The 102,888-nt window shown below is 61.2% G+C and carries 101 protein-coding genes and 2 tRNA genes; 62 read left to right on the top strand and 41 right to left on the bottom strand.

Annotated elements, in window-relative coordinates:
• Positions 1-181: 181 nt before the first annotated feature.
• A complete protein-coding gene (gene rarD, locus BFN10_RS02230; protein ID WP_071488255.1) occupies positions 182-1,063 on the top strand; it encodes an EamA family transporter RarD in 882 nt (293 codons plus the stop codon).
• 57 nt (positions 1,064-1,120) lie between these two features.
• On the opposite strand, the gene hppD is transcribed toward rarD, so the two are convergent.
• Complete coding sequence (hppD, locus tag BFN10_RS02225; protein WP_058425843.1) at positions 1,121-2,197, bottom strand: 4-hydroxyphenylpyruvate dioxygenase; 1,077 nt, start codon at positions 2,195-2,197, stop codon at positions 1,121-1,123.
• A gap of 246 nt (positions 2,198-2,443) precedes the next feature.
• A complete protein-coding gene (locus BFN10_RS02220) occupies positions 2,444-3,367 on the bottom strand; it encodes a DMT family transporter (RefSeq protein WP_071488249.1) in 924 nt (307 codons plus the stop codon).
• Positions 3,368-3,445: 78 nt separating this feature from the next.
• Between BFN10_RS02220 and BFN10_RS02215 the strand changes: the two genes are divergently transcribed.
• The 3 genes from BFN10_RS02215 to BFN10_RS02205 all read left to right on the top strand — a co-directional run bounded on the left by BFN10_RS02215 (position 3,446) and on the right by BFN10_RS02205 (position 6,782).
• Positions 3,446-4,333 (top strand): LysR family transcriptional regulator, encoded by an 888-nt coding sequence (locus BFN10_RS02215; RefSeq protein ID WP_071488248.1) that lies wholly within the window; start codon positions 3,446-3,448, stop codon positions 4,331-4,333.
• A 346-nt stretch (positions 4,334-4,679) separates the two neighbouring features.
• The gene (locus tag BFN10_RS02210) at positions 4,680-6,221 is read left to right on the top strand and encodes an EAL domain-containing protein (protein WP_071488247.1); all 1,542 of its coding nucleotides are present in this window, start codon (positions 4,680-4,682) and stop codon (positions 6,219-6,221) included.
• Positions 6,222-6,419: 198 nt separating this feature from the next.
• Positions 6,420-6,782 carry a histone-like nucleoid-structuring protein, MvaT/MvaU family gene (locus tag BFN10_RS02205; RefSeq protein ID WP_071488246.1) on the top strand — a complete coding sequence of 121 codons (363 nt, stop codon included), beginning with the start codon at positions 6,420-6,422 and terminating at the stop codon, positions 6,780-6,782.
• Between the two features lie 113 nt (positions 6,783-6,895).
• On the opposite strand, the gene BFN10_RS02200 is transcribed toward BFN10_RS02205, so the two are convergent.
• On the bottom strand, positions 6,896-7,432 hold the full coding sequence (locus tag BFN10_RS02200) for a DUF4946 domain-containing protein (protein WP_071488254.1): 537 nt from the start codon (positions 7,430-7,432) through the stop codon (positions 6,896-6,898).
• 195 nt (positions 7,433-7,627) lie between these two features.
• Between BFN10_RS02200 and gloA the strand changes: the two genes are divergently transcribed.
• Positions 7,628-8,149 carry a lactoylglutathione lyase gene (gene gloA, locus BFN10_RS02195; protein ID WP_071488245.1) on the top strand — a complete coding sequence of 174 codons (522 nt, stop codon included), beginning with the start codon at positions 7,628-7,630 and terminating at the stop codon, positions 8,147-8,149.
• 51 nt (positions 8,150-8,200) lie between these two features.
• On the opposite strand, the gene ahpF is transcribed toward gloA, so the two are convergent.
• From ahpF to BFN10_RS02180, 3 genes are all read right to left on the bottom strand, one after another.
• Positions 8,201-9,766 carry an alkyl hydroperoxide reductase subunit F gene (ahpF, locus tag BFN10_RS02190; RefSeq protein ID WP_071488244.1) on the bottom strand — a complete coding sequence of 522 codons (1,566 nt, stop codon included), beginning with the start codon at positions 9,764-9,766 and terminating at the stop codon, positions 8,201-8,203.
• 127 nt (positions 9,767-9,893) lie between these two features.
• Positions 9,894-10,457 carry an alkyl hydroperoxide reductase subunit C gene (gene ahpC, locus BFN10_RS02185; protein WP_010210361.1) on the bottom strand — a complete coding sequence of 188 codons (564 nt, stop codon included), beginning with the start codon at positions 10,455-10,457 and terminating at the stop codon, positions 9,894-9,896.
• A gap of 144 nt (positions 10,458-10,601) precedes the next feature.
• Entirely contained in the window at positions 10,602-11,534 is a 933-nt protein-coding gene (locus BFN10_RS02180) for a site-specific integrase (RefSeq protein WP_071488243.1), read from the bottom strand.
• 170 nt (positions 11,535-11,704) lie between these two features.
• Here BFN10_RS02180 and BFN10_RS02175 point away from each other — a divergent pair, with 170 nt between their 5' ends.
• Complete coding sequence (locus tag BFN10_RS02175) at positions 11,705-12,712, top strand: DNA-binding protein (protein ID WP_071488242.1); 1,008 nt, start codon at positions 11,705-11,707, stop codon at positions 12,710-12,712.
• Here the strand turns inward: BFN10_RS02175 and gorA are convergent, their stop codons facing one another.
• Together gorA and galU are read right to left on the bottom strand one after the other, a co-directional pair.
• Positions 12,713-14,071, bottom strand: a complete 1,359-nt coding sequence (gene gorA / locus BFN10_RS02170; protein ID WP_071488241.1) for a glutathione-disulfide reductase — start codon at positions 14,069-14,071, stop codon at positions 12,713-12,715.
• A 105-nt stretch (positions 14,072-14,176) separates the two neighbouring features.
• Positions 14,177-15,016 (bottom strand): UTP--glucose-1-phosphate uridylyltransferase GalU, encoded by an 840-nt coding sequence (galU, locus tag BFN10_RS02165; protein WP_003173830.1) that lies wholly within the window; start codon positions 15,014-15,016, stop codon positions 14,177-14,179.
• Positions 15,017-15,324: 308 nt separating this feature from the next.
• Between galU and BFN10_RS02160 the strand changes: the two genes are divergently transcribed.
• Complete coding sequence (locus BFN10_RS02160; protein ID WP_012724166.1) at positions 15,325-15,510, top strand: hypothetical protein; 186 nt, start codon at positions 15,325-15,327, stop codon at positions 15,508-15,510.
• 143 nt (positions 15,511-15,653) lie between these two features.
• Positions 15,654-15,935: a hypothetical protein gene (locus BFN10_RS02155; protein ID WP_071488240.1), complete on the top strand. Its 282-nt coding sequence runs from the start codon at positions 15,654-15,656 to the stop codon at positions 15,933-15,935.
• A 9-nt stretch (positions 15,936-15,944) separates the two neighbouring features.
• On the opposite strand, the gene BFN10_RS02150 is transcribed toward BFN10_RS02155, so the two are convergent.
• Positions 15,945-16,175, bottom strand: a complete 231-nt coding sequence (locus tag BFN10_RS02150) for a hypothetical protein (RefSeq protein ID WP_071488239.1) — start codon at positions 16,173-16,175, stop codon at positions 15,945-15,947.
• A gap of 115 nt (positions 16,176-16,290) precedes the next feature.
• Complete coding sequence (locus tag BFN10_RS02145) at positions 16,291-16,644, bottom strand: hypothetical protein (RefSeq protein WP_071488238.1); 354 nt, start codon at positions 16,642-16,644, stop codon at positions 16,291-16,293.
• A 212-nt stretch (positions 16,645-16,856) separates the two neighbouring features.
• Here BFN10_RS02145 and BFN10_RS02140 point away from each other — a divergent pair, with 212 nt between their 5' ends.
• From BFN10_RS02140 to ada, 4 genes are all read left to right on the top strand, one after another.
• Positions 16,857-17,159 (top strand): DUF1883 domain-containing protein, encoded by a 303-nt coding sequence (locus BFN10_RS02140; RefSeq protein ID WP_003191319.1) that lies wholly within the window; start codon positions 16,857-16,859, stop codon positions 17,157-17,159.
• A gap of 25 nt (positions 17,160-17,184) precedes the next feature.
• The gene (locus BFN10_RS29385; protein ID WP_012724160.1) at positions 17,185-17,352 is read left to right on the top strand and encodes a hypothetical protein; all 168 of its coding nucleotides are present in this window, start codon (positions 17,185-17,187) and stop codon (positions 17,350-17,352) included.
• 4 nt (positions 17,353-17,356) lie between these two features.
• On the top strand, positions 17,357-18,022 hold the full coding sequence (alkB, locus tag BFN10_RS02135) for a DNA oxidative demethylase AlkB (protein ID WP_071488237.1): 666 nt from the start codon (positions 17,357-17,359) through the stop codon (positions 18,020-18,022).
• Between the two features lie 75 nt (positions 18,023-18,097).
• Positions 18,098-19,150 (top strand): bifunctional DNA-binding transcriptional regulator/O6-methylguanine-DNA methyltransferase Ada, encoded by a 1,053-nt coding sequence (gene ada, locus BFN10_RS02130; protein WP_071488236.1) that lies wholly within the window; start codon positions 18,098-18,100, stop codon positions 19,148-19,150.
• Between the two features lie 56 nt (positions 19,151-19,206).
• Here the strand turns inward: ada and BFN10_RS02125 are convergent, their stop codons facing one another.
• Positions 19,207-19,800: a CGNR zinc finger domain-containing protein gene (locus BFN10_RS02125; protein ID WP_071488235.1), complete on the bottom strand. Its 594-nt coding sequence runs from the start codon at positions 19,798-19,800 to the stop codon at positions 19,207-19,209.
• A 173-nt stretch (positions 19,801-19,973) separates the two neighbouring features.
• Here BFN10_RS02125 and BFN10_RS02120 point away from each other — a divergent pair, with 173 nt between their 5' ends.
• The 8 genes from BFN10_RS02120 (at position 19,974) to BFN10_RS02085 (ending at position 28,301) form a co-directional block, all read left to right on the top strand.
• The gene (locus BFN10_RS02120; RefSeq protein WP_071488234.1) at positions 19,974-20,852 is read left to right on the top strand and encodes an alpha/beta fold hydrolase; all 879 of its coding nucleotides are present in this window, start codon (positions 19,974-19,976) and stop codon (positions 20,850-20,852) included.
• Between the two features lie 109 nt (positions 20,853-20,961).
• Positions 20,962-22,020, top strand: coding sequence for an NAD(P)H-dependent flavin oxidoreductase (locus BFN10_RS02115; RefSeq protein WP_071488233.1), 1,059 nt, complete (start codon positions 20,962-20,964; stop codon positions 22,018-22,020).
• A gap of 119 nt (positions 22,021-22,139) precedes the next feature.
• Positions 22,140-22,898: a molybdate ABC transporter substrate-binding protein gene (gene modA / locus BFN10_RS02110; protein WP_071488232.1), complete on the top strand. Its 759-nt coding sequence runs from the start codon at positions 22,140-22,142 to the stop codon at positions 22,896-22,898.
• Entirely contained in the window at positions 22,899-23,579 is a 681-nt protein-coding gene (modB, locus tag BFN10_RS02105; protein ID WP_071488231.1) for a molybdate ABC transporter permease subunit, read from the top strand. It begins immediately after the preceding gene.
• 5 nt (positions 23,580-23,584) lie between these two features.
• Positions 23,585-24,664, top strand: coding sequence for a molybdenum ABC transporter ATP-binding protein (gene modC, locus BFN10_RS02100; RefSeq protein WP_071488253.1), 1,080 nt, complete (start codon positions 23,585-23,587; stop codon positions 24,662-24,664).
• A gap of 78 nt (positions 24,665-24,742) precedes the next feature.
• Positions 24,743-25,780 carry a DNA topoisomerase IB gene (locus BFN10_RS02095; protein WP_071488230.1) on the top strand — a complete coding sequence of 346 codons (1,038 nt, stop codon included), beginning with the start codon at positions 24,743-24,745 and terminating at the stop codon, positions 25,778-25,780.
• A gap of 124 nt (positions 25,781-25,904) precedes the next feature.
• Positions 25,905-27,527 (top strand): ABC-F family ATP-binding cassette domain-containing protein, encoded by a 1,623-nt coding sequence (locus BFN10_RS02090; protein WP_071488229.1) that lies wholly within the window; start codon positions 25,905-25,907, stop codon positions 27,525-27,527.
• A gap of 69 nt (positions 27,528-27,596) precedes the next feature.
• Positions 27,597-28,301, top strand: a complete 705-nt coding sequence (locus tag BFN10_RS02085) for a YoaK family protein (RefSeq protein WP_071488228.1) — start codon at positions 27,597-27,599, stop codon at positions 28,299-28,301.
• Between the two features lie 144 nt (positions 28,302-28,445).
• Here the strand turns inward: BFN10_RS02085 and BFN10_RS02080 are convergent, their stop codons facing one another.
• The 4 genes from BFN10_RS02080 to BFN10_RS02065 form a co-directional block, all read right to left on the bottom strand.
• Complete coding sequence (locus BFN10_RS02080) at positions 28,446-28,799, bottom strand: hypothetical protein (RefSeq protein ID WP_071488227.1); 354 nt, start codon at positions 28,797-28,799, stop codon at positions 28,446-28,448.
• A gap of 175 nt (positions 28,800-28,974) precedes the next feature.
• Positions 28,975-29,286 (bottom strand): AzlD domain-containing protein, encoded by a 312-nt coding sequence (locus BFN10_RS02075; RefSeq protein WP_071488226.1) that lies wholly within the window; start codon positions 29,284-29,286, stop codon positions 28,975-28,977.
• Complete coding sequence (locus BFN10_RS02070) at positions 29,283-29,978, bottom strand: AzlC family ABC transporter permease (RefSeq protein WP_071488225.1); 696 nt, start codon at positions 29,976-29,978, stop codon at positions 29,283-29,285. The genes BFN10_RS02075 and BFN10_RS02070 overlap by 4 nt, the downstream gene beginning before the upstream one ends.
• Before the next feature lie 71 nt (positions 29,979-30,049).
• Positions 30,050-30,265 (bottom strand): hypothetical protein, encoded by a 216-nt coding sequence (locus BFN10_RS02065; RefSeq protein WP_025856028.1) that lies wholly within the window; start codon positions 30,263-30,265, stop codon positions 30,050-30,052.
• Positions 30,266-30,442: 177 nt separating this feature from the next.
• On the opposite strand from BFN10_RS02065, the gene BFN10_RS02060 reads away from it, so the two are divergent.
• The 6 genes from BFN10_RS02060 to BFN10_RS02035 all read left to right on the top strand — a co-directional run bounded on the left by BFN10_RS02060 (position 30,443) and on the right by BFN10_RS02035 (position 34,812).
• Positions 30,443-30,799, top strand: a complete 357-nt coding sequence (locus tag BFN10_RS02060; RefSeq protein WP_071488224.1) for a metalloregulator ArsR/SmtB family transcription factor — start codon at positions 30,443-30,445, stop codon at positions 30,797-30,799.
• A 19-nt stretch (positions 30,800-30,818) separates the two neighbouring features.
• Positions 30,819-32,102 (top strand): arsenic transporter, encoded by a 1,284-nt coding sequence (locus tag BFN10_RS02055; RefSeq protein ID WP_071488223.1) that lies wholly within the window; start codon positions 30,819-30,821, stop codon positions 32,100-32,102.
• 13 nt (positions 32,103-32,115) lie between these two features.
• Entirely contained in the window at positions 32,116-32,586 is a 471-nt protein-coding gene (locus BFN10_RS02050; protein WP_071488222.1) for an arsenate reductase ArsC, read from the top strand.
• Between the two features lie 11 nt (positions 32,587-32,597).
• Positions 32,598-33,284: an arsenical resistance protein ArsH gene (gene arsH, locus BFN10_RS02045; protein ID WP_071488221.1), complete on the top strand. Its 687-nt coding sequence runs from the start codon at positions 32,598-32,600 to the stop codon at positions 33,282-33,284.
• Positions 33,285-33,333: 49 nt separating this feature from the next.
• Positions 33,334-34,125, top strand: a complete 792-nt coding sequence (locus BFN10_RS02040) for an AraC family transcriptional regulator (protein ID WP_071488220.1) — start codon at positions 33,334-33,336, stop codon at positions 34,123-34,125.
• 75 nt (positions 34,126-34,200) lie between these two features.
• On the top strand, positions 34,201-34,812 hold the full coding sequence (locus BFN10_RS02035; RefSeq protein WP_071488219.1) for a LysE family transporter: 612 nt from the start codon (positions 34,201-34,203) through the stop codon (positions 34,810-34,812).
• Here BFN10_RS02035 and BFN10_RS02030 read toward each other — a convergent pair whose 3' ends face one another.
• Both BFN10_RS02030 and BFN10_RS02025 read right to left on the bottom strand, forming a co-directional pair.
• Positions 34,813-36,120, bottom strand: a complete 1,308-nt coding sequence (locus BFN10_RS02030; protein ID WP_071488218.1) for an MFS transporter — start codon at positions 36,118-36,120, stop codon at positions 34,813-34,815.
• Positions 36,121-36,141: 21 nt separating this feature from the next.
• On the bottom strand, positions 36,142-36,408 hold the full coding sequence (locus BFN10_RS02025) for a metal-sensing transcriptional repressor (RefSeq protein WP_071488217.1): 267 nt from the start codon (positions 36,406-36,408) through the stop codon (positions 36,142-36,144).
• A 440-nt stretch (positions 36,409-36,848) separates the two neighbouring features.
• On the opposite strand from BFN10_RS02025, the gene BFN10_RS02020 reads away from it, so the two are divergent.
• The 4 genes from BFN10_RS02020 to BFN10_RS02005 all read left to right on the top strand — a co-directional run bounded on the left by BFN10_RS02020 (position 36,849) and on the right by BFN10_RS02005 (position 41,347).
• Positions 36,849-37,142 carry a hypothetical protein gene (locus BFN10_RS02020; protein ID WP_071488216.1) on the top strand — a complete coding sequence of 98 codons (294 nt, stop codon included), beginning with the start codon at positions 36,849-36,851 and terminating at the stop codon, positions 37,140-37,142.
• Positions 37,143-37,379: 237 nt separating this feature from the next.
• A complete protein-coding gene (mgtA, locus tag BFN10_RS02015) occupies positions 37,380-40,094 on the top strand; it encodes a magnesium-translocating P-type ATPase (RefSeq protein WP_071488215.1) in 2,715 nt (904 codons plus the stop codon).
• A 65-nt stretch (positions 40,095-40,159) separates the two neighbouring features.
• A complete protein-coding gene (locus BFN10_RS02010) occupies positions 40,160-40,507 on the top strand; it encodes a DUF2493 domain-containing protein (protein ID WP_025999705.1) in 348 nt (115 codons plus the stop codon).
• An 18-nt stretch (positions 40,508-40,525) separates the two neighbouring features.
• Positions 40,526-41,347 carry a hypothetical protein gene (locus tag BFN10_RS02005; protein ID WP_071488214.1) on the top strand — a complete coding sequence of 274 codons (822 nt, stop codon included), beginning with the start codon at positions 40,526-40,528 and terminating at the stop codon, positions 41,345-41,347.
• On the opposite strand, the gene BFN10_RS02000 is transcribed toward BFN10_RS02005, so the two are convergent.
• Complete coding sequence (locus tag BFN10_RS02000) at positions 41,344-42,033, bottom strand: tellurite resistance TerB family protein (RefSeq protein WP_071488213.1); 690 nt, start codon at positions 42,031-42,033, stop codon at positions 41,344-41,346. The genes BFN10_RS02005 and BFN10_RS02000 overlap by 4 nt on opposite strands.
• A 125-nt stretch (positions 42,034-42,158) precedes the next feature.
• On the opposite strand from BFN10_RS02000, the gene BFN10_RS01995 reads away from it, so the two are divergent.
• Positions 42,159-42,686, top strand: coding sequence for a DinB family protein (locus tag BFN10_RS01995; RefSeq protein WP_071488212.1), 528 nt, complete (start codon positions 42,159-42,161; stop codon positions 42,684-42,686).
• A gap of 20 nt (positions 42,687-42,706) precedes the next feature.
• Here BFN10_RS01995 and BFN10_RS01990 read toward each other — a convergent pair whose 3' ends face one another.
• On the bottom strand, positions 42,707-42,892 hold the full coding sequence (locus tag BFN10_RS01990) for a DUF2188 domain-containing protein (protein ID WP_071488252.1): 186 nt from the start codon (positions 42,890-42,892) through the stop codon (positions 42,707-42,709).
• Positions 42,893-43,163: 271 nt separating this feature from the next.
• On the opposite strand from BFN10_RS01990, the gene BFN10_RS01985 reads away from it, so the two are divergent.
• Positions 43,164-43,250 (top strand) — tRNA-Leu (locus BFN10_RS01985).
• A 247-nt stretch (positions 43,251-43,497) separates the two neighbouring features.
• Here BFN10_RS01985 and BFN10_RS01980 read toward each other — a convergent pair.
• Positions 43,498-43,695, bottom strand: a complete 198-nt coding sequence (locus tag BFN10_RS01980) for a hypothetical protein (RefSeq protein ID WP_071488211.1) — start codon at positions 43,693-43,695, stop codon at positions 43,498-43,500.
• 197 nt (positions 43,696-43,892) lie between these two features.
• Here BFN10_RS01980 and BFN10_RS01975 point away from each other — a divergent pair, with 197 nt between their 5' ends.
• Positions 43,893-44,498 carry a cysteine hydrolase family protein gene (locus tag BFN10_RS01975; protein WP_071488210.1) on the top strand — a complete coding sequence of 202 codons (606 nt, stop codon included), beginning with the start codon at positions 43,893-43,895 and terminating at the stop codon, positions 44,496-44,498.
• A gap of 57 nt (positions 44,499-44,555) precedes the next feature.
• Here BFN10_RS01975 and BFN10_RS01970 read toward each other — a convergent pair whose 3' ends face one another.
• From BFN10_RS01970 to pstS, 6 genes are all read right to left on the bottom strand, one after another.
• On the bottom strand, positions 44,556-45,146 hold the full coding sequence (locus BFN10_RS01970) for a hypothetical protein (RefSeq protein WP_071488209.1): 591 nt from the start codon (positions 45,144-45,146) through the stop codon (positions 44,556-44,558).
• Positions 45,146-45,844 (bottom strand): hypothetical protein, encoded by a 699-nt coding sequence (locus BFN10_RS01965; RefSeq protein ID WP_071488208.1) that lies wholly within the window; start codon positions 45,842-45,844, stop codon positions 45,146-45,148. The genes BFN10_RS01970 and BFN10_RS01965 overlap by 1 nt, the downstream gene beginning before the upstream one ends.
• A 29-nt stretch (positions 45,845-45,873) precedes the next feature.
• A complete protein-coding gene (pstB, locus tag BFN10_RS01960; RefSeq protein WP_217649954.1) occupies positions 45,874-46,635 on the bottom strand; it encodes a phosphate ABC transporter ATP-binding protein PstB in 762 nt (253 codons plus the stop codon).
• Positions 46,636-46,711: 76 nt separating this feature from the next.
• Positions 46,712-47,605, bottom strand: coding sequence for a phosphate ABC transporter permease PstA (gene pstA, locus BFN10_RS01955; RefSeq protein ID WP_058427836.1), 894 nt, complete (start codon positions 47,603-47,605; stop codon positions 46,712-46,714).
• Complete coding sequence (gene pstC, locus BFN10_RS01950) at positions 47,605-48,570, bottom strand: phosphate ABC transporter permease subunit PstC (RefSeq protein WP_071488207.1); 966 nt, start codon at positions 48,568-48,570, stop codon at positions 47,605-47,607. Before pstC ends, pstA begins: the two co-directional genes overlap by 1 nt.
• A gap of 74 nt (positions 48,571-48,644) precedes the next feature.
• On the bottom strand, positions 48,645-49,673 hold the full coding sequence (pstS, locus tag BFN10_RS01945; RefSeq protein ID WP_071488206.1) for a phosphate ABC transporter substrate-binding protein PstS: 1,029 nt from the start codon (positions 49,671-49,673) through the stop codon (positions 48,645-48,647).
• Positions 49,674-49,859: 186 nt separating this feature from the next.
• Here pstS and ppk2 point away from each other — a divergent pair, with 186 nt between their 5' ends.
• The gene (gene ppk2 / locus BFN10_RS01940; RefSeq protein ID WP_071488205.1) at positions 49,860-50,777 is read left to right on the top strand and encodes a polyphosphate kinase 2; all 918 of its coding nucleotides are present in this window, start codon (positions 49,860-49,862) and stop codon (positions 50,775-50,777) included.
• A gap of 18 nt (positions 50,778-50,795) precedes the next feature.
• On the opposite strand, the gene treS is transcribed toward ppk2, so the two are convergent.
• Together treS and BFN10_RS01930 are read right to left on the bottom strand one after the other, a co-directional pair.
• Positions 50,796-52,859, bottom strand: coding sequence for a maltose alpha-D-glucosyltransferase (treS, locus tag BFN10_RS01935; RefSeq protein WP_071488204.1), 2,064 nt, complete (start codon positions 52,857-52,859; stop codon positions 50,796-50,798).
• Between the two features lie 86 nt (positions 52,860-52,945).
• Complete coding sequence (locus tag BFN10_RS01930; protein WP_071488203.1) at positions 52,946-53,713, bottom strand: AraC family transcriptional regulator; 768 nt, start codon at positions 53,711-53,713, stop codon at positions 52,946-52,948.
• A gap of 186 nt (positions 53,714-53,899) precedes the next feature.
• Here BFN10_RS01930 and BFN10_RS01925 point away from each other — a divergent pair, with 186 nt between their 5' ends.
• The 5 genes from BFN10_RS01925 (at position 53,900) to BFN10_RS01905 (ending at position 60,316) form a co-directional block, all read left to right on the top strand.
• Positions 53,900-55,519 (top strand): APC family permease, encoded by a 1,620-nt coding sequence (locus tag BFN10_RS01925; protein WP_071488202.1) that lies wholly within the window; start codon positions 53,900-53,902, stop codon positions 55,517-55,519.
• Positions 55,520-55,533: 14 nt separating this feature from the next.
• On the top strand, positions 55,534-56,460 hold the full coding sequence (locus tag BFN10_RS01920; RefSeq protein ID WP_071488201.1) for a 4-hydroxyproline epimerase: 927 nt from the start codon (positions 55,534-55,536) through the stop codon (positions 56,458-56,460).
• Between the two features lie 33 nt (positions 56,461-56,493).
• On the top strand, positions 56,494-57,441 hold the full coding sequence (locus BFN10_RS01915) for a dihydrodipicolinate synthase family protein (protein WP_071488200.1): 948 nt from the start codon (positions 56,494-56,496) through the stop codon (positions 57,439-57,441).
• A gap of 61 nt (positions 57,442-57,502) precedes the next feature.
• Positions 57,503-59,074: an aldehyde dehydrogenase (NADP(+)) gene (locus tag BFN10_RS01910; RefSeq protein ID WP_071488199.1), complete on the top strand. Its 1,572-nt coding sequence runs from the start codon at positions 57,503-57,505 to the stop codon at positions 59,072-59,074.
• A 3-nt stretch (positions 59,075-59,077) separates the two neighbouring features.
• Positions 59,078-60,316: an NAD(P)/FAD-dependent oxidoreductase gene (locus tag BFN10_RS01905; RefSeq protein ID WP_071488198.1), complete on the top strand. Its 1,239-nt coding sequence runs from the start codon at positions 59,078-59,080 to the stop codon at positions 60,314-60,316.
• 217 nt (positions 60,317-60,533) lie between these two features.
• Here BFN10_RS01905 and BFN10_RS01900 read toward each other — a convergent pair whose 3' ends face one another.
• From BFN10_RS01900 to BFN10_RS01890, 3 genes are all read right to left on the bottom strand, one after another.
• Positions 60,534-61,541, bottom strand: coding sequence for a GlxA family transcriptional regulator (locus BFN10_RS01900; protein WP_083351451.1), 1,008 nt, complete (start codon positions 61,539-61,541; stop codon positions 60,534-60,536).
• Between the two features lie 467 nt (positions 61,542-62,008).
• Positions 62,009-62,617 carry a LysE family translocator gene (locus BFN10_RS01895; RefSeq protein WP_071488196.1) on the bottom strand — a complete coding sequence of 203 codons (609 nt, stop codon included), beginning with the start codon at positions 62,615-62,617 and terminating at the stop codon, positions 62,009-62,011.
• A 250-nt stretch (positions 62,618-62,867) separates the two neighbouring features.
• Positions 62,868-63,332, bottom strand: coding sequence for a hypothetical protein (locus BFN10_RS01890; RefSeq protein WP_071488195.1), 465 nt, complete (start codon positions 63,330-63,332; stop codon positions 62,868-62,870).
• A gap of 207 nt (positions 63,333-63,539) precedes the next feature.
• Here BFN10_RS01890 and gcvA point away from each other — a divergent pair, with 207 nt between their 5' ends.
• The 3 genes from gcvA (at position 63,540) to BFN10_RS01875 (ending at position 66,139) form a co-directional block, all read left to right on the top strand.
• A complete protein-coding gene (gcvA, locus tag BFN10_RS01885; protein ID WP_071488194.1) occupies positions 63,540-64,445 on the top strand; it encodes a transcriptional regulator GcvA in 906 nt (301 codons plus the stop codon).
• A gap of 75 nt (positions 64,446-64,520) precedes the next feature.
• Positions 64,521-65,348: a DMT family transporter gene (locus BFN10_RS01880; RefSeq protein ID WP_071488193.1), complete on the top strand. Its 828-nt coding sequence runs from the start codon at positions 64,521-64,523 to the stop codon at positions 65,346-65,348.
• A gap of 29 nt (positions 65,349-65,377) precedes the next feature.
• The gene (locus BFN10_RS01875; protein WP_071488192.1) at positions 65,378-66,139 is read left to right on the top strand and encodes an SDR family oxidoreductase; all 762 of its coding nucleotides are present in this window, start codon (positions 65,378-65,380) and stop codon (positions 66,137-66,139) included.
• 14 nt (positions 66,140-66,153) lie between these two features.
• On the opposite strand, the gene BFN10_RS01870 is transcribed toward BFN10_RS01875, so the two are convergent.
• Entirely contained in the window at positions 66,154-66,867 is a 714-nt protein-coding gene (locus BFN10_RS01870) for a CerR family C-terminal domain-containing protein (protein WP_071488191.1), read from the bottom strand.
• 99 nt (positions 66,868-66,966) lie between these two features.
• Between BFN10_RS01870 and BFN10_RS01865 the strand changes: the two genes are divergently transcribed.
• The 5 genes from BFN10_RS01865 (at position 66,967) to BFN10_RS01845 (ending at position 71,990) form a co-directional block, all read left to right on the top strand.
• On the top strand, positions 66,967-68,076 hold the full coding sequence (locus tag BFN10_RS01865) for an HlyD family secretion protein (protein WP_071488190.1): 1,110 nt from the start codon (positions 66,967-66,969) through the stop codon (positions 68,074-68,076).
• Positions 68,069-69,637 carry a DHA2 family efflux MFS transporter permease subunit gene (locus tag BFN10_RS01860; protein WP_083351452.1) on the top strand — a complete coding sequence of 523 codons (1,569 nt, stop codon included), beginning with the start codon at positions 68,069-68,071 and terminating at the stop codon, positions 69,635-69,637. The genes BFN10_RS01865 and BFN10_RS01860 overlap by 8 nt, the downstream gene beginning before the upstream one ends.
• Positions 69,634-71,052: an efflux transporter outer membrane subunit gene (locus BFN10_RS01855; protein ID WP_071488188.1), complete on the top strand. Its 1,419-nt coding sequence runs from the start codon at positions 69,634-69,636 to the stop codon at positions 71,050-71,052. The genes BFN10_RS01860 and BFN10_RS01855 overlap by 4 nt, the downstream gene beginning before the upstream one ends.
• 99 nt (positions 71,053-71,151) lie before the next feature.
• Positions 71,152-71,406, top strand: coding sequence for a hypothetical protein (locus BFN10_RS01850; RefSeq protein ID WP_071488187.1), 255 nt, complete (start codon positions 71,152-71,154; stop codon positions 71,404-71,406).
• A gap of 197 nt (positions 71,407-71,603) precedes the next feature.
• Positions 71,604-71,990 (top strand): DUF1090 family protein, encoded by a 387-nt coding sequence (locus BFN10_RS01845; protein ID WP_071488186.1) that lies wholly within the window; start codon positions 71,604-71,606, stop codon positions 71,988-71,990.
• Between the two features lie 147 nt (positions 71,991-72,137).
• Here BFN10_RS01845 and BFN10_RS01840 read toward each other — a convergent pair.
• Positions 72,138-72,211 (bottom strand) — tRNA-Cys (locus BFN10_RS01840).
• 212 nt (positions 72,212-72,423) lie between these two features.
• Complete coding sequence (gene pvdQ / locus BFN10_RS01835) at positions 72,424-74,709, bottom strand: bifunctional acylase PvdQ (protein WP_071488185.1); 2,286 nt, start codon at positions 74,707-74,709, stop codon at positions 72,424-72,426.
• Positions 74,710-74,946: 237 nt separating this feature from the next.
• Here pvdQ and BFN10_RS01830 point away from each other — a divergent pair, with 237 nt between their 5' ends.
• Positions 74,947-75,327, top strand: coding sequence for a fe2+ zn2+ uptake regulation protein (locus tag BFN10_RS01830; RefSeq protein ID WP_071488184.1), 381 nt, complete (start codon positions 74,947-74,949; stop codon positions 75,325-75,327).
• Positions 75,328-75,333: 6 nt separating this feature from the next.
• On the opposite strand, the gene BFN10_RS01825 is transcribed toward BFN10_RS01830, so the two are convergent.
• Positions 75,334-75,522, bottom strand: coding sequence for a hypothetical protein (locus tag BFN10_RS01825; protein WP_010210250.1), 189 nt, complete (start codon positions 75,520-75,522; stop codon positions 75,334-75,336).
• Between the two features lie 337 nt (positions 75,523-75,859).
• On the opposite strand from BFN10_RS01825, the gene BFN10_RS01820 reads away from it, so the two are divergent.
• Entirely contained in the window at positions 75,860-79,378 is a 3,519-nt protein-coding gene (locus BFN10_RS01820) for a membrane-targeted effector domain-containing toxin (protein WP_071488183.1), read from the top strand.
• A gap of 60 nt (positions 79,379-79,438) precedes the next feature.
• Here the strand turns inward: BFN10_RS01820 and BFN10_RS01815 are convergent, their stop codons facing one another.
• Genes BFN10_RS01815 through BFN10_RS01795 form a run of 5 tightly spaced genes read right to left on the bottom strand, consistent with a single transcriptional unit; the run spans position 79,439 to position 83,843 of the window.
• Complete coding sequence (locus tag BFN10_RS01815; RefSeq protein ID WP_173668608.1) at positions 79,439-80,188, bottom strand: ABC transporter permease; 750 nt, start codon at positions 80,186-80,188, stop codon at positions 79,439-79,441.
• A gap of 11 nt (positions 80,189-80,199) precedes the next feature.
• On the bottom strand, positions 80,200-81,399 hold the full coding sequence (locus BFN10_RS01810; RefSeq protein WP_071488181.1) for an ABC transporter substrate-binding protein: 1,200 nt from the start codon (positions 81,397-81,399) through the stop codon (positions 80,200-80,202).
• Complete coding sequence (locus BFN10_RS01805; protein WP_071488180.1) at positions 81,386-82,189, bottom strand: ABC transporter ATP-binding protein; 804 nt, start codon at positions 82,187-82,189, stop codon at positions 81,386-81,388. The genes BFN10_RS01810 and BFN10_RS01805 overlap by 14 nt, the downstream gene beginning before the upstream one ends.
• Entirely contained in the window at positions 82,186-83,247 is a 1,062-nt protein-coding gene (locus BFN10_RS01800) for an acyl-CoA dehydrogenase family protein (protein WP_071488179.1), read from the bottom strand. The genes BFN10_RS01805 and BFN10_RS01800 overlap by 4 nt, the downstream gene beginning before the upstream one ends.
• Before the next feature lie 35 nt (positions 83,248-83,282).
• Positions 83,283-83,843 carry a carboxymuconolactone decarboxylase family protein gene (locus BFN10_RS01795; RefSeq protein ID WP_071488178.1) on the bottom strand — a complete coding sequence of 187 codons (561 nt, stop codon included), beginning with the start codon at positions 83,841-83,843 and terminating at the stop codon, positions 83,283-83,285.
• A 102-nt stretch (positions 83,844-83,945) separates the two neighbouring features.
• Here BFN10_RS01795 and BFN10_RS01790 point away from each other — a divergent pair, with 102 nt between their 5' ends.
• Positions 83,946-84,857, top strand: coding sequence for an AraC family transcriptional regulator (locus BFN10_RS01790; protein ID WP_071488177.1), 912 nt, complete (start codon positions 83,946-83,948; stop codon positions 84,855-84,857).
• Between the two features lie 272 nt (positions 84,858-85,129).
• Positions 85,130-86,497 carry a M91 family zinc metallopeptidase gene (locus BFN10_RS01785; RefSeq protein WP_083351453.1) on the top strand — a complete coding sequence of 456 codons (1,368 nt, stop codon included), beginning with the start codon at positions 85,130-85,132 and terminating at the stop codon, positions 86,495-86,497.
• A 23-nt stretch (positions 86,498-86,520) separates the two neighbouring features.
• Here BFN10_RS01785 and BFN10_RS01780 read toward each other — a convergent pair whose 3' ends face one another.
• On the bottom strand, positions 86,521-87,438 hold the full coding sequence (locus tag BFN10_RS01780) for a LysR family transcriptional regulator (protein ID WP_071488176.1): 918 nt from the start codon (positions 87,436-87,438) through the stop codon (positions 86,521-86,523).
• A 119-nt stretch (positions 87,439-87,557) separates the two neighbouring features.
• On the opposite strand from BFN10_RS01780, the gene BFN10_RS01775 reads away from it, so the two are divergent.
• The 11 genes from BFN10_RS01775 to BFN10_RS01725 all read left to right on the top strand — a co-directional run bounded on the left by BFN10_RS01775 (position 87,558) and on the right by BFN10_RS01725 (position 102,863).
• Positions 87,558-88,553: an aldo/keto reductase gene (locus tag BFN10_RS01775; protein WP_071488175.1), complete on the top strand. Its 996-nt coding sequence runs from the start codon at positions 87,558-87,560 to the stop codon at positions 88,551-88,553.
• A gap of 134 nt (positions 88,554-88,687) precedes the next feature.
• The gene (locus BFN10_RS30285) at positions 88,688-90,682 is read left to right on the top strand and encodes a methyl-accepting chemotaxis protein (protein WP_071488174.1); all 1,995 of its coding nucleotides are present in this window, start codon (positions 88,688-88,690) and stop codon (positions 90,680-90,682) included.
• A gap of 78 nt (positions 90,683-90,760) precedes the next feature.
• Positions 90,761-91,219 (top strand): SRPBCC family protein, encoded by a 459-nt coding sequence (locus BFN10_RS01765; protein WP_071488173.1) that lies wholly within the window; start codon positions 90,761-90,763, stop codon positions 91,217-91,219.
• An 87-nt stretch (positions 91,220-91,306) separates the two neighbouring features.
• Positions 91,307-91,753, top strand: coding sequence for a DUF411 domain-containing protein (locus tag BFN10_RS01760; protein ID WP_071488172.1), 447 nt, complete (start codon positions 91,307-91,309; stop codon positions 91,751-91,753).
• The gene (locus tag BFN10_RS01755; RefSeq protein ID WP_071488171.1) at positions 91,750-92,181 is read left to right on the top strand and encodes a YqaA family protein; all 432 of its coding nucleotides are present in this window, start codon (positions 91,750-91,752) and stop codon (positions 92,179-92,181) included. Before BFN10_RS01760 ends, BFN10_RS01755 begins: the two co-directional genes overlap by 4 nt.
• A 56-nt stretch (positions 92,182-92,237) precedes the next feature.
• A complete protein-coding gene (locus BFN10_RS01750) occupies positions 92,238-93,239 on the top strand; it encodes an alpha/beta fold hydrolase (RefSeq protein WP_071488170.1) in 1,002 nt (333 codons plus the stop codon).
• 26 nt (positions 93,240-93,265) lie between these two features.
• Complete coding sequence (locus BFN10_RS01745; protein ID WP_071488169.1) at positions 93,266-94,219, top strand: D-2-hydroxyacid dehydrogenase family protein; 954 nt, start codon at positions 93,266-93,268, stop codon at positions 94,217-94,219.
• Between the two features lie 496 nt (positions 94,220-94,715).
• The gene (gene glgA, locus BFN10_RS01740; RefSeq protein WP_071488168.1) at positions 94,716-96,269 is read left to right on the top strand and encodes a glycogen synthase GlgA; all 1,554 of its coding nucleotides are present in this window, start codon (positions 94,716-94,718) and stop codon (positions 96,267-96,269) included.
• Positions 96,270-96,289: 20 nt separating this feature from the next.
• Positions 96,290-98,035, top strand: a complete 1,746-nt coding sequence (treZ, locus tag BFN10_RS01735) for a malto-oligosyltrehalose trehalohydrolase (protein ID WP_071488167.1) — start codon at positions 96,290-96,292, stop codon at positions 98,033-98,035.
• Positions 98,032-100,116 (top strand): 4-alpha-glucanotransferase, encoded by a 2,085-nt coding sequence (gene malQ / locus BFN10_RS01730; RefSeq protein WP_071488166.1) that lies wholly within the window; start codon positions 98,032-98,034, stop codon positions 100,114-100,116. The genes treZ and malQ overlap by 4 nt, the downstream gene beginning before the upstream one ends.
• Entirely contained in the window at positions 100,113-102,863 is a 2,751-nt protein-coding gene (locus BFN10_RS01725) for a malto-oligosyltrehalose synthase (protein ID WP_071488165.1), read from the top strand. Before malQ ends, BFN10_RS01725 begins: the two co-directional genes overlap by 4 nt.
• Positions 102,864-102,888: the final 25 nt, after the last annotated feature.

Below are 102,888 nucleotides of genomic sequence, written 5' to 3'. Positions count from 1 at the left end.
TGCTACGCAACCCAACGCGGGGCAAGCCCGCTCGCCACAGTTAGCCCGCTCCCGCAGCCAAATAACGCGAAAATTTGCTGAAAAACGCCCCAAAACAGCGCACCCCTCTCCTGCTAAAAGCACCATAATCCCCTCCTGAAATTTCCCCTCTTTCGTATCAATGGTTTTTCGCGAGGACAGCGTGTCTAAAGGTGTGGTGTTATCGGTCTTGGCCTCGGTGTTGTTTGCCGTGATGTATTACTTCACGTCACTGCTCACGCCTTTGAGCGGCCTGGAAATTTTCGGCTGGCGCATGTTGCTCACCGTGCCGTGCATGACGGTGTTCATGATCGTCAGCGGCGAATGGCGACGGGTGTGGGAGCTGCTGCGGATGTTGGCGGCCCGACCTGCCTTGATTGCGGGCGTGCTGGTGTCTTCGGCTTTGCTGGGTGTGCAGCTGTGGTTATTCATGTGGGCACCGCTGAATGGACGCAGCCTGGATGTGTCGGTGGGGTACTTCCTGTTGCCACTGACCATGGTCCTGACTGGCCGCCTGGTGTGGGGTGAACAGCTGTCGCACTTACAACAGATCGCCGTCTGTTTCGCCGGCCTTGGGGTGCTCAACGAGCTGTACCAGGCCGGTGGTTTTTCCTGGGCCACGCTGGTGGTGATCATCGGCTACCCGGTCTATTTCATCGTGCGCAAGTACCTCAAGACCGACCATTTGGGTGGGCTCTGGCTGGACATGGCGTTGATGCTGCCGGTGGCCTGGTGGTTTGTGCAAAGCGGCGAGCAAGGCTTTGCGGTGCTGGATGCGCACCCCAAGCTGTACGCGCTGATTCCGACGCTGGGCCTGATCAGCGCGTCAGCACTGGTGAGTTACATCATCGCCAGCCGCCTGCTGGCGTTCAGCCTGTTCGGGCTGCTCAGCTACGTTGAGCCCGTGCTACTGCTGGGAGTGGCGTTGATCCTGGGTGAAGGGATCAAGGGCGGCGAATGGTTGACCTACATCCCGATCTGGCTGGCGGTGATGGTGCTGGTGTTTGAAGGGTTCAAGCACTTGGTACGCCAGCGTAAAGCCTGATCGGCAGACAGCAAAAAGCCCGGCCAGGTTACCCATGGCCGGGCTTTTTCGTGTGCGTTAGTCGGTGGTCAACACCCCACGACGCACCTGGTCGCGTTCGATCGACTCGAACAGCGCCTTGAAGTTACCCTCGCCAAACCCATCATCGCCCTTGCGTTGGATGAACTCGAAGAACACCGGCCCCATCAGGGTTTCCGAGAAGATCTGCAGCAGCAGGCGCTTGTCGCCTTCAACCGAGGAACCGTCAAGCAGAATGCCGCGTGCCTGCAGTTGATCCACCGGCTCGCCATGGTTCGGCAAGCGGCCTTCGAGCATTTCGTAATAGGTGTCCGGCGGCGCTGTCATGAAGCGCATGCCGATCTTCTTCAACGCGTCCCAGGTCTTGACCAGGTCGTCGGTGAGGAACGCCACGTGCTGGATGCCCTCGCCGTTGAACTGCATCAGGAACTCTTCGATCTGGCCGGCGCCCTTGGACGACTCTTCGTTCAGTGGGATGCGGATCATGCCATCCGGCGCGCTCATGGCCTTGGACGTCAGGCCGGTGTACTCGCCCTTGATATCGAAGTAACGCGCTTCACGGAAATTGAACAGCTTCTCGTAGAAGTTCGCCCAATAGACCATGCGGCCGCGATACACGTTGTGGGTCAGATGGTCGATGACCTTCAGCCCCGCACCCACTGGGTTGCGCTCCACGCCTTCGAGGTAGACGAAGTCGATGTCGTAGATCGAGCTGCCTTCGCCGAAACGGTCGATCAGGTACAGCGGCGCGCCGCCGATACCCTTGATGGCTGGCAGGTTCAGCTCCATCGGGCCGGTTTCGATGTGGATCGGCTGGGCGCCCAGTTCCAGCGCGCGGTTGTAGGCTTTTTGCGAGTCCTTGACGCGGAACGCCATGCCGCACACCGACGGGCCGTGTTCGGCAGCGAAGTAGGAAGCGATGCTGTTGGGTTCGTTATTGAGGATCAGGTTGATCTCGCCCTGGCGATACAGGTGCACGTTCTTGGAACGGTGGGTCGCGACCTTGGTGAAGCCCATGATCTCGAAGATCGGCTCCAGGGTGCCTGGCGTCGGCGACGCGAATTCGATGAATTCAAAGCCCATCAGGCCCATTGGGTTTTCGTATAGATCTGCCATGATTTGGCGCCTCATCATTCTTGTGTTTTGAAGGTTTCAATTGCCAGCAAGGATGGGGAGCACGGGCGGCGCACAGGAAAGACCTCGCACACTGCGGGCGAGGAAGTCACCAAAGATGAGGGGGGAGCCGAGTAGCTTCATGATGTCATCGGTCTCTGACGGCTTAGGCTTGCGTGAGCACAAGTCCATATTCTTGTATGCGTAAATCGATTCTACACAGCGTAACCGCGTTTGTCCGTACTCTTATCAAATCCCCATTACCCGCACCCGTGCAAGGGGTTTATTGCACAGGTAGATGCCCGCCAGGATGATCGCACCGCCCATCAGCATGGGCAGGGTGAACGGCTCGTCCAGCAGCACGGCGCCACAGATCACCGCCGTCAGCGGATTGAGCGCGATGAATACACCACTGCGGGTCGCGCCAATACGCCGGATGCCATCGTAATAGCCGATATACGCCAGGGCCGAGCCCAGTACCCCGAGGTAGAGCAAGCTGTACAACTGCGGCAGGTGGATAGCACTGAGCGCAACCAGAGTCAGCCGCCCGCTCAACAGCGTGGTGAGCGTAAGCATCAGCGTTCCCAGCAACACCGACCAGGTGACGGTCTGCAAAGGCCCCAGGCGCTGGTTAAGCGCGCGTGCGCCCAGCGAATAGAGGCCCCACCCCGCCACGCAGCCGGCGATCAGCAGATCGCCGCGCCAGGCGTTGGTCGCCCCCTGCAGCCCCTGTGGGTCGCGGTTGATGATGACAACCGCCGCGCCCGCCAGGCACAACCCGACCCCCAGTGCCTTGCCAAGCCCGAGGCGTTCCTTGAATAACAGCCAGGATGTCAGACCAATCACCGCAGGGTTCAAGGCGACGATCAGCGATGCCCGCGAGGCGCCGATGTACTGCAAGCCGTAGAAGAAGCACAGGTTGTAGAAAAAGATGCCGAAAAATCCCAGCAATGCCAGTCGCCCCAACTGCGGCAGGTTTGGACGGGCCAGGGGAATGCGCGCAAACGCCATGAACAGCAGCAGCGCTGCGCTGGCCAGCATAAAACGCAGGCTGGCCGCCAGCAGCGGGTCGATGGCACCGGACAAGTAGCGCCCGGCGACGAAGGTGCCGCCCCAGATCATGGAGACGGCAGCGAGCTTCAGGTAGGTCAAACAATCGCTGGAAGGTTTCATGGTGGTATTGCTCTGGTGCTGAACGAGTTAGCCTAGTGTTTGCCTGATACTTGATCATCGTAAAATGAGTAAATACTCATGACCCTGACCCAACTTGAAATTTTCTCCCTGGTCGCTGAGCTGCAAGGCTTTACCCATGCCGCCAACCGCCTGGGTATCAGCCAATCGGCGGTGTCGCATGCCATCAAGGGTCTGGAGCAGGAACTGGGGGTGGAGCTGTTCCGTCGTCATCAAGCCCATGTGGCGTTGACCGATATTGGCGAACAATTGTTGTTGCGCGCCCGCACCATGCTCGGCCTGGCCAACACCCTCGAACAGGAGGCCGCCGATGCCCGGGGCTTGAAGCGCGGCACGCTGCGCATCGGCTCCTTCGGGCCAACGTCGTCCAATCGGCTGTTGCCGCAGATCCTTCGGCCGTTTCGCCAGGCCTACCCCGACATTGAGGTGCATGTCGATGAAGGCCCGGACCGCCAGGTCATCCAATGGCTGGATGAGCGGCGCATCGACGTGGGTTTCGTGGTGCTGGAGCAAGAGCGATTCGACACCTTCACGCTGTTCACCGATCAGATGGTCGCGCTGTTGCCGGCCAACCACCCCCTGGTCGCACACCCTGCCCTGCGCCTTGAGGACCTCTGCGAGGCGCCCTTCATCCTGACCGAGGCCGGCTCGTCGGAGCTGGTCTCGCGCCTGTTCGCCGGTGCCCGGTTGACCCCGAAGGTGCGTTACCGTTGTGCGCAGTTGCTCAGCACGCTGGAAGCGGTGAGCCGTGGCGATGGCGTCAGCGTGGTGGCCCAGGGTTCCCTGCCGGTCACGGCAGACCCGCGTTATGTGGCACGTCCACTGGCACCGGCCATTACCCGTTCGATTGGACTGGCGGTGCTGGACCGCCGCCAGGCGTCACCCGCTACCCTGGCGTTTATTCGCGTGGCACAAGGCCTGGACTATGGGCATGTCCCGCCGCTATAGCGGCTGGCGATGATGGCGCAGCGCGCCGTTGTCATCCACGGTACTGAAGCGCAGGCTGGCAGCGCCGGATGGCAACTTCAGGATCGCGTCGAAGGACAGGCGCGTGGCGGACCGTGGGGCGATCAGTAGATATGGTGCGTGCCGTTGATGATCACACCGGCATCTACCGTCGCCGGTCCACCGTGCAGCAGCACTGCCAGTAGCAGTCCCAGATAACGCCCGCAAGGCTGCCTACTGACCGAACGGGTAGGTATCCCGAGCTTATTGCGGCGACTGCAACTATCATCGAGTCATGTCCGACCCGCCGTACTGACGCCTCTCTCACCTCGTACCAGGCTTTTACCCCATGCCCCTGACCGTCCAAGGCCCGCGCAGCCGTGCCACCCGTAACCTGATCAGCGTATTTTGCGCCATGGTGCCCGTTGCATTGGGCGTGGCGATCCTCCATTGGCAGGCCGAACGCACCCTTGAACAAAGCACCGCCCAGACCGCGCAGGAGGCTGTGCGCCAATTCGACTTGATGCTCGATAACACCGCCCTCGCCGCCCAGGCGTTGCTGCCACTGGCAGGTCAACCCTGTGATAACGGCGCGCAGCTGGCATTGCGCGAGCAGGTCACGCGCCGTCCATTCGTGCGGGCGACCACCTTGTCCTGGCAGAGAAACATCTACTGCAGCTCGCTGTTTGGTGACCAATACGCGTCACCGGTCAATCCGGATGATTATGTAGACGGCAAGTTGTGGTTGATGGATGGCAACCCGGTGACGCCGGATACCGCTCTGCTGGTGTACCGGCTGGTCGAGGGTGACAAGGCCGCATTTGCGTCGATCGACGGCTACCACCTGACCAACGCCTTGCGCCTGATCAGTCGTTACGCCGACCTGGTGCTGCAAGTCGGGCCCCATTGGCTGGGGGGCGATGGAAAAGTGCATGACACCGCGGTGCCGCTATTTGCCGTGGCGCACCATCATCTTGCATCCTCGCGTTATCACTACAGCGTCGACGCAGGCATGCCGGCTGGCGAAGTCTGGCGCTACATGCAGGCTCGATACCCGGCGTTGTTCAGCCTGCTGGTGTTCTTTGGCGTGCTGGCTGGGGCGCTGGCGCATTGGCTGCAAAAACGCTCTTCGGCCCCCACCCATGAACTGTATCGGGCATTGGCCGCCAACGAATTCATTCCGTACTTCCAGCCCGTGGTGCGCGGTGATACCCGTGAATGGGCAGGCTGCGAGGTACTGATGCGCTGGCAACACCCTAAGGAAGGGCTGGTGCGACCCGATCTGTTTATCCCCCTGGCCGAGCATTCGGGCCTGATCGTGCCGATGACTCGTGCTCTCCTGCGCCAGACCGCCGCGCAACTGGCGCCCCATGCCACGCGTTTCAACCCGGGATTCCATGTTGGTGTGAACATCACTGCACGCCACTGCCAGGACCTGGCACTGGTGGAGGACTGCCGTGAGTTTCTCGCCGCCTTTCCCGTGGGCCAGGTGACCCTGGTGCTGGAGTTGACCGAACGCGAGTTGATCGAACCTACCGAGATTACCCGCCGCTTGTTCGATGCCTTGCATCAATTGGGAGTGATGATTGCCATTGACGATTTCGGCACCGGCCATTCCAGCCTGGGCTATTTACGCAACTTCAATGTGGACTACTTGAAGATTGACCAGAGTTTTGTCGCCATGATCGGTGCAGATGCACTATCGGGGCATATTCTGGACAGCATCATAGAGCTGTCGGGCAAGCTCGACTTGGGCATCGTTGCAGAAGGTGTGGAGACACGCGAACAGTGTGATTACCTGGCCGCTCAAGGGGTGGACTTCCTGCAAGGCTACCTGTTTGGAAAGCCTTTACCCTGTGATGAATTTATTAAATCGCTGGCGCGTCATTGAATAGCCATGCACTACCTGTACTGAAATAGTTGGGTCTAGAGAAAAGACATGATTTACTCGTGGCGCATTAACTACTACAATTTTTCCTGCCTGTGCAGAACTCGCGAGACGACTTCTTTCCTGGGTCGCCTTAAAGCGCTTGGCTTATAGCTTTGTCTGCAGTTGATATCAGCCAACTACACTATTGGAGTACAGATTTTGTCCAGACTCGCCGAATTTCGCGCAGCAGAAAAAGCCCTTCAAGAGCAGCTTGCCCAGCTGGAATCCCTGAAGAACGATGCTGGCCTGAAGAAAGAAATCGAATTCGAAGAAAAGCTTCAAGCCCTGATGAAGAGCTATGGCAAAGGCCTGCGCGACATCATTTCCATCCTTGATCCAAACCCGGGCAAGTCCAGCGCCGCCGCTGCCGCCCCCAAACAGCGCCGTGCGCGAGTGGTCAAGGTTTACCAGAACCCGCACACCGGTGAACTGATCGAAACCAAAGGCGGTAACCACCGTGGCCTCAAGGCCTGGAAAGAACAGTACGGCCCTGCCACTGTAGATTCCTGGCTTCGCGGCTGATCGTACCGGACTTATAAAGAGCCCCGCTGACGCGGGGCTTTTTTATCTTGTAAGGTTCGAAATCGAACTTAAATAACATTTCACTTTGTTCAAAATCGACAGACCTCACGCACTTAAAGTTTCAGGCTATCGCGTACCGAACTGACTTCCTCCTTGCTTGCTTCATACGCATCGGCCTGACCCGCGTATGAAAATACATACGCCTTATCGGTATCAACCGCGCCCACCAATGTTTGCGAGAGCACGTGCCGCCCGTTCTCGGTTATCACGCAAGTAGTTTCCAGCGCTTCAAGACGGCTCAATGTTGAAGGGCGCATCTTGCTGCACACGCTTTGATAACCGCCCTGGGCAAAATCCTTCTGGATGGATTTACGCATCTCCAGCAGTACGCCTTGAAGATTAACCTTGTGGCCAACTTCAATCGGTGTCCCGGTCAACTCCATGACCATCAGGGTCGTACCGTTTTCATCATTCTTGATTGCCCGCTGGCGTGACACTGCCTGGGGTTTGACAGGTGCCTGGCCATCCGCGACGACTTCCTCAACCTGCCACCCACTAGGCCAATGAATTTCGGGCTCGGCGGCCACTACGCAGGAACTGCCCAACCACACGCACAGCATGCCCAACAGCGGTTTACGAAATTCAGTCATTACGAAAAACACCCAAGGTTCAATGGCCAAAGTTTGGGCCCCAGCCTCCACAGGCCGCAAGGCCTGCATGGCTTTTTCATCTGGCGACCGGGCCAAGCGTTGCGTATCATGGTCCGGCTGCACGGATGCCAGCCGCAAGCCAAGGAACCGCTCACATTTCAGAGCCGCGTTTGCCCCATTTTTTCTGGAGGGCCCATGAGCCTGCACGAACTGAACACTTTCCCGGGCGTTACCGCCCAACCTGACACCGCCACCGCCAATTTCGTGTTCAACCACACCATGCTGCGGGTCAAGGACATCACCAAGTCACTGGACTTCTACACCCGTGTCCTGGGCTTTTCCCTGGTTGAAAAACGCGACTTCCCGGAAGCCGAATTCAGCCTGTACTTCCTCGCTCTGGTCGATAAATCCCAGATTCCGGCCGACGCTGCCGAGCGCACCCAGTGGATGAAGTCGATTCCAGGCATTCTGGAACTGACCCACAACCACGGCACCGAAAACGACGCTGACTTCGCCTATCACAACGGCAATACCGACCCACGTGGTTTTGGCCATATCTGCATCTCGGTGCCGGATATCGTCGCTGCCTGCGAGCGCTTCGAAGCCCTGGGCTGCGATTTCCAGAAGCGCCTCACCGACGGTCGCATGAAGAGCCTGGCCTTCATCAAGGACCCGGATGGGTATTGGGTCGAAATTATCCAGCCGGCACCGCTGTAACGAAAAAAACCCCATGATCGCTCATGGGGCTTTTCATTTGCGCGGCCTTCCTTACGCCGGGGCAGAAGTCCGGATCAGGTGGTCGAACGCACTGAGGGAGGCCTTGGCGCCCTCGCCCACCGCAATCACGATCTGCTTGTACGGCACTGTGGTGACATCACCGGCAGCGAATACGCCCGGCAGTGACGTCTCGCCACGCGCATCGACGATGATCTCGCCACGCGGCGTCAGTTCCACGGTGCCTTTGAGCCAGTCGGTGTTGGGCAGCAGGCCGATTTGCACAAAGATCCCTTCCAGGTCGATGGTCTTGAACTCGCCGCTGTCACGGTCCTTGTACGCCAGACCGGTGACTTTCTGGCCATCGCCTTTCACTTCGCTGGTCAGCGCGCTGGTGATCACATCGACGTTCGGCAGGCTGTAGAGCTTGCGCTGCAACACGGCGTCGGCGCGCAACTTGCTGTCGAACTCGAGCAAGGTCACGTGGCTGACGATACCGGCCAGATCGATGGCCGCTTCCACGCCGGAGTTGCCGCCGCCGATCACCGCCACACGCTTGCCCTTGAACAATGGACCGTCACAGTGCGGGCAGAAGCACACACCCTTGGCCTTGTATTCCTGCTCGCCCGGGACACCCATTTCTCTCCAGCGGGCGCCGGTCGCCAGGATCACGGTCTTGGATTTGAGAGTCGCACCGCTTTCGAAGCGAATTTCGTGCAGGTCACCGGCGTTTTTCGCCGGAATCAAGGCACTGGCGCGCTGCAGGTTCATGATGTCCACGTCGTACTGGCGCACGTGGGCTTCCAGGGCGCTGGCCAATTTCGGGCCTTCGGTTTCCTGTACCGAAATGAAGTTCTCGATGGACATGGTGTCCAGCACTTGCCCGCCGAAACGCTCGGCGGCGACGCCGGTGCGAATGCCTTTGCGTGCGGCGTAGATCGCAGCCGATGAACCGGCAGGACCGCCGCCGACGACGAGTACATCGAAGGCCTCTTTGGCGCTGATTTTCTCGGCGGCTTTTTCGATGCCGCTGGTGTCGAGCTTGGCGAGGATCTCTTCCAGGCCCATGCGACCCTGGCCGAAGTTCACACCATTAAGGTACACGCTGGGCACTGCCATGACTTGGCGCTCGTCCACCTCAGCCTGGAACAGTGCGCCGTCGATGGCGACATGGCGGATGTTAGGGTTGAGCACAGCCATCAGGTTCAACGCCTGGACCACGTCCGGGCAGTTCTGGCAGGACAGCGAGAAGTAAGTCTCGAAGCTGAACTCGCCTTTGAGGGCGCGGATCTGTTCGATCACTTCGACACTGGCCTTCGACGGGTGGCCACCGACTTGCAGCAGGGCCAGCACCAGCGAAGTGAATTCATGGCCCATGGGGATGCCGGCAAAACGCAGGCTGATCTCGGCACCCGGGCGGTTGATGGAGAACGACGGCTTACGCGCATCATTGCCATCGGTTTTCAGGGTAATCAGCGTGGTGAGGCTGACCACGTCCTGCAAAAGGGCAAGCATTTCCTGGGATTTCGCGCCGTCGTCGAGGGAGGCGACGATCTCGATCGGCTGGGTGACCCGTTCCAGGTATGACTTCAACTGAGCTTTAAGATTGGCGTCCAACATACGGGCGATTTCCTGTTCATTCGGTTTATTGCAGACAAAAAAACGCCCGAGCGAATCTCGCCCGGGCGTTTTGGGGGCGGATGCAGCTTACTTAAGTGCGGATTCCCGCCCTTGAGACTTCACAGACTTAGATCTTGCCGACCAGGTCCAGGGACGGAGCCAGGGTAGCCTCGCCTTCTTTCCACTTGGCTGGGCACACTTCGCCTGGGTGGGCAGCAACGTACTGAGCGGCCTTGATTTTACGCAGCAGCTCGGAAGCATCACGGCCAACGCCACCGTCGTTCAGTTCAACGATCTTGATCTGACCTTCCGGGTTGATCACGAAAGTACCGCGGTCTGCCAGGCCAGCTTCTTCGATCAGCACGTCGAAGTTGCGAGAGATGGTCAGGGTCGGGTCGCCGATCATGGTGTACTGGATCTTGCCAATGGCTGGCGAAGTGTTGTGCCAGGCAGCGTGGGCAAAGTGGGTGTCGGTGGAAACGCTGTAGATCTCGACGCCCAGTTTCTGGAACTCGGCATAGTTGTCAGCCAGGTCTTCCAGCTCGGTTGGGCACACGAAGGTGAAGTCGGCTGGGTAGAAGAACACAACGGACCACTTGCCTTTCAGGTCAGCGTCGGACACATCTACGAAGTTGCCGTTTTTGTAGGCGGTAGCTTTGAACGGTTTTACTTGGCTGTTGATGATAGGCATCGTTGACTCTCCGTCAGGTTTGTAGAAGGGCTTAGCAAGTTGATGAGGTGAATCCTACCCACTCTCTACGCCGATGGCTCATTGGCAAACCTGATGCTGACGATTGGTTTTCCCTATCAGGTGACTGTATTAATAGAAGAAATCTCAAAGCAGCGGTCGGGTCGCCAGGGTCATGCCGAGAAAGGGCGTGGCTTCAACATAGCGCATGGCGGATTTCATGTCGCTCCAGCCGACATAACTCATCAACGACTTCAAATCCCAGCCGCTGCGATGAGCCCAGGTGGCAAAGCCCCGGCGCAGCGAGTGGCTGGTGTAGTGCTCGGCGGGAATGCCGGCGCGCTCCAGGGCCTGGCGCAGCAGCGGGATCACACTGTTGGGGTGCAAGCCCTCTTCCCCCAGGTTGCCCCAGCGATCAATACCGCGAAACACCGGGCCACGTACCAAAGCCGAGGCACTGAGCCACTCGCTATAGGCCTGCACCGGACACAGCCGCAACAGTGCCGGGGTGTGGTAGGTCTTGCCGAGGTTGTCGCGGTCGCTTTTGCTGCGGGGTAGATAGAGGCTGATCCCCGCTCCAGGCGTGGCTTGCACATGCTCGATGGAAAGGCGACACAGCTCATCGCTGCGAAAGCCACGCCAGAAGCCCAGCAGGATCAACGCAGTATCACGCTTGACACGCAGCAACCGGGGCTGGTCCTGTGTCTGCGCCGCCTCTATCGCTTCAGCGTCAAGAGAAGCAACCACTTGTTCCAGATGCTTGAGCTGCAACGGTTCGGCTTGCTTCTCCTGCGCCGGGTGCACAGCACGAATGCCCTTGAGTACCTTGCGCACCACGGGCGCCTTGGTCGGGTCAGGAAACCCCTGGCTGGCATGCCACTGCGCGAGTGCCGACAACCGCAGCTTCAGCGTGTTGACTGCCAGCACACCTGCGTATGCGACCAGATAGCGCGCCACGCTGTCGCTGGTTGCCGGCAGGAACCCGCCCCAACTCACTTCGAAGTGCTCGATGGCCGCGCGATAACTGCGCCGCGTGTTATCGCGCGTGGCGGCGTTGAGGTAACGATCCAGATCGCTCATGGGAAGCCTATTTGTACTACTGGCGGGGACTTTAGCAAATCAAACACGCATGACACGGGATAATACGCCAATATCCCATCTGTTAAACGCTGAGTCACAACAACTTTTTATTTATGATATGGTACGTATATACATACCACGTACCACATTACGAAATCGATGGAGACCCCATGGCTCGCGGCGGCATCAACAAAGCAGTAGTTCAAACAGCCCGCTTGGCAATCCTCGCCCGCGGCGAGAACCCCAGCATCGACGCAGTACGTATCGAGATGGGCAATACGGGCTCGAAAACCACCATTCACCGCTATTTGAAAGAGCTGGATGAAAGCGAAACGCGCACCACCATCACCGAAGCGCCGATCGACGACGAGCTTGGCGAACTGGTTGCGCGACTGGCCCAGCGCCTGAAAGAGAAAGCCCAAGAGCCAATCGACCTGGCCCTGGCGCAGTTCGAACAGCAGAAGGCCGCCCTGCTCGCCCAGGTGCAAGCCCTTGAGGAGGCCCATGGCCAACTCCAGCAGCGGTTCGATATCCAGGCGGCCGCCCTGGCAGAAGAAAGCGCAGCCCTGCAAACCGCCAGCACCAGCCTGCAGACCGAGCAGACCCGCAACGCCGGGCTGAGCCAGGCGTGCAGTGATTACGAGCTAAGGATCAACGACAAGGACGAGCAGATTCGCTCGCTGGAAGAAAAGCACCTGCATGCCCGGGACGCCCTGGAGCATTACCGCAATGCCATAAAAGAGCAGCGCGAGCAGGAACAGCGCCGCCATGAAGGCCAGTTGCAACAGGTACAGGCAGAACTGCGCCAGGCCCAACAGAGCGCCATGGTGCGCCAGGATGAAATCACCCAACTGCATCGCGACAATGAGCGCCTGTTGATTGAGCACCGGGTAACGGCGAGGGAGTTGACCGCACTGCAGGAGCAATCCCGCAAGGATCAGGCCCGGCTGCTCAAGCTGACTGAACAGGTGAGCCTGATTGATAGCGAACGCACCCTGCTTCAAGAGCGCCTGCGAGTAGCAGCGCTGGAGAACCAGTCACGCCAGGAAGCGCTGGGCGAACAGCAGCAAGCCAATAAAACCCTGGAACTGGAGCTGATCAAGGCCCAGGCCAGTGTCGAGGCGCTGCGCCTGGCCGCCGCCGTTGCAGCGGCGCCAGAGGCAACGCCCAAGGCCTGATCAGCCCGCTACGGGCGTGCGCATGGTGACGAACTCTTCCGCCGCCGTTGGGTGCACGCCGATGGTTTCATCGAAGTGCTGCTTGGTCGCGCCTGCCTTGAGCGCAATCGCCAGGCCCTGTACGATTTCACCCGCATCCGGGCCGACCATGTGGCAACCCAGCACTTTGTCGGTGTCGGCGTCGACCACCAGCTTCATCAAGGTCTTTTCCTGGCACTCGGTGAGGGTCAGCTTCATCGGCCGGAAACGGCTTTCGAAGACCTGCACCTTGTGGCCCTTCTCCCTCGCCTCTTCTTCGCAGAGCCCCACGGTGCCAATGTTCGGCAGGCTGAATACCGCCGTCGGGATCATCTTGTAATCCACCGCACGATACTGCTCAGGCTTGAACAAGCGACGCGCCACAGCCATGCCTTCGGCCAGGGCAACCGGCGTCAATTGCACACGACCGATCACATCGCCGATGGCCAGGATCGAGGACTCGGCGGTCTGGTACAGGTCATCCACCTCAACAAAACCACGCTTGTCGAGCTTGACGCCGGTGTTCTCCAAGCCCAGGTTATCCAGCATCGGACGCCGCCCCGTGGCGTAGAACACGCAGTCGGCTTCGAGCACCCGGCCGTCTTTCAGCGTGGCCTTGAGGCTGCCATCGGCCTGCTTGTCGATGCGCTCGATATCGGCATTGAATTGCAGGTCCAGGCCGCGCTTGGTCAGCTCTTCCTTCAAGTGCGTGCGTACCGAACCGTCGAAGCCGCGCAGGAACAGGTCGCCGCGGTACAGCAACGAGGTCTGGGCGCCCAGGCCGTGGAAAATACCGGCAAACTCGACAGCGATGTAACCACCGCCAACCACCAGCACACGCTTGGGCAATTCCTTGAGGAAAAACGCTTCATTGGAGCCAATGGCGTGTTCGCGCCCAGGAATCTCCGGAATCTGCGGCCAACCACCCGTTGCGATCAGAATGTGCCTGGCGGTAAAGCGCTGGCCATTGATTTCGACCTGATGCGGATCCACCAGGCGCGCATGCCCTTCATGCAGGGTCACGCCGCTGTTGACCAGCAAGTTGCGATAGATGCCATTGAGGCGATTGATCTCGCGGTCCTTGTTGGCGATCAAGGTGGCCCAATCAAAATTCGCCTCGCCCAACGACCAGCCAAAACCGCTGGCCTGCTCGAAATCCTCGGCAAAATGAGCGCCGTACACCAACAGTTTTTTCGGCACGCAACCGACGTTGACACAGGTGCCGCCCAGGTAGCGGCTTTCCGCCACGGCCACCTTGGCACCAAAGCCTGCGGCAAAACGTGCCGCACGCACACCGCCGGAACCGGCGCCAATTACATACAGGTCAAAATCGTAGGCCATTTCACTCTCCTCGGCAGGACATCAGCATACCGACTTACATGGGGCTGAAAAACGAAAAAGCCACCCGAAGGTGGCTTTTTTGGAACAGGCTGCCTACACCGTGAATCAGTAAGCCTTGCCAGTCTTGTAGAAATGCTCGTAGCAGAAGTTGGTCGCTTCGATGTAGCCCTCGGCGCCACCGCAGTCGAAACGCTGGCCCTTGAATTTGTAGGCAATCACGCAACCGTCTTTGGCTTGCTTGAGCAGGGCGTCGGTGATCTGGATCTCGCCACCCTTGCCTGGCTCGGTTTCCTCGATCAGCTTGAAGATGTCCGGAGTCAGGATGTAACGACCGATGATCGCCAGGTTGGAAGGTGCGTCTTCCGGCGCTGGTTTCTCGACCATGTCACGCACGCGGATCAGGCCATCGCCAATGTCGTCACCGGCAATAACGCCGTACTTGTTGGTTTCGGTGGGGTTCACTTCCATCACGGCAACGATAGTGCAACGGTACTTTTGATACAGTTTGACCATCTGGGTCAGTACGCCGTCGCCTTCCAGGTTCACACACAGGTCATCCGCCAGTACCACGGCGAACGGTTCGTCACCGATCAGCGGGCGTCCGGTCAGGATGGCGTGGCCGAGGCCTTTCATCTGAGTCTGACGGGTGTAGGAGAACGAGCATTCGTCCAGCAGTTTGCGGATGCCGACCAGGTATTTTTCCTTGTCGGTGCCCTTGATCTGGTTTTCCAGCTCGTAGCTGATGTCGAAGTGGTCTTCCAGCGCGCGCTTACCACGGCCGGTCACGATGGAGATTTCGTTCAGGCCGGCATCCAGTGCCTCTTCGACGCCGTACTGAATCAGTGGCTTGTTCACCACCGGCAGCATCTCTTTGGGCATGGCCTTGGTCGCTGGCAAGAAGCGAGTGCCGTAACCGGCTGCTGGGAACAAGCATTTCTTGATCATATGGGTCCTTACAAAGGGCTGTGCGTACGGAATTCGGCGCAGTCTAATCAGGCCGCAGTCACCTTACAATGGGTCCTGCTGGCGTTGCGATGTCATCATAGAGAAAAAATCTCGGCGTAAGTTCCGCGTATCTTACGAAGCGCATCTGCATCGGCACGGCCAAATGAGCCTGCACGGGGTATTTCCAAGGGCTGTGACCTTTTTAGCATGCTTTTACAGCGGTAACACTGACCTAGAATAACTTGCGCGTGCCCGCGACATTTGGCGCTATCATAGGCCCCTGAACCAGACCACGAGATACTTGATAGATGTCAGAACCAAAAGGCGTGAACGGCTACCTGATCACCAAGCGAGCAGACGGTTGGCACCTGATCAACTTCCACGGCGACAGCGTCGCCGGCGCATTTGCCAGCGAAAGCCAGGCTATTGCCGTAGCCGAAGTGTTTGTGGATGAAGCAGGCCACGCTTCGAGCAAACGGCCCAAGGGCAAGTAAACGTCAATGCCCTGTGCAAAAGGCCCCGGTGAACGGGGCTTTTTTGTGTTTGTCTGTACGTAGATGGCAGTTCGCTATAATCTCGCCAAAACGCCCCACGACAGTGTCAGCGTGCCCTCCAACACCCTCGATGATGAACCTACATGAACAAGATTCTGGCACTGACTGCAGGACTGGCGCTCGCCGGATGCACCACCACCTCTGACGTCTACCTGAAAAACGGTGAGCAAGGCCTGACCATCGACTGCTCGGGCGAAGCCAATTCCTGGGCCAGCTGCTATGAAAAGGCCGACGCTTCTTGCGCAGGCACCGGCTACCGTATCGTCGGCACCGAAGGCACGCCTTCGCTCAAGGAAAGTGAAAAGACCCTGGGCCAGGACGTCGGCAACTTCAAAAGCCGCAGTGTCGTAGTCGTGTGCAAGTAAGCTTAGCGCCTACAACTGGATATCGGCGAACTTGATACCCAGGCCACGAATGGTCTCCACCAGGTCATCCAGCCGCGAGAACGACTCGACTTCATCCTGATCGTCCACCAGGAAAAAGCTGCGGCCACCGCTTTTCTTGAAAAATACAATCCACTCCCCCAAGTCAGCCGGGTTCTGGATGATGTGAGTGGCCGATATCTGGCCTTCGGCCTGGCGAGCCCTGACGTGTTCACGCTTCATAAAAGACTTCCCGAAAAAACAAATGCCGCACAAACCGGGGGTTTGCACGGCATTTTTGCATTGAATGGACGAGAGTTTAACGGATGCCCTGCCCGATCAGTGGGTGAAACGGCGCTTATGAACCGGAAATGCACTCTTCGCCGGCCTTCTTCACATCACCGGGGCGGATCGGCACATTGGACATGCTCTCGTAGAGCTTGATACTGCTGCCGCTGGAGCGGTCTTCGATCTCGAAAATTGCCGACGGGTCCGCCGAGAATTTCTGCGGCACAATCACCTGCACACCGTCCTTATGCGGCTCGATCTGCGGCGGCCGGCGCGTGGTGGACAGTTTACGCACTACACAGGCAGCATATTCCTGCGGTTTCTTCCCGGAAATAACCGCCAGGGTCGGCGGGGTCTGCTTGATATCTGCAACCGAAGCACACCCACCAATCGCCAGGGCCAGAACCAACACACTCCACTTCATACAAAACCTCCGATAAAGACCCTACGACAGCGAGGATGGTATTTTTCTCCCGCCCACGTAGGATTTATCCCTGATAACTCGGTAAATAACTGTTTTAAATTGTCGACGTCGTTGAAGACGGGCCGATAATAAACGCGCTGGGGCTGATAAACTCCATCTTAACCTACGTATCGTTCTGATTTTTCAGAAAAAGCCCTTCTGGAGACACCCTCATGAAATTCATCCACCAGCGCGAGCACCTCAACGAGGGAGACATTGTTGTCATCGAATGCTCGCAGACTTGTAATATCCGGCTAATGAGCGATGCGAATTTTCGCAGCTTCAAGAATGGCGGCCGACACACCTACCACGGCGGCGCATTCGACAAGTTCCCCGCCAAAATCACCGCACCGAGCACCGGGTTCTGGAATATCACCCTTGACGTGGTCACACGCCGTGCCATCAGCGTGACCCGCAAACCCGCGCTGTCTCACAAGATCCGCATTGTGCGTCGCACCAGCTCCAAGCTGAGCTGACCCGACCCTCCCACAGGAAACGATCGTGACCGCTACTACCAAATACGTAATCAAGTACAAGCTCAACGGCGAACGCCGCTTTGAGTTCGCTCAACTGCAGACCAACAGCGTCGAAGAAGCCAAGCAAGCCTTGGCGAAAATTCACGATGCCAGTGATGAAATCACCGACATCAATGTGAGCAAGGCGCTGTAGGCGAATGCCCGGCCCCACCGAAGATCTGTTCGCCGAAGACGCCTTGCAGCAACCCGCAGGGCGCGAGCAAATTGGCGAACAGTCCTGCGTATTAAAAGGCTACGCCCTGCCCTGGATTGAGCGCCTTCTACCGGAACTACGGCAGGTGCTGGCTCAATCACCGTTTCGGCAAATGGTCACACCGGGTGGTTTTACCATGTCGGCGGCATTGAGCAGTTGCGGCGACCTGGGCTGGACTACCGACACCTCTGGTTACCGTTACTCATCCGTGGACCCACGTAGCCAGCAACCCTGGCCGCCCATGCCGGACGCCCTGCGTGAATTGGCGGTGCTGGCGGCCGCTGACGCCGGGTTCCCTGACTTTGCCCCGGACGCCTGCCTGATCAACCGCTATGTACCCGGCGCAAAAATGTCGCTGCATCAAGACAAGAATGAGCGTCGCTACAGCGAACCCGTGGTGTCTGTCTCGCTCGGACTGCCGGCAATATTTCTGTTTGGTGGGCATGCGCGCAGTGACAAGACCCGCAAAGTCTCGCTGTTCCATGGCGACGTGGTGGTCTGGGGCGGCGTGGACCGCCTGCGCTTTCATGGCGTGATGCCGATCAAGGAAGGCGTGCACCCGGTGATGGGTCCCCAACGCATCAACCTGACCTTTCGCACCGCCGGCTGATTTGACCGCAAGCTTCAGAGTGCCGGGCGTTCGCGACCCGGCTAATCTGGCCGGGATCCGTCAAGAGTGCCGAACATGACTACCGAACAAGACCCGCGCTGGGCCGCCGTACTTGCCCGTGACCCCAAGGCCGATGCGCTGTTCGTCTATGGCGTGAAGACCACCGGCGTGTACTGCCGCGCCAGTAGCGCTTCACGCTTGCCGCGCCCGGAAAACATCGAGTTTTTCGACACCCCGGCGCAGGCCGAAGCCGCCGGCTATCGCGCCAGCAGACGCGCGGCCGGCGACCGGACCCAGCTCGCGGCGCAGCATGCACAGCTGGTGGCCGATGCCTGTCGTCATATCGAACAGGCCGACACTCCACCCAGCCTGAATACGCTGGCACTGCACGCCAATCTCAGCCCTTTTCATTTTCACCGTGTGTTCAAAGCCGTTACTGGCCTGACACCCAAGGGCTATGCCAGCGCCCATCGTTCGCGCAAGGTGCGCGACGGTCTCAAGAGTGCGCACTCAGTGACGGATGCACTGTATGAAGCGGGCTTCAACTCCAACAGTCGCTTTTATGAATCCGCCGACCAACTACTTGGCATGAAGCCCGGCGACTACAAGGCCGGGGGCACCAACACTGCGATACTGTTCGCCGTCGGGCAGTGCTCACTGGGAGCGATCCTGGTGGCGCAGAGCGCTCGCGGCGTCTGTGCGATTCTGCTGGGGGATGACGCGGACCAACTGGTGCGCGATCTACAGGATCAATTTCCCAACGCGGAACTGGTGGGCGCCGACCCGTGTTTCGAGCAACTGATTGCGCAGGTCGTGGGGTTTATCGAAGCGCCCGCGCTCGGCCTGGACTTGCCACTGGACCTGCGCGGCACCGCATTCCAGGAACGGGTGTGGCAAGCCTTGCGCGAGATTCCACCGGGCAGCACCGCCAGCTACGCGCAGATCGCCGAGCGCATCGGCGCACCAAAGTCGTTCCGTGCGGTGGCCCAGGCGTGTGGCGCCAACAGCCTGGCGGTGGCCATTCCTTGCCACCGCGTAGTGCGTAGCAATGGTGAGCTATCGGGCTACCGCTGGGGGGTGGAGCGCAAGCAGCAATTGCTCGCCAGAGAACAGTCGTCTAAGACCTAGCGGATCCCTGACTGTCGCGACGTGCTGCTCCTGGATGGTGTGCAAGGCCATCTCCTTCAAAGCTTCAGTTTGCGTTTACGAAATTCAGCGACTTTATGCCGATTGCCACACAACGCCATGCTGCACCAGCGGCGCTTGTGGGCCTTGGTGCGGTCATAAAACCACAAGATGCATTCCGGATGCTCGCAGCGCCGGATCAAATTGAAATCTCCTTCCACCAGCAACGTGGCGGCCGCCTCGGCAATCGGGGCCAGGAACTGTTGCGCCGTCTGCTGCTTGCGCTGGCGCTCAAGCTTTGGCGCCTCGGACGCCGTCCACACCAACTGCGGATGGCTCACCGCCTTGCGTAAAAAGCCGTTGAGCGCCGCCGGATTGCCAGGTTGTCGCGCTTTGCGCGCAGCCACCAACTCACGAATCACTTCGCGCAACTCCCGCGCGGCGCTGAGCAAGGCCCCCGGTTCAAACTGCGGAATACCGTGTTGTTCAACCCATTGCAGGCGCACCAACCAGGCGGCCACGTCGGCATCGGCCTGCCAGAAATCCCACGGCACGCCGTCGATGTTCGCCAGGGTATTGAGCATGTCCAACACCGGATCATCGGCCAAGACATAGGGTTCCGAGGGGGCGGCAGTGGATGGGGGAAGGGTCATGGGGCAATCCTCTTGTGAGCGTCCATATCGTAACCGCTATTACGACATCAGGATAGTTACAAAAATAACAATTATAACCCTCATAAATGATTTGACAGGTTACATTAATCAGCGCAGCTTTTTAAAAAGTAACCCGTAAATCAACTCAATCTAGTTACAAAGGGCATTCCATCATGACCACTCCAACCCCTGTCGTTCACTACCGCCACGTCGATGCCGACGGCGTGCGCATGTTCTACCGCGAGGCCGGTGCTGCATCGGCACCGGTCATGTTGCTGCTGCACGGCTTTCCCAGTTCGTCGCACATGTTCCGCGACCTGATCCCCTTGCTTGCCACGCGCTTCCGGGTCATTGCGCCGGACCTGCCAGGCTTCGGCTTCACCGAGGTGCCGGCTGAGCGCGATTACCACTACAGCTTCGACAACCTGGCAATCACGGTCGGGCATTTTGTCGATGCGCTGGCGTTGAACCGTTACGCCCTGTATGTCTTTGACTATGGCGCGCCGGTGGGCCTGCGCCTGGCGGTGGCGCATCCGGAACGGGTCAGCGCGCTGGTGTCGCAGAACGGTAACGCCTATCTGGAAGGCCTGGGGGATGCCTGGGCACCGATTCGCACCTATTGGAACGAGCCGACCCAGGCCAACCGCGAGGTGATTCGCAACGCAGTGATCAGCCTGGAAGGCACGCGCTACCAATACCTGCATGGCGTAAAGCAGCCCGAGCGGGTAGCCCCGGAATCCTACATGCTCGATGTACTGCTCATGCAGCGCCCCGGCAATGACGAGATCCAACTGGACCTGTTCCTCGACTACCGCAACAACCTGGCGCTGTACCCGGCGTTCCAGGCGTTCTTCAAGGCCACACTCGTACCCACGCTGGTGATCTGGGGCCAGAACGACCCGTTCTTTATCCCGCCAGGCGCCCACGCCTATAAAGCTGACAACCCGAATGCCGTGGTGGAACTGCTCGACACCGGTCACTTCGCCCTGGAAACCCATGCCGCCCATATCGCCGAGCGGATTCACGCCGTACTCGGCAACGCCATTGATTGATGACGCACCACGAAACGCCGCGATCGTCCAGTGAATAAAACAGAGTGGCCGGGGGCCATGGGCCCTGTTAAAACAGCGAAAAGCCTCACTAACGCTGGAGACGCATCCCATGAGCACCTGGCCAGACACCCGCCTTCTCGACCTGCTGGGCATTCAGTTGCCCATCATCCAGGCCCCCATGGCGGTGGGCACGACCACCGCCATGGTTATCGCCGCCAATCAGGCCGGTGCGTTGGGTTCGCTGCCGGCTGCAGCGCTGAGCATCGAGCAGCTGCGCGAAGCGCTGACCGCCATTCGCCAGGCCAGCCCACGTCCGATCAACGTCAATTTCTTCTGCCACCAACCGCCCACGCCAGACCTCGAGCGTGATCGCCGCTGGAAGGCACTGCTGGAACCCTACTACCGCGAACTGGGCGCCGACTTTGATGCGCCCACCCCGGTCTCCAACCGTGAACCGTTCAATGACGCCGCGTGCCAGGTCGTCGAAGAATTCCGCCCCGAAGTGGTCAGCTTTCACTTCGGTTTGCCGGAAAAGTCCCTGCTGGATCGGGTGAAAGCCACTGGTGCCAAAGTGCTGTCTTCGGCCACCACGGTGGAAGAAGCGATCTGGCTGGAACAGCATGGCTGCGATGCAATCATCGCCATGGGCAGTGAGGCCGGCGGGCACCGTGGATTGTTCCTCAGCGACGACCTCAATACCCAGATCGGCCTGTTCGCCTTGTTGCCGCAAGTCGTCGACGCCGTCAGCGTGCCAGTGATTGCCGCCGGCGGCATCGGTGATGCGCGCGGGATTGTCGCGGCGTTCGCCCTCGGCGCCTCGGCGGTGCAGATTGGCACGGCGTACCTGTTTACTCCCGAAGCCAACGTCACGGCCTCACATCACTATGCTTTGCGCCATGCCCAGGCCAGCGAAACCGCGCTGACCAACCTGTTCACCGGTCGCCCGGCACGGGGCATCGTCAACCGGGTAATGCGCGAGTTGGGCGCGATCAACCCGGCCGCACCGGCGTTCCCCACTTCCGGTGGCGCGTTGATACCGCTCAAGGCCAAGGATGAAGCGGGCTTCAGCAACCTGTGGTCCGGTCAGGCACTGCGCCTGGGCAAAGACACCACGACTTATGAACTGACCCGTGAATTGGCGGAGCAGGCGCTGGCCAAGCTCAACTAGCACTCGGCTGTGTGGCAACTTTGCACTGTACCGGCAAAGGCCAACCGCTATATATTCCCATACATAGCGGTTAAGCCTTCTACCTATAACAAGCCGTACACCCTCAAAGGAGCTGTTTCATGAAGAGTCATGCCTCACGCCTGGCCATCCTGGCCGTTGCCCTGGCATTCGGTTCGGCCCACGCCGATGAAGTCCAGGTGGCCGTCGCAGCCAACTTCACTGCACCGATCCAGGCGATCGCCACCGACTTCGAGAAAGATACCGGGCACAAACTGGTCGCGGCCTACGGTGCCACCGGCCAGTTCTACACCCAGATCAAGAATGGCGCGCCGTTCGAAGTGTTCCTGAGCGCCGACGACACCACCCCGCAGAAGCTTGAAAGCGAAGGCGACACCGTCAAGGGTTCGCGCTTCACCTACGCCGTCGGCACCCTGGCGCTATGGTCGGCGAAGGACGGTTACGTCGACGCCAAAGGCGACGTATTGAAGAAAAACGAGTTCAAGCACCTGTCGATTGCCAACCCGAAAGCCGCACCCTATGGCCTGGCTGCCACTCAGGTGTTGGCCAAGGAAGGTCTGACCGACAAGGTCAAGGACAAGATTGTCGAAGGCCAGAACATCACCCAGGCTTATCAGTTCGTGTCCACCGGCAACGCCGAGCTGGGCTTTGTGGCCTTGTCGCAGATCTATAAAGACGGCAACGTCACCAGCGGTTCGGCGTGGATCGTCCCGGCGTCCATGCACGACCCGATCAAACAGGACGCAGTGATCCTCAACAAGGGCAAAGACAGCGCCGCTGCCAAGGCACTGGTCGAATACCTCAAGGGGCCTAAAGCCGCTGCCGTCATCAAGTCCTTTGGTTACGAGCTGGCCAAGTAAATGCCGTTATCGAGTGCCGATTTCTCCGCTATCTGGTTGACCCTCAAACTGGCCTCACTGACCACCGTGATCCTGCTGGTCATCGGCACTCCGATTGCCTTGTGGCTGTCGCGCACCCGTTCCTGGTGGCGCGGCCCCATTGGTGCGGTCGTCGCCTTGCCGTTGGTGTTGCCGCCGACGGTGATCGGTTTCTACCTGTTGTTGACCATGGGGCCCAATGGCTATTTCGGCCAGTTCACTCAGTGGTTGGGCCTGGGCACCCTCACCTTCAGCTTCGCCGGACTGGTGATCGGCTCAGTGATCTATTCCATGCCGTTTGTGGTGCAGCCGTTGCAAAACGCCTTCTCCGCCATCGGCACACGCCCACTGGAAGTGGCCGCAACCTTGCGTGCCAACCCGTGGGACACTTTTTTCACAGTGATTCTGCCCCTGGCCCGCCCCGGCTTTATCACCGCCTCGATCCTGGGCTTTGCACACACCGTCGGCGAATTCGGCGTGGTGCTGATGATCGGCGGCAATATCCCGGACAAGACCCGCGTGGTCTCCGTGCAGATCTACGACCATGTGGAAGCCATGGAATACGCCCAGGCCCATTGGCTGGCCGGCTCCATGGTGGTGTTCGCGTTCCTCGTGTTGCTGGCGCTCTACTCCAGCCGTAAAACCAGGATGGGCTGGAGCTGATGTCGATGATCAATGTGCGCCTGAACCTCAAGTACACAAGCTTTGCCCTCGATGTGGACCTGCACCTGCCCGGCCGAGGCGTAACCGCGCTGTTCGGGCATTCCGGTTCCGGCAAGACCACCTGCCTGCGCTGCATCGCCGGGCTGGAACGCGCCGGAGACGGCTTCATCCAGATCAATGATGACGTCTGGCAAGACAGTCGTAACGGGCTGTTCGTGCCGCCGCATAAACGCGCGCTGGGCTACGTGTTTCAGGAGGCCAGCCTGTTCCCGCACCTGTCGGTACGCGCCAACCTGGAGTTCGGCCTCAAGCGGATTGCCCGTCAACAGCGTCGTGTGGACATGGCCCAGGCCACTGAGTTGCTGGGCATCGGTCATCTGCTCGAGCGCCATCCCCAGCACCTCTCCGGCGGCGAGCGCCAGCGCATCGGTATCGCCCGCGCCTTGCTCACCAGCCCGAGCCTGCTGCTGATGGACGAGCCGCTGGCTGCCCTCGACAGTCAGCGAAAGGGTGAAATCCTGCCGTACCTCGAACGCCTGCACGATGAACTGGATATCCCGGTGCTGTACGTCAGCCATGCCCAGGATGAAGTGGCACGCCTGGCCGATCACATCGTGCTGCTCAGCGACGGCAAGGCCCTGGCCAGCGGCCCCATCGGTGAAACCCTGGCACGTCTCGACCTGCCCCTGGCGCGGGGTGACGATGCCGGTGTGGTCATCAATGGTACGGTCAGTGCCTACGACGACCACTACCAATTGCTCACGCTGCAACTGCCCGCCAGCGCCCTGCACATGCGCGTAGCCCATGCACCGCTGGCGCTGGGCAAGGCGCTGCGCATCAAGGTGCAGGCGCGCGACGTGAGCCTCAGCCTGCAAGCCGAGGAGCACAGCAGCATCCTCAACCGCCTGCCGGTCACCGTCACCCAGGAAATTGCCGCGGACAACAGCGCTCACGTGCTGGTACGCCTGGACGCGGGAGGCTCGCCGCTGTTGGCGCGCATCACGCGATTCTCCCGCGACCAGTTGCAACTGCACCCCGGCCAGACGCTGTGGGCGCAGATCAAGGCGGTCGCCGTGCTGGCTTGAGCAATCTTTTGGCACGACCGCATACGGCTGCGGTCAATCAGACATACCGGCCTGATGTGTTGCCAAGGAACCCGCCCCATGTCCGACTCTGCGCTGCCCCGCGACCTGCATTACGTTGACGACACCCAGCCCGGCATCCGTCGCAAGACGCTGCGGGGCAAGTTCCAGTATTTCGATTCCAAGGGCGAGCGTATCCGCGATGCGGATGAGATCAAGCGCCTCAACGCCCTCGCCGTACCGCCGGCCTACACCGATGTGTGGATCTGCGCCGACCCGCAAGGCCATCTGCAAGCGACCGGCCGCGACGCGCGCGGGCGCAAGCAGTATCGCTATCACGCGCGCTGGCGTGAGGTGCGCGACAGCGACAAATACTCGCGCCTGCAGGAATTCGGCAACGCCTTGCCGAAGCTGCGCAAACAGTTGGAAGCGCAAATCGCCGAACCCGGCTTTACCCGCGAAAAAGTCCTGGCCACGGTCGTCATGCTGCTGGACGCGACGCTGATCCGGGTCGGCAATACTCAGTATGCGCGGGACAACAAGTCCTACGGGCTGACCACCCTGCGCACCCGTCATGTGGATGTCAAAGGCAGCGAGATCCAGTTCCAGTTTCGTGGAAAGAGCGGCGTAGAGCACCAGATCAGCGTCAAGGACCGGCGCCTGGCCACGGTGGTCAAACGCTGCATGGAGCTGCCGGGGCAGAACCTGTTCCAGTACCTGGACGAAGACGGTGTACGGCACACCGTCAGTTCCCAGGACGTCAATGACTACCTGCACCGCCTCACCGGCGCCGACTTCACCGCCAAGGACTACCGCACCTGGGCCGGCACCGCCATGGCGCTGGCGGTGTTGCGCGAGCTGGAATGGCAGCCTGAGTCGGATGCCAAGCGGCATGTGGTGGCGATGGTCAAGGACGTCGCCAGGCAGCTGGGCAACACGCCGGCGGTGTGCCGCAAATGCTATATCCACCCGGCCGTGCTGGAGCATTTCAGCCTCGGCGAACTCTCCAAATTGCCCAAACCAAGACTGCGCAAAGGGCTCAAGGCCGAAGAAGTGGCCTTGGCGATGTTCCTGGAGCAACTGGCGCAAGACTTGCCGAAAAAAGCCAAGGCGGGTTAGGCTTTGCCTCCCTTCTGATGCGCAGGACGACCGCCGACGTGAACCACTAAGCCTTCCAAAATGTACCCGCAACGAGCCGCCTGGCGCGCTTGTTGGCCTGTCCGACATTTTTTTGGAGGTGCTGATGACTGACGTCAACCGGCTGCCTGTGCTTGTTTCCCTGCAACATTTATCCTTCCGGTTCGCCAATGGCGAGACGCTGCTGGATGACCTCAACCTGTCCATCGATTACACCCCCACCGGTATCGTGGGGCGCAATGGTCGAGGAAAAAGTGTACTCGCCAAATTGATCGCGGGGCTGTTGTCGCCCTCCTCCGGCTCGTTGAATTGCCCACGCAGCGTGATCTATGTAGCGCAGAACGTCGTGGTAGCGCCAGGCGATACCGTCGCCGATCTAACCGGCACCGCAGCGATATTGACCGCCCTTGAGCGCATGGCCCGAGGCGCCCCACAGATCGATGACCTCGAATTGATCGATGATCGTTGGGACTTGGCCGAGCGTTTGCGCAGTAGCTTGAATGCCGCAGGGTTGTCGCGGCTTTCTGTTGATACCCCAGCCCGTCAACTCAGCGGCGGCCAGTTAGCCAGGGTTGCGATCATCGGCGCGCTGCTGGCCGCGCCACAGTTGCTGGTGCTCGATGAGCCCACCAACCACCTCGATAGCGATGGCCGCGCCTGGCTGCTGCGTGTCCTCGACGAATGGCGTGGCGGCCTGGTGGTGGTCAGCCATGACCGGCAATTACTCAACGCAATGGGGCGCATCATTGAGCTGTCGCCGCTCGGCGTAAACCTATATGGCGGGAACTACGACGCCTATCGACAACAGCGCGACGCTGAACAGCACGCCGCCGTCGCCGCACTGGAACACGCTCGCCTGGAACGCAGCCGCGAAAAGCGGCGCCTGCAAAAAGGCCACGACAACCTGCAACGCCATGCCGCCCGCTCACGCAAGCATGCGGAAACGGCCAACGTCGATCGCTTCACCAAAGCGCGCTGGAAAGGCGCTGCCTCGCAGATCGTCAGCACCGTGCGCAGCGCGCATGAGCAACACAAACAGGAGCTGGATGCCCAGGTGCGCCAAGCCTATGCTCGGGTCGAGGATGAAACGCCGACGCTGGTGGCATTGCCTGCGTCAGCGGTACCTAACGGCCGACAGGTGCTGTCGTTGATCAACGCGCAATTACCCTGGCTGCCGTCGACCTGCCTCAACGTGCACCTCACCGGCCCGGTGCGTGTGGCGGTGCATGGACCCAACGGTTGCGGCAAGTCCACGCTGCTCAAAGTGCTGGCGGGAGAATGGCGTGCAGAAAGCGGCGAATGCCACGTGCACGTGCCCAGCGCCTATATCGATCAGCACCTCGCGCTGCTCGACGACCACCGTTCCATCGTCGAACAACTGAACCTGCTGGACACCCCGCTGGCGGAAGGCGAATTGCGCACGCGCCTGGCCCTGCTGCAACTGGATGCCCTGCGTGTGACCCAACCCGCCGGGCAACTCAGCGGCGGCGAACGCCTGAAGGCTGCGATGGCGGTTGCCTTGTGGCGCGCAGTGCCGGCGCAATTGCTGTTGCTGGACGAGCCGACCAACCATTTGGACCTGGAATCGGTGATGGCGTTTGAGCAAGCCATGCAAGGTTTTGCCGGGGCAATGCTGGTGGTGTCCCATGACGCGGCGTTTGTGCAAGCGATCAGGCCGACGCACTTTCTGGACTGGCATCCTGCGGGTTGGACCCTGACGCCTGCCTGAGGTCATTGCATGCGCGCTTAAAGCGTCCTACGGTAGTGGCCGGATAATCTCACCGAGGAACCCGGCCCTATGTTGCCTTCGCCACGAAAGCCCTACGTCAATGCCGCACTGGCCCATCGACAGCGTTGGCGTGGCCGCGTCGGACTGATGCTGGTGGCCAGCCTGTCGGTGCTGGCGGGCATGACCGATGCCATCGGCTTCATGGCGAGCGGTGACTTTGTTTCGTTCATGAGCGGGAACACTACGCGCCTGGCGGTGGCGATAAGCGCGGGTGACCTGGGCCTGACCGGGCGGCTGCTGTTGCTGGTGGCAACTTTTGTGGTGGGTAACGCGCTGGGCGTGGTGGTCGGCCGACTCAGCCGTCGCCATGCCCTGCCCTTGCTGCTGTGTATTGCCGCCTTGCTGTGCGGCGGTGCACTCCTGCCCTTCGCCGATACGTTGCCCGCGCTACTGGCGGCGATCATCGCGATGGGCATGCTCAATGCTGCGGTGGAAGAGGTCAACGGGCTGCCGGTGGGACTGACTTACGTCACCGGTGCACTGTCACGCTTTGGCCGTGGGCTGGGGCGCTGGCTGCTCGGCGAGCGCCGCAATGGCTGGCGCGTACAGTTGATCCCTTGGGCCGGGATGTTTGTGGGGGCGGTGATCGGTGCGCTGCTGGAGCAGCAGCTGGGGCTCAAGGCGCTGATCGTCAGCGGTGTATTGGCGGGGTTTCTGGGGCTGGTATCGCTGAAGATCCCTCGGCGCTGGCACCTGGGCTTCATGCCCCGCTGAAGGTTAAAAGGAGCTCGCCCGACGTTTAGGCCTCGACGTCCGTGTACTGGTAAAGAGCCATCATGTCGGGCGAGCCGGTGAATCATAAGCGAATGCCTCGCGGCTGTCGTGCCAGGCATTTCCTAAATCGACTAAGGCAACGGATTACAGGCAGGTCGCCAGTGCGGCCAAACGGCGCTTGGCCGGCATGTTGTCTTCGATGGCGTAGTACTTGATGGTGGAACCGCTGCCCGCGCTCTGTACATCGACAAAGTAATCGCCAGCGGTGGTGTACACCGTGAAGCCACCCGCGCCGATTGGCTCCTTGAAGCCGCCGGCGTCAACGCCGAACACACTTTCGTCCTGCCAGCCGAACTGCACGCATTCGGCAACGACCAGGGTGGCCTTGTCCGAAGCCAGGGTCTTGTAAGGCGTGCCTGCGCGCGCGTCTCTCATCTTCGAACCCGCGCAACCGGCCAGGGCCGCCAGTACCAGTGCGCCAATTACCACCTTGTGCATGCCATTGCTCCGTTGGAAAAAACGCGACTGTACCATTGCCACAGGCCGGACTGATGGCCGCATGAACTTTGTTTCACTGTAAAGGGGCCAGGCGCGACCTATAGTGGTCACGCTCATTTTTAGAAGTCTTCCTTCCGCCCGCGCTCCCGCGGGCTTTTTTTCGCCCCGGTTGTGCTCAGAGCAGCCAGCGGAACAGATAGAACAACGCCATGCTCAGCAGCACCGTCATCAACACATTGCGTGTCCAGAACATCAATGCCACGGCGCTGATACCCGCCAGCAGGTAAGGGTTGGCCGGGCTCAGGTTGAGCTGGTGGTCAGCCAGGAAAATGATCGGCCCGCAAATCGCCGTGAGCATCCCCGGCACCGCGAATCCCAGAAACTCCCGCGCGCCACGGTTGAGGCGCACCGGCAGGCGTGGCTCGATAAACAGGTAACGGTTGAGAAACACCACCAGGCCCATGGCCACAATCATGATGTAGATCATTGCTGCCCTACTCCCAGTCGCTTGCAGGCATACCCTGCGCTCATGCCCAGCAGGCCGGACACCACCACCGCCGATTCCCAATGCAGGAAGCTCAGCCACACCGAGAACAGCAATGACACCGCCACACAGACCACCGTGGGAACGTCACGCACCACCGGCGTAATCAAGGCGATGAAGGTGGCGGCGATGGAAAATTCCAGGCCCAGTTGGTCGAGGCCGGGAATGCTTTTACCAAGCACGATGCCGGCCAGGGTGAACAGGTTCCAGGCGATATAGAACGTCAGGCCGACACCCAAGGCATACCAGCGATTGAAGGTCTCGCGGTCATAGTGACTGACCAGCGCAAAGAATTCGTCGGTCAGCAGAAAGCCCAGGCTCATGCGCCAGCGGGTCTTGAGGGGAGAAAGGACCGGCCGCAAGTGCATGCCATACAGCAAATGCTGGGAGGTCAGCAGCAAGGTGGTCAGCACGATGGAAATCAGACTGGCGCCGCTCTTGACCATGCCGATGGCAACCAGTTGCGCAGCACCGGCGAATACGATGGCAGAAAGGCCCTGGGCTTCCAACGGGCTGAATTGTGCATCGATGGCCATGGAACCGGCCAACAGTCCCCAGGGCGCGCAGGCCAGGGACAAGGGAATGACGGCAATGGCGCCGCGAGCGAAGGCGTAATGAGGTAAGGCAGTAGGCATGGAAACGGCTCATCGACAGACAGTCGACAAGCATGCCAGCGCAACAATGGAGTTGTCTTGAACGATCTTGCTCAGGCGAGCCGGACCGACACTTGTTCCACCGAATCACGCGCTTCGCGCAGTTCGTGGGCATCCTGGTTGAGTCGGTGAATAGTATTGAGCAGGCGCTGGCGCAGCACTTCATCGCCGAGCTTTTCGACGGCGCGCATCAGGTCGAACGCCGCGGTTTCGTTATTTTCCGCGACGGAATCCAGGGTCTTGCGCAGGTTGCGAGTGGCACGGGTCACGCGGGGTCTTCCTTCATCAGCAATGGGCAGGCACTTTAGGACATTCGTGTTTCATTTTAATTTCAGACACTTGTGGTGATTTTCGAGACATATGATCCAAGTCAATTGAAACATGATTTGACCGATACATATGGAAATACGTATATTCGGACAACCATATATACGAAGGCCTTGACCATGTCGGACCTCATCTCCCCGCCCACCCTGTTCAAATGCCTGGCCGATGCCACCCGGGCACGGCTGACGTTATTGATCCTGCGCGAAGGCGAACTTTGCGTGTGCGAACTGATCCATGCCTTGGACGACAGCCAGCCAAAAATCTCCCGTCACCTGGCGCAACTGCGCAGTTGCGGCTTGCTGCTGGATCGTCGTCAGGGTCAATGGATCTATTACCGCATCAATCCGGCATTACCCGACTGGGTCACTGCCGTGCTGCACACCACTTTGCAAGCCAACCAGCCCTGGTTGCACAGCGACGCACTGCGTCTGGATGCAATGGGCGACCGACCACAACGGGCCAGTACCTGCTGCTGAGCCACCGGAGCGTTTATCCATGCTTGTCGCCATCGCGATTTTTATCTTCACCATTGTTCTGGTCATCTGGCAACCCAAAGGCCTGGGCGTCGGCTGGAGCGCAACCCTGGGCGCGATCCTGGCCCTGGCTTTCGGCGTGATCAGCCTGGCCGACATCCCAGTGGTATGGCACATCATCTGGAATGCCACCGGTACTTTTGTCGCGCTGATCATCATCAGCCTGCTGCTGGATGAGGCCGGTTTTTTTGCCTGGACCGCCTTGCATGTGGCGCGCTGGGGACGTGGACGCGGACGGCGTTTGTTTGCCTACATGGTGCTGCTCGGCGCGCTGGTGTCGGCGTTGTTTGCCAATGACGGTGCAGCGCTGATCCTGACGCCCATCGTGATGTCGATGCTGCTGGCCCTGCGCTTTTCCCCGGCGGCAACCCTGGCTTTCGTCATGGGCGCGGGATTCATCGCCGACACGGCCAGCCTGCCGCTGGTGGTGTCGAACCTGGTGAACATCGTTTCGGCCGACTACTTCAAGATCGGTTTCAACGAATACGCCGCCGTGATGGTGCCGGTGAACTTCGTCAGCGTCGCGGCCACCCTGGCGGTGTTGCTGTGGTTCTTCCGCCGCGATATTCCACGAACCTATGACCCGGCCGACCTGGACGACCCCGCCAGCGCCATCCACGACCGCGCGACCTTCCGCGCCGGCTGGTGGGTGTTGGGCATCCTGCTGGTGGGGTGCTTTGCCCTGGAACCGCTGGGCATTCCGATCAGTGCGATTTCCGCCGCCTGTGCCCTGCTGTTGCTGGTGATCGCCGCCAAGGGGCACAAGATTTCCACGCGCAAAGTGCTGAAGGAAGCGCCGTGGCAGATCGTGATCTTTTCCCTGGGCATGTACCTGGTGGTCTACGGTCTGCGTAACGCCGGCCTGACCACCTACCTGGCCACCTGGCTCGACACGTTTGCCACTTACGGCGTGTGGGGCGCGGCCATGGGCACCGGTGTGCTGACGGCGCTGCTGTCGTCGGCGATGAACAATCTGCCGACGGTGTTGATCGGCGCGCTGTCCATCGAGTCCAGCCATGCCGTGGGTGTGGTCAAGGACGCGATGATCTACGCCAACGTGATCGGCAGCGACCTCGGCCCGAAGATCACCCCTATCGGCAGCCTGGCCACCTTGCTGTGGCTGCACATCCTGGCGCGCAAAGGCATCAGCATCACCTGGGGCTACTACTTCAAGGTCGGCATCGTGCTGACCTTGCCGGTGCTGTTGATCACCCTCGCCGCCCTCGCCTTGCGCCTGAGTTTCTAACGGAGATACCCCGATGAAAGTCCTGTTCATGTGTACCGCCAACAGCTGCCGCAGCATCTTGTCCGAAGCCATGTTCAACCACCTGGCGCCGGAAGGCTTCGAAGCGATCAGCTCCGGCAGTTTTCCCAAGGGCCAGGTGCTGCCACGTAGCTTGAGCACGTTGCAAGCGGCCGGGATCAGTACCGAAGGGTTGTACAGCAAGGGCAACGATGCCTTTGAAGGCAGCCCGCCGGATGTGGTGATTACGGTGTGCGACAAGGCCGCCGGCGAAGCCTGCCCGGTATACTTCGGGCCGGCCGTGAAGGCGCACTGGGGGTTGGAAGACCCGTCGGACGTCCAGGGTGACGACGCCAGTGTGCAAGCGGCATTCGACGCCACACTGAAGACCATCGCCACACGCTGCAGGGCGTTCTTCGTCCTGCCCTTCGGCGAACTCAGCCCTGCCGACCTCAAGGCGGAACTCGCGCGCATTGCGCAGTTGTAATCGGAGGCCCTATGACGACGCTGCCCAATCTGGACCTGTCCCTGATCGACTCAAAACCGGCCAGCCCGGACCAGCCGCCGCGCATCCTGCTGCTCTACGGCTCGACCCGCGAACGCTCGTTCAGCCGCCTGCTGGTGGAAGAAGCCGCACGGCTGTTGCAGCACTTCGGCGCGCATACCCGCATCTTCAACCCCAGCGGCCTGCCATTGCCGGATGACGCGCCCAGCGATCACCCCAAGGTGCAGGAACTGCTGGAACTGATGCAGTGGTCCGAAGGCCAGGTGTGGTGCTCGCCCGAGCGGCATGGCTCGATGTCGGCGGTGTTCAAGACGCAACTGGACTGGGTGCCCTTGACCCTGGGCGCGGTCCGCCCGACCCAGGGCAAGACCCTGGCGGTGATGCAAGTGTCCGGCGGCTCCCAGTCCTTCAACACCGTCAACCAGCTGCGGGTGCTGGGGCGCTGGATGCGCATGTTCACCATCCCCAACCAGTCCTCGGTACCCAAGGCCTTCATGGAGTTTGATGAACAGGACCGCATGAAGCCCTCGGCGCTTTATGATCGGGTCGTCGATGTAATGGAAGAACTGGTGCGCTTCACCCTGCTGCTGCGCGACCGTCCCGACCTGGTGAACCGTTACTCGGAACGCAAGGAAAGCGCCGGTGAACTGTCGCGCCGGGTCAATCAACGGTCGATTTGATCACCCTTGCCAGCGTATGCTCGTGCCTGTCCCCGACTGAGTGAAATCGATGAGCGCCGTGCAACACGCCTGGCTGGGCAACTATGAAGTCAGCAGCACCACCTGCACCGGCCTGACTTTTGCCCGCCACAGCCATGATGAATGTGTGATCGGCGTGAACCTGGCAGGCGAGGAAAAGGTCTGGCTGGATCGTCGCGAGTTCCACGCCGGCCCAGGCTCCATCACCCTGTACAACCCCGGTCAGATTCAAGGCGGCGGTGCGGCCGATGGTGCGCCCTGGCACTTTGTGAGCCTGTACGCCACGGCGGATCAATTGGCGGCGGACCTGGGGCTGGTGCATCTGGAATTTGACCGTGCCTTATGTGTTCAGCCCGAGCTTGCCCTGCGACTGGCCGCCGCGATCAAGGGTGCGCTAAACGGTGACACGCTGGTTCGCGACGTGAATGAAGATGCCTTGGTGCTGCTGTTAGCAGAGGTCGTGAACATCAGCGGCGTACGTCTGCCCGGCACCGCCAGCCCCGGCAAACCCCTGATCAGCCGCGCCCAGGCATTACTCGCCGAACACCTGCATCAACCCCTGACCCTGGACCACCTGGGCGGCGAACTGGGGTTGTCCAAATTCCACCTGCTGCGTGCCTTCCAGAAAGAAACCGGGCTGACGCCCCGGGAGTGGGCCATGCAGTTGCGTACCCGTCGCGCCAAAGGCCTGTTGCGCAAAGGGGTTCCCGCCGGCGAGGCGGCCCACGACCTGGGCTTCGCCGACCAGAGTCACCTGAACCGGCATTTCCGGGCGGCCTACGGCATCACTCCTGGCCACTATCAAAGCACCGTGAAGCGCTGAACAGCGCAATCTGGTCCAAGACACCGCACCTGCACATCCTCACACTGCCCCACCTCACTTGAAGGAAATGCGGGCATGCTGACGATCTTTTTTTATGCACTGATATTCGGTTTTGTGTTTTGCCTCTCCCCCGGCGCCGTGCTCGCGGAGACCCTGCGCCGTGGCTTGCTACATGGCTTTACACCCGCCCTGCTGGTGCAGTTCGGCTCATTGGTGGGCGATGCCGTGTGGGCGGTGATCGGCCTGACCGGGATCGCCCTGCTGATCCAGCATGACACGGTGCGTGTGCCGTTGACGGTGGTGTGTGCGTTGTACCTGGCCTGGCTGGGCGTACGCAGCCTGATCGATGCCTGGCACCTGCCACAACCGGACAGCGCGCCGGCCAGCACTCGGCAAAATGCCCTGGCGGTAGGCGCTGCAATTTCCCTGGCCAACCCGAAGAACATCGTCTACTGGGGCGCACTGGGCAGTGCGCTGTCGGGGATTGTCGGCACCACGCCCAGCCACGGGCAGACGCTGATGTTCTTTGCCGGGTTCATGCTCGCATCGATCTTGTCATGCTTTCTGATTGCCGCTCTGGTGAACCTGTTGCGGCAGAACGCCTCGCCCACTTGGCAGCGCATCAGTTATGCCGCCTGTGGGCTGGTGCTGATCTACCTGGCGCTGCTGGCCTGGCAAGGCCTCTGATCAGGCCGGCCAGCGGCGGTGCAGGTCATCGATCACATAGGCATGCCCATGCACGCCGGCGTGATGGTGCAGCAGGTGCGGATGGCCGGCGGGCAGGTCGTGGTGTTCGTGCGCCACGCTTGCCTGCTCGTGTTCCGGTCGCCACAGACTGGCGCATGCGATCAAAGCCAGGGTGGCCACGAAGGCGAGGCTGGCAAATGTCTGCGCCATGCCGAAGTTGGCGCTGAGCCAACCGGCCAAGGGGTATGTCACCAGCCAGCAGCTATGCGACAAGGCGAATTGCGCGGCAAACAGCGCCGGCCGGTCCTCGGCATGGGCTGAGCGGCGCAGCAAGCGCCCGCCCGGGGTCTGCGCCAGGGAATAGCCCAGCCCCAGCACCCACCACAGCACCAGCATTTGCCGGTAATCCGACAGGTAGACGCCCACACTGAGCCCCAGGATCAGCAACCCACCGCCCGACAGCATGGCCGCGCGGTCGTTGAGACGCGCAAGCAACCTTGGCAACACCAGCGCCGCCATCATCGAGCCGGTGCCGAACGCGGCCAGCGCAAACGCCGTGAAGCGTTGCGGCAAGGCAAACCCGGATTGCACCAACACCACGCTGTTGACGATGACCATCGCACTGGCAGCCGCCACCGCCAGGTTCAGTGCCAGCAGACCGCGCAGGCGCGGCGTTGCCAGGAATATCCGCAGGCCACGGGTGGTGCGGTCATAGATACCGCGCCGCAGCGTCATCCGCGCCTGGGGCAAGAGCACCGACGACACCAGCAGGGCCGAGACCAGAAACCCTATCGAGGTCCCGGCGAACAGGCTGTGAAAGCTGATGACGCTCAACAGCATCGCCGCCAGGATCGGGCTGGCCACACTTTCCAGGTCATAGGCCAGGCGCGCCAGAGACAGCGCCTTGGTGTACTGCACCTCATCGGTGAGGATGTCGGGGATGGTCGCCTGGAAGGTCGGCGTGAAGGCCGCCGAAGCCGACTGCAGCACAAAAATCAGCAGGTAGACCTGCCACACCTCTGTGACGAAGGGCAACGCCAGCGCGACCAGCGCGCGTGTCAGGTCCAGGCCCACCAGCATCGCCCGGCGCGGCAAGCGCTCGGCAAAGGCGGCCGCCACTGGCGCCACCCCGATATAGGCCACCATCTTGATCGCCAATGCGGTCCCCAGCACGGTGCCGGCCTGGTCACCTGCCAGCTCGAACGCCAGCAACCCCAGAGCGACGGTGGTCAAGCCGGTGCCGATCAGGGCTATCACCTGGGCGAAGAACAGGCGACGGTAGGTTTTATTGCTGAGCACGTCGAACATGGGAGCCCCCTGGCGTGTTGCCTACAGGTATTTGGTCAGTTGCTTGAGCTCAGCCAGCGAGGCCAGGCTATCCAGCGTCACGCTGTCTTCCAGGCAATGGTCGAGATGGTCCTGGATCAGCGTGCGCTTGGCCTGGCAGATCGCCTTCTCCACCGCATGCAGTTGCTGGGCGATATCCACGCACGGGCGCCGCGCCTCGATCATGCTGGTGATGCTGCGCAAATGGCCTTCGGCACGCTTGAGGCGTTTGACGATGGCGTCATGGGTTTGGTGGACATGTTCGCTCATTGAGAGGCTCCTTCGAGGATGCCTGATCGTATCCCCCCCTGGAGGATACAGGCAAGCCCGTTCATCTCCACCTTCAAAAACAACTACTTCCCGCTCACAACGCTGAAGAAGTGCAAGTAACGATACAACCGAAGCAGAACTGAAACAGGCCTTCTATCTGAACAGACTCTGAACTTGTAATGAATTAATACATTAAGCGTTGACATCCTGCATCGCCCTGAGTAGATTGCCCGTGCCTGCAACTGGGGCCTTTTTTAAACCTCACAAAAGAAGCCAATGGACACAGTATCTAGTCGCTGTCCGAGCACCGCCTTGGCGGGCATCGGGCGCCAAACCCAGAACATGACAGGACTCGCCTCCCCGGTCCGGTAAGCTGCGCTAGAGCTTGATGCTCCACCGTAACTGCCTCGCCGGTCGCTTGTCCGGTCCCGAGGTGTGTTATGACCTTGCTAACCCTTGCTTTGCCCGATGTACGCACACTCGCGGCCGCCCTGCGTGCCAAGCTGTGCCGTGAGCCTGTGGGTTTTTCGCCTACCCGCTCAACCTTTGCTGCACCCTCCCCCCAAGTGCGCCCGGCCTACCCGCTGGCGCATTGGCGTATCTGCCCTGACAGTGGCCAACTGGTCCAGCACTGGGATCACGCCGACCCTCAAGACCCACAGAGACCCAAGGTTTCCAGCCTGGCCAAGGCCAGCTTGATGCTCGGTCTGTATGTGAGCGCTCGCGCCGCCTGACCCGGCTGGAAACAGCAACTTCCTGATTATTGTTCTGGCGTTCTTTTATGAACACGTCCAGTAGTAGCCCGCTGCGCGCTAATTAATTAACGCGCTGTTAGCGGGCACTGTAGAAGTTATGTGAACACCTTATTTAAACCGATCGCGAAGTTAGCGACTCGGCATGCTTTCGCTCGCCTGTCATCAGGCCGGTAACGGGTATGTTTTGTCGAAAAATTGGCGACAGGAGCACACACCATGAGCGCCGTAAAAAACGCCCCATTGAACAAAAAGAGCAGCAGCCACACCGACACCAGACTGTCGATGCGCGCCGCCCGCGAAGCCCAGAACGGATTGTCGGCCACCTTGGCCAACGTCCGCGCCACCAAGGACGGCCTCACCGAGCTGGACGCCCAGGCGCGCCTGCAACGCGAAGGCTACAACGAAGTCGCCCATGACAAGCCGCCTCACGCCATCGTGCAGTTCCTGCAGGCACTGAACAACCCATTCATCTATGTGCTGCTGACCCTGGGCGGCATCAGCTTCTTCACTGACTGCTGGCTGCCGATGCAGGAAGGCGAAGACGCCGACCCGACCAAAGTCATCATCATCATGACCATGGTATTGCTCAGCAGCCTGCTGCGCTTCTGGCAGGAACACCGCTCGGCCAAATCCGCCGAAGCCCTCAAGGCCATGGTCCGCACCACGGCCACCGTGCTGCGCCGTGAGCAAGTGGGCTCGCAACCGACCCTGCGTGAAGTGCCGATGCGCGAGCTGGTGGCCGGCGATATCGTGCAGCTGTCGGCCGGCGACATGATCCCGGCCGATATCCGCCTGATCGAGTCCCGTGACCTGTTCATCAGCCAGGCGGTGCTGACCGGCGAAGCCTTGCCGGTGGAAAAGTACGACACCCTCGGCGATGTCACACACAAATCCGCCAGCGCCATGGCCGCCGACCAGGGCAACCTGCTGGACCTGCCCAACATCTGCTTCATGGGCACCAACGTGGTCAGCGGTCGGGCACAGGCTGTCGTCGTGGCCACCGGGGCACGCACCTACTTTGGCTCCCTGGCCAAGGCGATTGTCGGCTCGCGGGTGCAAACCGCGTTCGACCGCGGCGTGAACAGCGTCAGTTGGTTGCTGATCCGCTTCATGCTGGTGATGGTGCCGATCGTGTTCCTGCTCAATGGCTTCTCCAAGGGTGATTGGGGGGATGCGTTCCTGTTTGCCCTGGCAGTTGCCGTAGGCCTCACCCCGGAAATGCTGCCGATGATCGTCAGCGCCAACCTGGCCAAGGGCGCCACGGCCATGGCCAAGCGCAAAGTGGTGGTCAAGCGCCTCAACGCGATCCAGAACTTCGGTTCGATGGATGTGCTGTGCACCGACAAGACCGGCACCCTGACCCAGGACAAGATCATCCTCGAACACCACGTCAACGCCTTCGGCCAACGTGACGACGCCGTGCTGTCCCTGGCCTGGCTCAACAGCCATCACCAGAGCGGCATGAAAAACCTGATGGACCAGGCGGTGGTGGAGTTCTCGGAACGTAATCCGAAGTTCCAGGTGCCGTTTGCCTACAGCAAAGTGGATGAGTTGCCGTTCGACTTCGTCCGCCGTCGCCTGTCGATCGTGGTCAAGGATGCCGCCGACGATCAACTGCTGGTGTGCAAAGGCGCCGTGGAAGAGATGCTGAGCATTTCCACGCATGTGATGGAAGCCGGCGCTGCGGTGCCACTGGATGATCGTCGCCGCGAGGAACTGCTGGCGATCGCCAACGACTACAACGAGGACGGTTTCCGCGTGCTGGTAGTGGCGACCCGTCACATCCCTAAATCCCTGGCGCGTCAGCAGTACACCACGGCCGATGAGCGCAACCTGGTGATTCAGGGCTTCCTGACCTTCCTTGATCCACCGAAGGAAACCGCCGGCCCTGCGATTGCCGCGCTGCAACAGATTGGCGTGGCGATCAAAGTGCTCACCGGCGATAACGCCGTGGTCACCAGCAAGATCTGCCGCCAGGTCGGCCTCGATCCAGGCCAGCCGTTGCTGGGCACCGAAATCGAAGCGATGGACGACGCGACGCTGCTGCGCCGCGTGGAAGAACGTACCGTGTTTGCCAAGCTGACACCGCTGCAGAAATCCCGGGTGCTCAAGGCGCTGCAAGCCAACGGCCACACCGTGGGCTTCCTCGGTGACGGGATCAACGATGCACCGGCGCTGCGTGATGCCGACGTGGGGATCTCGGTCGACACCGCCACCGATATCGCCAAGGAATCAGCCGATATCATCCTGCTGGAAAAGAGCCTGATGGTGCTGGAAGAAGGTGTGCTCAAGGGCCGCGAAACCTTCGGAAATATCATGAAGTACCTGAACATGACCGCCAGCTCCAACTTCGGCAACGTGTTCTCGGTGCTGGTGGCCAGTGCGTTCATTCCGTTCCTGCCGATGCTGTCGATCCACCTGCTGCTGCAGAACCTGATGTACGACATCTCCCAGCTGGCGTTGCCATGGGACAAGATGGACAAGGAATACCTGGCCAAGCCGCGCAAGTGGGATGCGAAAAACATCGGCCGCTTCATGATCTGGATCGGGCCGACTTCGTCGATCTTCGACATCACCACCTTTGCGCTGATGTGGTACGTGTTCGCCGCCAACAGCGTCGAGATGCAGACCCTGTTCCAGTCCGGCTGGTTCATCGAGGGCCTGCTCTCGCAAACCCTGGTGGTGCACATGTTGCGCACCCGCAAGGTCCCATTCTTCCAGAGCACCGCCGCGTGGCCGGTGTTGATGATGACCTGCGTGGTGATCGTACTGGGGATCTATGTGCCGTTCTCGCCGCTGGGCACCCTGGTGGGCCTGCAACCGTTGCCGATGGCCTACTTCCCATGGCTGGTGGGCACCCTGCTCAGCTACTGCTGCGTGGCCCAACTGATGAAGACGATCTACATCCGCCGCTTCAAGCAGTGGTACTGATCTCCCCCGCCGTTTAAACGGTGGCGGTCGCCCGGCCGCCACCGTGCACTACAAGGAAACACCCTATGCGCGTCTTGATCTGTGCAGGTCGTCATTACGCCGACACCAAAATGTCCCGCCAGGTGCTGGACGCTTACCACCGCCTGCGCCCGGTGCAGGTATTGATCCACGGCGGCAACCAATTCCTCGGCAGTGACGTCGAGGAATGGGCGCGGGAACTGGGCATCGACGTGGTGCGCTACCCGCCCAACTGGCAACGCCACGGCAAACAGGCGGAACGCCAGCGCAACCATTTCATGCTGACCGACAGCCGCCCCGATGTGGTCATCGCCCTGCCGGGCGGGGACGACACCAGCGAGCTGGTGTGCCAGGCCAAGGCCAGCGGCATTTCGGTACTGACCGTAGAAAGCTGAATTCATGTGAGGTGCATCATGCACAAAAAACACACCCCAGCCCGCCAGGACGGGTTTGCCAAATACCGTGCGCGTCACTACCGCGGTGCACGCCACACGTTACTGCTGCTGCCACCGGCCAAACGCCGCGCATTGCAGCGCAATTTGATCTTTATCGGCCTGACACTGGGCATCCTGTTGACGATTGCCTTGCTGTCAAAAGCCAACGCAGCCGGCGGTTCCTATGTGGTCGACGACGGTGCGATCAACGCGCCGGGCGAATGCAACGTCGACGCCTGGTACACCGCTAACCGCCACGACGGCACTACGCATACAGAAACGCTGTCACCGGCCTGCACCTTCGCCGCGCTGCCGTCGGTGCAATGGGGCGCTGCCCTGTCGCGTGCAACCAGCACAGACAAGGGCGAAACCCAGGTGAACCCGCAGCTCAAGGCCCAGGTATGGTCGCGGGAGGATCTGGGCCTGGAGCTGGCCCTGTCCGCCGGCGCGCATTTTGCCCTGGGTCGTCAACACGGGTTTGATGGCGCAGACTTCAATATCCCGTTGACCTGGCAACCGCTGGCACCCCTACGGCTGAACCTGAATGCCGGCTGGTCCCATGCCTACAACGATGGTGACCAGCAGCACCGCCTGACCTGGGGCACCGGTTTCGAGTATCAGGTGGCACCGTTGTTGACGCTGATCGCCGAGCGCTACGGCCAGGAAGGCGGCGACCAGGCCTGGCAGGCCGGGCCCCGGCTGCACTTGGGCGAATTCGTCGACGTGGACCTGGTGGTCGGTCGCAGCCTGATCGGGGATCGGGCGCAGTGGTTGACCACCGGCGCCACACTGCGCTTCTAGGCCTTGGCTTGTTGTTCCAGGTGCAGTTGCAATTGCGGGTCGATTTGCAACTGCCCTGCCAGGTCGTCCAGGTAATTGCGTTCGGCGTCCTGCTGATCGTCCACCAGCATCACACTGGCCAGGTACACCTCGGCTGCCACCGCCGGGTCGCTGGCAAACTCGGCGAAATCCGTCGCATCCAGCGGCTTGGCCACTTCAGCGTCGAGCCATTGTTGCAGTTGCGGGTCGTCGGTATGCCGGCCCAATTCATTGGAAATCAACTGCTGCTCTTGCTCATCGATGCGCCCGTCTGCCTTGGCCGCCGCGATCAAGGCACGCAGTACCGCGTGGCTGTGGGCTTCGGCGGCGGGACCGGCGAGCTGGTCCACCGTCTGGAAGGCTTGCTGTGGCGCGTTGGCCTGCTGGCGTTGCCAGGCTTGATAGGCCTGGAATGCGGCCATGCCCAGGGACGCGAGTGCCGCGTAATTCATTCCCCCGGAACGCCCTTGGGCAGGACGAGCGCCCGTCGTACCGCCCAGCATGCCGCCAAGGCCGCCCAATAGATCACCCAGGCCGCCACCGGTGGAAGCGTTGCCGGTGCTGGTGCCTTTCAGTAAACCGCCCAGCAGCCCGCCGAGGCCGCCAGTGGAAGCACTGCCACCTTGCCCGGCGCGCAAGAGTTGTTCCAGTAAGTCGCTGGTGTTCATGGTGCTACCCTCCCAGAGCGCAGTGTTGGCGTCTGACAACCATAGCCCGGCCTTGCCGGAACACCATGACCGCCGGGCGGGCACGGCTTATCATCCCGTCACCGCGTCTTCGAGAAAACACCCACGTGAACCGGATTGAACACATCGCATTGATGGCGAACTACAACCAGTGGATGAACCGCAAGCTCTACGACGCGGCCAGTACGCTGTCGGACGCCGAGTTATTGATGGATCGCCAGGCGTTTTTCGGCTCGATCCTCGGCACGCTCAACCATGTGGCGCTGGGCGACACTGTGTGGCTCAAGCGGTTTGCCCGGCATCCAGCCGGCTACACAGCGCTGACGCCGCTGGAGGCGATTGCCGCACCGGTCGACCTGAGGCAGTTGGCATTTGCCGATATCCGCGAACTGGCCACCCACCGCGCCTGGCTGGACCAGTTGATCATCGACTGGGCCCACACCGTGCGCGAGCCCGACCTGGATCAGCGCCTGCACTACAGCAACATGCGCGGGGTGACAGCCGACAAACCCTTCTTCAGCCTGCTGGTGCACTTCTTCAACCACCAGACCCATCACCGGGGCCAGGCCACCACGCTGCTGTCCCAGGCGGGGCTGGATGTGGGCACTACGGATTTGCTGGCATTGATCGACTGAGTTCGGCAGCAAGCATCGATCTACCTGGCCATCGGCCTGCTACGGGCACGATACCCGGGCAGCGTGGCAGCATACGCCAGTGCCTGCTCACGGGAATTGAACGACGCCAACCGGTCCTTGGGCGTGCACACCCGCCAGGGTCCATAGTTTACCCGTACCACGTCGTACCCATTGATGTGCAGCTTGTTCAGCATTGGAGTGCTCATAATCACCTCGTCTACCTGAGATGTTGCCAGCGTTGCAGGCTTTACCTTACACCCCGGATACTTCAATGGACGACCGCATGTCGTGTCGGCTTTTGATGCCAGGGTCAACAGCGCGGGCCGACGACATCCTCCGGGCCGCTGCCGAAAACCTTTCTAGATCACTGATCTGGCAAGCTTTTTCGCCCACCCACGAATGCAATAAAGCCCCTCTGCGACCTTGCATCCAAGCGCCTGGATCTATATATTCCCAACCCTGCTACACCGCGCTACCGCCCGAATGGCGAAACTGGTAGACGCATGGGACTTAAAATCCCCCGCTCGTAAGGGCGTCCCGGTTCGATTCCGGGTTCGGGCACCATCTCTTGTTCCATGGGCAGCCAGTAACGTCCATGAAGCCTTTTAAAACCCGCCCCAGGTCGGGTTTTTTCGTCTCAATCCTCAGAGCGCCCCTGGCCTGACGGTACTTTCCCTGTGCAAATCAAGGCTTGCCAATCTACAGAAGGGAACCATGTGTAGCCTGCATCGCACCCTCTACTGATCAGCAGCGGACCGGCCCAACAAAAATCCCTACGCAAAGGTAGGGATTTTTTGTGCCGGGGGGCTCATCAATTGTCGGGGTGTTCCCGCGCGACTGAATCGGCAGCATCCACGTCAGACATATCCTCTTCAAGCGGCGCCTCGTCGTCTGGCGGGAGCGGGATATTATCCTCGTCATGCCTTGGATCATGCCCGGTCTCGTTGTCTGTGCCGCGGGTCACGTCCTGTTGTGAAATATTCCCTGGGGCGTTTTCATTGATGTCCATACGGGTTCTCCATTTGTACGCTCGGGTTATCCGCGCTTATTGTTCAGAGACGGCACGGCGTCTGGAGTGCCCGGCATTAGACGAATGGCGAAATATAAAACCAGGGTCAAACCGGTGGTTGCGGGATAACGCGCCAGAGGTGTCTATGCTGAAGCGACACGCCGCCCCTGTGTCATCAACCCTATCGGAGACCCGACATGAATCCAAACGCCACAGCCCTTGTCCTGATCGAGTTCCAGAACGACTTCACCACGCCAGGGGGCGTGTTTCATGACGCCGTCAAAGACGTCATGCACCAGTCCGACATGCTGGCCAACACCGCAACCACGGTGCAACAGGCACGCAAGTCGGGCGTAAGGATCATTCACCTGCCAATCCAGTTTACCGATGGCTATCCCGAACTGACCACGCGTGACTATGGGATTCTCAAAGGCGTTGCCGACGGCAGCGCGTTTCGCACAGGCAGTTGGGGAGCCGAAATCACCGATGCGATTCCCCGGGAAACCAGCGACATCCTCGTGGAGGGCAAGCGCGGGCTGGATGGGTTTGCAACCACGGGACTGGACTTGGTGCTGCGCAACAACGGCATCCACAACCTGGTAGTGGCAGGGTTCCTGACCAACTGCTGTGTCGAGGGCACCGTGCGCTCAGGCTACGAAAAAGGCTACAACGTCGTGACCTTGACCGATTGCACGGCGACATTCACCGAAGAACAGCAAAAGGCTGCCGAGAACTTCACCCTGCCGATGTTTTCCCAGGCGTTACGGCATACCGAGTTCCTGGACGCATTGAGCGCCAAGTAGAAAAAAGGGGCGACTGATCAATCAGTTGCCCCTTTTGCTTGATGCCCGTTATTGCGCTCAACCGTTCAGCGTCAACCCCGGATAAGCCTGCACCGGCACCTTGTGGCGCTGCGGTTGCTGGCGTGCAAGCTGCGCCCGGACCTGCGCGACCGCATCCAACACGCGTTGCGCCCACTGCTCGTCTTCCGGGTCGACGACCACCACGCGAAAACCATGGTCGACACCTTCAAGCTGCACACCCTCGGAATCATCGACGTGCAGGTCGATGTCGAAGGCCGGTGGGAATTTCGACGGTGTACTCGTCAGCCCACGCTCGCTGAGCGCCTGGTTGTGTCGCACGCTGTTGACCACGCCGTCCACATGAATGCCGTACAGCAGCAACCAACGACGGATGTAGGACGGCGTACGCCCCGACGAGGTGTAGACCCACACACTGCAGCCCTGGCGGCGCAGCTCGCGGGTCAGGGACCGGGTGCCGCTGCGCAGCGGCTCACCCAGCCAACGGTGCACACACGCTGGCAAGCGGCTGTGTTCGGTCGCGCTGTGGTGCAGCTGGCAGGCCAGCGTGTCATCGATATCGAATGAGATACGGACGCGTTGACGCTTGAACACCTGCTTGATTGTGTCGAGCACGGGGTACCTTCCCATCATTGATTTCCCTGATACACAGGCACAGGTGTGTCGCTCAGGAAAAACTCCATTGGATCAGGGGCCTTATCTTCCAGGAACGCGGCATATTTTTTCTTGATCTTGGGCAATTCGTACAAAGCCATGACGCCATGCTTGGCGGAGTTACGTATGACCGAGGACGGGTTGAAATAGCCCTCGGCGTTGTCCAGCGTCAGCACAAACGGCGCCAACCCCTCGCGCATCAACAGGTAGCTGACGATCAGCGAGCCACTGCGGTGGTTGCCTTCAATGAACAACTGCGGCTTGCTGAGCACTCGCACATACACCCCGGCGGCCCGCTTCCACACCGACTCGCTGTGGTGCTTGCAGTACCAGTTGTACAAGTCCTTGATGCCACCTTCGACATTATTGAAAAAGTGCACTTCGGTGGCCGCCAGGTGCTGGGCGTATTCACGCCGGCGTCCCGGGTCTGTGCCGCACAGCACGGTGGCGTTGATCTCCAGCATCAGGTTCAACTGCTGAAGGTCGAACAGATCCACACCGCGCGCAACATAGTCGTCAATCAAGGCGTAGCCTTCAAGCACATTCTGCAACACTTCGTCCGTCAGGGGGTCGCGTGGCTCGGTAAAGTCCCGGCTGAGCTGGGCAAAACGGCTCTGGACTTTACGTAGGGCGCGTTCGATGGCGAGCAAATCAAGACGACGTGTTGCAGTCATTGGCAATCCTGAAAACGATGAATGGCGGGTCAGCTGAACTTGCCGCTGATGTAGTCCCCGGTCATTTGTTCACGCGGGTTTTCGAAGATCTGCGTGGTCGCGCCCATTTCCACCAGGTAACCGGTACGGGTGCCCTGGGAGATATCCACCGAGAAAAACGCGGTGGTATCGGCCACACGAATCGCCTGCTGCATGTTGTGGGTGACCAGCGCGATGGTGTAGTCCTTTTTCAACTCGACCATCAGTTCTTCGACACGGCGTGTGGCGATGGGGTCGAGTGCCGAGCACGGTTCGTCCAGCAACAGCACTTCCGGCTCGGTGGCGATGGCGCGGGCGATGCACAGGCGTTGCTGCTGGCCGCCGGACAGCGAGAGGCCGCTGACCTTGAGCTTGTCCTTGACCTCATCCCACAGCGCAGCGCCTTGCAGGGCGTGTTTGACGCGGTCGCCGAGGTCGCCTTTGTAGCGGTTCAAGCGCAGGCCAAAGGCCACATTGTCGAAAATGCTCATCGAAAACGGGTTCGGCTGCTGGAACACCATGCCGATGTAACGGCGCACGACCACCGGGTCAACGCCCTTGCCGTACACGTCCTGGCCGAGAAAGTGCACGTGGCCTTCGAAACGGAAGCCCTTCACCAGGTCGTTCATGCGGTTGAGACTACGCAGCACAGTGGATTTGCCGCAGCCGGACGGGCCGATGAAGCCGGTGATCTTGTTTTTCTCGATCGGCACATGGCTGTCACGCACCGCCATGAAATTGCCGTAGAAAATCTTGTCCAGCTTGCAGTCCATGACCACAGGCGACTGGGTGATAAACGGAGCGGCTACTTGCGCAGTTGACATGTTCAAAATTCAGATGCTCCCGTTCTTAGTACTTGGGCTTGCCGAAAATACGGCTCACGATATTCACGACCAGCACGATCATCACCAGCACCAACGAAGCCGCCCAGGCAAGTTCGAGCTGGTTGTCGAACGGCATGCCGGAGAAGTTGTAAATCAGCACGGCCAGGGACGCCGTCGGATTCATCACTGCCAGGCTGCCGTCGTGGTAGATCCAGTAGTTGCTGAACAGCGCGGTGAACAACAGCGGTGCGGTTTCGCCGGCGGCGCGGGCCACGGCGAGCATGACGCCCGTGAGGATCGCGGGCATGCCGGTGGGCAAGACGATTTTCCAGATCACCTGCGAGCGGGTGCAGCCCATGCCGTAGGCGGCGTCCTTCATGATCTTGGGCACCATCTTCATCGACTCTTCAGCCGTAAGTACCACGATCGGCAGCATCAGCACGGCCAGCGCCACGCCACCGGCCGGGGCCGAGTAAGTACCGGTGGTCATCACCACCAGGGCGTAGGCGAACACACCCGCCAGGATCGATGGCAAGCCGGTGAGCATCTTGGCGGCAAAGCGCGAGGCGTTCGCCAGCTTGCTGTCCGGCCCCAATTCCGCGAGGAAAATCGCCGCCAGAATGCCGACCGGCACCGCGATGGCGGCGGCAATACCGACCATCACGAAGGTGCCGGCCATGGCATTACCAAAACCGCCGCCGGTCTCGAAACCGGTAGGTGGCAATTCGGTGAACACTTCCAGGCTCAGGCGCGCACCGCCACGGGTGATCAGCATGTAGAGCACGGAAATCAGCGGCACGCTGGCCAGCAGCGCGCCGAACCACACCAGGGTGGTCAGCACCAGACTGCGCAGGGCACGGCCTTCGAACCGGCGCTGCAGGCTCGGCATCGCCGTCATAGGCGTAGAAAGGTCAGTCATTATTTAGTCCCCCGCTGGGCGTAGACCATGATCATCGAACCGATGATGTTCACCAGCAGCGTGATGAACATCAGCACCAGTGCGGCGTACATCAACACTTCGATCTCATTGGGGCCGGCTTCGGGGAAGTTCAGCGCCAACAGGGCCGCCAGGGTGTTGGCCGGCGCAAACAACGACAGCGAAATGTTGTTGGCGTTACCGACCAGCATGGCCAGGGCCATGGTTTCACCCAGGGCACGGCCCAGGCCGAGCACCAGGGAACCGAAAATACCGGTCGCAGCGGACGGCACCATTACCTTGAGAATCGCTTCCCAGTGGGTAGTGCCCATGCCGTAGGCCGCTTGCTTGGTTTTCATAGGCACTGCGGTGAGGGCGTCCTGGGAAACGGCGGCGATGGTCGGCAGGATCATGATCGCCAGCACCAATGCAGCCGGTAACAGGCCAGGCCCGCTGAGGGACGTGCCGAAAAAAGGAATCCAGCCGAGTTCGCTGTTCAGCCACGCAGTGAGCGGGCGGATGGCCGGGATAACCACATAAATGCCCCACAGGCCGTAGACCACGCTGGGGATGGCGGCGAGCAATTCGACGATGGTGCGAAACACCGCCGCCAGTTTTGCCGGCAGGAAATCCTGGGTGAGAAAAATCGCCATGCTGACGCCGAAAAAACCCGCGATCAGCAACGCGATAAGGGCGCTGTAAAGCGTGCCCCAAATAGCTGGCAGAATGCCGTACTTGCCTTGGTTAACGTCCCAGACACTGCCGAACAGCACGTCGAAACCGTGCTTTTCCATGCCGGGAAGTGCCTTGCGCCCTACTTCGAAGACCAGCGCGAACACCAGCGCCAGCACCAACACCACGCCTATGCGTGCAAGCGCACGGAAGGTACGGTCAACCAGGAAATCCTTCGTAGAGGGTGGCTGGCACGCAGAATCCGGGTTGACCGGTACCACAAAGGATTTGTTCATTGGTTGATTCCGGAACAAGGGGGGATCGCTCCCGACATGGCTGACGGCCCATGCCGGGAGTGGCGTGGCGAGCCTTACTGGATGTTGGCGGAAGCTTTGCGAACCTGGTCGACTACCGATTTAGGCAGCGGGATGTAGCCCATCGAGTCGGCGATTTTCTGGCCTTCGGTCAGGCTGTACTCGACCATTTCACGCATGGCTTTGGCTTTGGCTGGGTTGCCGTTGTCCTTGCGGAAGATCATCCAGGTGTAGGAAGTGATCGGGTAGGACTTGGCGCCATCCGGATCCGGCAGCCAGGCCACCAGGCTTTCCGGCATTTTCACCGCAGCCAGGGCTTCGGCGCCGCTTTCGGCGTTTGGTACCACGTACTTGCCAGCCTTGTTCTGCAACTGGGCGAAGTCAACCTTGGCCAGTTTGGCGAAGCCGTATTCGATGTAGCCGATCGCGCCTGGGGTCTGGCGTACGGTGGCGGTCACGCCGTCGTTCTTCGGCGATTTGATGAACTTGTCGCTGGCGGGCCAGTTGACGGTGTTGCCTTCGCCCAGGTCTTTCTGGAACTCAGGGTTGATCGCTGCCAAGTGCTTGGTGAATACCGCAGTGGTGCCGCTGGAGTCCGCACGCACGACCACAGTGATCGGCAGATCCGGCAGTTTCAGGCCTGGGTTGGCGGCAGCGATCTTCGGATCGTTCCACTTGGTGATCTTGCCCAAGAAGATGTTGGAGTAAACGTCGCGCGGCAACTTGAGCTCTTTAGGATTGCCCGGCAAGTTGAACGCCAGCACGATTTCACCCGCCGTCATCGGCAGCAGTTGCACGCCTTCGGCCACCTTGGCGATGTCTTCGTCTTTCATGGCCGAGTCGCTGGCGGCGAAGTCGACGGTTTTATTCAGGAAGTCCTGTACACCCGCACCGCTACCCTTGGACTGGTAGTCAACGGTGACGCCCTCGCTCTTCTTGCTGAAATCCTTGAACCAGGTGAGGTAGATCGGCGCTGGGAAACTCGCACCGGAACCGGTCAGACGGATGCTCTCGGCAGCAAACACCGAGGTGGCACTGAGAGAAACCGCAACGGCGAGTGCAGCAGACTTCATCAGACGTTTCATTCAGGAAAATCCTTGTGAATTACGGGCTGGGGAACTCTGCAACAATCTTGTTACGGTTTTATGAATGTGGAATGGCAAAACGCCTGGTTGTCCCCCTCTCCCGCCGCAATCCGGCAGTTTAACGTCATTGGTTCGTAACAAATTGAGACTAAGACTTTGCCATCTCCCACCACGCGAGTTCCGTCCATGTCCTCGAGCGAAGACGCCCTGATGCAACGCATCCACCGTGAACTGCTGGATCACAGTGACGAAGAGCTGGAACTGGAATTGTCCGAAGACGGGCACGATCTCAACGCGCTGTTTGACGAACACGTCGGGGAAAGCCGCGAAAAAGCCGCGCGCCGCATCTACTTCAGCGAGCTGTTCCGCCTGCAAGGCGAACTGGTGAAGTTGCAGAGCTGGGTGGTCAAGACCGGCCACAAGGTGGTGATCCTGTTCGAAGGGCGGGATGCCGCCGGCAAAGGCGGTGTGATCAAGCGCATTACGCAGCGCCTGAACCCCAGGGTCTGCCGGGTGGCCGCCCTGCCCGCGCCGAACGACCGCGAACAGACCCAGTGGTACTTCCAGCGCTACGTCTCACACCTGCCAGCCGCCGGTGAAATCGTGCTGTTCGACCGCAGTTGGTACAACCGCGCCGGCGTCGAGCAGGTCATGGGGTTCTGCAACGCCGAGCAGTACGAAGAGTTTTTCCGCAGCGTGCCGGAGTTCGAACGCATGCTGGCCCGCTCCGGCATCCAGTTGATCAAGTACTGGTTTTCCATCTCCGACCAGGAACAGCACCTGCGTTTTCTCAGCCGCATTCACGACCCGCTCAAGCAGTGGAAACTCAGCCCCATGGACCTGGAATCCCGTCGGCGCTGGGAAGCCTACACCAAGGCCAAGGAAATCATGCTTGAACGCACCCACATCGCCGAAGCGCCATGGTGGGTAGTGCAAGCCGATGACAAGAAGAAGGCCCGCCTCAACTGCATCCACCATTTGCTCGGGCAGATGCCGTATGAAGAAGTGCAATTGCCGGTGATCGAATTGCCACAGCGTGTGCGGCAGGAAGATTATTCCCGCAGCCCCACGCCGCCTGAACTGATCGTGCCGCAGCTCTACTGAATCAGCTCGCGCCTGCAATCACAGGGGCGAGTTGCTCACCACCCGCAGCGCCAGGCCCTCATAGGCATCCAGCGTAATCGTAAACTCGCCCTGCGCCGTCAAGTCACCTTCGACCCGTTCATTGATGATGTCCACCACCATGCCCGCGCCAATATCCGGCAAATGCAGGATTTCGGTGATGGGCGTGGCACCGAAGTTCAACGCGGTGATTTGGATGCCTTTGCCGGCGGGCAATTCGTGGACCATCACCAGCAGCCCCGGGTTTTCCACTTCCGGCACCTGGATCTGGCGGCTGGCGGCAATGTCGTAGGCACGGCGCACCGCGAGGATTTTTTGCAGCTGCGAGGCAAACGACTCGGGGTCCTGCAATTGGCTATTGAGGCTGCCATACAGGCTTTTCGAGCGCGGGATCTGGCCTGCGGACAATTCGGCGTCCGGGTTCAAATCCACCAGGTCATAAGCCCCGCGATGAATCCAGCGCGTATCGCCGTCCTGCATCAAGTGTTCAACCTCTTCGGCCGCCAGCGGCAGCGCACCCACCAGGTCCCAACCCGACAAGGCAAACACCCCCGGCTGCATGGCGTTGTACATCACCAGCAGCAAATGGATCTGGCGGATCTGCTGGATATCCGCTTGGGTGATGGCGTCCAGGTCTCGGATCCCCAATGCCGCCGTGATGATGCTGGCGGTGGTGCAGGACACACCGTTGGTGACGAATTTGAGGTTGTACGGTGCCTGTTCGCCCGTCAATCGCTCATACATCTGCTCACGGATATGCTCGCGCAGGATATTCCCGGGAAAGGTCTGGCCCTGGTACAGGAAAGTGTCATGGGCATGCAGCGTCCAGAAGTGCACCAGTTCCAGGGTCAGTTCATCGTGGTTCTGCAACGCGTGGATCAGTGAGCCGGGGTCGATGCCCTGGCGATGCATTTCGCGCAGCATCAGGCGCAGAAACTCGGCATCGCCCATCAGCAACGCGTGCTGGTAAGCGGGACGGGTGATGAAGTCATAGGACAGGTCGGCACCGCCATGGGACATGGACGCGATGTCATCCACGGTGAGGTTCAGCTCCTGGAAACTGAAACCGCCCGCCTTGCGAATCGCCCCGCCCAGCAACTGGTTGCCGGTGATCGACAGCGGATGGCTTTCGGACCAGGCCGTACCGTCCAGCTTGCGCTCCACGCCGAGGAAACCGTTGGCATCCAGGCGCAGGATCTTCGCGCCCATCACATCGATGGCATGCAAAGCGTCGCCGATGATCATCTGTTGTGCGGCAAAGGTCGGGTCCAGCCAGTTCAGCGATGGCTGGCCTTCCTTGAAGTAATGCAGGTACACCCAGCGACGCGGCTTGCCATCCACGCCCAGCACCACGTCCGTGGCGCTCCAGTCGGTTTCTTTGACGCCGGGCTCGAAGAAGATCACCCGCTGCAACTGGCCGACGATGTAGTGTTTGTCGCGCAAGGCATCGACCTGAACCGGGCTGAGGTTCTGTGCATCGCGCCCTTCGGCAATGTCGGGCAGCAACGACCAGTCTTCTTCGCGGATTTCCACCATGTGGTACAGGCCGGGGTAGTCCTCGTACGCCATCTCGGCCAGGCGGAAGTCCGCGCCCTTGCCAGTGTGGGACGGGATCACATCGTCGATGATCACCGCATTGTGCGCTGCGGCCATGCGCGTCAACGCCTGCAACTGCGCCTCGGTGCCCAGCTGCGGGTCGATCTCGAAACTGATGCGGTCGAAGTTGCCGTCGATGGTCGGCGTGTGCTGCATGCCATTCAGGCCACCGGACTTCTTCAACGGGCCGTTATGGATGCCCTGGATGCCAATCTTCGACAGCGCATGCCACAGCGCCTCATCCCCCAGCGCCTCCAGCACCGTGCCGCCTTCCCGGGTCACAATTGACGCCGGGTACGCCGTAAACCATACCGACGACAACGCCGAAGCGTCCCGAGGCCGGGTCTGCGCGTAAGGCTGCTGCCACAACCGGCCCTGGCCCGAATAGAGCTTGGCGCGCTGGCGGGCCGCGTGCAGCATCGATTGGTCCACCAGCCAGTTCACATGGTTGTTTTCAGCCGCAGTCATAAGTCGGATACCTGTCGTCGTGCAAAGGTTACTCGTAAGCATAGGAGCCACAACCGGAGGCATTCGTTGCATTGCAATGTGGCCGACTACGCCAACTGACGATACTGCCTCGGGGTAAACCCCGTAGACGCCTTGAATTGGCGGGTAAACGCGCTGTGGTCGGTGTACCCGCACTGCAGCGCCACTTCGGTAATCGGCAGGTCGCCGTGCAATAACCGATGGGCGTGTTCCAGCCGCACTTTCTGGATCATCTGCCGGGGGGTGAGGTGGAACACGCGCTTGCAGTAACGCTCCAGCTGCGCCACGGAAATCCCGGCAATGCGCGTCAACTCACCGAGGGTGACGCGGCGGTTGAAGTGCGTGCGGATATGCGCGTCCACGGCGGCCAGGCGTTGGTAGGCGGGGTGGCTTTCGCTGGCGGTTTGCAGGTCGACCGAGATGCCGGCCAGGCCGATGATCGCGCCCATGTGGTTGTACAGCGGCCACTTGTGGGTCAGGCACCAGCCGGGTTCCCGGGTGCCATACAGGTGCAGTTCGAGCTGGTCTTCCAGCACAAAGCCCTGTTCGAGCACGCGTCGGTCCTGCTCGGTGTAACCCGGCCCCAGTTGTGCTGGGAACACTTGTGCGCTGGTCTTGCCCAGCAGCGGTTGCAGCTGCTTGAGGCCGCAGCGGTGCACCAGGGTGCGGTTGGCGAGGACGTAGCGGGCCTGGGTGTCCTTGATGAAAATCGCCGCATTGGGGATCACATCCAGCATCGGCAAGAGCTGCACCACGCCGGCCAGGAGCTGCTCGATGCTGTGGGGCCGATTCGCCTCATTCCCTTGGCACAGGGCCGCAAACGCAGTCTGCAACATGACTTTCGATCCCCGTTGAGTGCCTCGACGCACGCAGATTGCCCGATGCCCGGCGCCCTGTCGAGCCACGAAAACTGTGCCGATTTCGTCATCGATGTCGGCAAAAAACATCAATCGCGCCGCCGCCTGTGAGTTCACTGTATGGCCACTGCATGCCTATCCAATAACTCACAAGAAGGCGACGCTATGTCAGGTCAAGGCAAGTTCAAGAAACAACTTTCATTGATGGACCTCACTTTTATCGGGCTGGGGGCCATCTTCGGTTCGGGTTGGTTGTTCGCAGCCAGTCATGTGTCGGCCATTGCCGGCCCGGCAGGGATCATCTCCTGGCTCATTGGCGGGTTCGCGGTGTTGCTGCTGGGCATTGTGTACTGCGAGTTGGGCGCCGCACTCCCCCGCGCCGGTGGCGTGGTGCGCTATCCGGTCTACTCCCATGGCCCGTTGCTGGGCTACCTGATGGGCTTTATCACGCTGATCGCGTTTTCCAGCCTGGTCGCCATCGAAGTGGTCGCCTCGCGCCAATACGCGGCGGCCTGGTTTCCCGAGCTGACCAAGGTCGGTTCCAGCGACCCGACCACCCTCGGTTGGCTGGTGCAGTTCGCCCTGCTCTGTGTTTTTTTCGCGCTCAATTACCGCAGTGTGAAAACCTTCGCCATCGCCAATAACCTGGTCAGCGTGTTCAAGTTCATCGTACCGTTGCTGGTGATCGGTGTGCTGTTCACCTTCTTCAAACCGGCGAACTTTCAGGTGCAGGGCTTCGCGCCGTTCGGCCTGTCCGGGATCGAGATGGCGGTGTCGGCCGGCGGGGTGATTTTTGCCTACCTGGGGCTCACTCCGATCATCTCGGTGGCCAGTGAAGTGAAGAACCCGCAGCGCACGATTCCGATTGCGTTGATTCTTTCGGTGTTGCTGTCGACTGCCATCTACGTGCTGCTGCAAACCGCATTCCTCGGTGGCGTACCCACGCAGATGCTTGCCAACGGCTGGGCCGGGATCAGTAAGGAACTGGCGCTGCCTTACCGGGATATCGCCCTGGCACTGGGCGTGGGCTGGCTGGCCTACCTGGTGGTGGCGGATGCGGTGATCTCCCCCAGCGGCTGCGGCAACATCTACATGAACGCCACGCCGCGGGTGGTGTATGGCTGGGCGCAGACCGGCACGTTCTTCAAGATTTTCACGCGCATCGATGAGAAGTCCGGCATTCCGCGTCCGGCGCTGTGGCTGACGTTTGGCTTGTCGGTGTTCTGGACCCTGCCATTCCCGTCCTGGGAAGCGTTGATCAATGTGGTGTCCGCCGCGTTGATCCTCAGCTACGCGGTGGCCCCGGTGACCGTCGCCGCACTGCGCCGTAACGCACCGCAGATGACGCGGCCGTTCCGGGTCAAGGGCATGGCCGTGCTCGGTCCGCTGTCGTTCATCATCGCTGCGCTGATCGTGTACTGGTCCGGCTGGGGCACGGTGTCCTGGCTGCTAGGCCTGCAAATCCTGATGTTCGTGGTGTACCTGCTGTGCGCGCGCTGGGTACCGACCGCGCACCTCAACCTCAAGCAACAGGTGCGCTCGTCTGCCTGGCTGATCGGCTTCTACGCAGTGACCATCCTGCTGTCCAAGCTCGGCAGTTTTGGTGGCATCGGTGCGATCGGCCATCCGCTCGACACCATTGTGGTCGCGGCTTGCGCACTCGGCATTTACTACTGGGGCGCCGCCACTGGCGTGCCAGCTCACTTGGTTCGGCTGGAACACGAAGCCGATGAAAGCGAAGCGGTTGACGAGCCTCGCGCCCCGCTGACGCCCGCGACCTACTGATTCAGGAGCGTTTTATGAAGCGATTGCATGTGATCGACTCCCACACCGGCGGCGAACCGACGCGGCTGGTCATGAGCGGTTTTCCGGCGCTGGAGGGCGTCACGATGGCCGATCAGCTGCACCACCTGCGCACCGAGCACGACCAATGGCGCCGCGCCTGCATCCTGGAGCCACGTGGCAATGATGTGCTGGTCGGCGCACTGTACTGCGCGCCGGTCACGCCGGGCGCCATCTGCGGGGTGATCTTCTTCAACAACGCTGGCTACCTGGGCATGTGTGGCCACGGCACCATTGGCCTGGTCGCGTCCCTGCATCACTTGGGTCGCATCGCGCCAGGCGTGCACACAATCGATACCCCCGTCGGGCCGGTCGCGGCGACCTTGCATGAAGACGGCGCGGTGACCTTGCGCAATGTTCCTGCCTACCGCTATCGCGAGCAGATTGCAGTGCTCGTGCCCGGTCACGGCATAGTCCATGGCGATATCGCCTGGGGCGGCAACTGGTTTTTCCTGGTGTCGGAGCATGGCCAGCGCCTGCAGATGGACAACGTCGATGCCCTCACCGACTACACCTGGGCAATGCTCAAGGCCCTTGAAGACCAGGGCATCCACGGCGCCGACGGTGCACTGATCGACCACATCGAACTGTTCGCCGCCGACGACCACGCCGACAGCCGCAATTTCGTGATGTGCCCCGGCAAAGCCTACGACCGCTCGCCCTGCGGCACCGGCACCAGCGCCAAGCTGGCCTGCCTGGCCGCCGATGGAAAACTCGCGCCCGGCGAAACCTGGGTGCAAGCCAGCATTACCGGCAGCCAATTCGAAGGTCGCTACGAATGGGACGGCGAACGCGTGCGCCCCTTCATCACCGGCCGTGCCCACATGACCGCCGACAGCACCTTGCTGATCGACCCGCAAGACCCTTTTGCCTGGGGCATCTGAGCCCTCCCCCTACTGGAAACTGGAGTGATAAAAATGAGCGACAACATCTTCACCGGCTGCATCCCTGCCCTGATGACCCCGTGCACCGCCGAACGCAAGCCGGACTTCGACGCCCTGGTCGCCAAGGGCCGCGAGCTGATCGATATCGGCATGAGCGCCGTGGTGTACTGCGGTTCCATGGGTGACTGGCCGTTGCTCACCGAGGCCGAGCGCCAGGAAGGCGTGGCACGGCTGGTGGCGGCCGGTGTGCCGACCATCGTCGGCACCGGCGCGGTGAACAGCCGTGAAGCCGTGGCCCATGCGGCCCACGCCGCCAAGGTCGGTGCCCATGGCTTGATGGTGATTCCGCGTGTGCTGTCCCGGGGGGCCTCCGCCACCGCACAAAAGGCGCACTTCTCGGCGATCCTCAAGGCCGCGCCCAACCTGCCGGCGGTGATCTACAACAGCCCCTACTACGGCTTCGCGACCCGCGCCGAGCTGTTCTTCGAACTGCGCCGCGAGCACCCGAACCTGATCGGTTTCAAGGAATTCGGCGGCGGTGCCGACCTGCGCTACGCCGCCGAACACATCACCTCCCAGGACGACAACGTGACGCTCATGGTGGGTGTCGACACCCAGGTGGTGCACGGTTTCGTCAACTGCAATGCCACCGGCGCCATCACCGGCATCGGCAACGCGTTGCCTCGGGAAGTGCTGCAACTGGTGGCCCTGAGTAAAAAAGCCGCCAGGGGCGATGCCAAGGCCCGTCGCCAGGCGCGTGAGCTGGAGGCCGCGCTGGCAGTGCTGTCATCCTTCGACGAGGGCTGCGACCTGGTGCTGTATTACAAGCACTTGATGGTGCTGAACGGTGACCAAGGCTACGCCCTGCACTTCAACGAAACCGACGCCCTCAGCGATGCCCAGCGTCGTTACGCAGAGCACCAGTACGCCCTGTTCCGCCAGTGGTACGCCAACTGGTCGGCGGAACAGAACGTCGCCTGACCCTTCGCGCGCCGCTGCGACACTTGCAGCGGCTAACCTTCTTTTATCCAGGAAATCCCCCATGACTCTGACGGGCAAGATGCTGATCGGTCAGCACGCCACTGCCGGCAATCGCGAAGCAATCCAGGCGATCAACCCCGCCACCGATTCCGCCTTGCAACCGGCCTACCTCGGCGGCAACGGCGAGCATGTCGCGCAGGCCTGCGCCTTGGCGTGGGCGGCATTCGATGTCTATCGCGAAACCTCTTTGGAAGTGCGCGCCACATTCCTTGAGACCATCGCCGCGCACATCGAGGCCCTGGGCGATGAGTTGATCGACCGCGCCGTCGCCGAAACCGGCCTGCCTCGCCCCCGCATCCAGGGCGAACGAGGGCGCACCTGCGGACAACTGCGCACCTTCGCCCGCACCGTGCGTGCCGGGGAATGGCTGGATGTGCGGGTCGATCACGCACAACCGCAACGCCAACCCCTGCCTCGCCCAGACCTGCGCCAACGCCATATCGCGGTGGGCCCGGTCGCGGTGTTTGGCGCCAGCAACTTTCCACTGGCGTTTTCCGTGGCCGGTGGGGACACCGCCTCTGCGCTGGCTGCCGGTTGCCCGGTCGTCGTCAAAGCCCACGGCGCGCACCCGGGCACCAGTGAACTGGTGGGGCGTGCGGTGGCGCAGGCGGTCAAGGCGTGCGGTCTGCCGGAAGGTGTGTTTTCACTGTTGTACGGTTCGGGCCGTGAGGTGGGCATTGCGTTGGTGACCGACCCGCGCATCAAGGCCGTCGGGTTTACCGGCTCGCGCAGCGGTGGCCTTGCGTTGATCCAGGCAGCGCAGGCACGGCCGGAGCCTATTCCGGTCTACGCGGAGATGAGTTCGATCAACCCGGTGTACCTGTTTCCGGCAGCGTTGGCAGCCAGGGCTGAAGCATTGGCCCAGGGTTTTGTGGCGTCGTTGACCCAGGGTGCGGGGCAGTTCTGCACCAACCCAGGGTTAGTGATTGCAGTACAAGGGCCTGCCCTGGATCGCTTCATCAGTGCCGCCAGTGGGTTACTGCCGAACTGTGCGGCGCAAACAATGCTGACACCCGGCATCGCCAGTGCCTACACGTCAGGCATAGACACACTGACGGGACACGCCGAGGTCGTCGCACAGGGTTCGGCGACTGAAGGTCCCAACCAGGGCCAGGCCCACCTGTTCGTGACCCAGGCAACTGCGTTCTTGAGCAACGAACACCTGCAAGCCGAAGTCTTCGGTGCGGCTTCATTGGTTGTGGTGTGCGCGAATAACGAAGAAGTGCGCCGGGTATCCGAACATCTGGAAGGCCAACTCACCGCCACGCTGCACATGGATGACGACGATGTGCCAAGCGCCAGGGCCCTGCTGCCAGTGCTGGAGCGCAAGGCTGGCCGCCTGCTGGTCAATGGCTGGCCGACTGGCGTTGAGGTGTGTGACGCCATGGTCCACGGCGGCCCCTTCCCCGCCACCTCGGATTCGCGCAGCACTTCGGTGGGCACGGCGGCCATCCAGCGGTTCTTGCGCCCCGTGTGCTATCAGGACTTCCCCGACGCGTTGTTGCCGGATGCGCTCCAACAGGGCAATCCGTTGCGGCTGCGGCGTTTGCTTGACGGCCAGAGAGAGGCATAGGCCATGTCCGATCCCGATATCGTCGTAGTCGGCGCCGGCATTATCGGCGTCGCCTGCGCCCTGCAACTGGCGCGTCAGGGCCGGCACGTGGTGGTGGTCGATCAACAGGAACCCGGCATGGGCGCGTCCTATGGCAACGCCGGGCACCTGGCGACCGAACAGGTGTTCCCGATTGCCGACGTGTCGATCCTCAAGCGCTTGCCCGGCATGCTGCTGGACCCCATGGGCCCGCTGCGCCTGGATTGGAAATACCTGCCGCGCGCCCTGCCCTGGTTTGCGCGGCTGCTGTTGAACCTGCGTCCGGCGCGCTATCAGCGTACCGTCGCGGGTATTCGTGCGCTTAACGAAGGCAGCCTGGGCGCCTGGCAGCGCCTGCTGACCAGCATCGGACGCGCGCACCTGCTGCGTGAAGACGGGTCATTGTTGGTGTACGAACGAGCGGACTCACGCGACGCGCTCCGGGCCTTGCAGCAGCGCATGCAAGCGCAGCAGGTGCCCGTGACGTTCTGGACCGCCGATGCCATACGCCAGGCTGCGCCGCAGTTGAGCGAGCACATCCAGGGCGGGTTGTTTTTTCCGGGCACCGGTCACTTCCTCGACCCGTTCCAGGTGGTGTGCGAACTGGTCGACGCCGCCAAGGCCAGTGGCGTGCAGTTCCTCAAGCGCCAGGTACTGGATGGGCGGCTTGACCAACACGGCGTCTCCCTCACCACCGCTCAGGGCCCCCTGAGTGCACGCCAGGTGCTGATTGCCTGCGGCGCCCACTCAGCCAGATTGACCGCTGCCCTGACCGGCAAAAAAGTCCCGCTGGACACGGAACGCGGCTATCACCTGATGCTGCCCCACGAGCCGCATCGCCTGCCGTTTGCCGTCACTTCCCTGGAACGAAAATTCATCATGACCCCCATGACCGACGGCCTGCGCCTGGCCGGTACAGTGGAGTTCGCCGGCCTTGACCGCCCGGCGAATATGCAGCGTGCCTGGCAGTTGCATCGGTTGAGCAAGGGGTTGTTTCACGATGACCTCAGCGCAGAGGGTGCGACACCGTGGATGGGGTTTCGGCCGTCGCTGCCGGACTCGTTGCCGGTGATTGACCGGGTGTGTGACGGGAAGGTGCTGCTTGCGTTCGGGCACCAGCATCTGGGGTTGACGCAGGCGGCGGTGACGGCGGAGATGATTGGGGAGTTGGCGAGCAAGGGTCAAACTCCGTTATTTACTCCTTATCGTCTGGACCGATTCTGACCAACGCGTTTTTTGCGGTGAGTTGCCTGTTGTGGCGAGCGGGCTTGCCCCGCGTTGGGCTGCGCAGCGGCCCCAATAGAAAACACCGCGGCCTGTCAGACAGCACGCGTTGTTCGTTTTTAGGGCTGCTGCGCAGCCCAACGCGGGGCAAGCCCGCTCGCCACAACACGCCAACTCACCACAGGAGGAATGTGACTGTCTTGGTTGACGAGTGCAGTCACTTGACCAACCGCTTCTCCTTCGAGGGGCGATAACCGAAATACGAGCTATAGCACTTGCTGAAATGGCTCGGCGACACGAACCCACATGCCACCAGCACCTCCACCTGCGACAACTCGGTGTGCTGCAACAGCCGCCGCGCCTCGGTCACGCGCAGTTCCATGTAGTACCGCTGCGGGGTGGTGCCCAGTTGTTCCTTGAACAAGCGCTCCAACTGGCGCCGCGAGCGGCCGGCGTAGACCGCCAGTTGGTCCAGCTCCAAAGGTTCTTCGAGGTTGGCGTCCATCAGTTTCACCACTTCACGCAACGGCGCACTGACGCTGACGTTTTCGGTGGGTTTGATGCGGCGGTAGCGGGACTCTTCGAAGGCCAGGATGTCTTCGATGCCTTCAACGAGTGCCTTGTCATGCAGGCCCTTGATCCAGTCCAGCGCCATATGGAAGGCCCCGGACGGGCTGGAAGCGGTGAGGCGGTCGCGGTCGATCACGTAGGGTTCGCTGGTGACGTGGGTCGCCTTGGAGACTTCCGCCAGCGCCGGACGGTGTTCGGGGTGGATGGCGCAGCGATAGCCTTGCAGCAGGCCGGCACGGCCGAGGAACCAGGCGCCGTTCCACAGCCCCGCAAGGCTGATGCCCTGTTCGGCGGCGGTGTGCAGCAGCTGGATCAAGGCTTCGCCGGCCTTGAGTTCGGTACGGAAACCGCCACAGATCACCAGCAGGTCCAAGTCGTGCAATGCTCCGGCATCCAGGCGCGCATCGGGGCGTATCACCAGGCCCAGGTCGCTGATGACTTCGCCATCGTCACAGCCGAAGGTGCGTGAGGCGAACAGGTCGGGGCGCAGCAGGTTGGCGGTAACGAAGGTGTCGAGGGTCTGGGTGAACGCCGGCAGGGAGAAATGTTCAAGCAACAGGAAGCCGACGCGGGTGACCGACGCCGGCTGTTGGGTTTCGTTGAGGTAGCGCAGGTTCTTGCCTTTCATGCCACCGCTGAATTGACGTCTTTCCATCGAGGGTTGGCCCACTCTTATTGTTGAGGTCTTTGAAAAACCGGCCATTAAGGGCGAACACTGTAGCTGTGGCGAGCGGGCTTGTCCCGCGTTGGGTTGCGAAGCGAGCCTGGATTGAGGAATGCGCTGAGTCAGGCACTCTTTGGCCGCTGGTTTTGGGGCTGTTTAACAGCCGAACGCGGGACAAGCCCGCTCGCCACAGCGTACTTATCGCTTGATGTCCGGCGCTGATCCTGAAACAGCCACACGCGCTGAAAGCCCCCGGCTGAACAGCGGCAAGCGCATCTGATACGGTTTTTTCTTTGCTATCTGCAGCTGTATCGAAACGCCGTCTGGGCGGACAATGGCCCCATCCCCACTCCCTTCCCTTCGGAGGCCTTATGACCAAGATGGCACTTTTCCTGTTCGGCTTTTTGGTACTGACCATCGGCATCGGCCTGCTCGCGACCATCTCGCCGGTCTGACGCTCAGCCGGCAAACAGCATCGGGTACAGCGACAGCACCAACAACCCGGCCATCGTCCAGTTGAACAGGCGCAACCAGCGCGGCTCACGCAGCACATTGCGCAAGCCGCTGCCACACCCGACCCATACGCACACACTGGGCAGGTTGACCACGGCGAACACCAGCGCGATTACCAGCACATTGGTGACGTAGCCTTCGGCCGGCGTGTAGGTGGTGATAGCGCCCAGCGCCATGATCCAGGCCTTGGGGTTCACCCACTGGAACGCCGCCGCGCCGAGGAAAGTCATGGGTTTGCCCTGTTCATCAGGGCTGTCGGACATGCCGCCCGCCGTCGCGATCTTCCACGCCAGGTACAGCAAGTACGCAGCCCCCACGTAGCGCAACACCGTGTAGGCCCACGGGAACACCTTGAACACTTCGCCCAGCCCAAGCCCCACCGAAATCACCAGCAGCATGAAACCGATGCTGATCCCCAATGCATGGGGCATCGAGCGGCGAAAGCCGAAGTTCACCCCCGAAGCGAGCAGCATGGTGTTATTGGGCCCGGGCGTGATCGAGGACACGAAGGCAAACAGCACAAAGGCGGACAACAGGCTGGTAGACATGAACATGACGCGGCATCCAAACGGCAGTGGTATGCCTGCGACAGTAGAGGGTTATCGACCGCCCTGCCCCGTACAGCCATGGCGGGATTGAGGCATACACTTTTTTGCCGTGGTTTTCACAAACCTTTCACAGACAAGCGCCTAGGGTGGCCTCAGCTCCTAATGAACATCCCTTTAGCCCGCGCTCCCCACGCGGGCTTTTCTTTGCCTGGGCTATCGTGTAACCCCTTGGCAAGGGACAGTACAACGCACTGTTTTAGTTCTGCGGCCGTTGTTTGGTCGAATCCAGCTCGGCTTTTTTACCCGTGGAAATCTCGGTGATCTGCGCAGACTTGGCAATCGCGAAATCGAACGTGTCTTGCATCTTCGCAATCGCGTCGGTCGACGTGCCGTTCAATCCACCGTTGGCGGCCCAATCGAAGTTCCACACGCCGGAGAGGTTATCGGCGCCCGGCACATCGTGGGTTTCGATGGCGGTGAAAACGTCGGGATGACGCTCCATGTACTTGGCCGCATCGCAGACTTCGGCCGGCACCTTGCCCGAGGCGTTGTTGGCCAGTTGGGTCAGCTCCTGCTTGGTAATGGCCGACTTGCCGGTCTGGCGCATGTAGTCGGCAATCACTTTGCTGGACTTGGCGATGTTCAACTTGTCATCGAACGCCGACGGTGACGCTTTAGGTGTGTTTGCCCCGCTGCCGGCGGGCGTTACGGTGGTAGACATCGGCGCTGCTCCCCTGATGGTACGAATGAAATCGTCGTGCTGACGATAGCCAGGAACAGACGTTAGCATGGGCAATGGGCCATTAATCTGTGCTTCACAACAATTCACAAGGCCATGGTCTACAGCTTCTGTGAAAGCCTGCCAATCCATTACCATGAACCTGTATTCATGCCGATTAATTGCCAGCCGCCGACCCGGACCCCAGTCATGAGAGACCTACCGCCCACCGCCACGCTGCGAGCTTTCGAAGTAGCGACCCGGCATGCGACGTTCACATCGGCTTCAGAAGAGTTGCATGTGACCCAGAGCGCCGTCAGCCACCAACTCAAGCACCTCGAGGACCTGTGGGGCTTGCAGCTGTTCCAGCGCGGCAAGGCGTTGCGGCTGACCCCGGCCGGGGCCGCACTGGCGCCCATTGTGCGCGAGTTTTTCATGAACCTTGAGGCCACCCTGGCTGACCTGCGGGAACAAAAAGGCCGGGTTCGCCTGAAGGTCAGCACCACGTATTCGTTTGCCTTGAAATGGCTGCTGCCCAGGTTGCCCAGCCTGTCGCAGCAACATCCGGAAATCCTGATCACGCTGGAGACCAGCGACAAGGCCATCAAGTTCTCCAGCTCAGACCCGGATGTGGCCATCCGGCTGGGCAACGGCAATTATCCCGGCCTGCACTCGGAATTCATGCTCCGCGAGCAGATCTTCCCGGTGGCCAGCCCGGATCTGCTCAACCGTTTCGGCGCGCCCCACGAGCCCGCTGAGCTGCTGCGTTACCCGTTGCTGACGCGCGACGGCGCAGACCTGGTGCCCAAGTGGGACGCCTGGTTCGAGCATATCGGCGTCAGCATTGCACCCCTCAAGGAAAGCGTCAGGTTCGCTGACACCAACATGACCATCGAGGCGGCGCTGCTGGGCCAAGGTATTGCGCTGGCGCGGAGCGGCCATGTTGAAGCTGAAATCAACGACGGCCGCCTGATCAGGCTGTTTGAGCTGCCGTTCGCGTCGCCGGTCGGCTACTACTTTGTCTGCCCCAAAGGGATCGAAACCCAGCCACACATCATCAGCTTTCGTAACTGGCTGTTGGCCGAGTCGATGCAGGCACAGAAAAATTATCAGTGATGCATGAACATTCACTCATGACAGGATGAAAGGACTTCGCTGTTAAACACGCCCTTGTGGTGTTTAACATGGCGCATGCCTTTACCCATCGTTCTACTCATCCTCTTCGCCGCCCTCTTGCATGCCAGCTGGAACGCATTGTTGCGTGTCGGCGCCGACCGGCTGTGGTCAATGACCATGATGTGCGTGGCGGTCGCCATCGCCAGCAGTGTAATAGCCTTGTTTCTCGCCCCTCCCGCGCCAGCCAGCTGGCCCTACGCCGTGCTGTCGGGCGTGTTGCACGTGGGCTATAACCTGTTCCTGGTGCGAAGCTACAAGGTGGGCGACCTGGGGCAGACGTACCCGATCGCCCGCGGTTCCTCGCCCATTCTGATCACGCTTTGCGCCTTGGTGTTTGCCGGTGAAACGCTCAGCACGAACGCCCTCATCGGCATCGTGCTGGTATCCGGCGGCATTATTTCTCTGGCCTTCAGACAGCGCAGACTGGCGGTGCCCAGCCTGCCCTACGCCCTGGGCACGGGTTTTTTCATCGCGGCCTACAGCGTCACGGACGGTATTGGCGCGAGGCTGTCCGGCGCACCGATGGCCTACACCGTATGGATGTGTGCGCTCTGGGGCGTATTGATGCCCCTGGTGTACATCGGCCTGCGCGATACACGCAGCCTCTTCGCACCACGCCCCGGCGTCATCACGGCCTTGATCGGGGGGCTTGTGTCCCTCCTGGCCTACGGCATCGTCATTTACGCCATGTCCCACGCGCCGATGGGCGCCGTTTCGGCCCTGCGCGAAACCAGCGTGCTGTTCGCGGCCTTGATCGGTTATTTGTTTTTGGGCGAGTCGCTGACTGTCCGCAAAGTGCTGGCGTGCGTGGTCATTGCGACCGGCACGATGCTGATAGGCTGATCCTTAACCCCTCAAAGGAGGTCCAAGCAATGAGTACTGTGTCTTCGACACCGCTGATTCTGATTACCGGCGGCAGCCGCGGTGTCGGCGCGGCAACCGCGCGCCTTGCAGCGGCGCAAGGCTACGATGTCGCGATCAGCTACGTCAGCAACGAGGCGGCCGCGCTCGGCGTGGTGGCGGATGTGCAAGCGTTGGGGCGCCGTGCCTTGGCCATCCGCGCCGACAGTGCGGACCCTGCTCAGGTCGCGCAGCTGTTCGCAGCCATTGACCAGACGTTTGGCCGTATCGATGTGCTGGTCAACAACGCCGCGATCATTGCCCTGCAGTCACGCTTTGAAGACCTCGACTTTACCCGCATGCAGCGCATCTTCGCGATCAATGCCATCGGCCCGATGCTGTGCGCGCAGCACGCGGTGAAACGCATGTCGCTGCGCCACAATGGCACGGGTGGCAGCGTGATCAACGTGTCCTCCGCCTCAGCCCGCCTAGGCAGCCCCAACGAGTATGTCGATTACGCTGCCTCCAAAGGCGCCCTGGAGACGTTCACCATCGGCTTATCCAAGGAAGTCGCCCGTGAAGGCATACGCGTCAACTGCGTACGGCCCGGGCATATCTACACCGACATGCACGCCAGCGGCGGCGAACCGGGGCGTGTGGATCGGGTCAAGGACAGCATTCCCATGGGCCGTGGCGGCGAACCCGAAGAGGTGGCCCGCGCTATCCTGTGGCTGGCCGGTAAGGAAGCGTCGTTCATCACCGGGACCTTTCTGGATGTGACAGGCGGCAAGTAGGCGGCAACCGCCGATTAACGGGAGGCGTGCTGGTCCCGGTGCCGGGCCAGCCCTTCCAGGGTGAACCGCGCTTGCATCAGCACCACCTCCCGCACCTGTTCCATTTCCTTCTGGTTCACTTCGCTCCACTTCAACGCCTCCAGCAGCTTGGGCTTCTGGATGCGGAACGCCAGGCCCTGGGTAAACAGCGCCATGGAATGGATCACCGTGCGCTCATCCTCCAGCGCCAGGCCGGCGACGCGAGCGATCAGTTGGCGGATGACCCGCGCAATACGCGCCTTGAAACGCTCCTCGAAAGCCATCGTTGCGCTTTGCGGGCACAAGCCGGCCTGGTGGCGATCCATGAACGCACGCCAGGCCGTGGTTTGCGGGCTGTCCTGGATGGTTGAAACCACGGTGCCCAGGATGCCCAGCGAGGCGTCGATCAGCGCGTTGTCGCCGGAATCGGCATCGGCCAGCACGCTTTCCGCCGCCTCCACCGGCGGCGACATCTTGCGCCACAGCAGCGTGATCAAGTGCTCGACGCACGCCAGGTACACGCCTTCCTTGCCATCGAAGTAGTACTGGATCGCAGGTGCGTTGACGCCGGCAGCCGTGGCGATATCACGCGTGGACGCCCCATCGTAGCCACGCGCGCCGAATACCTCGACGGCCGCCTCGATAATGCGGGCGCGGGTTTCTTCGCCGCGCTGGTAACCACCCTCGGCGGCAGGTTTGTGTCGTGCCATGTGCAGCTCCCTTCGAATACCGGACCAAAATATACCAGTTGACAAAAATTCGCGAAAAAAGGAATTTATTCCACTCGTTATAAATCTGGAGTGACCTCGATGTCGGCTGCACCTCCCCCCCCTCAGGTCATGCCTGAAGAAACCGTCAACGGTCAACGTGGCAAGGCCCGGCGCATCCTGCTCAGCGTGGCCGGCGTTGCCGTGCTGGCGGGAGTGTCATGGGGCGCCTGGTGGTGGATCACCGGGCGGTTTATCGAAACCACCGACGACGCCTACCTGCAAGCCGACAGCATCAGCGTGGCGCCAAAGATCAACGGCTACGTGGCCGACGTGCTGGTGAGCGACAACCAGAACGTCAAGCGTGGCGACGTGCTGGTGCGCCTGGATGCGCGCAAGTACCAGGCCGTGAGCGACGAAGCCTCCGCGACCATCGCCGCACGCAATGCCGACTTTGCCAAGGCCCAGGCCGACCTGGTGCAACAGGATTCCACCATCGCCGAAGCCCGCGCCCAATTGCAGGGCGCCGAGGCCGATGCCCGGCATGCGCAGACCGAAGTCGCCCGCTACGCGCCGCTGGCCCGCTCGGGCGCCGAACCGGAAGAGCGCCTGGCCCAACTGAACAACCAACTGGCACAGGCCCGCAGCACCGTGGCGGCCAAACAGGCGGCGCTGCGGTCCAGCCAGACTCGCTACGGCACGTTGCAGGCCCAGCTCAAGCAGGCCCAGGCGCAACTGGGCGTAGCCAAGGCCAGCGAGGCGCAAAGCCAACTGGACGTCGACGACGCGGTCATCCGCAGCCCGTTGGACGGCCGTGTGGCTGACCGTGGCGTACGCGTGGGGCAGTACGTGCAACCTGGTACGCGTTTGCTGACCGTGGTGCCGATCAGCGCGATCTACCTCACCGCCAACTACAAGGAAACCCAGATCGGTGGCATGCGCCCCGGCCAGACCGTCACCGTGCATGTCGACGCCCTGCCCGGCCGCGACCTGCAAGGCCACATCGACAGCCTGGCGCCCGGCACCGGCGCGCAGTTCGCCCTGCTGCCGCCGTCGAATGCCACCGGTAACTTCACCAAGATCGTGCAACGGGTACCGGTGCGCATTGCCCTGGACATACCGGATGACCTGCGTGCCGCATTGATGCCAGGCCTGTCGGCCACCGTGGACGTCGACACCCGCACCCACGCCGCAGACGCCAACCATGGCTGAGGCGAGCATGGCCGGGGTGGCCGCCGAGAAACCGCGCAACGCCTCGCTGACCGACTGGATTGCCGTCGCCGCCGGTGCACTGGGCGCCTTGCTGGCGACCCTGGATGTGTCGATCACCAACTCGGCGCTGCCGCAGATCCAGGGCCAGATCGGCGCCACCGGCACCGAAGGCACCTGGATCGCCACCGGCTACCTGATGTCGGAAATCGTGATGATCCCGCTCGCGGCCTGGCTGACCCGAGTCTTCGGCCTGCGCCGGTTTCTGATCGGCACCGCACTCACCTTCACCCTGTTCTCGATGTTCTGCGGCTTGTCCACCAGCCTTGGCGCGATGATCGCCGGGCGCATCGGCCAGGGCTTCGCCGGCGGCGCGATGATCCCGACCGCGCAGACCATCGTGCGCACGCGTCTGCCGCCCCACCAACTGGCCATCGGCACCACGATGTTCGGCATGACCGTGATCCTCGGCCCCTTGCTCGGCCCGGTGATCGGCGGCTGGCTGACGGAGAACATCAACTGGCGCTGGTGCTTCTTTCTCAACCTGCCCATCAGCATCGCGCTGATCACCCTGCTGATCACCGGCCTGCCCAGCGAGCGCATGAACCTGCAGCGCTTTATCAGCGCCGATTGGCTGGGCATTCTGGGGCTGGCCATGGGCTTGAGTTCGCTGACCGTGGTGCTGGAAGAAGGCCAGCGCGAGCACTGGTTTGACTCGCTGCTGATCGTGTGGCTGAGCATTGCCACGGTCACCGGTTTTTTCCTGATTGCCGTGGGGCAATTGCGCTCCAGTACGCCGATCCTGCGCCTGCCACTGGTGCTCAACAAAAGCTTTGGCAGCGTGTTGCTGATCGGTACGGCGGTGGGTGCGGGGCTGTATGGCACGGCGTATCTGGTGCCGCAATTTCTCGGGATTCTGTCCGGCTACAACGCGCAGCAGTCCGGCGCGATCATGCTGTTGTCGGGGATTCCGGCGTTTTTGCTGATGCCGATCCTGCCGCGAATGCTCGGCCGCTACGACCTGCGCTGGATGGTCGGCGCCGGCCTGCTGCTGTACTGGGCCAGTTGCTTTGTAGACACCCTGTTGACCGCCGACAGCGTCGGCCATGATTTTGTGTGGTCGCAGTTGCTGCGCGGCTTCGGGCAGATCCTGGTGATGATGCCCCTCAGCCAACTGTCCATGCGTTCGGTCGAGACCAAGGACGCCGGCGACGCGGCCGGGCTCTACAACATGTCGCGCAACCTCGGCGGCACCATTGGCCTGGCGTTGCTCGGCGTGTTGATGGACCGGCGCAGCCACTTCCATGACGACCGGCTGCGCGAAGGCATCCTGGCCAACAGCCAGTTGACCCAGGACCACATGGCCAGCAACACCGCCAGCTACCTGGCACAAACCGGCGACGCCTCCACCGCCTCGTTGCAAGCCATGGCCCAACTGGCCAACGACATCGCCCGCCAAGCCTCGGTGATGGCCTATAACGATTCGTTCTACGTATTGGGACTCGCAATGCTGGCGTGCCTGCCCCTGATCTTCATCCTGAAAAAGCGCACGGTACAGCCATGATTGCTCGCTCGTTTCCTCTGCTCCTGACCGTTGGCCTGCTGTCGGCCTGCACCGTAGGCCCGGACTACTCAGGCGCACCCGACGCCGCGCCGAAAACCCTGGCCGCCGGGCATTTGCCCCATGCCGACCGCCAAGCGCCAAGCGCCCCGGCTGTGGCGCAGTGGTGGCGAACGTTGAATGACCCGCAGCTCAATGAGCTGGTCGAGATGGCGCTGAACAACAGCCCCGACATCGCCACCGCCCAGGCCCGCTTGAAACACTCCCGCGCCAGCCTCAGCGGTGCGCGGGCCGACGCCCTGCCCAAGGTCACCGGTGACGCCGCGATGCTCAAACTGCGCTCGCCCGACACCTCCTCACTGGGTGGCGGCGGTGGCGGTCGCGGGCCGTTGACGCTCTACCTGGCCGGCTTCGATGCCAGTTGGGAGGCCGACCTGTTCGGCGGCACACGTCGCGCCGTCGAAGCCGCGCAAGCCGAAGCCGACGCTGCCCAGGCGCAACTGGCCGACGCCCAGGTGCAACTGGCCGCCGAAGTGGTGCAGGCCTACACCGACCTGCGCGACCAACAGGCACGGCTGGCGTTGGTAGACGCGAGTGTCGACATTGAAAACCAGGCCCTCGACCTGACCCAGCAACGTCGCAGCCGTGGCGTGGCCTCACAGCTGCAACTGGAACAAGTCCTCACCCAGGCAGAAAACACCCAGGCCCAGCGCCTGCCGTTGCAAGCCGCCATCGTTGAATCCCTGGATCAACTCGGCCTGCTCTGCGGCCGGGAGCCCGGCGAACTGGATGGCCGCCTCGCCACCGCCAAAGCCCTGCCCGCCATGCCCGGTGTGGTACCCGTGGCGGACCCCGCCGCCCTGCTCAAGGCCCGCCCCGACATCCGCGTCGCCGAACGCAAACTGGCCTCCAGCAACGCGCAGATCGGCGAGAAAACCGCCGACTGGTTTCCCAAGCTCAGCCTGATGGGCGACCTGTCATTCTCTGCCGGCGACCCCGGCCACCTCGCCCGCAAGGATAACGGCACCTGGCTGATCCTGCCGCGCCTGACCTGGAACGCGCTGGACTTCGGCCGCGTGGCCGCCAGCGTCAAAGGCGCCGAAGCCGGTCGCGACGAAGCGCTCGCGCAGTACAAAAGTGTGGTACTGAGTGCGCTGCGCGACGCCGATGTGGCCCTGGCGCGGTACGGCCATCAACGCCAGAACGTAGTGCTGTTGCGCAGTGTGGAGTCCTCGGCGGTACGCGCGGCGGACCTGACTCGCCAGCGCTACCGTGCGGGCACCGCCAGCACCCTGGATTGGCTGGATGCGGAGCGTACCCGCTACCAGGCCCAGGAGAACCGGATTTCCGGGGACGCGGAACTGCTCAAGGATTTTGCTTCACTGCACAAGGCATTGGGGCTGGGCTGGACGTTGTGACACATCAGGCGTTTGATGGGAGAAATTCCATTCAAGACCGATCTGGCGGAGATCGGGATGGATATCATGGGGTTTGACCTGAAGCGGGAGGGGCAATAAATGAAAGAATTGATCCAGGGGCTCGACGGCCCCAGAACGGCACAGCAGGAATTGTTCTACGACCTGGAGGACGCCGCCGCTGTGATTGGGTGGTCGGTGGTTGAGTTGACCGCTTTGGCCGCCAACGGTCGCACGCCGGATGAGGCGCTGGCGCTGATGAAAATCTGCGCGTTGCTGGCAGCGCAACAGGAAAGGCTTCACGCGTATGCAGGTGAGGTGAAAGACCAGCGCATCGCCAGGTCTGAAATCCTGTAATCACAGGAGGCATACCCCAATGGCGCGCAGCCGACGAACAACGTGAAAGAATTCACATTTATTGACACTGGATATTGAAGCTCAAAATTTGACCAAATAATATTTTGCCGCAACCGAGCACACACCTTTATACGGATATTGCTCTGCACCAGCTCGGGAGCCACGCGCGTGCAGACAATAAAACATTGAGGTTTGCCATGCGTCTTTCCAAGCTCGCTCCATCCGCCGCCCTGTTCAGTCTGATCGCCCTATCGGCACAAGCCGCTGACTTGAGTGCCCTGACAGGGGCTCTGTCCTCTGCTCTGGGTGGTGCAAACAACACCACCAATAACACTAATTACTCCAATAACGCCTCCTCCTGCCAGCAACAGGTCCGCGACCTGCAGGCGAACATCAATGCAGCCAATGCCAAGGGCGATACCTTGCGCGCAACCGCCTATCAAGCTGCGCTGACCCAGACAAACAAGAGCTGCAGTAACGCCAGTTACAACACCCAGGCCCAAGTGAATACCAACCCGCAGCACCAACAAAACGTGAACAAGGCAGCGGATGCGATCAATGCAATCGGTGGGCTGTTTAAATAAGCCGGAAAGTCGTGTGCGAGAGGCCCGCAATTGCGGGCTTTTCTATGCCTGCGGGACGGACCATGCAAAAACCTTGATCGGCACGCCCGTACTTTCGCCCAGGCAATAAAAAACCCCGTAGACGTTAATCTACGGGGTTTTCAAGAGTGGAGGCCGAGGTCGGAATCGAACCGGCGTAGGCGGATTTGCAATCCGCTGCATAACCATTTTGCTACTCGGCCTCAAACGATCAATGTCCCGACTGCTGACACTCATCGCATAAAAACTTGAGTGGGCTGTATAACCCTGCCTCTACTCTAACTCATTGAATACATTGAAGTTTTTAATGCTTCATTGCGTTCGATGGGCGCCATTATGTACGTATTTGCCTAGGCGTGCAACCCCTTGATTTCAAAAATATTTCGTATTGGCATCAAGGGGTTGCGGGCCTGCCCTACTCCTTGATGCGCAGTTGTTGGTACTGCGGGTCGGCCTTGATTTGGGCTTCGGTGAAGGGCAGCGGGCGCAGTTGTTTTTGGGAGAAGGCTCGGGTCTGGTCCTTGGCGTGTGGGGAAGCCGGGTTGCTGGACTCGGAGAACGCGAGCACGCCTTGGGCATGGGGCCCCTGGTCGTCGAAGGTGACGATTTGCAGGTAGCTGGTGCCGCTGACCACTTCGCGCTTGCCGTCGGCGCGGGGCACGGTTTGCATGGCGTTGTAGATGCCGAGTTCCTGCGGGCCGCCGTGGATCGGAGTTTGCCCGGCGACTTGGACCTCACCCCAGGTGCTGCTGGCGGTCAAACCGCGTTTGGCGACGTCGGCGGTGGAGGCCAGCATGGCTTCGCGCAGGGCTTTGGCGACATCGGCGCGGTCGATGGCCAGGCCGCGTGGGGTGGTGAGGGGTTGGGCCGGGTCGAAGGCCACGCGCCAGGCGTCGGGGATTTGCTGCAGGTGCTGCACCAGGTTGATGAAGTGCACCAGGCCGAGGCCGCTGTCGAGGTTGGCGCGCTGGTCCCAGGTTTTCAGGCTGGAGCACAGGGCGTGCAAGGCAGTGGCGTCGCTGCCGAGGTGTCTGGCGCAGAACGCGAGCAGATCGGGCATGACTTGGCCGGCCAGGTACACCTCGTTGTCCATCACCATGTTGTGCAGGTCGCTGACGCTGATCGGTTTAGCCAGGGATTGCAGGCGTTGCAGGGCAAAGCGCGCGCGTGGGCCGAGGCCGATATGGTCCTGGCTGATCAGCGGGGAGAAACCGGTCAACGGCGCCTTGGGGTTGGCCAGCCACGCCGAGTCATTGGAGTGCTGCACGTAATCGGTGCGTTGCAATTGCGGCAGTTGGTCGGCCGGGAAGATCCCAGCCTGGGCGGCGCGCGGATCAACATCCCAGGCACAGGCACTATGGGCGCCGTCGAGCATGATCATCTGCAGGCCGGCGCGTGGGTCGCTGCATTGCGCCAGTTTGGCCGCGCTGACGTTGGGCACCACCGACAGGTTCATGTACAGGCTCTGGCCCTGGTCATCGGCGGCCAGGGTGTTGACCCACGGGATGCCTTGCAGGGTGTGTACCGAGGTTTTCAACTCATTGAGGCTGTCGGCACGGTTCATGGCGTACCACTGTTGCAATACACGGTCGTTGCCCAGGTTGGCATCGCGCAGGCTGAAGGCGTAGTGGCTGTCCCAATCGAGCTTGCCCGGCCACTGCACCACCGGGCCGAACTGTGAGCTATAGACCGTGTGCGATTGGTCCTTGAGGCTGCCATCGGCCTGTTTGACCTGCACGGTCACCATGGTTTTATCCAGGGCGACCGATTTGCCGTCGAGCATGTAGCGCGTGGAGTCCTTGGGGTCCAGGGTCAGGCGGTACAGGGTGAAGTGCTTGGACGTATCCACCGTATGGGTCCACGCCACATGCTGGTTGAAGCCGATATTGATCACCGGCAGGCCCGGCAGCGCAGCGCCCATCACATCCAGTTGGCCGGGAATGGTCAGGTGCATCTCGTAAAACCGCATGCCGCCCACCCAGGGGAAGTGCGGGTTGGCCAGCAACATGCCGCGCCCGTTGAACGAGCGGTCACGCCCCACTGCCACGGCGTTACTGCCACGATCGAAGGCGAAACGCTGTTGATTGGCCGCGACCCGTTCAAAGGCCTTGACACTGCTCGACACATTGGCGGTTGCTTGAGGCGGTGCCGCACCCACCAGGGCTTCGGCGAATTGGCCGACACCGCCTTCGACCAACAGCCTGCGGGTCAGCTTGACCAGATCTTCAGCCACCAGTGGCCGTACCCACGCGGCCTGGCACTGCGCAGGCGCGCCCTGCTCTTTCAGATAACGGTTGTAGCCGGCCACATAACCTTCAATACGCTGCTGGATCTGCGGGCTCTGCGCCTTCCAGAATGCCGCCACCGCATCCGGCGTATTGAGCCAGCCAAAGAACAGGTCGCTGGCCAGGTTGTTGCGCTCTTCCAGGGTCGCCTGCTCGGGGCCGAAGAAGCGGGCGCGCTGGCCATTTACGGTGACCACTTCATTGGCCAGCAGGCACAGGTTGTCCTGGGCGTAGGCGTAGCCAATGCCGAAGCCCAGGCCACGTTCATCGTTGGCGCGGATATGCGGTACGCCGTAACTGGTGCGCCGGATGTCCGCCGATGCTGGCGTCAACTGCTCCCGCGCAGAGGCGGCCAGGCCCAACCCCAGCAACACTCCGGCCATGCAGACCCTGGACAACCCATTGGAAATAATCACGCAGACTCCACCGTCAGATTTAACCGTCTCACAAGGGGCAATAACCCCACCGTAAGAACGCAAATCACCGGGAATAATTTAACGCACGGGGTCGTTTATTTAAGGCGGTGGGGATGTGACAAAACCGATACCGACGAAATTTCTACATCCGACACTTCATGATTTCGCTCGCTCGTTCGTCTTATTAACCAAGAGCGCTCATTTTTTCCTGATCAGGCTCTGATAAGGAGTTTTTGCATGTACAACCCGCAAGTGCCCACGGATGGACATTCACACGCGGCCGAAGCCAGTTTCGGCAGCGGCCCGCAAGCGTTCGGCAAAACGCCCGAACAGCAAGGCAACCAGCGTATCCGCCATCTGCTCAAGTGTTTTGGCCTGCGTACCAGCCTGATCCGGCTGAAGGTCATCGACGCCCTGCTCACCGCCGCCGACAACCAGCGCACCCTTGGCGTACGCGGCGTGCACAGCCACTTGCTGGAGCTGGGCATTCCACTGTCGTTTCTCAGCGTGCGCGAGGTACTCAAGCGCCTGTGCAGCGAAGGTGTGATCACCCTCAATGCGGACAAAAGCTACAGCCTCCATGAAGAGGCTGCCAAGGTACTCGAAGGCCGCGCCTGATCGCCGTTAAAGCTTGACCTTGCGGCGCATGATGCCGTTGATCACCACCACGACCACTGCGACGGCAATGGCGATGGTCTGGAATGTCTTCTCGCTGATGACCCCAGTGTTCTGCAAGTAGGACAGGCCAAACATCGTCGCCAATACGGCCAGGGCAATCAGAATCGAATATTTCAAACGCTGCTTTTGGGTCATCAGGGGGTCCTGTATCTGGGAGTGGATCGGGATCAATAGGCGCTCATATTACAGGCGATGAAAAGCTTTGGCTCGTCTGGCGCACGCTACGATAAACCAGCCCCCCGAGTAAGCAGAAAATATTCCCTTACAGTGCAATGCTGACGCTGTCGTCGGTACGGAACTGACTGCTTTTGACCAGCCCGCCTACTCCCCGCCTACATCCGATCTTACAAACCCTGGTACCCGCAGCCGGAACGCGAACGGGCGTTTTCAGCACACAGCGGTGCGCCATGGGAAAAGGGAACCTCCCGTTGACAGGCGCTTATTCTCAGCACGTCTGAATAGGTACCCAACAATGACCCATCTAGATACTCGCTCGCCTCAGCAGTCATACACGTATCAACCGCCCCTCCCTAACGGCCGATCTCTATCAGCCCTCCATGACACTGCCAGCGCAAACCTCGACTCGGCAGCAGGCCCCACTCTTCTGCCACAAACAGGCAAAAGCCCAGACAGCGGTGACTTCAAGCAACAGCTCGCAGACCAGCAGAACTTCAGGACCCTGGCACGCAAACTCACTGAGCTGGCTGCCCAATTGGGTGAAGCGGTCACCCCGCAGGCTGTCCTCGCGGCACTCAAGTCCACACCGATGGTGGTAGCGCCTGGCTCATCTTCCTTTGAGGAGCTAGGCAGAACTACACTGGAGAACTACATCGCCTACAACGGCCTCCCCGTACCGGACAGCCATGCGTCCTTGACCGCCCTGGCCAGTGCCCTGGTCGACAGCGCCCTGGAACACCCCCTGGGCAATTTTGGGGGGGCCTTGAGCTGGCCTATTCCCTTGAGCAGAGACGATCAACGGCGCCTGCGTTTGATTGCCATGAGCCACGAACATCATCTCGAGGAAAAGCCCCTGGTCATGCAAACCAAAGGGGGGTTATTAGAGTTTTTGCGCTATCAGGCGCCACTCCCCGAGGGCGTCCTGAATGATCCCATCCGGGTGCTGGAAACCCTGATCGGTTCTGCCCAGGGGCAATTGATGGGCAAAGCTCTGCAGCAGAAAATGAATGGAGTTGACACCGCCGAGAGCGCCAACGATTACCTCATGGCAGCAATGATTCTGCAATTGGACCCGGAGTACTTTGCCGAGCCTGCCCCCAATAAGGTGGCAGGTTTTGATTTGTCCAACAAAGCCCATTGGGGCAAGCCTTTGTCGATGATTGTGGACGGTTTGAGTACACACTTGAGCGAATCCGGCAGAACCTCCGCCGAGATGGCCAAGACCGGTGCGCACCTCTTGCTGTCAAAGAAAACCCCCGAACTCTTGATTAAAGACATTCCTGGCACGGTGGTGTATGGCAGCGCCGCCTGGGTCAGGCTGTCGATCGCCGCAGCATCGATAGAGGCCCTGACGCCAGGAAAAGTGCAAAACATGACCTTTAACCAGGTCATGGCTGAAGCTGACATTGCCGCCCTTAGCAACCGGCAAGACACTCAGCGTGCGCAGATTGCTGCCCTGCGGGTGTGGGGGTTGGTCAATGGCATCCTTTCGCCGGAGCGGGCCGGTCGATACAACGACGCCGACATCGAGGTGGCCAGAAGCGCGTTTAACCAACAGGCCACTGCACAGATAGAAGCATCCAGCCTGATCCAATCCGACATGCCCAGCCGCAGGGATATCGCCCTCGCCCGCCTCAAGGCGCGTTTTGGCGAAAATGTTCCGTTTGAAGAATGGCTGCTGAAAGTCCATGACAACAAGCAACCGTCCATCCAGCCGGTCTACGACCCTAATCGGGCGCCTGCCGGCATGATGTCGCTCCTGGACATCGCCATGAGTGGGTTGCACAACTACGAATGGGTGAGCCAGGACCCGCGCATCAATGCCGCGCTGAAAGGTAAGTCGCTCGATCTGGGAGTCAATGCCGAATTCAACAGCCAACTTGTCCAGGCCATCAGCGACAAGAAAAAAGGCATTGGCGTGGCGATCAAACATATGATCGCCCAGCTTCCACTGGCTGACAGGCAGAACCTAGAGTACGGGCAACTTGAGTTCTACCAGCTCGACACCTACCGCCTGGGCCCCGGGTTTACTGGCAAAACCCTCGACCATAAAAATGAAAAGCTGTACGTCAAGGCCACCAGCGCGAATGGCACGGCCACGTATGAGCTGGACCTTAGCAAACACGCTATCACAGCGGTCAGTAACAGCGTGCTGACTCACGAGCGTGAGCGCGAAGCCAATAGGGTCTATCCGATCGAGAAATTCACACCCGTTGCTAACGCCGACTTCAGCCAGAACACAAAAGCCGGATCACCGCTGCCTACCCCCTCGAACTTCACAAGCACGCGAACCCAGGCTATTGCAGATACATTTGTGAAACACCTGCAGATTGATAGTCGGGACGTGATCAAGCAGGCCAAGGGCGCGACCAGCTTCGACAATCAGATGGATGCCGAATGGAACCTGACCAACTTTTTCCTGGATTTGATTCCCTTCAGATCGGCCATTCGCAACTTTCAGGAGGGTCATTACGCCGACGGCGCTATAGACCTGTTCATGGACGTCTTCAGCTTTGTCACTGCTGGTGCAGGGGCCGCAGCGAAAGCCACCAAAGTCGGTTCCAAAGCCATCAGCCTGACGAAGAAGGCTTTGCAAGTCTCGAAAATCGTCGGGACCACCGTTATCAGTGAGTTCAACCCATTGAGTGGTGTAGGCGATTTGTTGCTCGGAGGCACCCGCCTCGCAAGCAAAGGCATTACCAAAGCCAAGATTGCGGCCGGCTTGACTCCGCCGCCTTACGGTGATGTCACATGGGGAACCTTAAAGGTTGGGGAGCAAACCCTGGAGACCAGCAGCGTTATTCATAATGGGCAACGGTATGCCTATGACCCGGTCACGAGGAGGCCTTACGGCCCGCCACTGAAGGATTTCAACGTGCTGGAGACCTTGAGCCCCACCGTTCCCAAAACACACTCCCCCAGGCAGTCCAGCAGTCGCCGTCGACGCCCCCCCTCGAATACTGGCGCTCGTCAGGTTCACGTCAGAAAGCCGTTACCCAAGGGCGACTACGTAGAAAGCCTGCAGGGCAAATTCGAGACTGACCATTTCTTCCAGCCGGATATCAAGGCAAAAACACTGGAGAAGTTCAAAGACGAAATGAACGCTTGCTATGACGCCCTGGCCGAAACAGGGCTACCGCCACGCCCTGTCATCCCATCGGTGCCTGAACCCATCAGCGCGCCAGAACTGTTCGCAGAGGCATTCAAGGCGTCTAACGGCATAGTCTTGGGGGAGTCGCATAAGCAGATGGCCAGTTTCAAGGTGCTTTTCGATAACGTGGAAACGTTAAAGAACCAAGGCGTCAAGAAAGTGTATTTCGAAGCACTTATCGATACGCCGGATGGCCTGATCGATGACGGTATAGGTTACCTGGGGGATGGCAGAACACTTAGAACTGATCCAACGTTCAAGGAACTATGCGAAAAGCTTGAGGCCAATGGCATAGAAGTCATGCCCATTGATCACATCTACCTCACGCGCCACAAAGGCGATCTCCATAAAGTGCCTACAACAACGGGCGAACGTTCGCAACGCCGCCTTAAAGAGTTCAACTATTACGCCTCGGAAACCATCCAGGCGACTTCAGGCACTGAAAAATGGGTCGCACTGGTCGGGTGCTCCCATATGAACACCTCCGAAAACGTACCAGGCCTGGCTGAGTTGACAGGCAGCATCGGCATCGGCGTATTTAACAATAAGAACGTCACAGGACAGATCGGCACCCGGGTAATTGGCCGGCCTCAAGACCCTACACAACCGGTAGGCTGGGGACGCGGCATTCCGGGTGATCTGCAGATTTATGTAGAACCCTGACCTTACTCGCTGCTCTCCCGCAAACAACGGCCCGGGGATGTATCCGGGCCGTTGTTTGCCCTATTGGCCAGCATGCACCCACCGCTGGTGCAGCCACCGCGCCAATGCATCCAGTGCAAAGCCCAACAAGCCGATCAACACCACCATCGCCATCAGCTCCGAATAGGCGAGCCGATCACGGGTATCGAGAATGTAATACCCAAGCCCCGCACTGACCCCCAGCATCTCGCACGGCACCAGCACGATCCACAGAATGCCGATGGCCAGGCGCACGCCCGTCAGCACATGCCCCACCACGCCGGGAATGATCACCCGGCGCAAGGTCTCCCAGCGGGTCGCGCTCAAACTGGCGCTCAACTGCAACCAGCGCGGGTCGAGCTGACGCACCCCGGCGGCGGTGTTGAGCATGATCGGCCATACGGCAGCAAAGGCCAGCAGGAAATAGATCGGCCGGTCGCCTACCCCCATCAGCATCACCACGATGGGCATCCACGACAGCGGCGAGATCATGCGCAGGAACTGGAACGCCGGCGTGGTCGCCGCCTCCAGGTTGCGCGAACTGCCCACCAGCAATCCCAGCGGCACGCCGACCAGCAAGGCCATGAGCAACCCAACGAAAATACGCTTGAGGCTCACGGCGATGTGCAGGTACAACTCCCCGCGCCCGAGCAATTCCCACAGGCTGGCGGCCGTGGCGGCCAGGGAAAAGCGTGCCGACAAGCCGCCCGCCGCGCCAAACACTTTCACCCCTAGCCACCAGAGCAACAGCAACCCCGCCAAGCCACTCAACCCGAGCAACCAGCCCGGGATTTCCCGTTTGTTCAAACGCCAATCTCCTCATGCCGCTCAAACCCATCAGGCAAACCAAAGGTCTTCATGCCGCCCACGGACTCAATGGCGTTGCGCACGAAACGGTCGTCTACCAGGTCCTTGGCGACAAACGCCGGGTCCAGGTCGGCGAGGAATTTCTTGTCGCCCTCGATCAGCGTGTCCTTCAGGCGGCGCACCAGTTCCTCGGTGTAGCTGGGGAATGGGTAGGGCTGGAAATCGATGCGGTGCTCATCCCAACTCCCATGCTGAATCGCGCCGTCGGCCAGGTAGGCCACACGGTCGGCCGCGGCGGGCGCCAGCACTTTGCTCAACACCGGCTCGGCATGCGGGGTATAGCGGTTAGGGCCGTCCTTGGACAGCAGCTTCACCGCCGCTTCGCGGTTGTCGCGGGTCCACACCTGCGCCTTGACGATGGCATTCACCACCTTCTGCGACCACTCCGGGCGGTTGGTCAGGTCGTGCTCGTGCATGAATACCACGCAGCATGCGTGGTTGCGCCACACGTCACCGGTGAAGCGCTGCACGCGACCCACCTTGAGGTTTTCCGCCAGGGCGTTGAACGGCTCGGCGACGATATAGCCGTCGATACGCTGGCTGGCCAGGGCCGGTGGCATGTCCGACGGTGGCAACACGATGAGGTTGACCTCATTGGCCGCAATCGCACTGCCCGCCGCCCGCGCCACCGGCGTCAGCCCGTTGTCGCGGAACAGTTGCTGCACCACTACGTTATGGATCGAATACCAGAACGGAATCGCCACGGACTTTCCGCCCAATTGCTTCACATCGGTGATGCCCGGCGCCACGGTCAGGCCCGAGCCACCCACATGGTTCCACGCCACCACTTTCGCCGGCACCTTGCTGCCATAGCGTGCCCACACGGTCATTGGCGACAGCAGGTGAATCACGTTGACCTGGCCCGAAATAAACGCCTCGATCACCTGCGCCCAACTGCGCAGCAGCACCGGGCGCTCGGCCTTGATGCCTTCGGCTTCGAACAGGCCATTGTTATGCGCCACCAGCAACGGCGTGGCGTCAGTGATTGGCAAGTAGCCAATGCGCACGGGTGCGTCCGGCTCGCTGGCAGCGCGGGCCTGCAGGCTGCTCAGCAGCGGCAAGGCGCCGGCGGCACTGAGCACGGCGGAGAGTTTTAGAAAGTCGCGACGCGAGTGGGTCAGGTCATCCAGGCACATGGACAGGCTCCAGCAGGTCAAGGGGGTTGAGTTGAGGGCGGCTCGCCTGCCGTAGGGTTTTGAGGATGTCGATGCGCAGCGCGCCGATGGCTTCCACCTGTTCTTCGCGCGGTTGCGGCAGGTCGATCAGCCACTCGCCCAACGTCCGCGCCGGGCGGTTGCCCAGTAGCAGGATGCGGTCCGACAGCAGCAGCGCTTCGTCAATGTCATGGGTAATCAACACGGCTGCCGAGCCCTGCTCGCGGTTGACCTTGAGCAGCAGGTGCTGCATGTCGGCGCGGGTCACCTCGTCGAGGGCACCGAAGGGCTCATCCAGCAACAGCACCTGGGGCTGGCGCGCCAGGCAACGGGCCAGCGCCGTACGCTGGGCCATGCCGCCGGAAAGCTGCGCCGGGAAGTGCTGGCGCGCATGCTCCAGGCCAACGGCGGCGATGGCGTGGTCGACACGCTGGCGGCGTTCCTCAACGCTCAAGTGTGGCTGGCGGGCGAAGTCCAGGCCGAAGGCAACGTTCTTTTCCAGGCTCAGCCAGGGCAGCAGGCTGGGGTCCTGAAACGCCACTGCGACACGCGGGTGAGGGCCATCCACAGGTTCACCGAGCACCCGCACACTGCCGCCTTGCGGCGCCTGCAAACCGGCGAGCACCCGCAGCAGGCTGGACTTGCCTACCCCGCTGGGACCGAGGATCGACACCACTTCGCCGGGCTGCAGTTGCAGGTCAAAGCCCTGCAACACTGGCCCGCCGGCGTACCCCAGGCAAATCCCCCGGGCATTCAATACCGCGTTCGTCATAGGTTGGCCTGGCGCTGTAACTCGGTGCGCAATTGCACCAGGCTCGGGGTCACGATCGGCACGAACGCGGACTCACGCCAGCGCCGCGCAAAGCCACTGCCGTGGGCAGTGAGGTAGGCCTTGCCGCCGCTGGCCTGCAACTCCAGCTGCACGGCGCTGGCGGCCGTTTCGGCGAGGGCGATGCGCAGCTTGAACAACGCTGCCGGCTCGGCCGCAAAGCGCCCGACCAACAGGCCGTTCTTCAAGTCAGTGACCAAGTGATCCAAGGTGACGCGCAGCGTCTCCAGCTCTTCGCGCAACACCGTACGGGTCGCGCCCAGATGGTTGGCCACTTCCGCCAGGGAGCGCCGGGCCAGGCCGATGGACATGCCGCACTGCAACCCCAGGAACGCCGGGCGCACCGCAGGTAAAAACTTGCGCGCATCCTCATGCAGCAACCAGTCGCGACTCAACGCCACGCCTTCCAGCCCCAGGGCCGCCGTGTTGCTGGACTGCAAACCCAGTAGTTCGAGGTCGCGGGAGCGCTGTAAGCCGGCCACCGAATCCGGAATCGCCAGGATAAACGGCGCACCACCGCCGGCATGCTCGATGGCAGCCGCAGCGACAAAACCGCTTTTGCGCAGGTTGGTCACCCAATGCAGCCGGCCGTTGAGGGTCCAGCCGTCGTCGGTAGGCTCGGCGCTGATCTGCAGGGCTTCAATACCCGACAAGAACTTCATCGCGTTGGACAGCCCCGTGGCCCCCGCCAACTTGCCGCTGAGCAGGTCCGGCAACAGTCGCTCACGCAGTTGCGCATTCGGGCTTTGCAGCAAATATTCGATAAACGAACGCTGGCCCCAGCACACAAACGCCGCCGCCAGGGAATGGCTGGCAACATTGGCGATAGCCTCCACCGCCCCCGCCACATCCCCGCCCAGGCCACCAAGCTGAGCCGGCACGCCGATACGCAATACATTGACTTCTGCCAGCCGTGGCAGCACTTCCTGTGGATCGCAACTGCCCACGTCCAGGGCCTGCGCTTGAACATCGAGCCAACGGCTCAAGATTGGGTCAAGCATTCATGTTTCTCCTTTTCACAGCGGGTGGGTCATCTTCAGCTTGCGGGTTTTTCCCAGCGGTATTGCGCCAGCTCCGGGTTCAACGGGGTGCGCGCAAACACGTTAGCGAAGTTGCACAGGGTTGCCAGGCTCACGCCCAAAATAACTTCCAGCGCCTGGCCCCGGGTATAACCGGCGGCCAGGAACGCATCAAAACCGGCATCGCTGACATCGCCACGGGTGGCGATCACTTCGCGGGTAAACCCAGCCAGTGTTTCATAGCGGGCATTGGGCAGCTCACCGCGCTGGCGCAGGGCGTCGATGACTTCTTCCGGCAATTTGGCTTTGTTGCGTGCCACGGCAGTATGGCCGGCCACACAGAAATCGCAGCCGTGGGTGGTGGCCGCAATCAACTGCACCACTTCGCGATCGGCCAGGCTGAGTTCGGCCTTGGCGTTCAGCCCGGACACGGTGATATAGGTCTCCAGCGCCGCCGGAGCGTTGGCCAGTACCGCCAACAGGTTGGGGATGAAACCCGAGCCTTTCAGCGCGTTTTCCAGGAAGGGCTTGGCCGCGTCCGGCGCGGTTTCAGGGGTAAGCAGGGGTACACGGGACATGGAGTGGTCTCCTGATGGGTTCGTGTATCCAGTCTGTTGGTTATAAGAAATCGTCTCAATAGGCTAAAGTAGCGATTACTTGCTCTTGAGTCTTTCCATTAGATGAATTCGTCCAGTGCACTTGTCGATTGGTTATTAGACAGCCTCGAACTCGACACCAGTCTGTTCCATGTGGGCCGCTACTGCGGCGACTGGCATGCGAGCACCCACGGCCTGGCGAGCGCCAGTTTCCACCTGATTGTGCAGGGCCAGTGCTGGCTGCATATCGAAGGCGACGCCGCGCCGCATCGTTTGGATAACGGCGATGCAGTGTTCCTGTTGCGCGACCTGGAATATCGCCTCTCCGGTGAGCCCACCGCCGCCGGTGCCCAGGAATGCCCACGAGTACCGATGGCGCCCCTGGACAGCGCCGCCAGCGATGGCGTCGGCCTGGTCTGCGGGTTCTTTCACTTCCAGTCCGGCTTGTCGGCGATGATCGTCGACACCCTGCCCGCCTGGATCATCCTGCGCGCAGGCGACCCTTCGCTGACCGCCGCGCGCAACCTGTTCGACCTGATCCTGCAAGAGTGCGAGCGCGTGCCTGCGCCCTCCTCTGCCTTGCTTGAGCGGCTGTGCCACCTGTTGTTCCTGTATGTCCTGCGCCAACAAGTGCTGGACAACCGTGAACTCGGCGGCCTGGCGGCGCTGGCCCGGCAACCGGCGTTCGCCAACCTGCTGGAGCAGTTGATCGCCCAGCCCGCCGAGGCCTGGACCCTGGAAAGCATGGCCGCCTGCACCGGATTGTCGCGCTCGGCGTTTTTCAAGCGTTTCAATGAACTGTGCGGGCAGTCGCCAGGGCAAGTGCTGCTGATGATGCGCATGCGCCATGCCTGCCAACTGTTCAAGCAGGACCAGACGGTGGCAGACGTCTCGCTGGCCGTGGGGTATCAGTCGGTGGCAGCGTTCACCCGGGCGTTTCACAAGGTCACCGGGCAACAGCCTGGGGCGTATCGCAGGACCCAGGTGCAGAATTGAGTCGCTAAACAGGAAGATTCGGCGACTGCGGTAGTAAGAAAATGGAACGATCTGCGCGAGGATGCCACCCATCAGGCTCTCACTCGACAGATTTTGGATGCAATCCCGTGCCCCATCTCCCCAATCTCATCAGCACAACGAGCAAACAATATCCCCCTATCCTTCCAACGCGCCCCGACGCTCAACACTCGATCTACACCCCAGCTCGTTTCTCCGACCCCGGCATTGGCCCCTTTCGGTCCAAATCCGAAACACTGGTCGATAACGGCTACATGACCATCAAACGAGAGGCTAAGTGGGACCTGTCCGAAGACGAACCCCGACTCAAGCGTGTCAGCTTGGTTGTCGACACGGGGAATAAAGCCGACACCGTGTACGTTGGCAAGAGCCCGGACGGTCGCCTGAACCTGCAAATCAATGGCAATGCTTATGCATTCGACAGCACTGACCAAAAGGGCCAGCCCATCAATTTGCAGATCAACACCCGCGGCGGGAATGACAGCGTCACCATCAGCCCTGATGTGAATAACCCCGCCACGATTGATGGCGGTGACGGGGACGATGCCCTGACTGCTGGCGGTGGCAAAACCCACTTACTGGGTGGTGCGGGCAACGACACCCTTCGCCTCGGCAGCAGCACTGGCTACGCGGAAGGTAATAACGGCGACGACATCCTCATCGGCGGCTCCGGCAACACCGTCATGTATGGCAACAATGGTAATGATCGGCTGTATGCCGGCGCCGGGCCCGTGAACAAGCAAAGCTACTTGGATGGCGGAAGTGGTGACGACCGCCTCTATGCTGGCAACGGACATACGATCCTCCATGGCGGTAAGGGCAACGACCAATTGGTAGGGTATGACCGAACGACCTTCTATACCGGCAAAGGCAAAGACCAGATCTTCAACAATAGGCGTGGCGATCTGATATACGCAAAAGCGGGTGATGCCTACGGCTCCTCCCAAGGCTCCACATTTACCAAGGTGAAGACCAGCAACGCCGGTGACGAAGGCTTTAGAGTCGTTGGTCGTCCTGAGTTCGAGCAGCGTGTCGCCGATGATTTCGAGTTCTTGCGCAGTTCGCCTACCGGGCAAAAGATGCTTGAGGACATGGACAGGGAAGCTGCAAATGCTGGAGGAAAAGTCATCGTTCAAGAGGAATCCGAAGACGGCAGCAGCTACGGTTTTGGCAGCTCGGAACTGGCTAAGCTGCCACCCGACATAGGCAGAAATATAGAACGTGACGACCCAAGACGCGGCAGGGTCCATGACGGCCAGCCCGGAGCCCGCGCCGATAAGGGGCTGTTGAATTTCGATCCGATGGACCTGGGTTCCCCTAGACAAGACACCCTGGCACCGCCCATCATCGGTTTAGTCCACGAAATCGGGCACGCCTACAATGGCGCAACAGGCACCTACCTGCCAGGCCGGACCCTGGAGCACTCGCCGTCCGATCCAGAGATTTCAGATCTAACTCCCAACAGCGAGCTTCAGGTGGTCGGCTTGCCGAACAGCGCGCGCCCCTATAACTTCGATAACGATCCTGCTACCCCGCCCACCACCATCAACCCCGAGCACTTCACGGAAAATGGCATGCGCCGGGAACTAGGGTTGCCTGAGCGCAAGAGTTACCTCTTCTGAACACCCTGCTAATGCGCCCAGACTCACGTCTGGCGTTGCAATGGGCTGTCCGGATGGGTGCACACCTCCACCAGCCAATCGATAAATACCCGCACCCGCTGTGACAGTTGGCGATGGGGTGGATACAACGCAGTGAGCGCCATGGCGGGGGGAGCAAGATGTGGCAGCACTTCCACCAACGAACCTTGGGCCAGTTGCCGCGTGGCGTGATAGTACGGGGCCTGAATCAAGCCATAGCCGGCTTCACACGCGGCGAAATAACCGTCGGAACTGCTGACGGCAATCACCTTTTCCAAGTTGATCTCGCGCAACTCACTGCCCACCTGGAATTCCAGGCCAAAGCGTTTGCCGCTCGTACGGGAGACATACTCCACCATCCGATGGTTGGCCAGATCGTCCAGCGTTTCCGGTACGCCGAAACGCTCAAGGTAAGCACGGCTGGCCAGAGTCAGCTGGTCCATCATCGCCAATGGCCGGGCAACCAGCGACTCATCGAGCGCCTGACCGCCGCGCAGCACACAGTCCACACCCTCGCGAATCAGGTCTACCGTGCGATCGTTCAAGCTGATCTCTAATTCAATCTGCGGGTAGCGGGCCGTGAAGGTAGGCAAGGCCGGAATCACGATCAATCGACCAATGCCTGACGGCATGTCAACACTCAAGGTGCCGCGCGGGTTCTGGCGTTGCGTGGAAAACACCGCCTCGGTTTCCTCAAGGTCCGACAGCAACTGCACACAGCGTTGGTAGTACGCCGCGCCATCCAGCGTCGGGCTGACTTGCCGCGTGGTGCGCTGCAACAGTTGCACGCCCAGGTGCGCCTCCAATTGCTTGATCAACACCGTCACCGAGGCGCGAGGCAATTGCAGGCTGTCGGCGGCCTTGGCAAAGCCGCGCAATTCGACAATCCGAGTGAACACGCGCATCGCGTTGAAACGGTCCAAGGGGCGGCTCCTTGCGCTGATTATTCAGATATTACGAATAGTGTTAGTGCTTTTAGCCGGTTTATCCCGGTTTTGTCGAGCGTGACAATACAGGCCTTCCCACCCAAGGAGCACAACCCATGCATACCCGCACACTCGGCACCCACGGCCCACTCGTCTCAGCCATTGGCCTCGGCTGCATGGGCATGAGCGATTTCTACACCCCCGGCAGCGACACCCGCGAAGCCACGGCAACCCTGCACCGCGCGTTGGAGTTGGGCATCAACCTCCTCGACACCGCCGATATCTATGGCCCGCACACCAACGAAGCACTGATCGGCAAGGCCATCGTCGGCAAGCGCGACCAGGTGTTCCTGGCCAGCAAGTTCGGCATCGTGCGTGACCCGGCCAACCCCGCCGTGCGGGGTGTGAACGGCCGCCCTGAATACATCCGCAAGGCCATCGACGGCACGCTGCAACGACTTGGCGTAGAAACCCTCGACCTGTATTACCAGCACCGTATCGACCCGGAGGTCGCCATCGAAGAAACCGTCGGCGCCATGGCCGAGCTGGTGCAACAGGGCAAGGTGCGTTACCTGGGGCTGAGCGAAGCCTCCGCCGCCACCCTGGAACGCGCCCACAAGGTGCACCCGATCAGCGCCCTGCAAAGCGAATACTCGCTGTGGAGCCGCGACCAGGAACACAACGGCTGCCTCGCTGCCTGCCAGCGCCTGGGCATCGCCTTTGTGCCCTACAGCCCGCTGGGCCGTGGCTTTCTCACCGGCGCGCTGCAAAGCCCGGACGACTTCGGCGCCGATGACTACCGCCGCTTCAGCCCTCGCTTCCAGGGCGAGAACTTCGGCAAGAACCTCGAACTGGTGAAGAACGTGCAGGCATTGGCCGCCGACAAGGGTATCAGCGCCGGGCAACTGGCGTTGGCGTGGGTGCTGGCGCAGGGTGATTTCATCATCCCGATTCCCGGCACCAAGCAGCGCAAATACCTGGAAGAGAATGTCGCCGCGCTGTCGGTCAGCCTCAGCCCGGGCGAACTGGCGGCGCTGGAGGCCATCTTCCCTGCCGAGGCGCCCGCCGGCTTGCGCTACCCCGAGGCCGTCATGGCTATGCTGGATATCTGAATAAATACCGCGCCGGTCACCGGCGCGGTATTTTCTTGCACCATCGTACCTAAAGCTCTGTCCTGACAAGCCGATAGCCCTACGAAGCTCTAACAAAGCCGCGTCGACAATAAACGCTTCGTAAGGACGACCCCATGCCCCCACTGCGCTCCATCCAAGCCCGCTATACCCTGTTCCTGGTGCTGTTCGTCCTGGTGTTATTTGTGTTGACCGTGGTGGGTATCGGCCAGTTGGTCGCGCCCAAGCTACAGCACACCGAAGAGCAGGTAGTGCTCAACCGTGTCGCCGAGGTCGCCGAGCAGATCCAGGGCGAACTCAACAAGGTCCAGTCCCAGCAACGCAGCATCACCCAGACCATTCCATTGCTCGACAGCGATGCCATCGACAAGGTCCTGCCGGGCCTGGTCGACCAATATGGCGAGTTGAAAGTCTTCGGCGGCGGCATCTGGCCGCTGCCCAACCAGCGCACCCCTGGGCGCAACAAGCACAGCACGTTCTGGCACCGCGATGCATCGGGCAAGCTGACCGTGAACACCTTCTGGAACAGCGACCCGGCGCCCAACTATTACGACCAGAGCTGGTACAAGGGCGGCCTCGCTTCGCCACGCGGTCAATGTGCCTGGGCCGCCGCCTACAAGGACGACGCCAGCCAGGAGCCGCGCACCAACTGCGCCATGGCAATCCAGCGCGACGGCGTGCCTTATGGCGTCGCCACCATCGACGTGACCCTGGGCTTCTTCAATGATCTGGTGGCCAGCAAAGAGAAAGACATCGGCGGGCAAATGCTGATCGTCGAAGGCGACGGCAAGATCATCAGCAACAGCTCGCGCATCAGCGGCCCGGTGGTGTTGAAAAACATCAGCGAACTCACCGGCACCTCCGCGTTTGCCGCCCAGGTCAGCAAAGCCCTGGCCCATCGTGACCAGGCCCTGCAACGCAATGAGTTCGACAACCAGGGCGTGGCCAGCACCTTCTACATGCGCCCTATCGAAGGCACACCGTGGTTCCTAGCCACCGCCCTGCCCACCTCGCTGATCACCGCCCAGCGCAATGACGTGCTCGGCAGCCTGGCGCTGTTGCAGATCCCCATGGTGTTGCTGCTGGTGCTGCTCGCGGTGTATGCGATCCGCCAACTGGTGCAGCGCATGAAGTCACTGAAAACCAATATCGACGCACTCTCCGCCGGCGACGCCGATCTCACGCGACGCATCACCATCCGCGCCGAAGACGAACTGGGTGCCATCGGCCATTCGGTGAACCGCTTTATCGTCTACCTGCAAAACATGATCGGCGAAGTGACCCAGGCCACCGGCGCCATGTCGTCGAGCCTTGCGCAGTTGCAACAGACCTCGGCGCACACCAACCAGATCCTCGTGCGGCATGCCTCGGAGACCGACCAGACGGTAACCGCCATTACCGAAATGAGCTCCACCGCCGACACCGTGGCGCAAAACGCCGCCGAAACCGCCGCGTTCACCCAGCGTGCCAACGAGCATGCCGATCGTTCCCGCGTGGTGGTCGGTGAGGCGTCCAACAGCGTCAGTGCGTTGATCGGCGAAGTCTCCAGCGCTACCCACAGCGTAGAGAACATGCGCCAGGACGCTGCACGCATCACCGAAACCCTCGGCGTGATCGGCGCGATTGCCGGGCAGACCAACCTGCTGGCCCTCAACGCCGCCATCGAAGCGGCGCGGGCTGGCGAGCAAGGCCGTGGGTTTGCGGTGGTTGCCGATGAAGTGCGCGCGCTCGCCGCACGCACCCAGGCCAGTACCTCGCAGATCAACGACATGCTCACGCGCCTGACCGCAGGCGTGAGTTCCTCGGTGGCAGCGATGGAAAACACCCAGGCCAGTTGCCAGTCGGCGGCGGACGCCACGGCGCGGGTGAATACCGGGCTGGATGAAATGGCCGGCTCCGTCAGCCATATCAACAACCTCAGCACCCAGATCGCCACGGCCGCCGAACAGCAAAGCGCGGTGACCGAGGAGATCAACCGCAGCATGGTGCAGATCCGACAAATGGTCGAAGAGCTGGTACAGAGCGGCCACGCCACCGAAAACAATACCCAGAGCCTGCTCGAGGCGAATGGGCGGGTGATTACCCTGATGAGTCGTTTCAAGGTGTGCTGATAAACGGCTGAAACACTCCCGTGCAATGTGCGGGAGTGGGACTATTCTGACAGTTCGAAGACGCACAGGAGGTGTGCCATGCGCGCAGCCGAGCAGTCGGTCCGCTTGGAACGGATCAGTCAGGAACGCTTTATCCAGGCTCCCATCGATGCCGTTTATGACTATGTGACCCAGCCGGATCGCTGGCACGAATGGCACCCCACGTCCCTCGGTGCCGACACCGGCACCACTGGCTCACTCCCCGCCGGCGCCCGCTTCACCGAAATGATCGACCTGCTGGGTGTACGCGTGCCCATGAGCTACCGTGTGCAGATCGCTCGGCGCCCCGGCGAGTTCAAGACCGTGTTTACCTCCCTGGCCGTGGATGGTTCGATTCATTACTTCCTCATGCCCCACCAGGGCGGCACGCTGTTCAAGCGTGTACTGACCTATGAAACCGAACTGCAACTTGCCACCTTGCATAAACGCATGATCGAACTGTCGGCACTTGCCCTGGACCAGCTCAAGCACCGGCTGGAAAATCCACCGCTCGTATAATCTTGAAACATTCTCGCCCTGTGGACACTGGCTTGCCTGCGATGACGTCGTCATGATCGCCGCCATCCCACCTGCACGCGAGATCCTATGAAAATCCCATTGCGCCTGGCCCTGCTGTCGACCCTGTTCACCGCCACCCTGGCCCAGGCCGCCGACCTGATCCCCATCGACGTGCACCGCGACGCCAACTGCGGTTGCTGCAAAAAATGGATCAGCCACCTGGAAAGCAACGGCTTCAAGGTCAATGACCACGTCGCAGCCGACATGAGTGCCGTCAAGCAACGCCTGGGCGTAGCGCCGCGCCTGGGCTCGTGCCACACCGCCGTGATCGACGGCAAATTCGTCGAGGGCCACGTCCCCGCCGAACAGGTGCTGGCCTTGCGCAAGCGCGACGACCTGCTGGGAATCGCCGCGCCGGGCATGCCCATGGGCTCGCCCGGCATGGAAGTGGAAGGCCGCAGCGAGGCCTATCAGGTCATCGGCCTGACCCGTGAGGGTAAAGATGTCGTCGTGGCTGAATACCCGGCGCAATGATCGCGGGCTACCTGGGGTTATTCTTCGCGGCGTTTGGCGCCGCGACCTTGCTGCCCCTGCAATCGGAAGCCGTGCTGGTCGGCCTGCTGCTCAGCGGGCATTACAGCCTGTGGCTGTTGCTGGGTATCGCCACCCTGGGCAATGTGCTCGGTTCGGTGGTGAACTGGTGGCTGGGGCGCTGGGTGGAGCACTTCAAGGGGCGACGCTGGTTTCCGGTCAGCGACCAGCAACTGGACAAAGCCCGCCAGCATTACCAGCGCTGGGGCCATTGGACACTGTTGCTCAGTTGGGTGCCGATCATTGGCGACCCGCTGACGTTGGTAGCCGGAGTGATGCGCGAGCCATTGTGGCGATTTCTGTTGCTGGTGACCCTGGCCAAAAGCCTGCGCTATGGCGTGCTGGCCGCCGTGACTTTGCAATGGGTTTAATCGCTGCTTAATCCTTGGGCAACAGCATCCGAACCACCTTTCCAGGAGCCCTGCCCATGCCTCTGTTCCGCGCTTTTTGCATCGCCGGCCTGATCACGGCCACCGCCGCGCCGGTATTTGCCGCCACCTACGGTCCTGAACTGCAAGGCTTCGACTACCCCTATCCGCTCAAGCATTTCGAGTTTCAATCCCAAGGCGAGTCGCTGCAAATGGGCTACATGGACGTTCCGGCCAATGGCAAGCCCAACGGTCGCAGCGTGGTGCTGATGCACGGCAAGAACTTCTGCGGCGCGACGTGGGAAAGTTCGATCAAGGCCCTGAGCGACGCCGGCTACCGCGTGATCGCGCCGGACCAGATAGGCTTCTGCAGCTCCAGCAAACCCGATCACTATCAATACAGCTTCCAGCAACTGGCTCTCAATACCCACCAACTGCTGGAAAAGCTCGGTGTTCAGAAGGCTACCCTTGTCGGCCATTCCACCGGCGGCATGCTTGCCACGCGCTACGCCCTGATGTACCCCGGGCAAACCGAACAGTTGGCGCTGGTGAATCCGATCGGCCTGGAAGACTGGAAAGCGCTGGGCGTGCCCTCGCTCAGCGTCGACCAATGGTATGCCCGTGAGCTGAATGTCAGTGCCGAGGGCATCCGCAAGTACCAACTCAACACTTATTACGTCGGGCGCTGGAAGCCGGAGTACGAGCGCTGGGTAGACATGTACGCCGGCCTCAGCAACGGCCCCGGGCATACGCGGGTCGCATGGAACTCGGCGCTGATTTACGACATGATCTTCACCCAGCCGGTGTACTACGAGTTCAAGGACCTGAAGATGCCGACGCTGCTGCTGATTGGCACGTCCGACAACACCGCCATCGGCAAAGACGTCGCGCCGCCAGCCGTCAAAGCCAAGCTCGGCAACTACGCCGTGCTCGGCAAGCAGGCAGCCAAGCTGATCCCCCATGCCACCCTGGTGGAATTCCCAGGCCTGGGGCATGCGCCACAAATGGAAGAGCCGGCCCGGTTTCACGCAGCACTGTTGCAGGGGCTGAACGCCCTTTAATCCAACCTTTTTCGAGGCACTCGTGAATGTCGGTACAGATCGCAGTCATTGATGATTGGCAGGACGTGGCCAGAGGCGTGGTGGATTGGTCAGTCCTTGAGGCAGTAGGCCAGGTGCACTTCCTGCACGATTACCCGGCGGATACCGCCACGATGATCGAGCGTTTGCAGGGGTTCGAGGTGATTTGCGTGATGCGCGAACGCTCCACCTTCGACAAGGCACTGCTGCAAGGCCTGCCCCGGCTCAAGTTGCTGGTAACCGGCGGCATGCGCAACGCCGCCATCGACATCCCCGCCGCCAAGGCCCTGGGCATTCAGGTCTGTGGCACCGACAGCTACAAACACGCCGCGCCGGAACTGACTTGGGCATTGATCATGGCTTCCACCCGCAACCTGGTGGCCGAAGCCAATTCGCTGCGTGCCGGCCATTGGCAGGTGGGCCTCGGCGGCGACCTGCACGGCAAGACCCTGGGGATTCTCGGCCTGGGCAGCATTGGCCAGAAGGTCGCGCAGTTTGCGCAGGTGTTCGGCATGCGCGTGATTGCCTGGAGTGAAAACCTCACGCCGGAACGTGCCGCCGAGTCCGGCGTGACCTGGGTCAGCAAGCAAGCGCTGTTTGAACAGTCAGACATCCTTACCGTTCATCTGGTACTCAGCGACCGTAGCCGTGGGCTGGTGGATGCCCAGGCGCTGGGCTGGATGAAACCCGGCGCGCGCCTGGTCAACACTGCACGCGGGCCGATTGTGGATGAGCAGGCACTGGTGCAGGCCCTGGAAAGCGGTCGCCTGGCCGGGGCGGCGCTGGATGTGTATGCCGAGGAGCCGTTGCCGGCGGATCACCCGTTGCGCAGGTTGCCGAATGTGCTGGCCACCCCGCACGTGGGCTACGTGAGCGAGCAGAATTACCGGCAGTTCTATTCACAGATGATCGAAGACATTCAAGCCTGGACGAACGGCATGCCCATTCGCGTGCTGGGCTGACGCACCGTTTCTGTGCGTTCGCACTCTTATAGCGAACCGCCTTGCTGTGGCGAGCGGACTCTGTGGCGAGCGGGCTTGCCCCGCGTTGGAGCGCGAAGCGCTCCCCCATGCTACATAGCCCAACGCAGGGCAAGCCTGCTCGCCACAGAGTCCGGTCCACCCTGGCATATGGTTACAATTATTTTGTCCTACAAAATATTCCCAGAAAGCCTACAGGCTCTGGGATCTGTCCTAGACTCATGACCGATGGGTCCGTTCCAAAACAAAAACCCCGCAAAAAATCTAAACTTTTCAACTCGGCCATTGGTCAAGTTTTAAGGTACGACGAGCACACACGGTTCCAGCCCGATGCCCGTCCATCCAATCTATATCTGCCAACCGTGCAACTGGCATAAGCCTTGCCAGATCTGTACAGCGCTTGTGCGCGTGGCCGCAGGATGCGGTCGACGGAGTTAATGGCAGCCGGCCATTAGCCGACCAACACGTGGAGAGAATTATGATCAGTGCCGCTGCAAGTATTCAGGGAGAGCGTGTTAGTCAGAGCGTTGGCGGGGTCGCCGCGTTGGCTGACCTCACCACAGTGCGGCCGGTTCCGAGCCACAACCCCAACCGTAAGAAAGTCCTGTTTGTGACCTCCGAGTTTGCCGACCTGGTGAAAACCGGTGGCCTGGGCGACGTCTCCGCCGCCCTGCCCCGCGCCATGGCCCACCTGCACGATGTGCGGGTGCTGATCCCCGGTTATCCGCAGGTGATGGAAAGCGACAACCCGATCCATATCATCGGTGAGCTGGGCGGCCACGCGGCGCTGCCGCCGTGCAAGATCGGGCGCATGGACCTCAAGGATGGCCTGGTCATCTATGTACTGATCTGCCCCGAGCTCTACGAGCGCGAAGGCACGCCCTACGGCGCCAACAACGGCCGCGACTGGCCGGACAACCATATTCGTTTCGCCCGCCTGGGCCTGGCCGCCGCCGACATGGCCGCCAACCTGGCACAGATCCACTGGTGCCCGGACCTGGTGCACGCCCACGACTGGCCCGCCGGCCTGGCCCCGGCGTACATGCACTGGCGTGGGTCACGCACGCCGACATTGTTCACCATCCATAATCTGGCCTATCAAGGCGTGATCAGCCTGGCGTCGACGCCAGAGCTGGGCATTCCACCTCACGCTTTGCAGCAGGAGGGCATGGAGTTCTACGGCAAGATGTCGTTCCTCAAGGCCGGCATGGCGTATTCCAGTCATATCACCACGGTGAGCGCCACCTATGCCCGGGAAATCACGACGCCCGAGTTCGGCTGCGGCCTCGATGGCTTTTTGGCCAGCAAGACCCAGCAAGGTTTGCTCAGCGGTATTCCCAACGGCATTGAAGACAGCTGGGAAACCTCCACCGACCCGCACTTGACGCACAACTTCAACATCGGCGACTGGGAAGGCAAAGCCGTGAATGCCGCACAGGTGCGTAACCTGTTCGGCCTGCATGACTCGACCGGCCCGCTGTTCGCCGTGGTCTCGCGCCTGGTGTTCCAGAAAGGCCTGGACCTCACCGAAGCGGTGGCCAGTTTTATCGTCGAGCAAGGTGGGCAGATCGCCATTATCGGTCGCGGCGAGCCGGAAGAAGAAAACGCCATGCGCGAACTGGCGCTGCGCTTTCCCGGCCAGATCGGTGTGCGCATCGGCTTCAACGAGACCGATGCCCGCCGCATGTTCGCCGGCAGCGATTTCCTGCTGATGCCTTCGCGCTACGAGCCCTGCGGCCTGAGCCAGATGTACGCCCAGCGCTTCGGCTCCCTGCCCGTCGCCCGCAACACCGGCGGCCTGGCCGACACCATCGAAAACGGTGTGACCGGCTTTCTGTTCAATGAATCCACGGTCGACAGCTACAAAGAAGCCTTGAGCCGCGCGTTCAAGGTGTTTGCCTTCCCTGGCCTGCTCAATGCCATGCGCAGCCGAGCAATGACCCAACCGTTCAACTGGAGCCAGGCGGTGGAACCCTACGCCGAGCTGTACGAGCGACTGGTGGCTAAAGCACTGGGGAAATCCGCTAAATAATCATCGGGAGGTCTCTATAGATGCCGTTACGGACTCTGGAAACCTGGCCCCACGGCGCAATCATGCTGGACGCGCAACACACGCGTTTTGCCTTGTGGGCGCCAGACGCGTTTTATGTCAGCGTTGAATTGGAACACGGCAAATCTGTTGCCATGCTGCCGCAGGCAGATGGCTGGTTTGAAACCGAAATAGCGTGCCCGGCGGGCACGCGCTACCGCTTCAATATCGATGGGCAAATGGATGTACCCGACCCGGCCTCCCGGGCCCAGGCTGCGGATGTGCACGGTTGGAGCGTGGTGGTCGATTCCCTTGCCTATCACTGGCGCCACAGCACTTGGCAAGGCCGCCCCTGGCACGAGGCCGTCATCTATGAACTGCATGTCGGCGCCATGGGTGGTTATGCCGGCATCGAGCAACACCTGCCACGCCTGGCCGAGCTGGGCGTTACCGCGATTGAATTGATGCCGTTGGCGCAATTCCCCGGTGATCGCAATTGGGGCTATGACGGGGTCCTGCCCTACGCGCCCCAAGCCTCCTACGGCACGCCCGAACAGCTCAAGCACCTGATCGACAGCGCCCACGAGCACGGCCTGGCGGTGATCCTCGACGTGGTCTACAACCACTTCGGGCCGGACGGCAACTACCTGGGTCAGTACGCCAAGGGCTTCTTCCAGGAAGACGTGCACACGCCCTGGGGCGCCGGGATCGATTTCAACCGGCGCGAGGTGCGCGACTTTTTCCTGGATAACGCCTTGATGTGGTTGCTCGAATACCGCTTCGACGGCCTGCGCCTGGACGCCGTCCACGCCATCGACAACCCGGACTTCCTCAAGGAACTGGCGCACCGGGTGCGCGAGCAGGTGGATTCGGGCCGGCACGTCTGGCTGATGCTGGAAAACGAACTCAACCAGGCCAGTCTCCTGCAGCAGGATTTCGACGCGCAATGGAACGATGACTTCCATAACGTCCTGCATGTGCTGCTGACCGGCGAAACCGACGCGTATTACAGCGACTTCGCCGAAGAGCCCACGGCCAAACTGGCGCGCTGCCTGGGCGATGGGTTTATCTACCAGGGGCACACCACCCGGCATGGGCATGAGCGTGGCGAACCCAGCGGGCATCTGCCGCCGAGCGCGTTCGTAGCCTTCCTGCAGAACCACGATCAGATTGGCAACCGTGCCCTGGGCGAGCGCCTGCATCAACTCTGCTCGCCGCAGGCATTGAAGGCGGCGACCGCCCTGCTGTTGCTCTCCCCGATGATCCCGTTGATGTTCATGGGCGACGAATCGAACGCCCGCGAGCCGTTCCTGTTTTTCACCGATCACCATGGCGAACTGGCAGAAGCCGTGCGCGAAGGCCGTCGCAATGAGTTCAAGGATTTCGCCGCGTTCCAGGACCCGGAGCGACGCGAACGCATCCCCGACCCGAATGCCCTGACGACCTTTTTGCAGACCACGCCAAGCTTTCACGAGAACGAGCACACCGAGCTCTACCGCCAACTGCTGAGCCTGCGCCACGGCCACATCGTGCCGCACTTGCCCGGCAGCGTGGCCCTGGGCGCCGAGGTGCTGGCCGAAGGCGCCGTCAGCGCTCGTTGGCGCCTGGGTAATGGCAGCCTGTTGCAGATCGATCTCAACCTGAGCGCCACGCCGCTGGATCATCCGGCGACGGCGCCTGTGCTATTTGAAACGCCTGCCAACGCCGGCGCGCACCTGCCGCCGTATAGCGCACGCGTCACCCTATCCCCTGTTGGAGAGCACCCTTGAGCGAAGCGAACCTGGAAATCCTCGCCAGCCGAGCGGGTCTGGCCGTCGATTGGATCGACGCAAACGGCCGCCCGCAACGTGTCAAACCCGACGCCCTGCGCGCCGTCCTCAAAGGCCTGGGCCACCCCGCCGACACCGATGCCGAAGTCAACGCCAGCCTGCGGGCACTGGAACAGGTGCAACAAGACAAACACCTGCCGCCCCTGCTGACCATCGACAGCGGCGCAGGCCTGGACCTGGCCCGCTACTTCGAACCGGACACCCTGTGCCGGGTCTGCCTGGAAGACGGTGAAACCCTGGAGCTGCGCCTGGATGGCGACGCCGTCCTGCCCGGCGTCATCGCCCTCGGCTACCACCAGGTGCATATTGCCGACCAGACCTTCACCCTGGCCGTCGCGCCCACCCATTGCTACAGCGTGGCCGAAGCGGTCGACAGCCGACCTGCCCGCGCCTGGGGCCTCAGCGCGCAACTGTATAGTTTGCGGCGCCTGGGCGATGGCGGCTTCGGCGATACCCTGGCCCTGGAACACCTGGCCCGCTCAGCGGCCGAGCGCGGCGCCGATGCCCTGGCGATCAGCCCGATGCATGCGATGTTCAGCGCCGACACCGCGCGCTACAGCCCGTACTCACCCTCCAGCCGCTTGTTCCTCAACAGCCTGTACGCCTCGCCGGGTTGCATCCTGGGCGAGCGCGAAGTACGCAACGCCATCGAAGCCAGCGGCCTGGCGGATGAACTGCACGACCTGGAGCAACACAGCCTGATCGACTGGCCCACCGCAGCGAACGCCAAGCAGCGCCTGCTGCGTGCGTTGTACGAAGACTTCCGCCACGGCCACCACCCGCAACACGCCGACTTCCAGAGTTTCCGCCAGGCCGGCGGTGAGGCCCTGGAAAACCACTGCCGCTTCGAAGCCGTGCAAACCGCCCGCGCCGCCGCCGGTGAAGACCTCGACTGGCGCCATTGGCCAGAAGAGTGGCGCACCCCACAGAGCCCGGCATTGGCCCTGTTCGCCGAAGACCACCGTGAAGAGATCGGCTACTTCGCTTTCTGCCAATGGCTGATCGCCCGTTGCCTGGAGCGCGCACAACAAGCCGCACGCGGCAGCGGCATGGGCGTCGGCCTGATTGCCGACCTGGCGGTGGGCGCCGACGGGGGTGGCAGCCAGGCCTGGAGCCGCCAGGATGAATTGCTCGCCGACCTGACCGTGGGCGCGCCACCCGACATTCTCAACCGCGCCGGCCAGGGCTGGGGCATTTCCGCGTTCTCCCCCGAAGGCCTCAAGCGCCACGGCTTTCGCGCCTTTATCGAAATGCTGCGCGCCAACTTCGCCCACGCCGGCGGCTTGCGCATCGACCACGTGATGGGCTTGCAACGCCTGTGGGTGATGCCCATGGACGCCTCGCCGCGTGACGGCGCCTACCTGTATTACCCGGTGGACGACCTGCTGCGCCTGCTGGCCCTGGAATCCCACCGCCACCAGGCCATCGTACTCGGTGAAGACCTGGGCACCGTGCCGGACGGCCTGCGCGAAAAGCTCATCGCCCGCTCGATCCTGGGCATGCGTGTGTTGCTGTTCGAACAGAACCACGAGGGCCAGTTCAAGCCGATCCTCGACTGGCCGGACAACGCCCTGGCCACCACCAGCACCCACGACCTGCCGACCCTCAACGGTTGGTGGCACAGCCGCGATATCGAGTGGAACATCCAGCTGGGTCTGATCGATGCGCCGACCGTGGAGCAATGGAGCGAGCACCGCCTGCGCGAACGCCAGGCACTGCGCCAGGCCTTGAGCCAGGATCCTCAGAACTTCGTCGAAGAGATCCGCAATGAAACCGACCACATGATCGACGCCAGCGTGCGCTACCTCGGCCACACCCGGGCCCCACTGGTGTTGCTGCCGCTGGAGGACGCCCTCGGCGTTGAGGAACAAGCCAACCTGCCCGGCACCACCGATACCCACCCCAACTGGCGCCGCCGCCTGCCGGGCGAGGCGTCCAGCCTGCTCGACAATGCCGGCGCCGCCCGCCGCCTCGAACTGTTGGCCGTCGCGCGCAACCAAGCCTATGAGCGTGACCGATGAAAGCCCTGCCCCTGCGCGCCACCCAGCGCCTGCAATTCCATAAAGGTTTTACCCTCGATGACGCGGTGCCCCTGGTGCCGTATTTCGCCCGTTTGGGCATCAGCCACCTGTATGCCTCGCCGCTGCTGAGTGCACGCGCCGGTTCCATGCACGGCTACGACGTGGTCGACCCCACCACGGTCAACCCGGAACTCGGCGGCGAACCGGCCCTACGGCGCCTGGTCGCTGCGCTGCGTGAACACGACATGGGGTTGATCCTCGATATCGTCTCCAACCATATGGCCGTCGGCGGGGCCGACAACCCCTGGTGGCTGGACTTGTTGGAGTGGGGCCGCCTGAGCCCCTACAGCGAGTTCTTCGACATCCAGTGGCATTCGCCCGACCCCTTGCTCAAAGGCCAATTGCTGATGCCGTTCCTCGGCAGTGACTACGGCGAAGCCCTGCAGGCCGGCACCCTGACCTTGCACTTCGATGCCGACCACGGCGCGTTCTATGTCGAGCATTACGAACACCGTTTCCCCATCTGCCCCAAGGATTACGCGGCGATCCTGGGCACCGATGAACGGCTCCATCCCCTGGCCGAGCGCTTCAGCGCCCTCGCCCACCAGGACGACGCTTACCACGCGGCCGCGTCGCTCAAGCAAGCGCTGGCCGAGCGCGCCACCGACGTGCTGCCGGCGATCAAACAGCGCCTGAAGGCCTTCGACGGCCGCCAGCCCGAGGGCTTCAAGCGCCTGCATCAGTTGCTGGAACAACAGGCCTATCGCCTGGCCAGTTGGCGCACCGCGGCGGACGATATCAACTGGCGGCGCTTCTTCGACGTCAACGAACTCGGTGGCCTGCGCGTGGAGCGCAGCGCTGTGTTCGAGGCCACCCATGGCAAGATCTTCGAACTGATCAGCGAAGGCCTGGTGGATGGCCTGCGCATCGACCACATCGACGGCCTGGCCGACCCGCGTGGTTACTGCCGCAAGCTGCGCCGTCGGGTGGACTCGCTGTCACCCGAACGGCACTTGCCGATCTTCGTGGAGAAGATCCTCGGCGAGGGCGAAACCCTGCGCGACGACTGGCAGGTGGACGGCACCACCGGTTACGAGTTCATGAACCAGTTGTCGCTGCTGCAACATCACCCGGACGGCTTCGCGCCATTGGCCGCGTTGTGGACCCGTCACAGCGAGCGACCTGCTGCGTTTATCGAAGAAGCGCAATTGGCCCGCCAGCAGATCCTCAACGGCTCCCTCGGCGGCGACTTTGAAAGCGTGGCCCAGGCCCTGCTGCAAGTGGCCCGCGACGATGTGATGACCCGCGACCTGACCCTCGGCGCCATCCGCCGAGCCTTGCAGGAACTGATCGTGCACTTCCCGGTGTACCGCACCTATATCAGCGCCCGTGGCCGCAGTACCGCTGACGACAGGCTGTTCCAACAGGCCATGGATGGCGCCCGCACCACCCTGGGCGAAGGCGACTGGCCGGTGCTCGACCACCTGGCCAACTGGCTGGGCGGCCAGCCGTGGCGCAATCGCCCGGTGGGCCGTGAACGCAAGATCCTCAAGCATGCCTGCGTGCGCTTCCAGCAACTGACGTCGCCCGCCGCCGCCAAGGCTGTGGAAGACACCGCGTTCTATCGCTCGGCGGTGTTGCTGTCGCGCAACGATGTGGGCTTCAGCACCGAACAGTTCAGCGCCCCCTTGGCCGACTTCCATGGGGTCAACCAACAACGCCTGCAGAGCTTCCCTGACAACCTGTTGGCCACCGCCACCCATGACCACAAGCGCGGCGAAGATACCCGCGCGCGCCTGGCCGTGCTGAGCGAGTGCGCGGCGTGGTACGCCGAGCAGGTCGAGCAGTGGCGCGCCCTCGCCGCGCCACTGAAGACGGATGCAAGTACGCCTTCAGCGGGCGATGAATTGATCCTCTACCAGGTGCTGCTGGGCAGTTGGCCCCTGGACCAGACCGATGACTTCGAGGGCTACCGGCAGCGCCTGTGGCAATGGCAACAGAAAGCCCTGCGCGAAGCCAAGTTGCAAAGCAGCTGGAGCGCGCCCAACGAAGCCTATGAACAAGGCGTCGAAGCCTACCTGTCGCGGCTGTTGCTCAGCGATGAAGGCCAGGTGTTGCGCACTGCCATCGGCGCGGCGGCCCAGGCCATCGCGCCGGCCGGTGCGCTCAATGGCCTGGCGCAATCCTTGCTTCGCATGACGGTGCCGGGTGTACCGGACCTGTACCAGGGCGCCGAGTTCTGGGACTTCAGCCTGGTGGACCCGGACAACCGCAGGCCGGTGGACTTCAACGCCCGGCAACAGGCGCTGGATACCCCACCGGACATCGGCGAACTGTTGTTCAACTGGCGCGACGGGCGTATCAAACAGGCATTGATTGCCCAGGTGCTGGGCTTGCGCAAGGCCTGTCCCGAGCTGTTCCGCAAGGGAACCTACACACCGCTGCAAGTGCTTGGCAAACACGCCGAACGGGTGGTCGCGTTCGCGCGTGAGCACCAGGGCAACAAACTGCTGGTGGTGGTGCCGAGATGGCCGCATGACCTGCTTGAAAACGGTGTGCATCCCAAGATCAATGCGCAGGTTTGGGGCGACACACGGGTGAAATTACCGTTCGCCGCGACAAACAAAAACTGGAAGGGACTTTTTCATACAGGCGCAGTCACACCAGACAAGGAGCTGTTGATCAGCACTGCCCTGGGGGATTTCCCGGTCAATGTCCTTATCAATCCTGATGATCAAGAAAGCTGAAAATTTTCTGTTGAGGAGCATTGCG

The sequence above is a fragment of the Pseudomonas extremorientalis genome, assembly GCF_001870465.1.
Taxonomy (GTDB): Bacteria; Pseudomonadota; Gammaproteobacteria; order Pseudomonadales; family Pseudomonadaceae; genus Aquipseudomonas; species Aquipseudomonas extremorientalis.
The sequence above is the reverse complement of the archived record's forward strand: the minus strand, read 5'-3'. Positions and strand labels throughout refer to the sequence as shown.

Excerpts from the sequence above, each read along its gene's own strand:
- BFN10_RS01900 (WP_083351451.1), bottom strand. The coding sequence starts at position 61,541 with ATGGAAAGACGTCAATTCAGCGGTGGCATGAAAGGCAAGAACCTGCGC.
- BFN10_RS02140 (WP_003191319.1), top strand. The coding sequence starts at position 16,857 with ATGAAATTCATCCACCAGCGCGAGCACCTCAACGAGGGAGACATTGTT.
- alkB (WP_071488237.1), top strand. The coding sequence starts at position 17,357 with ATGCCCGGCCCCACCGAAGATCTGTTCGCCGAAGACGCCTTGCAGCAA.
- BFN10_RS02040 (WP_071488220.1), top strand. The coding sequence starts at position 33,334 with ATGAGCGCCGTGCAACACGCCTGGCTGGGCAACTATGAAGTCAGCAGC.
- pstC (WP_071488207.1), bottom strand. The coding sequence starts at position 48,570 with ATGAACAAATCCTTTGTGGTACCGGTCAACCCGGATTCTGCGTGCCAG.
- pstB (WP_217649954.1), bottom strand. The coding sequence starts at position 46,635 with ATGGACTGCAAGCTGGACAAGATTTTCTACGGCAATTTCATGGCGGTG.
- ada (WP_071488236.1), top strand. The coding sequence starts at position 18,098 with ATGACTACCGAACAAGACCCGCGCTGGGCCGCCGTACTTGCCCGTGAC.
- BFN10_RS02020 (WP_071488216.1), top strand. The coding sequence starts at position 36,849 with ATGACCTTGCTAACCCTTGCTTTGCCCGATGTACGCACACTCGCGGCC.
- modB (WP_071488231.1), top strand. The coding sequence starts at position 22,899 with ATGCCGTTATCGAGTGCCGATTTCTCCGCTATCTGGTTGACCCTCAAA.
- BFN10_RS01890 (WP_071488195.1), bottom strand. The coding sequence starts at position 63,332 with ATGTCTACCACCGTAACGCCCGCCGGCAGCGGGGCAAACACACCTAAA.
- BFN10_RS01790 (WP_071488177.1), top strand. The coding sequence starts at position 83,946 with ATGAATTCGTCCAGTGCACTTGTCGATTGGTTATTAGACAGCCTCGAA.
- BFN10_RS02080 (WP_071488227.1), bottom strand. The coding sequence starts at position 28,799 with ATGCACAAGGTGGTAATTGGCGCACTGGTACTGGCGGCCCTGGCCGGT.
- ppk2 (WP_071488205.1), top strand. The coding sequence starts at position 49,860 with ATGTCCTCGAGCGAAGACGCCCTGATGCAACGCATCCACCGTGAACTG.
- BFN10_RS02050 (WP_071488222.1), top strand. The coding sequence starts at position 32,116 with ATGAAAGTCCTGTTCATGTGTACCGCCAACAGCTGCCGCAGCATCTTG.
- BFN10_RS02145 (WP_071488238.1), bottom strand. The coding sequence starts at position 16,644 with ATGAAGTGGAGTGTGTTGGTTCTGGCCCTGGCGATTGGTGGGTGTGCT.
- BFN10_RS01750 (WP_071488170.1), top strand. The coding sequence starts at position 92,238 with ATGCCTCTGTTCCGCGCTTTTTGCATCGCCGGCCTGATCACGGCCACC.
- BFN10_RS01745 (WP_071488169.1), top strand. The coding sequence starts at position 93,266 with ATGTCGGTACAGATCGCAGTCATTGATGATTGGCAGGACGTGGCCAGA.
- BFN10_RS01915 (WP_071488200.1), top strand. The coding sequence starts at position 56,494 with ATGAGCGACAACATCTTCACCGGCTGCATCCCTGCCCTGATGACCCCG.
- arsH (WP_071488221.1), top strand. The coding sequence starts at position 32,598 with ATGACGACGCTGCCCAATCTGGACCTGTCCCTGATCGACTCAAAACCG.
- BFN10_RS01795 (WP_071488178.1), bottom strand. The coding sequence starts at position 83,843 with ATGTCCCGTGTACCCCTGCTTACCCCTGAAACCGCGCCGGACGCGGCC.
- gloA (WP_071488245.1), top strand. The coding sequence starts at position 7,628 with ATGAGCCTGCACGAACTGAACACTTTCCCGGGCGTTACCGCCCAACCT.
- BFN10_RS01830 (WP_071488184.1), top strand. The coding sequence starts at position 74,947 with ATGTACAACCCGCAAGTGCCCACGGATGGACATTCACACGCGGCCGAA.
- BFN10_RS01895 (WP_071488196.1), bottom strand. The coding sequence starts at position 62,617 with ATGTTCATGTCTACCAGCCTGTTGTCCGCCTTTGTGCTGTTTGCCTTC.
- treZ (WP_071488167.1), top strand. The coding sequence starts at position 96,290 with ATGCCGTTACGGACTCTGGAAACCTGGCCCCACGGCGCAATCATGCTG.
- BFN10_RS01990 (WP_071488252.1), bottom strand. The coding sequence starts at position 42,892 with ATGAGCACTCCAATGCTGAACAAGCTGCACATCAATGGGTACGACGTG.
- BFN10_RS02125 (WP_071488235.1), bottom strand. The coding sequence starts at position 19,800 with ATGACCCTTCCCCCATCCACTGCCGCCCCCTCGGAACCCTATGTCTTG.
- modA (WP_071488232.1), top strand. The coding sequence starts at position 22,140 with ATGAAGAGTCATGCCTCACGCCTGGCCATCCTGGCCGTTGCCCTGGCA.
- BFN10_RS02055 (WP_071488223.1), top strand. The coding sequence starts at position 30,819 with ATGCTTGTCGCCATCGCGATTTTTATCTTCACCATTGTTCTGGTCATC.
- BFN10_RS02035 (WP_071488219.1), top strand. The coding sequence starts at position 34,201 with ATGCTGACGATCTTTTTTTATGCACTGATATTCGGTTTTGTGTTTTGC.
- pstS (WP_071488206.1), bottom strand. The coding sequence starts at position 49,673 with ATGAAACGTCTGATGAAGTCTGCTGCACTCGCCGTTGCGGTTTCTCTC.
- BFN10_RS02085 (WP_071488228.1), top strand. The coding sequence starts at position 27,597 with ATGTTGCCTTCGCCACGAAAGCCCTACGTCAATGCCGCACTGGCCCAT.
- BFN10_RS01810 (WP_071488181.1), bottom strand. The coding sequence starts at position 81,399 with ATGTGCCTGGATGACCTGACCCACTCGCGTCGCGACTTTCTAAAACTC.
- BFN10_RS01910 (WP_071488199.1), top strand. The coding sequence starts at position 57,503 with ATGACTCTGACGGGCAAGATGCTGATCGGTCAGCACGCCACTGCCGGC.
- BFN10_RS02200 (WP_071488254.1), bottom strand. The coding sequence starts at position 7,432 with ATGACTGAATTTCGTAAACCGCTGTTGGGCATGCTGTGCGTGTGGTTG.
- ahpC (WP_010210361.1), bottom strand. The coding sequence starts at position 10,457 with ATGCCTATCATCAACAGCCAAGTAAAACCGTTCAAAGCTACCGCCTAC.
- BFN10_RS01880 (WP_071488193.1), top strand. The coding sequence starts at position 64,521 with ATGCCTTTACCCATCGTTCTACTCATCCTCTTCGCCGCCCTCTTGCAT.
- BFN10_RS01825 (WP_010210250.1), bottom strand. The coding sequence starts at position 75,522 with ATGACCCAAAAGCAGCGTTTGAAATATTCGATTCTGATTGCCCTGGCC.
- BFN10_RS01920 (WP_071488201.1), top strand. The coding sequence starts at position 55,534 with ATGAAGCGATTGCATGTGATCGACTCCCACACCGGCGGCGAACCGACG.
- BFN10_RS02220 (WP_071488249.1), bottom strand. The coding sequence starts at position 3,367 with ATGAAACCTTCCAGCGATTGTTTGACCTACCTGAAGCTCGCTGCCGTC.
- BFN10_RS01855 (WP_071488188.1), top strand. The coding sequence starts at position 69,634 with ATGATTGCTCGCTCGTTTCCTCTGCTCCTGACCGTTGGCCTGCTGTCG.
- BFN10_RS01755 (WP_071488171.1), top strand. The coding sequence starts at position 91,750 with ATGATCGCGGGCTACCTGGGGTTATTCTTCGCGGCGTTTGGCGCCGCG.
- BFN10_RS01905 (WP_071488198.1), top strand. The coding sequence starts at position 59,078 with ATGTCCGATCCCGATATCGTCGTAGTCGGCGCCGGCATTATCGGCGTC.
- BFN10_RS02180 (WP_071488243.1), bottom strand. The coding sequence starts at position 11,534 with ATGAGCGATCTGGATCGTTACCTCAACGCCGCCACGCGCGATAACACG.
- BFN10_RS02030 (WP_071488218.1), bottom strand. The coding sequence starts at position 36,120 with ATGTTCGACGTGCTCAGCAATAAAACCTACCGTCGCCTGTTCTTCGCC.
- modC (WP_071488253.1), top strand. The coding sequence starts at position 23,585 with ATGATCAATGTGCGCCTGAACCTCAAGTACACAAGCTTTGCCCTCGAT.
- BFN10_RS01775 (WP_071488175.1), top strand. The coding sequence starts at position 87,558 with ATGCATACCCGCACACTCGGCACCCACGGCCCACTCGTCTCAGCCATT.
- BFN10_RS02005 (WP_071488214.1), top strand. The coding sequence starts at position 40,526 with ATGCACAAAAAACACACCCCAGCCCGCCAGGACGGGTTTGCCAAATAC.
- hppD (WP_058425843.1), bottom strand. The coding sequence starts at position 2,197 with ATGGCAGATCTATACGAAAACCCAATGGGCCTGATGGGCTTTGAATTC.
- BFN10_RS01965 (WP_071488208.1), bottom strand. The coding sequence starts at position 45,844 with ATGACTGCAACACGTCGTCTTGATTTGCTCGCCATCGAACGCGCCCTA.
- BFN10_RS01765 (WP_071488173.1), top strand. The coding sequence starts at position 90,761 with ATGCGCGCAGCCGAGCAGTCGGTCCGCTTGGAACGGATCAGTCAGGAA.
- gorA (WP_071488241.1), bottom strand. The coding sequence starts at position 14,071 with ATGGCCTACGATTTTGACCTGTATGTAATTGGCGCCGGTTCCGGCGGT.
- mgtA (WP_071488215.1), top strand. The coding sequence starts at position 37,380 with ATGAGCGCCGTAAAAAACGCCCCATTGAACAAAAAGAGCAGCAGCCAC.
- BFN10_RS01820 (WP_071488183.1), top strand. The coding sequence starts at position 75,860 with ATGACCCATCTAGATACTCGCTCGCCTCAGCAGTCATACACGTATCAA.
- BFN10_RS01865 (WP_071488190.1), top strand. The coding sequence starts at position 66,967 with ATGTCGGCTGCACCTCCCCCCCCTCAGGTCATGCCTGAAGAAACCGTC.
- BFN10_RS01845 (WP_071488186.1), top strand. The coding sequence starts at position 71,604 with ATGCGTCTTTCCAAGCTCGCTCCATCCGCCGCCCTGTTCAGTCTGATC.
- BFN10_RS02010 (WP_025999705.1), top strand. The coding sequence starts at position 40,160 with ATGCGCGTCTTGATCTGTGCAGGTCGTCATTACGCCGACACCAAAATG.
- BFN10_RS01875 (WP_071488192.1), top strand. The coding sequence starts at position 65,378 with ATGAGTACTGTGTCTTCGACACCGCTGATTCTGATTACCGGCGGCAGC.
- BFN10_RS01930 (WP_071488203.1), bottom strand. The coding sequence starts at position 53,713 with ATGTTGCAGACTGCGTTTGCGGCCCTGTGCCAAGGGAATGAGGCGAAT.
- BFN10_RS01850 (WP_071488187.1), top strand. The coding sequence starts at position 71,152 with ATGAAAGAATTGATCCAGGGGCTCGACGGCCCCAGAACGGCACAGCAG.
- BFN10_RS02025 (WP_071488217.1), bottom strand. The coding sequence starts at position 36,408 with ATGAGCGAACATGTCCACCAAACCCATGACGCCATCGTCAAACGCCTC.
- BFN10_RS02155 (WP_071488240.1), top strand. The coding sequence starts at position 15,654 with ATGAACAAGATTCTGGCACTGACTGCAGGACTGGCGCTCGCCGGATGC.
- treS (WP_071488204.1), bottom strand. The coding sequence starts at position 52,859 with ATGACTGCGGCTGAAAACAACCATGTGAACTGGCTGGTGGACCAATCG.
- BFN10_RS02090 (WP_071488229.1), top strand. The coding sequence starts at position 25,905 with ATGACTGACGTCAACCGGCTGCCTGTGCTTGTTTCCCTGCAACATTTA.
- BFN10_RS01760 (WP_071488172.1), top strand. The coding sequence starts at position 91,307 with ATGAAAATCCCATTGCGCCTGGCCCTGCTGTCGACCCTGTTCACCGCC.
- BFN10_RS02000 (WP_071488213.1), bottom strand. The coding sequence starts at position 42,033 with ATGAACACCAGCGACTTACTGGAACAACTCTTGCGCGCCGGGCAAGGT.
- BFN10_RS02070 (WP_071488225.1), bottom strand. The coding sequence starts at position 29,978 with ATGCCTACTGCCTTACCTCATTACGCCTTCGCTCGCGGCGCCATTGCC.
- BFN10_RS02095 (WP_071488230.1), top strand. The coding sequence starts at position 24,743 with ATGTCCGACTCTGCGCTGCCCCGCGACCTGCATTACGTTGACGACACC.
- BFN10_RS01860 (WP_083351452.1), top strand. The coding sequence starts at position 68,069 with ATGGCTGAGGCGAGCATGGCCGGGGTGGCCGCCGAGAAACCGCGCAAC.
- BFN10_RS02120 (WP_071488234.1), top strand. The coding sequence starts at position 19,974 with ATGACCACTCCAACCCCTGTCGTTCACTACCGCCACGTCGATGCCGAC.
- BFN10_RS01980 (WP_071488211.1), bottom strand. The coding sequence starts at position 43,695 with ATGGACATCAATGAAAACGCCCCAGGGAATATTTCACAACAGGACGTG.
- BFN10_RS01785 (WP_083351453.1), top strand. The coding sequence starts at position 85,130 with ATGACCATCAAACGAGAGGCTAAGTGGGACCTGTCCGAAGACGAACCC.
- pstA (WP_058427836.1), bottom strand. The coding sequence starts at position 47,605 with ATGACTGACCTTTCTACGCCTATGACGGCGATGCCGAGCCTGCAGCGC.
- BFN10_RS02210 (WP_071488247.1), top strand. The coding sequence starts at position 4,680 with ATGCCCCTGACCGTCCAAGGCCCGCGCAGCCGTGCCACCCGTAACCTG.
- BFN10_RS02150 (WP_071488239.1), bottom strand. The coding sequence starts at position 16,175 with ATGAAGCGTGAACACGTCAGGGCTCGCCAGGCCGAAGGCCAGATATCG.
- BFN10_RS30285 (WP_071488174.1), top strand. The coding sequence starts at position 88,688 with ATGCCCCCACTGCGCTCCATCCAAGCCCGCTATACCCTGTTCCTGGTG.
- BFN10_RS02075 (WP_071488226.1), bottom strand. The coding sequence starts at position 29,286 with ATGATCTACATCATGATTGTGGCCATGGGCCTGGTGGTGTTTCTCAAC.
- galU (WP_003173830.1), bottom strand. The coding sequence starts at position 15,016 with ATGATCAAGAAATGCTTGTTCCCAGCAGCCGGTTACGGCACTCGCTTC.
- gcvA (WP_071488194.1), top strand. The coding sequence starts at position 63,540 with ATGAGAGACCTACCGCCCACCGCCACGCTGCGAGCTTTCGAAGTAGCG.
- BFN10_RS02160 (WP_012724166.1), top strand. The coding sequence starts at position 15,325 with ATGTCAGAACCAAAAGGCGTGAACGGCTACCTGATCACCAAGCGAGCA.
- BFN10_RS02175 (WP_071488242.1), top strand. The coding sequence starts at position 11,705 with ATGGCTCGCGGCGGCATCAACAAAGCAGTAGTTCAAACAGCCCGCTTG.
- BFN10_RS01975 (WP_071488210.1), top strand. The coding sequence starts at position 43,893 with ATGAATCCAAACGCCACAGCCCTTGTCCTGATCGAGTTCCAGAACGAC.
- BFN10_RS01970 (WP_071488209.1), bottom strand. The coding sequence starts at position 45,146 with ATGGGAAGGTACCCCGTGCTCGACACAATCAAGCAGGTGTTCAAGCGT.
- glgA (WP_071488168.1), top strand. The coding sequence starts at position 94,716 with ATGATCAGTGCCGCTGCAAGTATTCAGGGAGAGCGTGTTAGTCAGAGC.
- BFN10_RS02060 (WP_071488224.1), top strand. The coding sequence starts at position 30,443 with ATGTCGGACCTCATCTCCCCGCCCACCCTGTTCAAATGCCTGGCCGAT.
- BFN10_RS01870 (WP_071488191.1), bottom strand. The coding sequence starts at position 66,867 with ATGGCACGACACAAACCTGCCGCCGAGGGTGGTTACCAGCGCGGCGAA.
- BFN10_RS01925 (WP_071488202.1), top strand. The coding sequence starts at position 53,900 with ATGTCAGGTCAAGGCAAGTTCAAGAAACAACTTTCATTGATGGACCTC.
- BFN10_RS01800 (WP_071488179.1), bottom strand. The coding sequence starts at position 83,247 with ATGCTTGACCCAATCTTGAGCCGTTGGCTCGATGTTCAAGCGCAGGCC.
- ahpF (WP_071488244.1), bottom strand. The coding sequence starts at position 9,766 with ATGTTGGACGCCAATCTTAAAGCTCAGTTGAAGTCATACCTGGAACGG.
- BFN10_RS02115 (WP_071488233.1), top strand. The coding sequence starts at position 20,962 with ATGAGCACCTGGCCAGACACCCGCCTTCTCGACCTGCTGGGCATTCAG.
- BFN10_RS01725 (WP_071488165.1), top strand. The coding sequence starts at position 100,113 with ATGAAAGCCCTGCCCCTGCGCGCCACCCAGCGCCTGCAATTCCATAAA.
- BFN10_RS01805 (WP_071488180.1), bottom strand. The coding sequence starts at position 82,189 with ATGACGAACGCGGTATTGAATGCCCGGGGGATTTGCCTGGGGTACGCC.
- BFN10_RS02215 (WP_071488248.1), top strand. The coding sequence starts at position 3,446 with ATGACCCTGACCCAACTTGAAATTTTCTCCCTGGTCGCTGAGCTGCAA.